The sequence below is a fragment of the Microbacterium sp. PRF11 genome, assembly GCF_031844085.1.
Classification (GTDB): Bacteria; Actinomycetota; Actinomycetes; order Actinomycetales; family Microbacteriaceae; genus Microbacterium.
Genome location: NZ_JAUZUP010000003.1, coordinates 336,071 through 449,768, shown reverse-complemented (window position 1 = coordinate 449,768; position 113,698 = coordinate 336,071). Strand labels below are relative to the sequence as shown.

Annotated in this window: 102 protein-coding genes, 3 tRNA genes and 1 other RNA gene (2 of these 106 cut by a window edge); 36 read left to right on the top strand and 70 right to left on the bottom strand. The window is 71.2% G+C overall.

What is annotated here, in order from left to right:
• The 12 genes from Q9R20_RS10930 to Q9R20_RS10875 all read right to left on the bottom strand — a co-directional run.
• Positions 1-188: the 5' portion of a hypothetical protein gene (locus tag Q9R20_RS10930; protein ID WP_311249368.1), read on the bottom strand. The gene continues 208 nt to the left of window position 1, outside the view; only the first 188 of its 396 coding nucleotides appear in the window; its start codon is at positions 186-188; the stop codon falls past the left edge of the window.
• Between the two features lie 142 nt (positions 189-330).
• A tRNA-Thr gene (locus tag Q9R20_RS10925) sits at positions 331-403 on the bottom strand.
• Positions 404-468: 65 nt separating this feature from the next.
• A complete protein-coding gene (gene deoC, locus Q9R20_RS10920; RefSeq protein ID WP_311249367.1) occupies positions 469-1,140 on the bottom strand; it encodes a deoxyribose-phosphate aldolase in 672 nt (223 codons plus the stop codon).
• A 52-nt stretch (positions 1,141-1,192) separates the two neighbouring features.
• Positions 1,193-2,734, bottom strand: a complete 1,542-nt coding sequence (locus Q9R20_RS10915; RefSeq protein ID WP_311249366.1) for an alpha/beta hydrolase — start codon at positions 2,732-2,734, stop codon at positions 1,193-1,195.
• Positions 2,731-3,909, bottom strand: a complete 1,179-nt coding sequence (locus Q9R20_RS10910) for a DNA polymerase III subunit delta' (protein WP_311249365.1) — start codon at positions 3,907-3,909, stop codon at positions 2,731-2,733. The genes Q9R20_RS10915 and Q9R20_RS10910 overlap by 4 nt, the downstream gene beginning before the upstream one ends.
• A 197-nt stretch (positions 3,910-4,106) precedes the next feature.
• Positions 4,107-4,781 (bottom strand): dTMP kinase, encoded by a 675-nt coding sequence (tmk, locus tag Q9R20_RS10905; protein WP_311249364.1) that lies wholly within the window; start codon positions 4,779-4,781, stop codon positions 4,107-4,109.
• Positions 4,778-7,684, bottom strand: a complete 2,907-nt coding sequence (topA, locus tag Q9R20_RS10900) for a type I DNA topoisomerase (protein ID WP_311249363.1) — start codon at positions 7,682-7,684, stop codon at positions 4,778-4,780. Before topA ends, tmk begins: the two co-directional genes overlap by 4 nt.
• A gap of 59 nt (positions 7,685-7,743) precedes the next feature.
• On the bottom strand, positions 7,744-8,073 hold the full coding sequence (locus Q9R20_RS10895) for a helicase (RefSeq protein WP_311249362.1): 330 nt from the start codon (positions 8,071-8,073) through the stop codon (positions 7,744-7,746).
• Positions 8,073-8,402 (bottom strand): TadE family type IV pilus minor pilin, encoded by a 330-nt coding sequence (locus Q9R20_RS10890; RefSeq protein ID WP_311249361.1) that lies wholly within the window; start codon positions 8,400-8,402, stop codon positions 8,073-8,075. The genes Q9R20_RS10895 and Q9R20_RS10890 overlap by 1 nt, the downstream gene beginning before the upstream one ends.
• Complete coding sequence (locus Q9R20_RS10885; protein ID WP_311249360.1) at positions 8,399-8,623, bottom strand: DUF4244 domain-containing protein; 225 nt, start codon at positions 8,621-8,623, stop codon at positions 8,399-8,401. Before Q9R20_RS10885 ends, Q9R20_RS10890 begins: the two co-directional genes overlap by 4 nt.
• Positions 8,624-8,653: 30 nt before the next feature.
• Positions 8,654-9,595: a type II secretion system F family protein gene (locus Q9R20_RS10880; protein WP_311249455.1), complete on the bottom strand. Its 942-nt coding sequence runs from the start codon at positions 9,593-9,595 to the stop codon at positions 8,654-8,656.
• Positions 9,595-10,581, bottom strand: a complete 987-nt coding sequence (locus tag Q9R20_RS10875; protein WP_311249359.1) for a TadA family conjugal transfer-associated ATPase — start codon at positions 10,579-10,581, stop codon at positions 9,595-9,597. Before Q9R20_RS10875 ends, Q9R20_RS10880 begins: the two co-directional genes overlap by 1 nt.
• Positions 10,582-11,043: 462 nt before the next feature.
• On the opposite strand from Q9R20_RS10875, the gene acs reads away from it, so the two are divergent.
• The gene (acs, locus tag Q9R20_RS10870) at positions 11,044-13,011 is read left to right on the top strand and encodes an acetate--CoA ligase (RefSeq protein WP_311249358.1); all 1,968 of its coding nucleotides are present in this window, start codon (positions 11,044-11,046) and stop codon (positions 13,009-13,011) included.
• Positions 13,012-13,214: 203 nt separating this feature from the next.
• On the opposite strand, the gene Q9R20_RS10865 is transcribed toward acs, so the two are convergent.
• Both Q9R20_RS10865 and Q9R20_RS10860 read right to left on the bottom strand, forming a co-directional pair.
• On the bottom strand, positions 13,215-13,682 hold the full coding sequence (locus Q9R20_RS10865; RefSeq protein WP_311249357.1) for a RidA family protein: 468 nt from the start codon (positions 13,680-13,682) through the stop codon (positions 13,215-13,217).
• Positions 13,679-13,897, bottom strand: a complete 219-nt coding sequence (locus tag Q9R20_RS10860; protein WP_056229468.1) for a hypothetical protein — start codon at positions 13,895-13,897, stop codon at positions 13,679-13,681. The genes Q9R20_RS10865 and Q9R20_RS10860 overlap by 4 nt, the downstream gene beginning before the upstream one ends.
• A gap of 117 nt (positions 13,898-14,014) precedes the next feature.
• Here Q9R20_RS10860 and Q9R20_RS10855 point away from each other — a divergent pair, with 117 nt between their 5' ends.
• The 4 genes from Q9R20_RS10855 (at position 14,015) to Q9R20_RS10840 (ending at position 19,581) form a co-directional block, all read left to right on the top strand.
• Positions 14,015-16,714 (top strand): transglycosylase domain-containing protein, encoded by a 2,700-nt coding sequence (locus Q9R20_RS10855; protein WP_311249356.1) that lies wholly within the window; start codon positions 14,015-14,017, stop codon positions 16,712-16,714.
• On the top strand, positions 16,711-17,634 hold the full coding sequence (locus Q9R20_RS10850) for a metallophosphoesterase family protein (protein ID WP_311249355.1): 924 nt from the start codon (positions 16,711-16,713) through the stop codon (positions 17,632-17,634). The genes Q9R20_RS10855 and Q9R20_RS10850 overlap by 4 nt, the downstream gene beginning before the upstream one ends.
• A gap of 113 nt (positions 17,635-17,747) precedes the next feature.
• Positions 17,748-19,262 (top strand): hypothetical protein, encoded by a 1,515-nt coding sequence (locus tag Q9R20_RS10845; protein ID WP_311249354.1) that lies wholly within the window; start codon positions 17,748-17,750, stop codon positions 19,260-19,262.
• A 242-nt stretch (positions 19,263-19,504) separates the two neighbouring features.
• Positions 19,505-19,581: transfer RNA gene (locus tag Q9R20_RS10840), tRNA-Pro, on the top strand.
• 142 nt (positions 19,582-19,723) lie between these two features.
• On the opposite strand, the gene Q9R20_RS10835 is transcribed toward Q9R20_RS10840, so the two are convergent.
• Together Q9R20_RS10835 and Q9R20_RS10830 are read right to left on the bottom strand one after the other, a co-directional pair.
• On the bottom strand, positions 19,724-23,116 hold the full coding sequence (locus Q9R20_RS10835) for a LamG-like jellyroll fold domain-containing protein (RefSeq protein WP_311249353.1): 3,393 nt from the start codon (positions 23,114-23,116) through the stop codon (positions 19,724-19,726).
• 22 nt (positions 23,117-23,138) lie between these two features.
• On the bottom strand, positions 23,139-24,719 hold the full coding sequence (locus tag Q9R20_RS10830) for a hypothetical protein (RefSeq protein ID WP_311249352.1): 1,581 nt from the start codon (positions 24,717-24,719) through the stop codon (positions 23,139-23,141).
• 273 nt (positions 24,720-24,992) lie between these two features.
• Here Q9R20_RS10830 and Q9R20_RS10825 point away from each other — a divergent pair, with 273 nt between their 5' ends.
• Positions 24,993-25,772: an HAD-IIB family hydrolase gene (locus Q9R20_RS10825; RefSeq protein ID WP_311249351.1), complete on the top strand. Its 780-nt coding sequence runs from the start codon at positions 24,993-24,995 to the stop codon at positions 25,770-25,772.
• Positions 25,773-25,828: 56 nt separating this feature from the next.
• On the opposite strand, the gene Q9R20_RS10820 is transcribed toward Q9R20_RS10825, so the two are convergent.
• From Q9R20_RS10820 to Q9R20_RS10790, 7 genes are all read right to left on the bottom strand, one after another.
• Positions 25,829-26,650, bottom strand: coding sequence for a siderophore-interacting protein (locus tag Q9R20_RS10820; protein WP_311249350.1), 822 nt, complete (start codon positions 26,648-26,650; stop codon positions 25,829-25,831).
• Between the two features lie 10 nt (positions 26,651-26,660).
• A complete protein-coding gene (locus Q9R20_RS10815; RefSeq protein WP_311249349.1) occupies positions 26,661-27,431 on the bottom strand; it encodes an FCD domain-containing protein in 771 nt (256 codons plus the stop codon).
• Between the two features lie 63 nt (positions 27,432-27,494).
• Positions 27,495-28,523, bottom strand: coding sequence for a UDP-glucose 4-epimerase GalE (gene galE / locus Q9R20_RS10810; protein ID WP_311249348.1), 1,029 nt, complete (start codon positions 28,521-28,523; stop codon positions 27,495-27,497).
• 29 nt (positions 28,524-28,552) lie between these two features.
• Positions 28,553-29,158 (bottom strand): thymidine kinase, encoded by a 606-nt coding sequence (locus Q9R20_RS10805; RefSeq protein ID WP_311249347.1) that lies wholly within the window; start codon positions 29,156-29,158, stop codon positions 28,553-28,555.
• 7 nt (positions 29,159-29,165) lie between these two features.
• On the bottom strand, positions 29,166-30,641 hold the full coding sequence (locus tag Q9R20_RS10800) for a malate:quinone oxidoreductase (protein ID WP_311249346.1): 1,476 nt from the start codon (positions 30,639-30,641) through the stop codon (positions 29,166-29,168).
• A gap of 77 nt (positions 30,642-30,718) precedes the next feature.
• Positions 30,719-31,789: an aspartate-semialdehyde dehydrogenase gene (locus Q9R20_RS10795; protein WP_311249345.1), complete on the bottom strand. Its 1,071-nt coding sequence runs from the start codon at positions 31,787-31,789 to the stop codon at positions 30,719-30,721.
• A 215-nt stretch (positions 31,790-32,004) separates the two neighbouring features.
• Positions 32,005-33,291, bottom strand: a complete 1,287-nt coding sequence (locus Q9R20_RS10790) for an aspartate kinase (protein WP_311249344.1) — start codon at positions 33,289-33,291, stop codon at positions 32,005-32,007.
• 167 nt (positions 33,292-33,458) lie between these two features.
• On the opposite strand from Q9R20_RS10790, the gene Q9R20_RS10785 reads away from it, so the two are divergent.
• Positions 33,459-34,859, top strand: a complete 1,401-nt coding sequence (locus tag Q9R20_RS10785) for a threonine/serine exporter family protein (RefSeq protein ID WP_311249343.1) — start codon at positions 33,459-33,461, stop codon at positions 34,857-34,859.
• 68 nt (positions 34,860-34,927) lie between these two features.
• Here the strand turns inward: Q9R20_RS10785 and Q9R20_RS10780 are convergent, their stop codons facing one another.
• The 18 genes from Q9R20_RS10780 to pta form a co-directional block, all read right to left on the bottom strand.
• Positions 34,928-35,701, bottom strand: coding sequence for a phosphate ABC transporter ATP-binding protein (locus Q9R20_RS10780; protein ID WP_396653683.1), 774 nt, complete (start codon positions 35,699-35,701; stop codon positions 34,928-34,930).
• A gap of 464 nt (positions 35,702-36,165) precedes the next feature.
• The gene (locus Q9R20_RS10775) at positions 36,166-37,107 is read right to left on the bottom strand and encodes a sortase domain-bontaining protein (protein ID WP_311249342.1); all 942 of its coding nucleotides are present in this window, start codon (positions 37,105-37,107) and stop codon (positions 36,166-36,168) included.
• Positions 37,104-37,904, bottom strand: coding sequence for a hypothetical protein (locus tag Q9R20_RS10770; protein ID WP_311249341.1), 801 nt, complete (start codon positions 37,902-37,904; stop codon positions 37,104-37,106). The genes Q9R20_RS10775 and Q9R20_RS10770 overlap by 4 nt, the downstream gene beginning before the upstream one ends.
• The gene (locus Q9R20_RS10765; RefSeq protein WP_311249340.1) at positions 37,901-38,998 is read right to left on the bottom strand and encodes a hypothetical protein; all 1,098 of its coding nucleotides are present in this window, start codon (positions 38,996-38,998) and stop codon (positions 37,901-37,903) included. Before Q9R20_RS10765 ends, Q9R20_RS10770 begins: the two co-directional genes overlap by 4 nt.
• Before the next feature lie 155 nt (positions 38,999-39,153).
• On the bottom strand, positions 39,154-40,743 hold the full coding sequence (locus Q9R20_RS10760; protein WP_311249339.1) for an Ig domain-containing protein: 1,590 nt from the start codon (positions 40,741-40,743) through the stop codon (positions 39,154-39,156).
• A gap of 31 nt (positions 40,744-40,774) precedes the next feature.
• Positions 40,775-41,929: a hypothetical protein gene (locus tag Q9R20_RS10755; RefSeq protein WP_311249338.1), complete on the bottom strand. Its 1,155-nt coding sequence runs from the start codon at positions 41,927-41,929 to the stop codon at positions 40,775-40,777.
• Between the two features lie 58 nt (positions 41,930-41,987).
• On the bottom strand, positions 41,988-44,630 hold the full coding sequence (locus tag Q9R20_RS10750; protein WP_311249337.1) for a hypothetical protein: 2,643 nt from the start codon (positions 44,628-44,630) through the stop codon (positions 41,988-41,990).
• Positions 44,631-44,782: 152 nt separating this feature from the next.
• Positions 44,783-46,387, bottom strand: coding sequence for a phosphate ABC transporter substrate-binding protein PstS (gene pstS, locus Q9R20_RS10745; RefSeq protein ID WP_311249336.1), 1,605 nt, complete (start codon positions 46,385-46,387; stop codon positions 44,783-44,785).
• Positions 46,384-47,709: a phosphate ABC transporter permease PstA gene (gene pstA, locus Q9R20_RS10740; RefSeq protein ID WP_311249335.1), complete on the bottom strand. Its 1,326-nt coding sequence runs from the start codon at positions 47,707-47,709 to the stop codon at positions 46,384-46,386. The genes pstS and pstA overlap by 4 nt, the downstream gene beginning before the upstream one ends.
• Positions 47,709-48,716: a phosphate ABC transporter permease subunit PstC gene (gene pstC / locus Q9R20_RS10735; RefSeq protein WP_311249334.1), complete on the bottom strand. Its 1,008-nt coding sequence runs from the start codon at positions 48,714-48,716 to the stop codon at positions 47,709-47,711. The genes pstA and pstC overlap by 1 nt, the downstream gene beginning before the upstream one ends.
• A gap of 256 nt (positions 48,717-48,972) precedes the next feature.
• Entirely contained in the window at positions 48,973-50,676 is a 1,704-nt protein-coding gene (locus Q9R20_RS10730; protein WP_311249333.1) for a protein kinase domain-containing protein, read from the bottom strand.
• Between the two features lie 40 nt (positions 50,677-50,716).
• Positions 50,717-51,253, bottom strand: coding sequence for a hypothetical protein (locus tag Q9R20_RS10725; RefSeq protein ID WP_311249332.1), 537 nt, complete (start codon positions 51,251-51,253; stop codon positions 50,717-50,719).
• Between the two features lie 165 nt (positions 51,254-51,418).
• On the bottom strand, positions 51,419-52,012 hold the full coding sequence (gene recR, locus Q9R20_RS10720) for a recombination mediator RecR (RefSeq protein WP_295836954.1): 594 nt from the start codon (positions 52,010-52,012) through the stop codon (positions 51,419-51,421).
• Positions 52,012-54,981, bottom strand: coding sequence for a DNA polymerase III subunit gamma and tau (locus tag Q9R20_RS10715; RefSeq protein WP_311249331.1), 2,970 nt, complete (start codon positions 54,979-54,981; stop codon positions 52,012-52,014). Before Q9R20_RS10715 ends, recR begins: the two co-directional genes overlap by 1 nt.
• Before the next feature lie 383 nt (positions 54,982-55,364).
• Complete coding sequence (locus tag Q9R20_RS10710) at positions 55,365-57,902, bottom strand: glycosyl hydrolase family 65 protein (protein WP_311249330.1); 2,538 nt, start codon at positions 57,900-57,902, stop codon at positions 55,365-55,367.
• Between the two features lie 74 nt (positions 57,903-57,976).
• Complete coding sequence (locus Q9R20_RS10705) at positions 57,977-58,711, bottom strand: beta-phosphoglucomutase family hydrolase (RefSeq protein WP_311249329.1); 735 nt, start codon at positions 58,709-58,711, stop codon at positions 57,977-57,979.
• A gap of 99 nt (positions 58,712-58,810) precedes the next feature.
• Positions 58,811-60,043 carry an acetate kinase gene (locus tag Q9R20_RS10700; protein WP_311249328.1) on the bottom strand — a complete coding sequence of 411 codons (1,233 nt, stop codon included), beginning with the start codon at positions 60,041-60,043 and terminating at the stop codon, positions 58,811-58,813.
• Positions 60,040-62,184: a phosphate acetyltransferase gene (pta, locus tag Q9R20_RS10695; RefSeq protein ID WP_311249327.1), complete on the bottom strand. Its 2,145-nt coding sequence runs from the start codon at positions 62,182-62,184 to the stop codon at positions 60,040-60,042. The genes Q9R20_RS10700 and pta overlap by 4 nt, the downstream gene beginning before the upstream one ends.
• An 87-nt stretch (positions 62,185-62,271) precedes the next feature.
• Here pta and Q9R20_RS10690 point away from each other — a divergent pair, with 87 nt between their 5' ends.
• Positions 62,272-62,940 carry an NUDIX domain-containing protein gene (locus Q9R20_RS10690; RefSeq protein WP_311249326.1) on the top strand — a complete coding sequence of 223 codons (669 nt, stop codon included), beginning with the start codon at positions 62,272-62,274 and terminating at the stop codon, positions 62,938-62,940.
• Positions 62,941-62,978: 38 nt separating this feature from the next.
• On the opposite strand, the gene ffs is transcribed toward Q9R20_RS10690, so the two are convergent.
• Both ffs and Q9R20_RS10680 read right to left on the bottom strand, forming a co-directional pair.
• Positions 62,979-63,075: signal recognition particle sRNA small type (ffs, locus tag Q9R20_RS10685), an RNA gene on the bottom strand.
• A 38-nt stretch (positions 63,076-63,113) separates the two neighbouring features.
• Positions 63,114-64,046, bottom strand: coding sequence for an ROK family protein (locus tag Q9R20_RS10680; RefSeq protein WP_311249325.1), 933 nt, complete (start codon positions 64,044-64,046; stop codon positions 63,114-63,116).
• Positions 64,047-64,216: 170 nt separating this feature from the next.
• Between Q9R20_RS10680 and Q9R20_RS10675 the strand changes: the two genes are divergently transcribed.
• Genes Q9R20_RS10675 through Q9R20_RS10665 form a run of 3 tightly spaced genes read left to right on the top strand, consistent with a single transcriptional unit; the run spans position 64,217 to position 68,800 of the window.
• Positions 64,217-65,263, top strand: a complete 1,047-nt coding sequence (locus tag Q9R20_RS10675) for a MoxR family ATPase (RefSeq protein WP_311249324.1) — start codon at positions 64,217-64,219, stop codon at positions 65,261-65,263.
• Complete coding sequence (locus Q9R20_RS10670; RefSeq protein WP_311249323.1) at positions 65,260-66,513, top strand: DUF58 domain-containing protein; 1,254 nt, start codon at positions 65,260-65,262, stop codon at positions 66,511-66,513. The genes Q9R20_RS10675 and Q9R20_RS10670 overlap by 4 nt, the downstream gene beginning before the upstream one ends.
• Positions 66,503-68,800: a DUF3488 and transglutaminase-like domain-containing protein gene (locus Q9R20_RS10665; protein WP_311249322.1), complete on the top strand. Its 2,298-nt coding sequence runs from the start codon at positions 66,503-66,505 to the stop codon at positions 68,798-68,800. Before Q9R20_RS10670 ends, Q9R20_RS10665 begins: the two co-directional genes overlap by 11 nt.
• 43 nt (positions 68,801-68,843) lie before the next feature.
• Here Q9R20_RS10665 and Q9R20_RS10660 read toward each other — a convergent pair.
• The 4 genes from Q9R20_RS10660 to Q9R20_RS10645 all read right to left on the bottom strand — a co-directional run bounded on the left by Q9R20_RS10660 (position 68,844) and on the right by Q9R20_RS10645 (position 72,269).
• Positions 68,844-68,935: transfer RNA gene (locus Q9R20_RS10660), tRNA-Ser, on the bottom strand.
• Positions 68,936-68,996: 61 nt separating this feature from the next.
• Positions 68,997-69,923 (bottom strand): acetamidase/formamidase family protein, encoded by a 927-nt coding sequence (locus tag Q9R20_RS10655; protein WP_311249321.1) that lies wholly within the window; start codon positions 69,921-69,923, stop codon positions 68,997-68,999.
• Positions 69,920-71,344 carry an APC family permease gene (locus Q9R20_RS10650; protein WP_311249320.1) on the bottom strand — a complete coding sequence of 475 codons (1,425 nt, stop codon included), beginning with the start codon at positions 71,342-71,344 and terminating at the stop codon, positions 69,920-69,922. The genes Q9R20_RS10655 and Q9R20_RS10650 overlap by 4 nt, the downstream gene beginning before the upstream one ends.
• Before the next feature lie 34 nt (positions 71,345-71,378).
• Positions 71,379-72,269 carry a proline iminopeptidase-family hydrolase gene (locus Q9R20_RS10645; protein ID WP_311249319.1) on the bottom strand — a complete coding sequence of 297 codons (891 nt, stop codon included), beginning with the start codon at positions 72,267-72,269 and terminating at the stop codon, positions 71,379-71,381.
• Between the two features lie 78 nt (positions 72,270-72,347).
• On the opposite strand from Q9R20_RS10645, the gene Q9R20_RS10640 reads away from it, so the two are divergent.
• Entirely contained in the window at positions 72,348-73,091 is a 744-nt protein-coding gene (locus Q9R20_RS10640; protein WP_311249318.1) for a GntR family transcriptional regulator, read from the top strand.
• A 98-nt stretch (positions 73,092-73,189) separates the two neighbouring features.
• Here Q9R20_RS10640 and Q9R20_RS10635 read toward each other — a convergent pair whose 3' ends face one another.
• Positions 73,190-73,765 (bottom strand): GNAT family protein, encoded by a 576-nt coding sequence (locus Q9R20_RS10635; RefSeq protein WP_311249317.1) that lies wholly within the window; start codon positions 73,763-73,765, stop codon positions 73,190-73,192.
• Positions 73,762-74,133, bottom strand: a complete 372-nt coding sequence (locus tag Q9R20_RS10630; RefSeq protein ID WP_311249316.1) for a MerR family transcriptional regulator — start codon at positions 74,131-74,133, stop codon at positions 73,762-73,764. The genes Q9R20_RS10635 and Q9R20_RS10630 overlap by 4 nt, the downstream gene beginning before the upstream one ends.
• Before the next feature lie 115 nt (positions 74,134-74,248).
• Here Q9R20_RS10630 and Q9R20_RS10625 point away from each other — a divergent pair, with 115 nt between their 5' ends.
• Positions 74,249-75,736, top strand: a complete 1,488-nt coding sequence (locus tag Q9R20_RS10625) for a SulP family inorganic anion transporter (protein WP_311249315.1) — start codon at positions 74,249-74,251, stop codon at positions 75,734-75,736.
• A gap of 36 nt (positions 75,737-75,772) precedes the next feature.
• On the opposite strand, the gene Q9R20_RS10620 is transcribed toward Q9R20_RS10625, so the two are convergent.
• The gene (locus tag Q9R20_RS10620; protein WP_311249314.1) at positions 75,773-76,708 is read right to left on the bottom strand and encodes an AraC family transcriptional regulator; all 936 of its coding nucleotides are present in this window, start codon (positions 76,706-76,708) and stop codon (positions 75,773-75,775) included.
• 434 nt (positions 76,709-77,142) lie between these two features.
• Here Q9R20_RS10620 and Q9R20_RS10615 point away from each other — a divergent pair, with 434 nt between their 5' ends.
• Positions 77,143-77,487, top strand: coding sequence for a hypothetical protein (locus tag Q9R20_RS10615; protein WP_311249313.1), 345 nt, complete (start codon positions 77,143-77,145; stop codon positions 77,485-77,487).
• 41 nt (positions 77,488-77,528) lie between these two features.
• Here Q9R20_RS10615 and Q9R20_RS10610 read toward each other — a convergent pair whose 3' ends face one another.
• A complete protein-coding gene (locus Q9R20_RS10610; RefSeq protein WP_311249312.1) occupies positions 77,529-77,975 on the bottom strand; it encodes a helix-turn-helix domain-containing protein in 447 nt (148 codons plus the stop codon).
• 206 nt (positions 77,976-78,181) lie between these two features.
• Here Q9R20_RS10610 and Q9R20_RS10605 point away from each other — a divergent pair, with 206 nt between their 5' ends.
• The 5 genes from Q9R20_RS10605 to Q9R20_RS10585 all read left to right on the top strand — a co-directional run bounded on the left by Q9R20_RS10605 (position 78,182) and on the right by Q9R20_RS10585 (position 81,151).
• The gene (locus tag Q9R20_RS10605) at positions 78,182-78,367 is read left to right on the top strand and encodes a hypothetical protein (protein ID WP_311249311.1); all 186 of its coding nucleotides are present in this window, start codon (positions 78,182-78,184) and stop codon (positions 78,365-78,367) included.
• A gap of 195 nt (positions 78,368-78,562) precedes the next feature.
• Positions 78,563-79,759 (top strand): glycosyltransferase, encoded by a 1,197-nt coding sequence (locus Q9R20_RS10600; protein ID WP_311249310.1) that lies wholly within the window; start codon positions 78,563-78,565, stop codon positions 79,757-79,759.
• Between the two features lie 89 nt (positions 79,760-79,848).
• On the top strand, positions 79,849-80,022 hold the full coding sequence (locus Q9R20_RS10595) for a hypothetical protein (RefSeq protein WP_311249309.1): 174 nt from the start codon (positions 79,849-79,851) through the stop codon (positions 80,020-80,022).
• A 77-nt stretch (positions 80,023-80,099) separates the two neighbouring features.
• Positions 80,100-80,936, top strand: a complete 837-nt coding sequence (locus tag Q9R20_RS10590; RefSeq protein ID WP_311249308.1) for an SDR family oxidoreductase — start codon at positions 80,100-80,102, stop codon at positions 80,934-80,936.
• Positions 80,937-80,959: 23 nt separating this feature from the next.
• Positions 80,960-81,151, top strand: coding sequence for a DUF2795 domain-containing protein (locus Q9R20_RS10585; protein ID WP_295836888.1), 192 nt, complete (start codon positions 80,960-80,962; stop codon positions 81,149-81,151).
• A 55-nt stretch (positions 81,152-81,206) separates the two neighbouring features.
• On the opposite strand, the gene Q9R20_RS10580 is transcribed toward Q9R20_RS10585, so the two are convergent.
• On the bottom strand, positions 81,207-81,539 hold the full coding sequence (locus Q9R20_RS10580; protein ID WP_311249307.1) for a hypothetical protein: 333 nt from the start codon (positions 81,537-81,539) through the stop codon (positions 81,207-81,209).
• 146 nt (positions 81,540-81,685) lie between these two features.
• Between Q9R20_RS10580 and Q9R20_RS10575 the strand changes: the two genes are divergently transcribed.
• From Q9R20_RS10575 to Q9R20_RS10565, 3 genes are read left to right on the top strand one after another with little or no spacing between them, the layout of a single operon-like run.
• Positions 81,686-82,774 (top strand): type III polyketide synthase, encoded by a 1,089-nt coding sequence (locus Q9R20_RS10575; protein ID WP_311249306.1) that lies wholly within the window; start codon positions 81,686-81,688, stop codon positions 82,772-82,774.
• A 38-nt stretch (positions 82,775-82,812) separates the two neighbouring features.
• Positions 82,813-83,472, top strand: a complete 660-nt coding sequence (locus Q9R20_RS10570; RefSeq protein ID WP_396653682.1) for a methyltransferase domain-containing protein — start codon at positions 82,813-82,815, stop codon at positions 83,470-83,472.
• On the top strand, positions 83,465-84,577 hold the full coding sequence (locus Q9R20_RS10565) for an NAD(P)/FAD-dependent oxidoreductase (RefSeq protein ID WP_311249304.1): 1,113 nt from the start codon (positions 83,465-83,467) through the stop codon (positions 84,575-84,577). Before Q9R20_RS10570 ends, Q9R20_RS10565 begins: the two co-directional genes overlap by 8 nt.
• A gap of 21 nt (positions 84,578-84,598) precedes the next feature.
• Here the strand turns inward: Q9R20_RS10565 and Q9R20_RS10560 are convergent, their stop codons facing one another.
• From Q9R20_RS10560 to Q9R20_RS10540, 5 genes are all read right to left on the bottom strand, one after another.
• Positions 84,599-85,459, bottom strand: coding sequence for a UbiA family prenyltransferase (locus Q9R20_RS10560; protein WP_311249453.1), 861 nt, complete (start codon positions 85,457-85,459; stop codon positions 84,599-84,601).
• A 73-nt stretch (positions 85,460-85,532) separates the two neighbouring features.
• Positions 85,533-86,090 (bottom strand): hypothetical protein, encoded by a 558-nt coding sequence (locus Q9R20_RS10555; protein ID WP_311249303.1) that lies wholly within the window; start codon positions 86,088-86,090, stop codon positions 85,533-85,535.
• Between the two features lie 13 nt (positions 86,091-86,103).
• Entirely contained in the window at positions 86,104-87,252 is a 1,149-nt protein-coding gene (locus tag Q9R20_RS10550; protein WP_311249302.1) for a zinc-dependent alcohol dehydrogenase, read from the bottom strand.
• 40 nt (positions 87,253-87,292) lie between these two features.
• Positions 87,293-88,060, bottom strand: coding sequence for an MBL fold metallo-hydrolase (locus Q9R20_RS10545; protein ID WP_311249301.1), 768 nt, complete (start codon positions 88,058-88,060; stop codon positions 87,293-87,295).
• 374 nt (positions 88,061-88,434) lie between these two features.
• Entirely contained in the window at positions 88,435-89,994 is a 1,560-nt protein-coding gene (locus Q9R20_RS10540) for a DUF222 domain-containing protein (RefSeq protein WP_311249300.1), read from the bottom strand.
• 548 nt (positions 89,995-90,542) lie between these two features.
• Between Q9R20_RS10540 and Q9R20_RS10535 the strand changes: the two genes are divergently transcribed.
• Complete coding sequence (locus tag Q9R20_RS10535; RefSeq protein ID WP_311249299.1) at positions 90,543-91,433, top strand: SDR family NAD(P)-dependent oxidoreductase; 891 nt, start codon at positions 90,543-90,545, stop codon at positions 91,431-91,433.
• Positions 91,434-91,598: 165 nt separating this feature from the next.
• Here the strand turns inward: Q9R20_RS10535 and Q9R20_RS10530 are convergent, their stop codons facing one another.
• Together Q9R20_RS10530 and Q9R20_RS10525 are read right to left on the bottom strand one after the other, a co-directional pair.
• On the bottom strand, positions 91,599-92,078 hold the full coding sequence (locus tag Q9R20_RS10530; protein ID WP_311249298.1) for a DUF2231 domain-containing protein: 480 nt from the start codon (positions 92,076-92,078) through the stop codon (positions 91,599-91,601).
• Between the two features lie 86 nt (positions 92,079-92,164).
• Positions 92,165-93,046: a manganese catalase family protein gene (locus Q9R20_RS10525; protein ID WP_311249297.1), complete on the bottom strand. Its 882-nt coding sequence runs from the start codon at positions 93,044-93,046 to the stop codon at positions 92,165-92,167.
• A gap of 244 nt (positions 93,047-93,290) precedes the next feature.
• On the opposite strand from Q9R20_RS10525, the gene Q9R20_RS10520 reads away from it, so the two are divergent.
• The 4 genes from Q9R20_RS10520 (at position 93,291) to Q9R20_RS10505 (ending at position 96,100) form a co-directional block, all read left to right on the top strand.
• Positions 93,291-93,746, top strand: a complete 456-nt coding sequence (locus Q9R20_RS10520) for an Hsp20/alpha crystallin family protein (protein ID WP_295836855.1) — start codon at positions 93,291-93,293, stop codon at positions 93,744-93,746.
• 208 nt (positions 93,747-93,954) lie between these two features.
• The gene (locus Q9R20_RS10515; RefSeq protein ID WP_311249452.1) at positions 93,955-94,923 is read left to right on the top strand and encodes an iron-containing redox enzyme family protein; all 969 of its coding nucleotides are present in this window, start codon (positions 93,955-93,957) and stop codon (positions 94,921-94,923) included.
• Positions 94,920-95,120 (top strand): CDGSH iron-sulfur domain-containing protein, encoded by a 201-nt coding sequence (locus tag Q9R20_RS10510; RefSeq protein WP_311249296.1) that lies wholly within the window; start codon positions 94,920-94,922, stop codon positions 95,118-95,120. The genes Q9R20_RS10515 and Q9R20_RS10510 overlap by 4 nt, the downstream gene beginning before the upstream one ends.
• Complete coding sequence (locus Q9R20_RS10505; protein ID WP_311249295.1) at positions 95,120-96,100, top strand: glycosyltransferase family 2 protein; 981 nt, start codon at positions 95,120-95,122, stop codon at positions 96,098-96,100. The genes Q9R20_RS10510 and Q9R20_RS10505 overlap by 1 nt, the downstream gene beginning before the upstream one ends.
• Before the next feature lie 59 nt (positions 96,101-96,159).
• On the opposite strand, the gene Q9R20_RS10500 is transcribed toward Q9R20_RS10505, so the two are convergent.
• Positions 96,160-96,519, bottom strand: coding sequence for a sugar ABC transporter ATPase (locus Q9R20_RS10500; RefSeq protein WP_311249294.1), 360 nt, complete (start codon positions 96,517-96,519; stop codon positions 96,160-96,162).
• A gap of 217 nt (positions 96,520-96,736) precedes the next feature.
• Between Q9R20_RS10500 and Q9R20_RS10495 the strand changes: the two genes are divergently transcribed.
• The 4 genes from Q9R20_RS10495 to Q9R20_RS10480 all read left to right on the top strand — a co-directional run bounded on the left by Q9R20_RS10495 (position 96,737) and on the right by Q9R20_RS10480 (position 100,136).
• Positions 96,737-97,669 (top strand): helix-turn-helix transcriptional regulator, encoded by a 933-nt coding sequence (locus Q9R20_RS10495; RefSeq protein ID WP_311249293.1) that lies wholly within the window; start codon positions 96,737-96,739, stop codon positions 97,667-97,669.
• Between the two features lie 110 nt (positions 97,670-97,779).
• Positions 97,780-98,106 (top strand): ATP-dependent DNA ligase, encoded by a 327-nt coding sequence (locus tag Q9R20_RS10490; protein WP_311249292.1) that lies wholly within the window; start codon positions 97,780-97,782, stop codon positions 98,104-98,106.
• A gap of 68 nt (positions 98,107-98,174) precedes the next feature.
• On the top strand, positions 98,175-99,383 hold the full coding sequence (locus tag Q9R20_RS10485) for an FAD/NAD(P)-binding oxidoreductase (protein ID WP_311249291.1): 1,209 nt from the start codon (positions 98,175-98,177) through the stop codon (positions 99,381-99,383).
• A gap of 300 nt (positions 99,384-99,683) precedes the next feature.
• Positions 99,684-100,136, top strand: coding sequence for an SRPBCC family protein (locus Q9R20_RS10480; protein ID WP_295836841.1), 453 nt, complete (start codon positions 99,684-99,686; stop codon positions 100,134-100,136).
• Between the two features lie 65 nt (positions 100,137-100,201).
• Here Q9R20_RS10480 and Q9R20_RS10475 read toward each other — a convergent pair whose 3' ends face one another.
• Positions 100,202-101,194, bottom strand: coding sequence for an aldo/keto reductase (locus Q9R20_RS10475; RefSeq protein WP_311249290.1), 993 nt, complete (start codon positions 101,192-101,194; stop codon positions 100,202-100,204).
• 125 nt (positions 101,195-101,319) lie between these two features.
• Between Q9R20_RS10475 and Q9R20_RS10470 the strand changes: the two genes are divergently transcribed.
• Both Q9R20_RS10470 and Q9R20_RS10465 read left to right on the top strand, forming a co-directional pair.
• Positions 101,320-101,787, top strand: coding sequence for a hypothetical protein (locus Q9R20_RS10470; protein ID WP_311249289.1), 468 nt, complete (start codon positions 101,320-101,322; stop codon positions 101,785-101,787).
• Positions 101,788-101,980: 193 nt separating this feature from the next.
• Entirely contained in the window at positions 101,981-102,394 is a 414-nt protein-coding gene (locus Q9R20_RS10465) for a GNAT family N-acetyltransferase (protein WP_311249288.1), read from the top strand.
• Here Q9R20_RS10465 and Q9R20_RS10460 read toward each other — a convergent pair.
• Entirely contained in the window at positions 102,369-103,796 is a 1,428-nt protein-coding gene (locus Q9R20_RS10460) for a PepSY-associated TM helix domain-containing protein (RefSeq protein ID WP_311249287.1), read from the bottom strand. The genes Q9R20_RS10465 and Q9R20_RS10460 overlap by 26 nt on opposite strands.
• 216 nt (positions 103,797-104,012) lie before the next feature.
• The gene (locus tag Q9R20_RS10455; RefSeq protein ID WP_311249286.1) at positions 104,013-104,615 is read right to left on the bottom strand and encodes a hypothetical protein; all 603 of its coding nucleotides are present in this window, start codon (positions 104,613-104,615) and stop codon (positions 104,013-104,015) included.
• A 101-nt stretch (positions 104,616-104,716) separates the two neighbouring features.
• On the opposite strand from Q9R20_RS10455, the gene Q9R20_RS10450 reads away from it, so the two are divergent.
• Positions 104,717-105,721, top strand: a complete 1,005-nt coding sequence (locus tag Q9R20_RS10450) for a DUF1731 domain-containing protein (protein ID WP_311249285.1) — start codon at positions 104,717-104,719, stop codon at positions 105,719-105,721.
• A gap of 81 nt (positions 105,722-105,802) precedes the next feature.
• On the opposite strand, the gene Q9R20_RS10445 is transcribed toward Q9R20_RS10450, so the two are convergent.
• Positions 105,803-105,961 carry a hypothetical protein gene (locus Q9R20_RS10445; protein ID WP_311249284.1) on the bottom strand — a complete coding sequence of 53 codons (159 nt, stop codon included), beginning with the start codon at positions 105,959-105,961 and terminating at the stop codon, positions 105,803-105,805.
• 142 nt (positions 105,962-106,103) lie between these two features.
• On the opposite strand from Q9R20_RS10445, the gene Q9R20_RS10440 reads away from it, so the two are divergent.
• Positions 106,104-106,364 carry a hypothetical protein gene (locus Q9R20_RS10440; protein ID WP_311249283.1) on the top strand — a complete coding sequence of 87 codons (261 nt, stop codon included), beginning with the start codon at positions 106,104-106,106 and terminating at the stop codon, positions 106,362-106,364.
• A 4-nt stretch (positions 106,365-106,368) separates the two neighbouring features.
• Here the strand turns inward: Q9R20_RS10440 and Q9R20_RS10435 are convergent, their stop codons facing one another.
• Entirely contained in the window at positions 106,369-107,298 is a 930-nt protein-coding gene (locus Q9R20_RS10435) for a helix-turn-helix transcriptional regulator (RefSeq protein ID WP_311249282.1), read from the bottom strand.
• Positions 107,299-107,380: 82 nt separating this feature from the next.
• Here Q9R20_RS10435 and Q9R20_RS10430 point away from each other — a divergent pair, with 82 nt between their 5' ends.
• Positions 107,381-107,842, top strand: a complete 462-nt coding sequence (locus Q9R20_RS10430) for a GNAT family N-acetyltransferase (protein ID WP_311249281.1) — start codon at positions 107,381-107,383, stop codon at positions 107,840-107,842.
• A 181-nt stretch (positions 107,843-108,023) separates the two neighbouring features.
• Here Q9R20_RS10430 and Q9R20_RS10425 read toward each other — a convergent pair whose 3' ends face one another.
• The 5 genes from Q9R20_RS10425 to Q9R20_RS10405 all read right to left on the bottom strand — a co-directional run.
• Positions 108,024-108,917, bottom strand: coding sequence for an SDR family oxidoreductase (locus Q9R20_RS10425; protein ID WP_311249280.1), 894 nt, complete (start codon positions 108,915-108,917; stop codon positions 108,024-108,026).
• 52 nt (positions 108,918-108,969) lie between these two features.
• Positions 108,970-110,778 (bottom strand): glycoside hydrolase family 15 protein, encoded by a 1,809-nt coding sequence (locus Q9R20_RS10420; protein ID WP_311249279.1) that lies wholly within the window; start codon positions 110,776-110,778, stop codon positions 108,970-108,972.
• Between the two features lie 62 nt (positions 110,779-110,840).
• Positions 110,841-111,383, bottom strand: a complete 543-nt coding sequence (locus Q9R20_RS10415; protein ID WP_311249278.1) for a hypothetical protein — start codon at positions 111,381-111,383, stop codon at positions 110,841-110,843.
• A gap of 599 nt (positions 111,384-111,982) precedes the next feature.
• On the bottom strand, positions 111,983-112,510 hold the full coding sequence (locus Q9R20_RS10410) for a hypothetical protein (RefSeq protein WP_311249277.1): 528 nt from the start codon (positions 112,508-112,510) through the stop codon (positions 111,983-111,985).
• Positions 112,511-113,632: 1,122 nt separating this feature from the next.
• On the bottom strand, positions 113,633-113,698 hold the 3' portion of the coding sequence (locus Q9R20_RS10405; protein WP_311249276.1) for a hypothetical protein. Its footprint extends 465 nt past the window's final position; 66 of the gene's 531 nt are visible here — the last part of the coding sequence; the start codon falls outside the window, past its right edge — the gene reads right to left on this strand; the stop codon is at positions 113,633-113,635.

Sequence of the window (113,698 nt, the reverse complement as noted above, 5' to 3'; positions counted from 1 at the left end):
TTCACTCCCCCGTCGGCGTCGAACCAGCGAACCACTCGCCCGCCGTCGACACGTTCGACGACCGCACGCGCGGGCAGCCAGGTGCCATCCGCCAGGAGCAGGCAGACCGCCGCGAAGGCCAGGAGCAGTCCGCCGCCCAACCCGACCCACGTGAAGATCTCGATGACGGCATCGAGGGCGTTCGACACGGGAGCTCCAGCAGGGTCAGCGGGCGGAAGACGGCCGTCACGCGATCGCGGAACGAGGCGGCTTCAGCCTATCGGGAGGCCGCGAGCGTGCACGGAACATCAGAAAGGCCCCCACCCGGTGGAAGCGGGTGAGGGCCTTCGGAGCCGCCTAAGGGAATCGAACCCTTGACCTATTCATTACGAGTGAATCGCTCTGCCGTCTGAGCTAAGGCGGCGTGTGCTCGCTGACGCGTGCACGATCATCTACCTTACATGCTCCGGAGAGCTCCGCGGTACGCGATCAGTAGTCGCCCGTGGCGGAACGGTCGGCGAGGATGTCGCGGCTCGAGGACAGCCCCAGGCGCGTCGCGCCGGCGGCGATCATCTCGTCGGCGGCGGCACGGGTGCGGATGCCACCAGAGGCTTTGACCTCGGCACGGTCGCCGACGGTGCGCTTCATCAGCTCGACGGCGTGCACGCTCGCACCGCCCGCGGGGTGGAAGCCGGTCGACGTCTTGACGAAGTCGGCGCCCGCGGCGACCGCCGCCTCGCAGACGGCCACGATCGCCTCGTCGGACAGGACGGCCGACTCGATGATGACCTTGAGCACCGTCGGGGCCGGGGCCGCGTCGCGAACCGCACGGATCTCGGCTTCCACGACGTCGTAGCGTCCTTCGACGGCCGCACCCACGTCGATCACCATGTCGATCTCGTCCGCGCCCTGCGAGACCGAGAGCTTCGCCTCGGCCGCCTTGATGTCGGCGTGGTGCTTGCCGCTGGGGAAGCCGCACACGACGGCGAGCTTGAGGCCGGCCGGGAGCTCCACGGGCAGGAACGACGGCGAGATGCAGACGCTGTAGGTGCCGAGCTCCGCTCCCTCGGCGATGAGGCGCTCGACGTCGGCACGGGTGGCCTCCGGCTTGAGCAGCGTGTGGTCGATGTAGGTCGCCAGGTCGGCGGTGGGCGCGGTCATCGGGATCTCCTCGTTCGTGACGGATCAAGCCTAGGCGGGGCGGGCGCGGGCGTTACTCGCAGCGCAGACCCTCGGCGGGGACGGTCCCGGCGAGGAGGTAGTCGTCGACGGCGGAGTTCACGCAGGAGTCGCCTTTGTTGTACGCCAGGTGCCCCTCGCCGACGTACGTGACCAGGACGCCCTGCGACAGCTGGTCGGCGAGTGCCTGCGCCTCGCTGTACGGGGTGGCGGGGTCTCCCGTGGTCCCCAGGACAACGATGGGCGGCGAGCCGGGTGCCGTGATGGCCTCGCGTGTACCGGTGGGCGGGGCGGGCCACGCCGCGCACGGATCGGGGCCGATCCAATAGGGGGCGACCACCGGAGCCTGCTCCTCGAGCGCGGCCTGCAGGGCGGGGTCGTCGTCGTCGCCCTCGTCGGGGTAGTCGATGCAGTTGTAGGCGCGCAGCGCCTGCATGGTGTTGTCGGCGTACCGGCCGTCGATGCGGCCGTTGTAGAAGTCGGCGAGTTGGAACGCCACCGAGGCGTCGCCGTTCTGCACGTCGGCGAGAGCCGCGCGCAGATAGGGCCAGCTCTGGTCGCTGTAGAGGGCTGCGACGATCGACGTGACGAGCGAGTCCGCGCCCAGTTGACGGCCGTCGCCGCCGGCGAGCGGACGGGCGTCGACGCGAGCGAGCAGGTTCGACAGGTCGTTCATCGCATCGTCGACGGTGCCCGAGAAGGGGCACTCCGACGTCGTGAGGCAGTCGGCCATGAACGCGCGCAGGGCGTTCTCGAATCCGACGGCCTGCGCGAGACCGCTCTCGCTGCCCGGCAGACTCGGGTCGATGCCGCCGTCGAGGACCATGCGGCCCACCCGCTCCGGGAACAGTCCCGCGTAGGTCGTACCGAGGAAGGAGCCGTAGGAGAAACCGAGGTAGTTCAGCTTCGCGTCGCCGAGGACGGCGCGCAGCAGATCCATGTCGCGTGCGGCGTTCTCGGTCGAGATGTAGGGCAGGATGCCGTCGCTGTTGGCCTCGCAGGCGTCGGCGAAGTCGGCGGCGCGCTGTTCGAGCGCCGCGTCGCGCTCGTCGCTGCCGCGCGCGCCCGGCGGGATGTCGTACAGGAAGCGGTCCATGCCGGCGTCGTCGAAGCAGGTGACCGCGGTGGACTGCCCCACGCCGCGCGGGTCGAATCCGATGACGTCGTAGGAACGCGTCAGCGCCTCGTCGGCGACGAGCCCGAGGGAATCGCGCACCGTGTCGACACCGCTGACGCCCGGACCGCCCGGATTGGTCAGGAGCGAGCCCAGAGGCTCCCCCGAGGTCGCGCGGTGGCGGATGACCGACAGGGTGAGGTCGCCGGCGGACGGGTCGGCGTAGTCGCGGGGCGCCGTGACCGTGGTGCAGTCGAAGCCCGCGCTGCCGCAGTCGCTCCAGGCGAGTGTCTGTCCGTAGTAGGGCAGGAGTGCCTCGTCGACACCCTGGGTCTGCGGGGCGAGCGAGCGTCCCGTATCGGGGGCGACCGGCGGGATTTGGGCGTACAGGCAGCCGGAGAGGGCGAGGACGAGCGTGGCGACACCGGCGACGACCGTCGCGAGGCGGCGGCGCGCGCTCACGGCGCGGAGCCGTTCGCGACGGTGATCATGAGACTCTCCAACGCCAGCAAGGGGGCGGCGTTCTGCTCGAGGTTGCGGCGGGTGACCGAGATGCGGTCGAGCACGCCCAGCGTGCGTGACGGGGTCCATTCGGCGGCCAGGGCGCGAAGAGCGTCGAGACGCTCGCTGTTGACGAGGTCGCCGTCACGGCCGTACTGGATCATCACGACATCGCGGAAGAGCGACTGGAGATCGGTGAGCACCCGGTCGATGCCGTCGCGCAGGCTGCGGGTGGCGCGACGCTTCTGATCGTCTTCGAGGGCGTTCACCTGCCCGCGCACCGAGGGCGGGACCGCGGCCCCCTCGGCGACGCCGAGCATGCGCAGGAGGGCGCGACGCTCTTCGTCGTCGCGGGAGGCGGTGAGCGCCTTGGCGTCGTCGGTGGCCAGCCGCACGATGCGTCCCGCGACGTCGACGGCGTCGCCGATGCCGCGCACGTTCAGCACCGCGGCGAGCGTCTCGGCGCGGCGCGCGCGGGCGTCGTCGTCGGTGGCGAGCCGCTGGGCCATGCCGATGTGGCGCTGCGCGTGTCGCGCGGACTCCTCGGCGACGTCGGCCGGAACACCGGTGCGCTCGACGATGAGGGCCGCCACGTCGGCGACGGAGGGTTCGCGCAGCCGCAGGACGCGCACGCGGGAGCGAATCGTGGGCAGCAGGTCGGCGTCACTGGGGGCGCACAGCACCCAGACCGTCTTCTCCGGGGGTTCTTCGAGGGCTTTGAGCAGCACGTTGGACGTGCGCTCGGCCATTCGGTCGGCGTCTTCGACGACGATCACCCGGTGCCGACCGAGCGAAGGAGCGAACGACGCGCGCTCGACGAGCCGTCGGGCCTCCTCGATGCGGATGACGACCTGCTCGGTGCGCAGCGCCGTGAGATCGGGGTGCGTGCGCGCGAGCACCTGGTGCTGGGCGCGCTCGTCGCCGGGGTCGGCGATGAGCGCCGCGGCGAAGGCGTACGCCAGCGTGGAGCGTCCCGAGCCGGGAGGGCCCGTGATCAACCAGGCGTGCGCAAGGGCGGAGGGGTCGGATGCCGCGGCCCGCAGCGTTCGGACGGCCTCGTCTTGCCCCCACACGGCGTCCCAGGGGAACGGCGCCGCCGCGGCGGCCGGCGGGGACGGGTCGAGCGCGACGGACATGGGTTCCACCCTAACCGCGGGGTCGGACACCGCCGCTGGCGGTCGCCTGTGGATGCGGCGCGGACGGGCGGTCGCGCGCCGTGCTTCCGCGCGGCCCGCAGAGAAGCATGCGCATGATCGTCTGGGCCGGCCCGCGTCGCGAAGGCGCCCCCGTGAGTCCAGACCGGACGGAGAAGACCCGCGGCCCTGCGACCGTCTCAGCCCAGCCGCGCCGCCACGGCATCGCGTACGCGCTGCGCGAGCGCCTCGGCCGGCTGCGTCGCATCGAGGACGAGGAAGCGCTCCGGCTCGGCGGCGGCGAGGGTGAGGAAGGCGGTCCGTACGCGCGTGTGGAAGTCCTCCTTCTCGGCCTCAAGCCGGTCGAAGGGCTTGTCGTCGGCGTCGAGTCGGCGTCGCGCGGCGGCCGGGTCGAGGTCGAGCAGGACGGTCAGGTCGGGCAGGAGCCCGTCCGTGGCCCAGAGCGAGAGCGCGCGCACGTCGTCGGCGTCGAGGACCCGGCCCGCACCCTGGTACGCCACCGACGAGTCGAGGTAGCGGTCCTGGATCACGACGTCTCCGCGCGCGATGGCGGGTCGTACGACGGTCTCGACGTGGTGCGCGCGGTCAGCGGCGTACAGCAGCGCCTCGGCGCGGGGATCGATGTGGCCGCGGTGGTGCAGCACGATCTCGCGGATGCGCACCCCGACGTCGGTCCCGCCCGGCTCGCGCGTGCGGACGACGTCACGGCCTCGATCTCGCAACCAGTCGTCCAGAAGAGACGCCTGCGTGGTCTTGCCCGCGCCGTCGCCGCCCTCGAAGGTGACGAACAGTCCGGGACCACCGGCCGCCGCCGCCCGCGGGGCGTGCAGCGGCCGGTCGCGGTCGTCGGTCACGACTTCTTCGCCGGCGCCTTGCGCGTGGTCGTCGTCGAGCGGGCCGTCGTCTTCGGCGCAGCCGTGTCGCCCGTGGTCGTCTTGGCCGCCGTGCTCTTCGCCGCGGTGGTCTTGGCCGCGGTGGACTTCGCCGCCGTCGTCTTGGTCGCCGTCGTCTTGGTGGCAGTGGACTTGGTCGCGGTCGTCTTGGCCGCGGCCGTCTTGGCCGCGGCCGTCTTCGACGCCGCCGGCTTCCGCGCCGCTGCCGTCTTCTTCGGCGCCGGCCCCTTCGCGCGCTTGTCGGCGATCAGCTCGACCGCCCGCTCGAAGGTGATCTCCATGGCGTTCTCGCCGCGCGGGACCGTCGCGTTGGTCTCGCCGTCGGTCACGTACGGACCGAAGCGGCCGTCCTTGAGCCTGATCGGCTTGCCGCTGACCGGATCGGCGTCGAACTCCTTCAGCGCGCTGGAGGCACGGCGGGCTCCGTACTTGGGCTCGGCGTACCTCGCGAGCGCCTCTTCGAGCGTGATGTCGAAGATCTGCTGCTCGTTGTCGAGCGAACGCGAGTCCGTGCCCTTCTTCAGGTACGGGCCGAATCGGCCGTTCTGCGCCGTGATCTCGGCATCCGTCTCGGGGTCGACACCGACCACGCGCGGCAGCGACAGCAGCTGGAGGGCCGTGCCGAGGTCGATCGTGTCGACGGACATCGAGCGGAAGAGCGACGCCGTGCGCGGCTTGGGTGCGGCTTCCTTCTTGGCGCCGCGCTTCTTCGGGGCCTCGACGACCTCGCCCGTGGCCTGATCGACCTCGTCGGGCTCCTCGGCGTCGACCTCTTGCACGTAGGGACCGAAGCGCCCGTCCTTGACGACGACGAGCTTGCCGTTGTCAGGGTTCTCGCCGAGCACCCGGTCACCGGCGACGGGAGCCTCGATGAGCTCCTGCGCCTTCTCGGGGGTGAGCTCGTCGGGGGCGAGGTCTTCGGGGATGTTGACGATGCGGGGCTTGGCGTCGGGGTCGGCGCCGGGCTCCGTGACCTCGAGGTAGGGTCCGTACTTGCCGAAACGCAGCGTGGCCGTGTCGGTGATGCGCGTCGAGTTCAGCTCGCGCGCGTCGATCTCGCCGAGGTTGTCGACGATGTGACGAAGCCCGACCTGCTTCTCGGAACCGAAGTAGAAGGACTTCAGCCATTCGGTGCGCCGCTGCTCGCCGCGGGCGATCGCGTCGAGGTCGTCTTCAAGGGCAGCGGTGAAGTCGTAGTCCACGAGGTCGGCGAAGTGCTCTTCCAGGAGCCGCACGACGCTGAACGCGAGCCAACTGGGCACCAGGGCCTGACCGCGCTTGGTGACGTACCCGCGATCGAGGATCACGCCGATGATGCTGGCGAAGGTCGACGGGCGACCGATCCCCTTCTCTTCGAGCGCCTTGACCAGGCTCGCTTCGGTGTACCGCGGCTTCGGCGACGTGCTGTGCCCCTTCGGCTCGACGTCGCTGACGCGCAGCTCGTCGCCCACGGCGACCGCCGGCAGCGACTGGTCGGCGTCGTCGTCGTTGCGCTTCTCATCGGCACCCTCTTCGTACGCCTCGAGGAAACCCTTGAAGGTGTAGACGGTTCCGGATGCCGTGAACTCGGCCACCTGCGCACCGGCCTTCACCGTGAGGGTGACGGTGGTCGTCTCGTACTTGGCATCCGCCATCTGGCTGGCGATCGTGCGCTTCCAGATCAGGTCGTAGAGCTTCTGCTCGTCACGATCGAGCGACGACGCCAACGAGGCGGGCGTGCGGAAGGTCTCGCCGGACGGGCGGATGGCCTCGTGAGCCTCCTGCGCGTTCTTCGACTTGCTCTTGTACACGCGCGGGTTCGCGGGGACGGCCTTGTCGCCGTACAGCGCGACCGCCTGAGCGCGTGCTGCCGAGATGGCCTGCCCGGAGAGGGCGACCGAGTCGGTACGCATATAGGTGATGAAGCCCTTCTCGTAGAGCCGCTGTGCGACGCCCATGGCGTGCTTGGCGCTCATCGAGAGCTTGCGACCGGCCTCCTGCTGCATCGTGGAGGTCGTGAAGGGGGCGCGCGGGCTCCGCGTGCCGGGCTTGGCCTCGACCTTGGCGACGGTCGCGGTGCCGGCGGCGGTGATCGCCTCGGCGAGCGCACGGGCCTGCGTCTCGTCGAGCACCACGACGGCCTTCTTGAGCCGGCCGTTGTCGTCGTAGTCGCCGCCGCGGGCGATGGGGGCGCCGTCGAGACGGTTCAGGCGCGTGGTGAAGGACGAGCCCGCCTGGGAGGCGAGGGCTTCGACGTCCCAGTAGGAGGCGGACACGAATGCCATGCGCTCGCGCTCGCGCTCGACGACCATGCGGGTCGCCGCGGACTGGACGCGCCCGGCGCTGAGCGCGGTGCCCTCGCGGCCGGAGCCGACCTTGCGCCACAGCACCGGCGAGACGTCCCAGCCGTAGAGGCGGTCGAGCACGCGGCGCGTCTCCTGCGCGTCGACGAGCGAGACGTCGAGCTCGCGCGTGTGCTCGGCGGCCTCTTTGATGGCGTCCTTCGTGATCTCGTGGAAGATCATGCGGCGGACGGGAACCTTGGGCTTGAGGACCTCGAGCAGGTGCCACGCGATGGCTTCGCCTTCGCGGTCGCCATCGGTGGCGAGCAGGACTTCGTCGGCCCCCTTGAGCGCGCGCTTGAGCTCGGCGACCGTCTTGGTCTTGCGGTCGTTGACCACGTAGAAGGGGTCGAAGTCGTTCTCGACGTCGATGGAGTACTTGCCGTACGCCGCCTTCTTGTCGGCCGGGATCTCTTTCTTCGACGCGAGGTCTCGGATGTGACCGACCGAGCTGAGCACCTCGTAGTCGTCGCCGAGGTATCCCTGGATCGACTTCATCTTCGTCGGGGACTCGACGATGACGAGCTTCTTGCCGTTTGCCACTGGGGTCCTTTCGTCGATGCACACCATACACACGCCTCCCTGTTCGGGATCCGGGAGGACTACGGGCTCGGAGTTTCGGGGGGTCCGGCCCGCGAGCGCGCATCGAATGAGATTCCACCGTACGCCCCGGCGACGGTGATGGTGGAGATGAGGCCCGCGACATCGCACTCTTCCAGCTGCGCTCCGCCCTCTGCGGCGATGCGGGAAGCCAGCTCGCACGGCACCCCCGCGACCGCTCCGCTGGCGACGTCGGCCGCGGCGAGTGCGGCGGCGTCCGCGACGCCCGCCAGCCGCTGGGCGGCGATGGCCGCTCCCCCGACGATCGCGAGGGAGACGGTGAGGCCCGCGGCGACGGCGACGACCCCCACCGTGGAGATCGCCCCCGCCATCAGCGCCCTCCGTCGAGGGCGCAGGCGCGCGCCGACACCGGGGGAAGCGGCAGCGCCACCGGGACGGGGACGGTCGCCGACACGCACACCGTCCCGTCGCGTCGGTCGACCGTGGCGTCACCACCGGCCGAGGCGACGGCGGCGAGCGCTCCGTCGTCGCCTCGGCCGAGAAGCCGCGCGGACTCGGTGACGGCGTGCTGCAGGCGCACGCCGGTCGCCGCGGATCCGAGGACGCCGACGCCGAGCGCGAGGACGACCACCACCGCGGGGAGTGCGACCGCGAACTCGGCCGTCACCGCTCCGCGCTCGTCGAGCGGGCGGCCGATCATTGCACCGTGAGGGCGCGACGGACCAGGTCGGTCAGGATGCCGCGCACCTCGTCGCTGCGCATGATCACGACGAGCAGTCCCGCGAACGCCACGGCGGCCATGGTCGCGATCGCGTACTCGGCGGTGGCTGCCCCGCGCTCGTCGAGGAAGAGGGCGCCGGCGCGGGCGCCGGTGAGCGGGGGCAGAGCGGCGGAGGTGCGGGGACGGAAGAACGGATTCATAGGAGCTCCTCGGGGATATCGGTAGGGCGGTCAGAGAAGAACGGGAGATCGCAGGATGCCGAGCATCATCGGGGCGACCGCGAGAAGGAGAAATGCCGGCAGCGTGCACACCCCGAGAGGGATCAGCAGCCGTGTCGACAACCGGGCGGCGGCCGTGCGGCCGTCGGCGCGGGCGCGGTGGCGTGCGAGCCAGGCGTCGCCGCGCAGGAGTTCGACCGCCGGGACACCCGCGCGCACCGCGAGCCCGAGGGTGGCGTCGACGGCCTCGTTCTCGTCTGCCGGCGACCCCGCGGCGCGGAGAGGGGAAGAAGCGACGACGACGCGGGCACGATCGACCGAGGCGCCGGCGGACAGCGCGACCGCCCACAACTCGGCGCGCAGGCCCCGGATCGCGGGCGGCGGAGACGCCGAGCGCGTCAGCCGCCGGGACCAGAGCCGTCCGGCGATGACGAGCGCGAGACCCGCGCCGAGGCAGGCCGCCCCGAGCGGCTCGGTGGTCAGGACGCCGACCGTGTCGACCCCGAGCGCGGCCCCCATGGGGATGCCCAGCAGCGGCAACCAACCGAGCAGACGCGCGGTGGCCGCGGGTTCGGCGAGCGCGACGCGCACGTCGGCGGCCACCTCTTTCGCGTCCCGGAGGGCGACGGCGACGCCGCGGAGGGTCTCGGCGAGCGGCGCACCGGTCTCGACGGCGACGGTCCACACCGCCGCGATCTCTACCCACGCGTCGCCGCCGCACCGGAGCGCATGACCCACGTCCGCGCCGCGCGCGGCGGCGTCGGCGACCGAGCGGAGGGGGCCGTCGGATGCGCCCGCGGCGAGGTGCGTCCACGCGCCCGCCGGGGTGAGACCCGCCGCGAGCAGGACGGCAAGGCGCATCACCGTCTCGACGGGATCGACGTTGCCGGTGCCCCGGGGGCCGCGGCGCACACGCCGCGCGCCGTCGGGACGCGTGGTCCCTCCGGCTCGCATCACGACCACCGCTCCGGCTGGATGACGAGACGACCGTCGCGGACGAGAGGCCGCCCCCATCCCCCCACGCGACGGCGGCCCGCCGCGCGCTCGACCTGAACGATGGCTCCCACGCCGCTGGCCACCTGGCGCGCCGTGGTCGTGGCATCCATTCCGGAGAGCGCACCGAGTGCCTCGAGGCGGGAGGCGACGTCGATGAGGCTACTCGCGTGGAGGGTCCCGGCACCGCCGTCGTGGCCGGTATTGAGGGCCATGAGCAGTTCGCGCAGTTCCTCGCCGCGGCATTCGCCCACGACGAGGCGATCCGGCCGCATGCGCAGGGCTTCGCGCAGCAGTCGGGCCAGATCGATGCCGCCGGTGCCCTCGATGTTGGGCTGGCGCGCCTCGAGCACCACGTGATGGGGGTGCGCGGGACGCAGTTCGGCGACCTCCTCGATCGTGATGATCCGCTCCCCCACCGGCACGTGCGAGAGCAGGGCGGTCAGCAATGTCGTCTTACCCGCACCGGTCGATCCGGTGACCAGGATGTTCTCCCGGTCGTCGACGAGGGCCTCCAGCTTCTCGCGCTGACGGGTCGTGAACATCCCGCCCCGCTGCAGCGTCTCCAGATCGGGAGCGGCCCACCGGGGCACGCGTATCGACAGGGTGGTTCCGCGGGCGGCGACCGGGGCGAGCACGGCGTGCGCACGGATACCGCCGTCGAGGCGCACGTCGACGCAGGGCGACGCGTCGTCGAGGTGGCGCCCGCCGAGCGCGATCAGGCGGACGGCGAGCCGACGCACCTCGCTCTCGGACGCGCTCCACGAGGCGACGCGTTCGATCCCCTCGCCGCGGTCGACGAACAATCCGCTCTCGCCGTTGACGAAGACGTCGGTGATGGCCGGATCGGCGAGGAACGGCGCCAGGAACGCCAACGCCGGGTCGTCGTTCCACGCGGGAGAGGAACCGACACGGGGCAGGAGCCGGAGAGGTCGAGGCGAAGGCATGCCGGAAACCTACGGACGACCCGGAGTGCTCCGCGGCGGCCGTGGCCGGATCCGTGGACGGGTCCGGGTCGCCGCCGGCTGGGGAGGAACGGCCGCGGCACCAGCGCCATCTCGTGCCGGCGCGGGCGTTCGGCCGGACGGATCGACCCGATCGGGCCGGAAAAAGAAGGGGGCGGCATCCCGTCAGTGGGGGGCGAGGGATGCCGCCACGCGTCGGGGGAAAATTGGGGGGCTCCCCCCGACGCGAGCGCCGGAAGCGATGTTCGGGCGGTAGACAGCGTACGCGGGCGGCAGGGCGCAGCCAAACGACACGACCTATTCATCGCGATATATCACCTGTTTCCCGGGTCGCGAGATGCCAACTATCGGAGGTGGCCGCTGTCGGAGGCGGTGACTAACGTGACCGCAATGAAGACGTCGCGCACGGTCGCGCGCGTCTCGTGACCGCGAAGGAGCGCCGCGATGAGCAGCCAGATCGACCACCTCCTCACCGAGACCCGCCGGTTCGCCCCGTCGGCCGAGTTCGCCGCCCACGCCGTCGGCGACCGCGCCCTGTACGAGCGCGCAGCCGAGGACCGCGAGGGCTTCTGGGCCGACCAGGCCCGCGAGCTGCACTGGCACACGCCCTTCACGCACGTTCTCGACTGGTCGAACCCGCCGTTCGCGGAATGGTTCGCCGACGGCGAGCTCAACGTCGCCTACAACTGCCTCGACCGACACGTCGAGGCGGGCCACGGCGACCGCATCGCTCTGCGGTGGGAAGGGGAACCGGGCGACCAGCGCAACGTCACCTACGCCGAACTCACCGACGAAGTGAAGCGTCTCGCGAACGTCCTCATCGACCTGGGCGTCGAGCAGGGCGATCGCGTCGCTCTGTATCTGCCGATGATCCCCGAGGCCATCGCCTCGATGCTCGCCGTCGCCCGCATCGGCGCGGTGCACTCGGTCGTGTTCGGCGGGTTCTCCGCCGACAGCCTCCGCGCCCGTATCGACGACGCCGGTGCGAAGGTCGTCATCACGGCCGACGGCGGATGGCGCAAGGGCAAGGTGTCACCCCTCAAGCCCGCGGTCGACCAGGCTCTCGCCGACCGCAACGGTTCCGGCATCCAGGAGACCGTCGAGCACGTGCTCGTCGTCAAGCGGGGCGGCAACGAGGTCGACTGGACCGAGGACCGCGATCTCTGGTGGCACGACGTGGTCCCGCAGGCGGCCGCCGAGCACGAGGCGCAGGCGTTCCCGGCCGAGACGCCGCTGTTCATCCTCTACACCTCGGGCACGACGGGGAAGCCGAAGGGCATCCTGCACACCTCCGGCGGCTACCTCACTCAGGCGGCGTTCACCAACCGCGTCGTGCACGACGTCCACCCCGAGACCGACGTCTACTGGTGCACGGCCGACATCGGCTGGATCACCGGCCACACCTACGTCACCTACGGCCCGCTCGCGAACGGCGCGACGCAGTTGCTGTACGAAGGCACGCCCGACACCCCGCACCCGGGCCGCTGGTGGGAACTCATCGAGAAGCACGGGGTCACGGTCTTCTACACGGCCCCCACCGCCATCCGTTCCTTCATGAAGATCGGTCGCGACGTCCCCCAGAAGTTCGACCTGTCGTCGCTGCGCCTGCTCGGCTCGGTGGGCGAGCCCATCAACCCCGAGGCGTGGGTCTGGTACCGCGAGATCATCGGCGCCGACGAGACCCCCATCGTCGACACCTGGTGGCAGACCGAGACCGGCGCCATCATGATCTCCGCCCTCCCGGGCGTCACCGAGACCAAACCCGGTTCGGCACAGGTCCCCGTGCCCGGGATCTCGATCGCCGTGGTCGACGACCAGGGCGAGCCGGTCGGCAACGGAAGCGGCGGCCTGCTCGTGGTCACCGAGCCGTGGCCGAGCATGCTGCGCGGCATCTGGGGCGACCCCGACCGCTATCGCGAGACCTACTGGGAGAAGTTCGCTGAGAAGGGGTACTACTTCGCGGGCGACGGCGCGCGCCTCGACGACGACGGCGACGTCTGGCTCCTCGGTCGTGTCGACGACGTCATGAACGTGTCGGGCCACCGCCTCTCGACCGCCGAGATCGAATCGGCCCTCGTCGGCCACGAAGGTGTCGCCGAAGCGGCGGTCGTCGGAGCGTCCGATGAGACGACCGGCCAGGCCGTCGTCGCGTTCGTCATCGTCAAGAGCCGCTACCTGAAGGAGCACCCCGTCGAAGGCCTCGGCGATGAGCTGCGCACCTGGGTCGGCCAGCAGATCGGACCGATCGCGCGTCCCCGCGACGTCTACATCGTCGGCGAACTGCCCAAGACCCGCTCGGGCAAGATCATGCGACGGCTCCTTCGCGACGTCGCCGAGGGCCGGGAGGTCGGCGACACGACGACGCTCGCGGACACCGCCGTCATGAGCGTCATCAGCGCCCAGGTGAAGTGAGCGCCCGGTTCCGGATGCCGGCGGGCTGAGCTCGCGGCATCCGGAGCCCTTCCAGCCGAGCGACGGATGCCGCTGCTGTACGTCGGAGACGACTCGCGAGGACGTATCTCGCGCCGATCCTGCCCGCGGGCTCCGGCACCACTCCCCCGGCGTCCTGAGCGCCGTGGCGGAAACTCACGCTCCGAACGACGAAGGTCGCGGGATCAGGCGACGGTGAAGACGACCTCGACCTCGACGGGGCTGTCCAGCGGCAGCACGGGCACACCGACGGCCGAGCGCGCGTGCGCCCCGGTGTCTCCGAACACCTCGCCGAGGAACTCGCTCGCACCGTTGATGACGCCGGGCTGGCCGGTGAAGTCGGGGACGGATGCCACGAAGCCGGTGAGCTTGAGGACTCCGGTGAGGTTGTCGACGCCGCCGACGAGGGCCGCGGCCGCGGCGATCGCGTTCAGCGCGCACTGACGGGCGTACGCCTTTGCGTCGGCGGGGGCCACCAGACCCTCGGATTCCCCGACCTTGCCGGTCGCCGGGAGCGCACCCTCGACCATGGGCAGCTGACCGGAGGTGTAGACGAGGTCGCCGTACCTCTTGGCGGGGATGTAGGAGGCGACCGGGGGCACGACCGCCGGGACGTCGACGCCGAGCGCGGCGAGGCGCTCCGAGACGCTCACTGCTGGCCCTCGAACTGGCGTGCGGCGGTCTCGGCGGCACCGAGCCCGGCGTTGGCCGCGCCCCCGCCGGTGGGACGCTTGAAGTACGCGACGAGGCCGCCTTCGGGACCGGTCACCACCTGCACGAGTTCCCAGCCCTGCTTGCCCCAGTTGTTGAGGATCGCGGCGGTGTTGTGGATCAGCAGCGGCGTGGTGAGGTACTCCCACGTGGTCATGTCGGGCTCCCGGCGGTGGGTCGGAGCGCGCGGGTGTCGCGCGCGGGGATGGACGCGTACGCGCGCGAGCGCACGCCTTCGAGGCATCGCCCAGCAACGTCGCTTAGCATCAAGCCTATGCCCGAGAACAAACGAACGGCTAGCGGTGCCCTCGGCGGCATCGTCGGCCTCGTCGGCCTGAGCGCGGTCGCCGGACTCCTGGTCACCGCCGCCGTGACGCCGGCCATCGCCGTCTCCGGTGCCGCTGCCTCCAGCGCCATCACGCTCTTCGACAAGATGCCGAGCTACCTGCAGCCCGACGAGCTCATGCAGCCGACGACGCTCATGGCGGGTGACCGGGTGCTGGCGAAGTTCTACGACCAGAACCGCTCCCCCGTCACCTTCGACCAGGTCAACCCGGTCATGTACGACGCGATCCTGTCGTCGGAAGACCCGCGCTACTACCAGCACGGTGGTGTCGACCTCATCGGTACGACGCGCGCTCTGCTCAGCAACGCCTCGGGCGGCGAGACGCAGGGTGGATCCTCGATCAGCCAGCAGTACGTCAAGAACGTGCTCGTGCAGCGATGCGAGCGCGACGCGCGCGCCACCGAGGCCACCGAGACCACCGCCGCGATGACCCGCGACGAGGCGCTGCAGCAGTGCGCCCTGGCGGCCGTGCAGGCCGAGGGCGCCGAGGGCTATCAGCGCAAGCTGCAGGAGATGCGCTACGCCATCCAGCTCGAGAAGGAGTACACGAAGGACCAGATCCTTCTCGGCTACCTCAACATCGCCAACTTCGGTGGCGTCACCTACGGCATCGACGCCGCAGCGAAGCGCTACTTCAACGTCTCGGCCGCCGATCTGAACGTCGGTCAGGCCGCGGTCCTCGCGGGCATGGTGCAGAACCCCAACCGCTTCCGCATCGACCGCCCCGACGGCTCGATCGTTTACGGGGACGGCACGTCGGAGAACAAGGCTCCCGACGGTTCCATCGACGACGTTGACCAGGGCACGATCCAGGGTCTGTACACGCTGCGCGACAACGGCGAGATCACCCAGGACCAGCTCGTCGCCGCCGCCGACGGCTACAGCGAGACCAAGGGACGCCAGCTCTACGTGCTCAGCCGCATGGAGGCCGACGGCAAGATCACGCACGAGCAGTACGTGCAGTACGCGGTCGAGCCGATCACACCGCAGATCTCCGAAACCGAGCAGGGGTGCGCTTCCTCGGGTGCCCCGTACTTCTGCCAGTACGTCGTCTCGACCATCCTCAACGACCCGGCTTTCGGCGCCGAGACCGATGACCGTGTCCGAGCGCTGCGCCAGGACGGTCTGACGATCCAGACGACGCTCGACTGGCGCATGCAGGATGCCGCTCAGAACACGATGAACGAGAACGCGCCACAGAGCTATGAGGGAATGAACTTCGGTTCGACCGCCGTGAGCCTCGAGGCCAAGACCGGGCGTGTGCTCGCCATCGCCCAGAACACGAAGTTCACGCAGGATTCCGAGCTCTCGAAGTCAGACCCGTCATACAATCAGATCGTCTTCGCCGGGGACTCGGAGAACGGCGGCTCGATCGGCTTCAGCGTCGGATCGACGTTCAAGCTCTTCACGCTCGTCGATTGGCTCGAGAAGGGCCACTCGCTCAATGAGACGCTCAACGGGCGGCTCCAGCCCGTGCCGAACATGACGAACTCCTGCTATGGGAACTGGGTCAATCCTGGTGGGATCCGCATCAATAACTTCGCTCAGGACCCCGGCTACGTCGGAACGCCCATGATGTTCACGCGCGACTCGCTGAACACCGGATATCTCGCCATGGCCGCCGAGCTCGACCTCTGCGACATCTCGAAGGTCGTCAAGAAGCTCGGCGTGCAGACGGGTGACGGCCGCGAGATCAAGATGGAGAACGCCAACGAGGTCATCGGTAGCGACAACGTCTCGCCCATCGCGATGGCGGGGGCGTTCGCGACCGTCGCCAACGGCGGCAGCCAGTGCCAGCCGAAGGTCATCGACAAGGTGACCACCGCCAGCGGCGAGGAGCGCCCGATCCCCGAGCGCACCTGCACGACCGCCCTCACCCCGGAGATCGCCGCGACCACCGCATACGCCCTGCAGGGCGTCATGGCCCGAGGCGGCACCGGCGTGGCCGCCAACCCCGGCGACGGCACGCCCGTCATGGGCAAGACCGGTACCCACGAGGGTCACGAGACGTGGATGATCGAGTCGTCCACGAACGCCACCACCGCCGTGTGGGTCGGCAACTGGGAGGGCGATGTCGACCTGTTCCGCAAGTACTACAACCGCACCGAGCTGAGCAGCATCCGCTACATCCTGGCCCGCGACATCCAAAGTGCCGCGAACGAGTTCTACGGTGGCGACCGCTTCCCCGACCCGGTGTCCAACCTGTTGCGCACGCAGCAGCGCGATCTGCCGAACGTCGTGGGCCAGAGCATCTCGGCCGCCACATCGACCCTGCAGAACGCGGGCTTCCGCGTGAACGTGGGCGATCCCGTCGACTCGCCCTCGGGTCCCGACACGGTCGCCGCTCAGAGCCCCGGTGGCGGTTCGGCTCCCGCCGGCTCCGTGATCACCTTGAGCCCCGGCAACGGTCAGGGCGCCACGGTGCCGAACGTCGCGGGGCAGAACGTCAACGCGGCCCGCGCCAGCCTCGCCGCGGCGGGCTTCGGCAACGTCTCGATCGGCTCGTGCCAGAGCGAGCCCGGTGCGCCGCCGGAGGGTCAGGTGACCGGCACGAACCCGGCCGCCGATTCCGCGGCCAACAAGAGCACGGCGATCGCCCTCACGGTCGTCGCCCGGCAGTGTCCGTGACGCGCCCGCTCGTGACGGCCGCCCTCGCGCCCCTCGGGGTCGCGGGGGCGGCCGCCGTCGGGGCCGCGGCCTGGGGCATCGGGGTCGAACGGTATCTCTTCACGGTGCGCTACCACGCTCTGAGGGTGCTCCCGAAGGGCTCCGAGCCGATGCGCGTGCTGCACGTCTCGGACGCGCACATGGCGCCGTGGCAGCACCGCAAGCAGGAGTGGATGGCTCGCCTCGTCGAGCTCGCCCCCGACCTCGTCGTCAACACCGGCGACAACCTCGGCCACCGCGACGGACTCACCGGGATCCGCACGGCGTTCGCTCCGCTGCGCGGCGTCCCGGGACTCGTGGTGCACGGATCGAACGACTACCAGGAGCCCGCACCGAGGAACCCGCTACGGTACTTTCTCGGCCCCTCGGGCAATGTGCCCAAGCACAAGCATCTCGACGTCGATGCGCTCGATCGTTTCTTCACCGACGACCTCGGGTGGAGCATCCTCGACGACACGGCCGTCTCGATCGAGATCAACGGCCTGCGCGTCACCGCTTTCGGCGTCAACGACGCGCATCGCCGGTGGGACCACCCCGAGCTCATCCCTCCGGTCCTCGAGGAACTGGATGCCGCCGACCTCACGCTCGGCGTCATGCACGCGCCGTATCGGCGGACGCTCGACACGTTCGTGGACCTCGGCGCCGATGTGCTGCTGGCGGGTCACACGCACGGCGGTCAGGTACGCGTGCCCTTCAGCCGCAAGGCGCTCGTGTCTAATTGCGACATCCCGCTCGAGCAGGCGCGGGGTCTGAGCGAGTGGACGCACGAGGGGCGGACGGTACCGCTGAACGTCAGCGCGGGTCTGGGCCACTCCATCTACGCGCCGGTGCGATTCGCGTGCCGCCCGGAGGCGACGCTGCTGACGCTGCTTCCGCGCTGACCCTCCTGCACATCCCACGAAGGGGCCGATCCATCCACGGATCGGTCCCTTCGGTCGTTTCCGGCGCCGCTCGATGTCGCACGATCGAGGCTCCTCGACCGAAAGGACCTCGAATGCACCACCCTCCCCCGTTCCGGCGCCGACTGCCCGCCTTCCTCGCCGCCGCGGCCGTCCTCCTCGGCGGCATCGGTCTCGCCGCCCCCGCCGCCCGTGCCGCCGACAGGGGTGCCGGCTTCGGCACGTGGGCGCCGTTGTCGAGCACCGGCTGGCACGGTTCGATGCTCGTCGACGGCGTGCACACGTACTGCATCCATCCCGGCCGCCCGGTCGCCACCGACCCGTCGACCGACCACGGGACGACCTCGAACGTCGAGGGTTTGAACGCGCAGCAGCTCGTCTCGATCAACCACCTCGTCAGCACCTACGGACAGACCGGCGACGCCGTGCAGGCCGCCGCCGTCAGCTGGGCGGTCAAGGCGGTCGCCGACCGCGACACCACCCTGCACTCGTGGGGCTACACGGGCGACGACCTCGGCGAGGCGATCGACTACATCATGCGCCGCGCGAGCCCGGAGAACAGCCAGGCCGTGCGCGAGCGCGCACTGCAGTACCTGGCCGAGGCCGAAGCGGTACCGGTGCCGCGGGCGGGCGGCTCGCTGTCGTTGACCACGGCGGACAACGACCCGACGCACGGAACCGTCGTCGCCGACGTGGACCCCGCCGCAACGGGCACCCTGCGCCTGCAGAACGCGGTGTTCGCCGATACCGGCGCACCCGACCGCGGCGACGTCCGCACCGGCCAGGTGTACGACATCGTCGCACCGGCGACGGCCTCTGACGACGGCCGCCCCTACACCGTGCGCGCCGACGCGACGTTCTCCGTGCGACAGGCCGCGATCCGGTACTACACGACGCCCGATCAGCAGGAGTCCGCCGGTCCCGCGGATCCCCTGCGGTTCGACTTGTCGGCTCAGGATGCCGCGCCCCGCCCGGTGCGCTTCTCCCCCCGTATCGAGACCACCGCGCGCATCGAGGACGGTCGATTCGTCGACGAGGTCCGCGTGTCCCCGGCCGACGGCGTCTGGCCACGGCACGAGGACGGCTCGTTCGTCGTGATCTCCGCTACGGCCGACCTCTACCGCACCGGCGCATTCCCGGCTGAGTCGGAAGAGATACCCGCGAACCTCGAGCCGGTGATGACTCTCGACCTGCGCACCGATCCCGCGCGAGGTGCGGGCGCCTACGAGGTGGCCAGCGGGCGGGTTCCCGGACCGGGGGTCTACACGGCCGTCTGGCGGATCGACAGCGCGGCGCAGGACGCCGACGTCGTCCCGCACCTGCCGCCGGGATTCTTCTGGCGCGAGCGCTTCGCAACGCCGACCCAGACGGAGCAGCTCGTCCCGATGCCCCCGGACGACCCGACTCCGACGCCGACGCCCACCCCGACGAGCCCGGCGCCGGCCGTTCCGACCGCTCCCCCCGCGCCTCCCGCCGCGCCCGCAGCCTTGGCCGCGACCGGCGCATCTGTCGCCTCGCTCGGGGGTGCCGGCGGCGCTGCCGCGGTGGTCGCAGGCGTCGGCCTCCTCGCGTGGCGGGCGATGCGACGTCGGGCGACGACGCAGGCCTGACCGGGTGTGCCCGGTCGCGACCGCCCGTCCGCGTCCTGCGGCGGGCGGTCGCATCCCCGCGCCCGTCCCCTTCGGACCTCCGCGAGGTCACATCCCGCACCCGCAACGTCGAGCTCGGCGCGGTCGCATCCCGCACCCGTCACCGCGAGCTCCGCGCGGTCTCCCTGACGCACGCGTGACGCGCCCGGCGCGCCCGTGGTTCGGAGCATGCCTCCGGACGGGGTAGACTTTACTGGTTGCAACGGGGTGTGGCGCAGCTTGGTAGCGCGCGTCGTTCGGGACGACGAGGCCGCAGGTTCAAATCCTGTCACCCCGACCACTGCATCACCAGAAGGGCCCTTCACGGACGTGGAGGGCCCTTCTGCATGTCCGCGAGAGGTCCGCATCGACGAGGTCCGCACCGAGTGCGGATGCCGGCATGCTCCCGCACTCGGTGCGCCTGTATCTCAGGCGTCCTCAGCTCACTTCGACACGAGGGTCAGGGTGAGCGTCGACGCATACGTCCCGGCCGCGACGTTCGCCGGCGGGGCGAACGTCAGGTCGGCGCCCCAGCGTGCACCGGTCAGTGTGGTGCTGACCGCCGCACTGTCGGCGATCTTCTGCGTACCCGCGGTCGACCCGGGGGCGCCGAGCGAGACGCCCGACGGCGGTGCATACCCGGCGGCGGTCGTCGGCACGAGAGTCAGCGTTCCCCGGTCGAGGGTCTGCTCGCCGCGGAAGTCGCTCCAGCTCGCGGACAGCTCCCATCCGCGCAGCACGGCACGGTCATCCACCACCGTGACGATGCCGAGCGGGCGCGTGGCACGGGTCCCGCGAGCGACGGCTCCGAAATCGACCGTCGTCTTCTCGGCCGAGAGCGACCACAGGTCGCTCGCCGTGACCGCGGCGGCCAGATCGAGCGCCTCCGGCCGGTCCTCGCCCGGCGTGATGGGCTTGTCGAACTCACCCCACACGAGGACGGTGAACTCGGCGTCGCCCGGCTGGGTCAGCGCGAGGGTGTGGTGACCCGAGGGAAGAGTCGAGATGTCCACCTCGACGCGTCCGGACGGGTCCGCCTGCACCTGCGTCCCGACCTTGGTCGGCGTGGACCACGCCCAGACGTCGAGCTTCTTCCCGGCGTTCGCCGCGCCCGCCGACACCACCACGGTGCGAGCCCCGGGCGCCGGGGTCGAGACGTCGACCTTGCCGGCGGTGGATCCGGAAGGCTGCGTCGGCGCGACCGGATCGGGCACGTCGGCGGTCACCGCGAGCGTCTGCCAGCCGAGGAGCTCCCCCGTCGACGTGTAGACGGCGATCCGGTACGAACCGGCGGCCACCGCGCGCGGCACGGTGAAGGTCACCGCCCCCGATGTCACCGTCGCCCGGCCCAGACGGGTCGTGCCGGCGAAGAGGTAGGCGTGCAGGTCGCCGCCCTCGGGGGCGGTCGGAACGGTGACGGTCACCGGGTTCGCGTGCTCGACCCGCGCCGGTGCGACGGTCACCTTGTTCTCGGCCGCCGGGGACAACCCCGCCTCGGACGGACGCCACGCGTCGTCGACGCCGATGGTCAGGCTCGTCTTGTACGGAGCTCCCGTGCGGCTGCCGAGCGTCTGCGAAAATGCCAGCGCGTGCAGCCCCACCCCGGCGAGCGGACGATCCAGCACGATCCGCCACGTGCCGTCGGCGCCCACGACCGTGGAGCCGGCGGCGCGATCGTCGACCGTGAGACCGACGGTGGTGCCCGCCGAGCCGGTGCCGGTGACCTCGGCGATGCTCGTTCCCGACGCCTTGACCCCGGCGAGATCGGTGCTCACGGCGAAACCGGAACCGTCTGCGGCGATGTCCTGCCGTTCGAAGAGGAACTGCTGCGGGGCGAGCGCGTGGTCGACGATGCGGGTCTCGCCGATGCACCCGTTCCAGCCGTGCTCGGGCTCGGTGTTCCAGGTGGAGGCGCCCAGGATCCACGGCATGAAGTCGGCCGCCATCATGCCGCCGACCTTCGCGGCGTTGCGCAGCACCGGCACGCCGTCGACGTACATGATGACGGTGCGCGCGCGCGGGTCGCCCACGATCGCCACGTGGTGCCAGCTTCCGGGCATGATTTCACCCGACCACAGGGTGTACGAGTTCTTCGTCTGCGTGTCGGCCGCGGAGAACTGGTATTCGCGCAGGTTGGAGATCCCCAGCCATGCCGCGCCGGCCCCAGCATCCGAGGTGTCGTTGATCCCGATCCACTGCCGGGCTCCGCCCCGAGTGATCGCGGCACCCCAGCGGTTCGCCGCCTCCGTCCAGTCCCCGCTGAGCTGGACGAACGTCTCCACTGTGTAGCCGGATCCGGCCGTGAGGTTCGCAAAGGTGGCCGGGGCGCCGTACTCCGTGGTCAGGTACGACAGGTTGTCCCGTGCGCCGCTGTTGCGGTGCACGTTCGAGAAGCACGCTGCACCCTTGTCCGCCGAGTAGAACGGCACATTGGTGTGGGTGATCGTCAGGTCCTCGGGCTTGTCGTCGGCGTCCGTGGCATCCACGGGGTTGCGGTACATCGGACTCGCTCCGGCGATGTCGGGAATGACGGTGGTGTCGCCCACGGCACCCTCGGGGACCGTCCCGAACCGCCAGTGCGCGATCGTGCCCGCGACGCGGTGGTAGTCCTCGGGCGAGCCCGCCGCCTCCCGGCGGTCCTGCGTCGTACCGGCCGTCCACCCCGTCGAGACGATCTGCTTCGCCAGAGCGGTGAGATCGACGTCGTCGACGTCGGATGCCGCGGGCGCGGTCCAACCGAAGCGCCCGGCGAAGTCGACGTCCATGCGCATGTTCTGTCCCGGTCCCGTCAGCACGGGCGTGTCCGTCGACGTGCGCGAACCGGAGCTCTTCTTCCCGACCCAGGGTGAGACGGTCGACAGCGAGACCGCGTTGCCGCTCAGGTCGAACTCGAGCAGCGACATGATGCCGTTGCCGCCGTCGGCGGCCATCTGGTAATCCGCGAGGATCTCGTAGACGGGATGGCCGGCGTCGTTCGTCAGCGTGCGCATCGTGGAGCCGTGGAAGTGCCCGTTGAGCGTCAGCACGATCTGGTCGTTCTTGCGGATCAGCTTGTCCCAGAGCAGGTCGCCGTACCACCAGCTCTCGGGCGAGACCTGGTCCTGCGCGATGCCGATGATGGCGTGCGACGTCAGGATCACGGGGACGCCCGGCTGGGAGGCGAGGATGCCCTGCGCCCACGCGAAGGTGTCGTCGGAGGCGTTCCAGCCGAGCGACAGGACGATGAACGGTCGCCCCTCGGCGGTGAACCGGTACGCCGAGGAGTACCCGTTCTGGAAGGTGCCGAGCAGCGTGCTGCCGGCCTGGGCGGCGAGTCGCGTCGCGCCGAATCGGGCCAGGTAGTTCGCCGCGTTCCCCGTCGAGGAACGGGCGCTCTGGTCGGCCACGTCGTGGTTACCGGGAATGATCGAGTACGGCACGCGACCGTTCTCGAGGATCTTCATGGCCCGGTCCGCGGCATCCCATTCCCCCGACACCCACTGCTGGTCGACGACGTCGCCCAGCTGTAAGGCGAAGGGGATGTTGAGGGCCGCCTTGTTGTCGACGATCCACTGGTTCTGCACCTCGAACGGGTTGGTGCCGTACTGCGGCATGAACTGCGAGGCGCTGTAGCGGGAGTAGAACTGCGTGTCGGGGAGCACCGGCAGGACGAAGCTCGAACGCGGGGTCGCGGTCGGCGCGGCCGTCGAGGCGGTCCGCGCCTCGGCAGCGGTAGCGGGGGCGGCGGCGCCGACTCCGAGGAGGGATGCCGCCAGAGCGGCGACGGTGGCGAGCGCGGTCGCGGCGCGCACCGAGCGGCGCGGCGAGGGCGGACGAACGGGCAGAAGGGTGTTCACGGGAAGCCTTTCGGGGAGCGGGTCAAGAGGCCGGCGTCGGCTGAGGACCGTAGGCCTCGATCTCCGACAGGGTCATCCAGGTCGCGGAGGACTTGTTGGTGATGATCACGCGCACGCCGGTGGCGACGACGGGCTGCGAGGTGGTCTCGAGCGACAGGTTGGCTGCGGTGTTCGCGACGGGCCAGGTGCCGCCGCTCGGGAGGTTCTTCCAGCCGCCGAGGAGCGTGCGGTACTGCACGGTCACCGCGCCGATGTTCTGCTTGCCGCCGATGTCGTAGACGTTGACGCCGGTGATCTGGCGGGGCTGGTCGAACGAGAAGGACACGCGGTTCGGGTTGACGCGGTTGGCCGAACCACCGCTGCGCCAGTCGGCGAAGCCGGTCACGCTGCGGTTGCCGTCCGTGAGCGCGAGAACCGTGGAGTCCTTGGCGAGGTAGTCGACGTGCACGCCCGGCTGACGCAGCAGGTTGACGCGCTGTGCGGCGCTGAGAGTGATGACGAGTCGAGCGGCGAACGCGGTCGAGGTCGCCGGCACGACGACCGTGCCGGGGGCGGCCAGCGTCGAATCGGAGACGGCGCTCCAGTTCCACGTGATTTGCTCGGTCACGCGCGCACCGGTGTCGCCGATGGGACGCGACACCGTCCGCGGGGCGCGCATCTGCAGCTCCTTCACCGTCGCCCCGGCGTAGGAGGAGAGCGTCGAGTCCGTCGCGTCACCAGGGGCACCGATCGCGAACGTGACCGAGAGGTCGACGTTCTCCCCGAAGAAACCCGTCGACGTGCCGGACACGGTGACCGTCCCCGCGCTGTTCCACACCGACGGATCGGGCATGCGCCAAGCCACCGTGGTGAGGGGCGTGGACATCCCCCAGCTGTACTGCGCGGAGAGCCCCGTCGGCATCGCGGGCACCGCGCCCGGAGCCGCGACGACGGTGCTGGTGGCGACGGTGGGGACGAGGGAGCGCAGACGCCACTGCTGCACGGCCGCACCGGCGGTGTTCAGCGTGTAGGTCTGCACCTCCGATCCGTCGGCGGTCTTCCAGTTGTACAGATCGAGCGCGGCCGCCTGCCCGTCGGCATCCTTCTGCACGTTCACCAGGGCCACCGCACCGTTGCCGGCGTCACGCGCCTCCCACTGTGCGTAGGGGTCCTTCGCCGCGTCCGCGGCGGAGGTGGTGGTGAGGTAACGGAACGTCGAGACGTCGTTGCGCGAGCGCGCGAGGGCGCGGTCGTTCTGATCGGCGATGACGAAGACGTTCGTCGCGCCTGCCACCGGGTACAGCCGCAGTGCTTGAGCGCGCAGCGCCGCGGCATCCGAGGTGCGCATCGACTCGATGGCGGCGGCCGCCCGCTCGGTCGCGCCGGGGGCGCTGGAGACCTGCGCGTTCGGGTCGCCGATCTGCGCCACCTTGCCGGTGGCGTGCGCGCTCTCGAGCAGGGTCGGCTGCGCGGCGCCCAGGCCGGCGTAGGTACCGCCCGAGGCCGCCGAGACCGCGCTGCTGAGAGAGGCGGCGACGGCCGGCGAGACGGCGGCGAGGGTGACTCCGACCACCACGGCGACCGCGGCGACGGTCCGGGGATTTCGGAGGGACAGACGTTTCATCGAGGAGGGGTCCTTTCGCGACGATGCCCCCTGCTGCCGGGGGCGCGGCGAACGTACCGACGCCGAGAGGAGTCCCCGTGGTTGCGAGGTATACCGCGGGTGAATGCGACACCGCCGAGGCATGGCCACGTCAACATGTGGTGTCGGGGGCAGCCGCAAGGGCCGGATATCATGGACGGCGGACCTCCGCCCGCTGCCCGCGGACTCGAGGCGCGGACGCGGCGTGGACCGCGGCGCCGTCGAGGGTCCCTCTTCCCGCCTGACAGGAGCACCGTGTCCGACGCCTCGCCCCGCCTCGTCGCCTTCGATCTCGACGACACCCTCGCCCCCTCGAAGACCGCGATCGACCCCCGCATCGGTGACCTGCTGCTCGCCCTCGCCGAGCGCGTCGAGGTCGCCATCATCTCTGGCGGTCAGCTGCAGCAGTTCCGCAGCCAGGTGGTCGAGCGCCTGCCCGAGGCCTCGCCCGAGCTGCTGACGCACGTCCACCTCATGCCCACATGCGGCACGCAGTACTACCGCCTCACGCCCGCCGGCATCCGGACGGTCTACGCGCACCCGCTGACCGACGACGAGAAGCAGCGCGCCCTCGCCGCCGTGCGCGAGGAGGCTGAACGACTCGGGCTGTGGGAGGCGGAGCCCTGGGGCGACATCCTCGAGGACCGCGGGTCGCAGATCACGTTCTCCGCGCTGGGCCAGTCGGCTCCGCTCGAGGCGAAGATGGCGTGGGACCCCACCGGCGAGAAGAAGAACTCCCTTCGCGAGGCCGTCGCCGCTCGCATCCCCGACCTCGAGGTCCGCTCCGGCGGATCGACCTCGGTCGACATCACCCACCGCGGGATCGACAAGGCCTACGGGATGAACAAGCTCGCGGAGGCCACCGGCATCCCCCTCGACGACATGCTCTTCGTCGGCGACCGCCTCGACCCCGACGGCAACGACTACCCGGTCCTGGCCATGGGCGTCGAGTGCCAGGCGGTGCACGGCTGGGAGGACACCGCCGCGTTCCTCGACAAGCTCATCCCGACGCTGCCGGAGCGTACCGCGGCCTGAGCACCCGTCTTCGCGAAAGAGCCGGTCCTGACGCGTTCGGAACCGGCTCTTTCGCGTCAGAGGATCTGACCGATGGGCTCGCGCTTCTCGGCCTGGAACCGGTCCTCCGTGCGCCCGTACGCCCAGTAGCCCGACAGCGACACCTGGTCGCGGGCGAGACCCCAGCGCGAGAACACGAGATCGCGCATCGCCTTCATGGCCTCGCGCTCGCCGTGCGCGAAGACCTGTCCGCGCCCGGGAAGGGGATGCCACCGCCCCACCGCCTCGGCGAGGACGGGCGTCGCGCCGGCCTCGGCGTCGCCGCGGTGCACCCACGTGACCTCGACGCCCGACGGCGCCTGCAGCGACACCTGCTCGTCCGGGCTCTGCACCTCGAGGAACGCCGCGCCGGCGGCATCCGGGGACAGCGCCTCGAGGGCCCGGGCGATGGCCGGCAGCGCCGACTCGTCGCCGATGAACAGGTGCCAGTCTGCCGCGGAGTCGGGGGCGTAGCCGCCGCCGGGAGAGGACACGACGAGCCGGTCCCCCGGCTGGGCGCGCGCCGCCCACGGGCCTGCGAGGCCCTCGTCGCCGTGGACCACGAAGTCGATGGTCAGCTCGTCGCCGTCGACGGCGCGCACCGTGTACGTGCGGGTCACGGGGAGGTCGTCGGCAGCGAGCGTCTCGCGCAGCGCGGCGAGATCGTAGGGCGGCTCGAGACCCAGCTCGGGCTTGACGAAGGTGATCTTGACGTACGCGTCGGTGTGCGGGCTCTCGCGGAACGCGACGAGACCCTCGCCCCGGGCCCGGATGCGCACGAGGTGAGGAGTCAGTCGCTCGGTGTCGACGACGTGCAGGACGTGCTGGGGGCGCGGCGGGCGCGCGGGACGATCGGTCACGGTGTTCCTCTCACTCGTTCGCGGTACGCACCGCGGCACGTGCCGCTTCGCCGACGGCGCCGTCGGCGGCATCGCCCGGGCTGAGAGCTTGCGCGACCTCGGTGTAGTAGTCGGTGATGTGCGCACGGACCGTCTCGCGCGCGTCGACCGCGTCGCCACGCGAGACGGCGTCGACGATGTGCCGGTGCTCGCGGCGCAGACGTTGGGCGACGTCCGCCCAATCGTCGAGACGGGCGGCACCCGCGCTCGTGTACGCCTCGATCGAGCTGCGCAGCCCCGCCATCATCGCCGAGACGACGGCGTTGCCGGACGCCTCGGAAAGCGCCTGATGGAACCGCGCGTCGAGAGCGAGGAACTCCGCGGGAGCGAGGTCGTCGGCATCCATGGCATCCAGGATGCCGATGATCTCGGTCAGATCGGCGGACGTCTGCGCGAGCCGCTCGGCCACGTCGCACTCGAGCACGATACGCGTGCGGACGACATCGGTGAGGGGGAACCCGTTCGCGGCCACCTGCAGGCGCAGGAACGCCGCGAGGCCGCCGCGCGGGGTCGTCACGATCATCGCGCCGGCCGTCGGACCCGACCCGGTCGCCGTGCGGACCACGCCCAGCACCTCGAGCACGCGGACGGCTTCACGAACGCTGGAGCGTCCGACGCCCACCTGTGCCGCGAGCTCGCGCTCGGGGGTTAGGCGATCCCCCGGCGACAGTCGACCGTCGCGCAGATCGCCCTCGATTCGTTCGAGCACAACCTGCCACGCCCGTTGTGCGGTGTCGGCCATGGCATCCCCCGTTCGACCGGTCGTGACGGTGTGGCCGGACCACACCACCCTACGCGCGGATCGTCAGGCGTCGGCGGCCGTGGCGTACCCGGCGGGGTTCGTGGTCTGCCAATTCCAGTAGTCGCGGCAGGCGTCGTCGATCGTCAGACGCGTGCGCCATCCGAGCACCTCGCCCGCCTTGGCGGGGTCGCAATACGTCGCCGCTACGTCGCCCGGGCGGCGGTCGAGCATCTTCTTCGGCAGCTCGTGGCCGACGGCCTTCTCGAACGAGGCGACGAGCTCGAGCACGCTCACCGGACGCCCCGTGCCCAGGTTGAACACCCGGTGGCCCGGCTGCGCCTGCTCGAGGGCGGCGACGTGCCCCTCGGCGAGGTCGACGACGTGGATGTAATCGCGAAGGCCCGTACCGTCGGGGGTGTCGTAGTCGGAGCCGAAGACACCGATCTCGTCGAGGCTGCCGATGGCCACGCGCGAGACGTACGGCATGAGGTTGTTCGGGATGCCGGCGGGGTCCTCGCCGATCAGACCCGACGGGTGCGCGCCCACCGGGTTGAAGTAGCGCAGGACCGTCACGTTGAGCTCGGGGTTCACGCGTGCCACGTCGGCGAGGACGACCTCGTTCATGCGCTTGGACTTGCTGTACGCGTTGGAGAGGTCGATGCTCGTCGTCGACTCCTCGGTGAAGGGCAGATCGGCCGGGTCGGAGTAGACGGTGCCGGTGCTCGAGAAGACGAACGACCGGATGCCGCGCGCGATACCGACCCGCAGCAGCGCGAAGGTCGTGTCGAGGTTGTTGGAGTAGTACTCCAGCGGCTTCTGCGTCGACTCTCCCACGGCCTTGAAGGCGGCGAGGTGGACGATCGCGTCGATCGGGCCGTGCGCGTCGAACGCCGAGGCGACGACCGCCTCATCGGCGGCATCCCCCACGATGAGGGGGGCCGGCTTGCCGGTAATCTTCTCGACCCGCTCGGCGGCGACCGCGTGCGTTCCGGACAAGTCGTCGAGGAGGACGACGTCATGACCGGCTTCGAGGAGGGCGACGGCGGTGTGGGTGCCGATGTAACCGGCACCGCCGGCCAGGAGAACGCGCATGCCTCCAGGCTATCGCTCGGCGGGTGGGGTCACCGTCCGTCGAGGCGCCCGCCGGACTCGCGCAGGTAGCAGGCCGCGCACATCGACTCGTACGTGACCTCGCCCTGGATCTGCCCCTCGTCGATCGCGACCTGGTCGCCGTCGAAGACGAACCGACCGCCGACGAGACGGGCGTTGAAGATCGCCTTGCGTCCGCACCGGCAGATCGTCTTGAGCTCCTCCAGGCTGTGCGCGATCTCCATGAGCCGCGCCGATCCGGGAAAGGCCTCCGTGCGGAAGTCGGTGCGGATGCCGTAGGCGAGCACCGGGATGCCGTCGAGCACGGCGATGCGCAACAGATCATCGACCTGGCCGGCGGTGAAGAACTGCGCCTCGTCGACGAGCAGGCAAGCCACCGGCGCGTGGCCGGCGGCCGCGTGGAACACCGCGCGCAGATCGTCGTCGGCGGCCACGAGGAAGTCGACGGGACGGGTGACACCCAGTCGGCTCTCGATCTGATCGGCGCCCTTCGTGTCGATCTCGGGCTTGGCGAGCAGAACGCGCTGTCCGCGCTCCTCGTAGTTGTACGCCGCCTGCAGCAGGGCCGTGGACTTGCCCGAGTTCATCGCCCCGTAGCGGAAGTACAGCTTCGCCACGCGGGACTCAGGGGTTGATCGCGAGCGCGTGAGCGGTGGCATCCAGCTCTTTCCGCGCCATCTCGGGACGCGTGTTGAGCGTCTCGCCGTAGCTGGGGATGAGGTCGCGCAGGCGCGGCTCCCACTCGGCCATGCGCTCGGGGAAGCACTCCTTGATGAGGCCGAGCATGATCGACACCGCGGTCGATGCACCCGGGGAAGCGCCGAGGAGCCCGGCGATCGAGTGGTCGGCGGAGGTGACGACCTCGGTGCCGAACTGCAGCACGCCGCCCTTGGCCTTGTCGCGCTTCATCACCTGAGCACGCTGACCGGCGTCGAGCAGCTCCCAGTCCTCGTCCTTCGCGGTCGGCATGAACTCGCGCAGGCTGTCGACCTTCTTCGCGTGGGTCTTCAGCAGCTCGCTGACCAGGTACTTGATCAGGCTCGGGTTGTCGACGGCGACCTTCAGCATCGGGAAGATGTTGTGCGGGCGAACCTGGGTGACGATGTCGAGCATCGAGCCGTTCTTGAGGAACTTGGGGCTGAAGGTGGCGAACGGCCCGAACAGCAGCGCCGCCTCACCGTCGACGACGCGCGTGTCGAGGTGCGGCACCGACATGGGCGGGGCTCCGACCGACGCCTGGGAGTAGACCTTGGCCCGGTGCTTCGAGACGATGTCGGGGTTGGAGGTCTTCAGCCACTGCCCGCCGATCGGGAAGACGCCGTAGCCCTTGATCTCGGGGATCCCCGAGCGCTGCAGGAGCTTGAGCGCCCACCCGCCCGCGCCGACGAAGACGAACTTCGCGTTGATCGAACCGGGTGTGCCGCCGATGACGTGGCGGTACGACACCTCCCACGACCCGTCTTTCTGCTTCTTCAGCTTCTTGACGTCGTGGTTCGTGGCGACCTCGACGCCCTTCTCGCCCAGGTTCGCGAAGAGCTGGCGGGTGAGGGAGCCGAAATCGACGTCGGTGCCGGCGGGAACGCGCGTGGCCGCGAAGGGCTCGTCCTTCTTGAGACGCTTCTGCATGAGCAGCGGCGCCCACTGGTTGATGACGCGGGAGTCCTCGCTGTATTCGATGCCGGCGAACAGCGGCTGCTCCTTGAGCACCTCGTAGCGCTTGCGGAGGTAGGCGACGTCTTTCTCGCCGCGCACGAACGTCATGTGCGGCGTCGCGTTGATGAACGTCGACGGCTCGTCGAGCACGCCCTCGGCGACGAGTGACGCCCACAGCTGACGGCTCTGCTGGAACTGCTCGTTGATCGCGACGGCCTTGGCCGGGTCGAGCGAACCGTCTTTGCCCTCGGGCATGTAGTTGAGCTCGCACAGCGCCGCGTGACCGGTGCCCGCGTTGTTCCACGCGTTCGAGCTCTCTTGCGCGACGTCGCTGAGGCGCTCGAGCACCGCGATCTTGAGATCGGGCTGGAGGTCTTTCAGCAGCGTGCCGAGAGTCGCGGACATGATGCCGCCACCGATGAGCAGAACGTCGACGTTTTCAGTCACCCGACGATTCTAGGTGCGAGCCGAGAGGTGTCTCGACATCAAGAGAACCAGCGGTTCGATGTCGAGACACCTTGCGGTCACGCGGTCGCGAGGCGCTGGTGCGCGACGACTTCGGCGATCTGGACCGCGTTGAGCGCGGCGCCCTTGCGGAGGTTGTCGTTGCTGATGAACAGCACGAGGCCCTTGCCCTCGGGGGCCGACTGGTCGGCGCGGATGCGGCCGACGTAGCTGGGGTCGGTGCCGGCGGCCTGCAGGGGCGTGGGCACCTCTTCGAGGCGCACGCCGGGGGCGTCCGCGAGGAGCTCGCGCGCCCGTTCGGGCGTGATCTCACGGGCGAACTCGGCGTTGATGCTGAGCGAGTGGCCGGTGAAGACGGGGACGCGGACGCACGTGCCGGCGACGCGCAGGTCGGGGAGCTCGAGGATCTTGCGGCTCTCGTTGCGCAGCTTCTTCTCTTCGTCGGTCTCGTTCAGGCCGTCGGCGACGAGGTTGCCCGCGAACGGGATCACGTCGAAGGCGATCGGCGCGACGTACTTCTCGGGCTGGGGGAAGTCCAGCGCCGAACCGTCGCGCACGAGGCGCTCGACGTCGCCCTGGGCGAGGACGCCCTCGACCTGGCCGAGGAGCTCCTGCGCGCCGGCGAGGCCGGAGCCCGAGACCGCCTGATAGGTGCTGACGATGAGGCGTTCGAGGCCGGCCTCGGCGTCGAGCACCTTCAGCACCGGCATCGCGGCCATGGTCGTGCAGTTGGGATTGGCGACGATGCCCTTGACGGCCTGGTCGATCGCGTGCGGGTTGACCTCGCTCACGACGAGGGGGACCTCGGCATCCATGCGCCAGGCGCTGGAGTTGTCGATGACGAGCGCGCCCGCCTCGGCGAAACGCGGGGCGTGGGCGCGGGAGCCGGTGGCGCCGGCCGAGAAGAGCGCGACCTCGACGCCCGAGGGGTCAGCGGTGGCGACGTCCTCGACGACGACGGAGTGCCCGGCGAAGTCGACCGAGGTGCCCGCGGAACGCGCCGTCGCGAACAGGCGCAGCTCGCGGATCGGGAAGTCGCGCTCGGCGAGGATCTCGAGCATGACGGTGCCGACCTGACCGGTGGCGCCGACGACGGCGAGGGAGAGTCCGGAATCGGAGATGCGGGTCATGCGAGTTCCTCGGGTGTGTTCGGGTGAGCGGATGCCGCGACGGCGGCGTTCGGGTCAGACTAGCGCGGGGCGCTCACGCCGCCTGCACTCCGGAGAATCGGTCCGGAATGCGGCGCGAGTTGGCGGAATTCCACCGCCCCCGAGCCTCCGCGGCGGGAAACTCAGGAGTTCCGCGAACGGCGAAGCGGGCACGCCGCACAAGGAGGAGAGGCGGGTCAGCGCCCGGTGCCGGCGTGCACGGTGGCCTCGGCGTCGCCGTCGAGACCGTACGCCGTGTGCACCAGACGCGCGGCTTCGGCGAGGTCGACCCCGCGCACGACCACCGAGATGCGGATCTCGGACGTCGAGATCATCTCGATGTTCACCCCGGCCAGGCTCAGCGCCTCGAACAGGGTGGCCGAGACGCCCGAGTGGGTGCGCATCCCGGCACCGACGACCGACAGCTTGCCGATCTGGTCGTCGTGCACGAGGCTCTCGAATCCGACCTCGGCCTGCTCCCCGGCGAGCGCCTTGAGCGCCGTCGCGGCGTCGGTCTTGGGCAGCGTGAACGAGATGTCGGTGCGGCTGGTGGCCGCGGCCGAAACGTTCTGCACGATCATGTCGACGTTCGCGCCGGACTTCGCGACGATCTTGAAGATGTCGGCGGCCTTGCCGGGGACGTCGGGGACGCCGATGACGGTGATCTTCGCCTGGCTGAGGTCGGTGGCGACGCCGGCGACGATGGGCTCTTCCATGGCTTCTCTTTCGGGGACGAGGGGGGAGGTCTTCGAGGAGTCGAGCACCCAGGTGCCCTCGCTCGAGCTGAACGTGGAGCGGGCGTGGATGAGCACGCCGTGGCGCCGCGCGTATTCGACCGCGCGGATGTAGAGGACCTTCGCGCCGTTGGCGGCGAGTTCGAGCATCTCTTCGCTGCCGACGCGCTCGAGCTTGCGCGCCAGCGGCACCACACGGGGATCGGCGGTGAATATGCCGTCGACGTCGCTGTAGATCTCGCACACGTCGGCGTTCAGCGCCGCGGCCAGCGCGACGGCGGTGGTGTCGGAGCCGCCGCGGCCGAGCGTCGTGATGTCGCGGGTGTCGCGGTTGAAGCCCTGGAAGCCGGCGACGATGACGATCGCGCCCTCGTCGAGCGCCTCGCGCAGGCGCACCGGCGTGACGTCGACGATGCGGGCCGCGCCGTGCGTGGCATCCGTGATCATGCCGGCCTGGCTGCCGGTGAAGGAACGGGCCTCGAAGCCCATCGAGTGGATGGCCATGGCCAGCAGCGCCATCGAGATGCGCTCGCCCGACGACAGCAGCATGTCGAGCTCGCGGGGAGCCGGGATGGGCGCGACCTGACCGGCGAGGTCGAGCAGCTCGTCGGTGGTGTCGCCCATGGCGCTGACGGCGACGACGACCTCGTGGCCGGCGCGGCGGGTGTCGACGATGCGCTTGGCGACGCGCTTGATGCTCTCGGCGTCGGCGACGGAGGAACCGCCGTACTTCTGGACGATCAGAGCCATGAGGGGAACTCCCGGGGAGGTCGTGCGTCGGGATGCCACGACGGGGCGCTCGTGCCGCGCCCGAGGATCATCCTAGAGGCGCCCGCATTCCCGCCCCGTCATGCGAACGCGCAGCGGCGCGCGGTTAGGATCGTGGGGTTCCACCCCCTCCCCCTGGAGCGATCCGCATGCCGCTCTCCCCCGGTCATTGGTTGACGTCGCTGCGACGACTCGTCCACACCGACGACGAGGCGGCGTCGCTCGACACGACGCTGCTGCCGGTCATCGACGAGGCGCTTGCCACCCGCATCCTCGACCTCGCGATCCGCATCGGCGAGACGATGCTCGTCGTCGGCGCCCCGGCCAACGAGGTGACGCTGACGATCGTGCGGGTGTGCGGGGCGTACGGGCTCGATCCGGTGCACGTCGACGTGACGTACAACTCGATCACGATCGCGCACAGCCGTCCGGGGGCGAGCCACCCGACGACGCTGCTGCGGGTCGTGCGCGGCTCGGTCCCCGATCACGCCAAGCTGCAGCGTCTGCAGGCCCTGGTCACCGAGATCACCGGCGGTCTGGCCCTCGACGACGCGATCGCGCGCTGCCGCGCCATCCGGCGTCTGCCGTTCCGGTACCGCCCGCCGATCGTCATCGCCTCGCAGGCGTCGCTCGCCGCGGGTGTGGCGATCATGTTCGGGGCGAACTGGCTCGCCCTCGTGCTGTCGTTCCTCGCCGCGGCCCTCGCGGCGACGACGCAGTACGTGATGGCGCGAGCCCGTGTGCCGTACTTCTTCGCGCAGATCGCCGGCGGCTTCGTCCTCACCGTCTTCGCCGCCCTGTCGCCCCTGCTGCGCTACACCGGTCTCGATGCGGCCGCGGCGATCCGACCGTCGGTGATCGTGGCATCCGGGATCGTGCTGATGCTCGCGGGCCTCACCGTGGTCGGTGCGGCCCAGGATGCCATCGACGGCTTCGCCCTGACCGCGACGGGACGCATCCTCGAACTGACCACGCAGACGCTCGGCGTCGTGCTGGGCATCCTCGCCGGTCTCGAGACGGTGCGCGTGATCGGGATGGGGATGTCGCCGCCGTCGAACGCCCTGCCGCTGGGTCCGGTGTCGGTGCAGTTCGTCGGGGCCGCGGTGATCGCGATCGCCGTGGCGGTCTACAACGGCGCGGGCGCGCGCATCGTCGTGGTCAGCGCCGCCCTGAGCCTCGTGGCCTGGGCCGGGTACGTCGCCGCGACGGGCGTCGGCTTCGAGGTGGCCGCGGCCAGCGGCGTGGGCGCGTTCGTCGGCAGTTTCGCCGGCATCGTCGTGGCCTATCGGCTGCACGTCCCCTCGGTCGCCATCACGACCGCGGCGATCCTCCCGCTCGTGCCCGGTGCCGCGGTGTTCCGCGGCCTGCTCGGGATCGTGGAGTCGGGCGAGGACGCCGCGGTGCTCATGACCGGCGTGACGACGCTCGCCGGCGCGGCGACGATCGGTATCGCCCTGGCCGTGGGCGCGTCGCTCGGCATCTATCTCGGCCAGCCGGTGCGCGCGACGCTGTCCAGCGTGACGCGGGTGCGCGCGCGGGCGCGGGGCTAGCCTCGGGATGCCACGCCCCCGCGCCGCACGGGGCGTGGGTCGTGGCATCCCGGGACTTCACTGCGGGCTCACCCGAAGCGACCGTTCACGTAGTCGTAGGTGCGCGGGTCGATCGGCGAGTCGAACATCGCCTCGGTGTCGCCGTGCTCGACGATGTGGCCGGGCTGGCCCTGCGAGGCGAGGAAGAACGCGCACTGCTGCGACACGCGCTGCGCCTGCTGCATGTTGTGGGTGACGATGACGATCGTGAGCTCCTTCTGCAGCTCACCCATCGTCTCCTCGATCACGCGCGTGGAGGTGGGGTCGAGGGCCGAGCAGGGTTCGTCCATCAGCAGCACCTTCGGCTTGATCGCCAGGGAGCGCGCGATGCACAGGCGCTGCTGCTGGCCGCCGGAGAGCCCGCCGCCGGGGGCGCGCAGGCGGTCCTTGACCTCTTTCCACAGACCCGCCGAGGCGAGCGAGGTCTCGACGAGGTGGTCCTTCTCGTCGCGCGAGGCGCGCAGCCCCGTGAGCTTGAGCCCCGCGATGACGTTGTCGTAGATCGACATCGCCGGGAACGGGTTGGGCTTTTGGAAGACCATGCCGATGTGCTTGCGCGCGTCGATCAGGCGGTGCCCCGGGTCGTAGATGTCGTCGCCGTCGAGACGCACCTCCCCGGCGAGGGATGCCGAGGGCACCAGCTCGTGCATGCGGTTGAGGATGCGCAGGAACGTCGACTTGCCGCAGCCCGACGGGCCGATGAGGGCGGTGACCTGCCCGGCGGGCATGGTCAACGAGACGTCGAGGAGCACCTGGTGGTCACCGAACCACGCCGAGATCGACCGCGCGTCGAGCTCGGACAACGCACGAGGTTCGCCCGCCGGCCGTTCGAGAGTCGCCACGGGCGCCTCCGCGAGCGCCACGGTCGCACCGACCACGGGAGGCGCGGGGGGCGCGAATGCGGGCACGGACGACACGCCGACCGGGAGGACGTCGGTCCGGTCGTCGGGGGCGGACGGCTCGCGGCGGCCGAACAGGCGCGTGGTGCGACGGGATCGACGGGCGATCTCGGCGACGGATCCGGCCGGGGCGGCGGTCCTCGTCGGCGCCGCGTGCTCGACCCGGGTGAGCATCTCGAGCTCCTCCGTCGTGACCACGTCGGTCATGTACGGATCGGCGAGCGCGTCGGCCGGGCTCATCACATCGGTGACGAACGGGTCGAGCGGGCCCTCGGTCGCATCGCTGCGCAGGGCGTCGGAGAAGAGCGCGTCCGGGCGGTCGCGGTCGTCGGATTCGGGGTCTCGGGTGGAGGACATGCGGGCTCCGGTCAGAGGAGGTTGGGAAGAAGGCGGATGAGCTGATCGGACACGAAGACGCTGCCCAGCAGCAGGACCGGGGCGAACACGACCCAGGTCTTCTGCCACCCGACGCGTCGGTAGGCCCAGACGGCGACGAACTCGGCGAGGACGAGGAACTGCAGAGCGAACACCAGCGCCCACACCGTGGTCAGGTCGGTCGCGAGGGGCCGCGCTTGCGGCGGCAACGTCATCGACGTGGTCTGGCGCGCCCCCGCGGGGAAGGCGTCGCCGGTGGCTCTGGCATCCACGTAGGCGACCCCCGACGGAAGGTACGGGGCTCCGCGCGCGGACAAGAGGATGAGGCGGCTCTCGCCCTTCACCGGCGCGGGGGGCGTGGGGTCGCCGGCGTACCGCACGCCGAGGACCGCGAACTCCTGCTCGCCCTGCCCGGTGCGCACCGTGAAGGTCTCGCCGGGCTGCAGCGTCTGCAGGCGACCGAAGGGGCCGCCGAAGGCCGCGGTGCGACCCATCAGGACGCTCACGCCGGCCTGGCCCGGCAGCACGGTGTCTCGACGATGGCCGGGGCCCTGCATCAGCACCCCCGAGGTCGTGCCCTCGGAGACCACCTCGTCGATACCCAGCTGCGGGATTGACAGCAGCGCCACGGGCGCGCCGTCGTCGAGCAGGTGGTCCTCGAAGTCGCCTTCGCTGACCGGAGCGGTGCCCGCCGACAGCTGCGCCCGGAAGGTGTCGCGCAGCTGCTGCTGCGAGGCGAAGTGACCGATGTGGCTGACCACCGACAGGTTGATCAGGAAGACGAGCACGAGCACCGAGACGGACACGAGCGTCCCGCGCAGGAAGACCTGGACCGGGGACAGCGGCGCGTACTCGGGTCGACGACGGGGAGGACGGCGGGGCGGGGGCGGCGGGGAGTCGTCCCGTGGCGTCGTGCGGGGCGCGAAGAGGGTCATGGCATCGCCGCCGCGGGAACCGGGGGCAGAGCGGCCCGGACGATGCGCACGATGACCGCGGCGAGGATCAGGAGGACCAGGACGAGCACGACGAGCCAGGGGAAGACGGGCACGAGGGCGTCCCGCGTGACGGCGGTGACGGCGATGCCGTCGACCGTCTCGGGGGGCGTGAAGGTGACGTGCGTGGCGAGCAGCGTCCACTGGCCGGCGCCGCGCAGCCGCGCCGAGACGACACGGGACTCCCCCGGCTGCAGGGCGTCGATCGCCACGTCGTCGGCCCCGTCGAGCCGGTTGCCGAAGATCGGGACGTCCATCCAGAAGTCCGCCCGGGCGTCGATGGTCGAGCCGGAGGCGTTGTACACGGTGAACCAGACGTCGACGGTGCCGCCCCCCGGGTTCACCGCGGGTGTTCCGGCGCCGTTGAGTCCGCCGATGAAGAGGCCGCCGCCCGCGCTCACCGCCCCGGCGGGGGTGGTCGTGCCGCCGGCCGGGTCGGTCGAGCCCCCGGTCGAGGAGCCGGAGGTCGTTCCGGCACCACCGGTGGACGCACCGGCTCCGCGGGTGCCGCTCGACGGAGAACCCCCCGTGGGCGAGCCGCCGCCGGTGGACCCGGACCCGGACGGGGACGATGTCGAGGACGTCGGCGCGGGCGTCGACCCGTCGGTGATGGTCACCGACAGCGGCGTCCCCGAACCGGCATCCGTCCCCGCCAGCGCGGGAGCCGCGACGCCCGTCGCCCCCAGGGCGACGAGAACGAGGCCGAGTGCGATCCGCAGGGGTCCGCGCGAGCGGCTCACGGGGTTCCCGCGCCGGCCGCGGCGGCGAGTTCCTTGGCCTCGGCCGCGGTCGCGCGCTCCATGTAATCCATCCACTCCTGAGCGCGCGCCTCGTCACGACGGCGACGCCAGCGCAGCAGGAAGAACACCCCCGCCGCCACCGCGAGCAGGATCAGCAGCGTCCACGGGACGGCGAAGGCGATGGCATCCCGACTGACAGGGGTGACCGAGACCTGCTGCGAGGCGTCGGGTGAGTCGACGAAGGGGCTGAGCACCGTGCGAGGATTGAGGAAGAGCCACTGGCCCGCCCCGCTCAGCGTGAACTCGTAGGTCGCGGTGCTGCCGGGGAGCAGCACCGGGATGCTGCCGCCCTGCATGCCCGTCGCGGGGAGTCCGAACCACGTGCTGACGCCCGAGGTGAGGTTCGCGGCGAGCGCGACGTTGCCCGGGTTGGTGACGGTGTAGCGCAGGCGCACGTCTCCCGCGAACGGGTTCCACCAGTCGCCCTCGTACGAGGCGTCGTAGCTGCTGATGCTCAGCTGCGGCTGCAGCTCGCCGGAGACACGGGCGGAGATCGTGGTGGCGACGCGGCGGTCGACGGTGACCTGCTGCCCAGGTTCGACGACGGATGCCACGAGGCCGCCGACGTGGTCGCCGGGGGTCGCGTCCGCCGGGAAGGCGATCGTGAAGGTGAGCAGGCGGACTTCGTTCGGCTCGAGCGAGAACGTCGCGCGATCGCTGCCGTCGTCGAAGCGCAGCCAGGCGCCGACGGCGGTCGGCGTCTCCGCCGTGGTGAGCAGGGCGAAGCCGCCGTCGTCGCCGTTGTAGGCGTCGGTCGCGTAGACGGTGAAGTCCTGCCGCGCGGTGCCGGTGTTGCCCACCAGCACGCGGTCGGTGACGCTCTGACCGGGGTCGGCTGTGTAGGTGAAGCGGGAGCGACCGTCGGGGCGGCCGTCCTCCCCCGCGGGGCGGGTCGCCACGCCGACGGTGGCGGCGGTGTCGCCCTCGGCGGCCGTTGCGGGCGCCGACGGCGAGAGAAGAGCGAGGGTCGCCACAACGGCGATGAGAGCGGCGCCCAGAGCCGGGAAGCGGCGCCGCGAGGTCGAGGAGAGCACGGTATATCTCCGCAGATGAGTGCGACGGAGGTGTGTCGCGATGGTGAACGAGGTCTGATGGGGGGTGAGCCGGTCGTCGACGCGGCTCGCACCGTGCGGGGAGGCCGGTGTCGGCCTCCCCGCACGGCTCATTGCGAGTCGATCCGGGCGTCAGCTCACTTGGAGGTGAGCGTGACGGTCAGGGTCGAGGTGTAGTCACCCGTCTGGGCGTCCTTGGGCGCCGTGAAGGTGAGATCGGCGTCGAAGAGCGCACCGGCGGTGAGCGTCGAGACGGCCGAGCTGGACGCGATCTTCGTGCCCGTACCGAGCGCCACGCCCGAGATGGGGGTGGAACCGGCGAAGACCTTGGGGGTGAGCGTCAGCGCGGAGGCGGGGATCTCGTCCTTGGCGGAGTTCTTGAACGAGCTCCACGCAGCGTCGAGGTTCCAGCCCTTGAGCACGTTGCGGTCGTCGACGACGGTGATCTTGCCGAGCGCCTTGGTGACGCTGGCGTTGCGCGCGACGCTGCCGAAGTCGACCTTGGCGGCCTCGGCGTTGAGCGACCACAGGTCGCTCGCGGTCACGGCCGCGGTCAGGTCGACCGTGTCGGAGGTGGTGTCACCGGATGCCGACACCTTGGTGATCGTGTCCCAGGCGAGGACGGTAAAGCTCGCGTCGCCGGGCTGCGTCAGCGCGATCGTGTGCTCACCGGCGGGCAGCGACGAGATGTCGACGGTCGCGTTGCCGCTCGCGTCGGTCGTCACCTGGCCGAGGTTGGTCGGGTCGGACCACGCCCACGCCGTGAGCGTCTTGTTGGCGTTGGCGGAGCCGGCCGGAACCGAGACCGTCTTCGCGCCCTTGGCGGGATCGGCGACGTCGACCTTGTTGGGGGTGGAGCCGGTCGGCTTGACCGGGGCGGTCGGAGGGGGAGCGGAGACCGTGCCCGAGAACGCCTTCTCATTCGATCCGGCGCTGTTGGTGGCGACGACGGTCGCGGCGTACGCGCCCGCGGCGGTGGGCGTGCCCGAGACCACACCCGAGGCGGCGTCGAGCGACAGGCCCGCCGGCAGAGCCGTCCCGGACTTGACCGACCACGTCAGCGGAGCGGTGCCGTCGGCCGTCAGCGTCTGCGAGAAGGCCGTGCCGACCGTGGCCGCATTGAGCGAGGCCGTGGTGATGGTGGGGGCGGTGGCCGCAGCGGCCGGCGTGGCGAAGGTCCAGGTCGCCTTGGAGGGGGTCGCGTTGGCCGTCACCGTGATGAAGGTGAAATTGGCCTCGACGACCTTGCTGCCGTTGAGGAACGCGACGCCCAGCGAGTAATCGCCACCGGCGTTGGCCACGGCACCCGAGCCCGAGGGCGTGCCGGTGCCGGCCTGCAGGTTGCCGCTGGGCTTGAGGTTCGGCATCTGGATGCCGCTCGTCGTGAAGCCCAGGGCGACCGAGGCGTTCCAGGCTGCCTGATTGGTCTCCTGACCGCGCGGCGAGATGAACGTGCGCACCGACTGTGCGCCCTCGGGGATGGCGAAGAAGCTGTTGAAGTCTTCATCGCCGGCCTCGGGCGAGCCGATGGCGTCGCTGTTCCAGCCGAGGACGGTACCCGGGGCGATGAGCTTCCCGGTCTCGATGTCGGTCAGGTAGACGGGGTGAGCGGAGCCCGTGGTGGCGGGAACGGCCGCGTTGGCGGCGACGGCCGGGGCGAGGACGAGGCTCGCGGCGACGAGAACGGCGCCGAGTCCCTTCGCGCCGGTCTTCAGCGTGATCTTCATGGAAGTTCTGACCCTTTACCTTTTCGGTGACTCAGTTGTTTCGGGTGACGACGGTGCCGGTGGGCGCGCTGAAGCCGAACTTGGCCTTGACGGCCTTCGTCGTCGCGGGTGACGCCGAGGAGCCCCAGTAGGTGAGGCTCGAGGGCGACGTGGTGTCGACCAGGCTCGCGATGCCCTGGTCGAACGAGGGGCCGTCGGTGATCTTCGCCGTGGGGACGACGATGTAGACGGTGCGACCCCAGTCGGCGCTGGTGTAGTAGGAGGTGCTGGGAGCGAGGTTCGGAGCGGTGCCGGTGGTGGCCTGCACCCCGCCGATCGCACCGAGGGAGACCCCCGAGAACGTGTTGATGCGCGCGGCGTTGTTGAGCTGACCGATGTAGTTGGCCACCGACAGCGGCACGATCTGGATCTCGTTCACGGCGGGCGTGAGGACGCGCCCGTCGTTCTCGGGGATGTTGTTGCTGCGGGTGTCCACGGCGTTGCCCAGGGAGGTCACCCCGATCTTGTTGAGGAACGTGGTCCACGTACCCGAGCTCGACTGCAGCCCGAGGGGCTTGATCGTGTAGCCCGTTCCGCTCACCGCGGCGCTCGCGGCCGACGACGTTCCCGCGGAGTAGATGCTCGTGAGCTGGGCCTTCGTCAGATCCTCGACGACGGCCTTGGCGGCGGCGGCATCCGCACCCGACGCATCGCCGATCTTGAACGCGTAGCCGATGGCATCCTGACCGAAGGGCACGTAGGTCAGCAGCGAGCCGGCGGTGCTGCCGAGCGACGAGGAGCGGGCGAGGTCGACCTGGTCCTTGACGTTGACCGACTCCCAGGTGAAGGCCTGGCCCGAGGTGCCGCCGACGGACGCCGCGAGGGCGTTGCGACCCGCGCCGGAGCCGTTGGGGCGCTTCATGACCGGGCCGTAGGGCTTGGTCTGGATGTTGCCGACGCCGCCGGCGACGCCGAGCGTGAAGGCGTCCCAGGATCCGAGGGCTTTTCCATCCCCGGACAGACGCACCGACGGTCCGGTGATGTTGGTTCCGTTGGCGAGGGCTCCGACGGCGTCCTGCAGGGTGTCGGAACCGACGATGGAGTATCCATCGGTGACCGGGTCGGCATTCGCCGCCGAGGCCACGCCGACGCCGGCGACGGCCACACCGAGGGCCGCGCCGAGGGCGACGATTCGCTTGAGCTTCATGACTTCCTGTTCTTGTTCGGGTGCTGAGAGGGTGGTGCAGAAGCCGACGGTGCGGGCTTCAGGTGACCCGTCTACGGAGACGGGTGATCAGGGGGACCCCGGCCGCGCTCGCCAGACCCGCGAGCAGGCTGACCGGCAGGGCGGCGGTCATCGCGCCGCTGTCGGGGTCGTCCGGGGTCTTCCCCCCGGCCAGGGCTGCGGCCGGGGCACCGGTCGCGGCGGCGTCCACCGCGGGCGCCGCGTCGGTCGCGGCCCCCGCGGGCGCCGCGACGGCGCCGCCCGTCGTCGGCTGCGCACGCTGAGCGGGCACGTACGCGGTCGAGCCCTCCGCCGCGGAGTCGCCGCCCGCGGCGGGCCGCTTGCCGGTGCGGATGACGTCGGCGGCCTCCTCGGCCTGGCGCACCCAGGCCGCGGGCAGGGGCACGTAGCCGTCGGGAAGCTGTCCCGGCGCCACACCGGGGGTCTGCGCGCCGCTGCTGACGGCGAAGCGGATGAGATCGGCGTACGTGGAGCGCAGGGCCGGGTCGGCGACGGCGGCGTTCGTCGCCGCGTAGACGGGCATGGTGAGCGGGTAGGCGTCCGCAGCCCCCTTCGCCCGCTCGGATGCCGGGTCGTATGCGACCACCTGGTCGGAGCCGCCCGCGGAGGTCATCGCCTCGGCGGCCGCGGACATCGACATCGCGGTCGGCGAGACGAAGCTCCCCGCGGAGTTGCGCAACGACGCGGTCACCGTCTGGAAGCGGGCTGCGGCCGGGACGCTGGTCATTCCGAGCAGGCGCTGGGAGCCCGGCAGCATCCGCGCCGCCTTCAGGTACTTGGGCGGGGTCGCATTGCTGTCCCACGACCCGGGTCCTTGGCCGTCGCCGCGCAGCGTCAGCGAGGCGATGGAGGAGAGGTCGTTCGCGTAGGGGCGCCAGGTGACGAGATTGACCGGTCCCTGGTTCTGGGGCGCGACCTCGACGGGGTCGGCCTTCGGGAAGTCGTCCCGGTCCAGGGAGAACGCCGTCTTCGTCGGGTTCGTCTCCGGGTCGGTCGAGTACCACGGGTTGACGACCATCCCCCACGGGTCCGGCTTGCCGGCGAGGAAGTCCGCGGCATCCCGATCGGACGCGATGTACCGCCACACCGCCCGGGCGGTGTCCGAGCGCCCCTGGGGGACGATGATGTCGGCGATCGCGGGACCGGACAGGTCCTGCGCCTTCCACTCGGGGTCGTTCACCGCGAGGAAGTCGGGGTCACGGGTGACGTTGTACTCGTTCGTCCCCGTGAGATAGCCCTGATCGGCCCCGACGGGAATGGATGACCGATAGGAGTAGCTCAACAGCTTCGCGAGCAGGCGCGGGGTCAGGTTGACACTCGTGAAGGGCGTCCGCGCGCGGTCCTGCCACTCTTTGGGAAGATCCTTCTTGTTGGGGTCCGGCAGCCGGTCGACGGCGACGGAGACACCGATGGCGGAGAGTGCGACGGGCGCGTACGTGAGCGGGTCCTCCCCCTCGCCCGACCGGGGATAGCTCGTGAGAGCCAAAGGAGCGGTGGGCAGGGTGGCGGCCGACAGGAGGGCATCGGATTCCGCGCTCGTGATGAGGGAGTACACCGATCCGCCGTCCTGGTTGCAGACGACGGGCTGCCAGGATGCCACGGCGAGCGACGCCAGCTCGCTTCCGGCGATCTGCTGCTCCGCGCGCCCCTCGGGGCATCCCGAGCCGACCGGCGCGAAGTCGAGCTTCACCGAGAGAGCGTGCTGCCACGAGTCGTGGAAGAGGCCCGACTGGGTGATGTTCGTGGAGCCGTTGTCCGAGGTGCCGCGGGGAAGCATGACCAGCCAGCAGGACGCGCCGACGGTGGCTCCGGCGGAGGTGACCGGCGTGCCGCACCCGAGTCCGTTCGACTGCACGGTGGTCTGCGTCTCGAAGACGACCGAGCCCCGACCGTCGTCGCCCGAGCCCACCCAGGGGATCTCGTTCGTCGTGAAGGAGGTGAAGAACTGGTTGGCGTTGACGTTCACCGAGCCGTTCTTCGTCTTGGTGCCGGTGGCGGGATCGCGAGAGATGGAGTCGACCCGGGTGCCGTCACGGGCGATGAACGGGATGGAGGTGTACGGAGGGAAGACGCGGGCGCCGGGAACGGTGTAGTCCACGTCCTGAGCCGGGACCTGGTCCATGGACGAGAAGTTGCGGAAATCGTCGCGCGTGGCCCCGACGCTGCCCGCTCCGCCGTACTGGCAGGAGGTCCGGTCGGGCTTGCCCGGGTGCTCCGCATCCTCTTTCCAGCACATGAAGATCTGCAGGAAGTTCTCACCGCCATTGCCCCCGGCGGACGGGGCGACGGACTTCTTCCCGCCGGTCCACTCGATGCGGATGCCCTGGGCCACGAGATCGCGCGTCTGCGACACCGTCACCGACAGGTCGGGCATCGGCGCCGAGTCGATCGCCTCGTCCTGCTGCTTCGCCGTGACGGTGACCGCCGATGACGTGTCCGCCGCCGCCGACGGGGGCGAGGCGACCACGGCGCTGGACACCAGGGCGAACACCGTCGCGCCCACGGCCAGCCCGGCGACGAGGGAAGCCGCCGACCGTCGGACCGCTCCGCGCAGCGACAGGCGGGCCTTCGTCGCGGCGACCGGTGAGGCCGCCCGGGAACGTCGGCTCGACGGCACCGCCGGGGCGGGCTCGGCGGCGTTGCGATCGCGGGTTTCGGGCACCAGGGAATCCTTCGGACAGGGGGTGTCGACGCACCCTCGGAGAGTGAAAAGCGTGCCGGTGACGGCGGGATGAACTCGGCGGTAACGAAGCGCCGACGGGGTGCGCTCTAGCTGCGAACGCTTGAAAAAACCAGATCAGGGCATTTTTGCGCCTATGCCCGCGGGGAGCGACCGCGCGAGCGGCGCAAGACCATCGGCGGGATGAGGATGGCGGCGACCAGCAGCAGACCCGCTGCGAGCATGACGAACTGCGGGGTGCTCCAGCCGTCCTCGGCGAGAGTGAAGGGAGAGGACACCGCGGCGTTGACGGCGCCGCCGCCGCCGGAGATCAGATTGCCGTTCGCGTCGTACACCGCTTCCGCGGTCGAGCCGGTCTGTGCTCCGGCCGAGGACGCCGCAGTCGCCCCGGCGGCCCCGCCGGCGGCTCCCGCCGCGGCATCCGCACTGTTCGCACCGCCGCTCGCTCCCCCGGCACCGGTCGCGGGCGTCGCCTCCTGGGCGCCGCCGGTCCCCTCGACGCACTGCGTCGGGCCCTGCTTGTCGCAGTCCGGCGGGTTCGGGGCGGTCGCGGCGAGCTGATTGTTGCCCGGCGAGTCACCCGGCTTGAACGTGGGGTTGTTGCACGTGTTGAAGTCGACCGCCCCTTCGGTGCCGGGGATCGTCTCCAGCACCTTGGAACCGGCCTGCACCAGGTTCATCGGCAGCGGGGAGTAGCCGAGCGCCGCGGCCTGCTGCTGCCCCTCGCACAGCATGTAGTTCGCGAACTTGCTGAGCGTCCTGCCCTTCTCGGTCGTGAAGAGCTTGTTCGTCTGCGTCGGCACGATCATGTACGAGTAGCTCGACATGGGGTACGTACGCGGATCCGTGCTGTTGTAGACGCCGTCGAGGTTCTGGGTGAGGTCGGCGTTGATGCCGGCCGACATGAGTGCCACGGCCACGGACTGGTACGTCGGCTCGACGTAGTACCCCGCCTTGTTCAGGACCTTCACCACCGGGAATCCGGACTTCATCGCATACGAGTACTCGACGTAGGTGATCGCTCCCTCGCCGTAGCTCTGACTGACGTAGCCGGCCACGCCGAGCGAGCCGTTCTGGCCCTTGAACGAGGCGTTCACCTGGGGGAACTGCGACAGCATGCCCCGATCCCAGATGGAGGGGTACTGCTTCGACATCCACAGGGTGAACTGCGCGCTCGTGCCCGACCCGTCGGAACGGTAGACGGGCGTGATCGGCCGATCCGGCATGGCCAGAGCCGGGTTGTCGGCGGCGATGGCGGGGTCGTTCCATTTCGAGATCTGCCCCGAGAAGATCTTCGCGATCACCTCCCCCGACAGTCGGAGGTTGGTGACGCGCTTGCCGCCGATCTTGAGGTTGTACATGAGCGAGGTACCGCCCGCCACGATCGGCATGTACGAGAACTTGCCCTGCAGCGGCGTCCCGTCGCCGAACGTCGTCTCGGGCGGGGAGCCGTCCTCCGGCTTCTCCTGGAACGGGATCTCGCTGATCGCGAAGTCGACGGTGCTGTTGCGGAAGTCCGTGCGACCCGCGCTCGACCCCGTCCCCGAGTAGTTCACGGTCATGCCGTAGTTGCTGGCGACGTTCTTGCGCCACTGATCGAGGGCGTTCTGCGACCAGGTCGAGCCCGAGCCGGAGATGGGGACGTAACCGTCCGCCTGGGCGGGGGTCGGCGCGAGCGCCACCAGAGAGACGACCGCGAGCACCGCGGCGAGGCGGCTCAGGCGGGGAGGGACGTTCACGACGGGTTCTCCTCGGAGGGTCGGTTCGGGCGAGCGGTGAGGGCGCGCTGCGCGAGGCGCCAGGAGAGATCGCGGGGCGGTCGCCCCTTCGGCGTCGCGCGCTGCGCCGCGCGGGTGCTCGCTTCGTCGCCGCTCATGCGGACGAGGTCGCGAGCGGATGCGGCGGCGGCGGCGCGACGCTGACGGTCCGAGAGCTGTCCCGGCCCGCGCCCGCCGATGAGACGGGCGACGATGAACAGCGTCAGGACGAGCAGCACGAGGGTCGCCGCGGCGCCGAAGCCGCGCGCGATCATGTTCGGCTCGGGCGACTTGACGAAGTCGAAGACCTGCAGCGGGAGGGAGATCATCGGTCCCGAGAAGGGGTTGAGGTTCATCTCGGCGGTCACGCCGGAAGTGAGCAGCACCGGCGAGGTCTCACCGATCCCTCGCGCCGTCCCGAGGATCACCGCGGTGACCAGCCCCGAGCGCGAGGTGGGCAGCACGACGCTCCATACGGTGCGCCACCGGCTGGTGCCGAGGGCGTACGAGGCCTCCCGCAGGTTGTTCGGCACCAGGCGCAGCACCACGTCGGAGGCGCGGATGATGATGGGGAGCATCATGACGCTGATGGCAAGGGATGCCGCGAACCCGGAGCGCTGATTCGTGATGAGGGTCACCACGGCGGCGTAGACGAACAACCCCGCGACGATGGAGGGCAGCGCGGTCATGGCATCCGAGATCGTCCGCACGAACCGGGCGAACGGGCCGCCGATCTCGTTGAGGAAGACCGCCGTGGTCACCCCGAGCGGGATCGTGATGACCAGGGCGATGCTGATCTGGATGAGGGTGCCGACGATCGCGTGGGCGATGCCGCCCATCGTGAGCGGGTCGAGAGGGCCCGCGAGCTTCATCGTCTCGGTGAAGAAGTTCAGGTTCAGCAGCGCCGAGGACCCGCGGCCGAGGGTGAAGAACACCACGAAGGTCAGGGCTCCGAGCAGCACCACCCCGGCGGAGTAGAACAGCGCCGTCATGATGCGCTCGCTGACGGCCAGACGGTCGGCGCGCATCGAGGTCATCACCGCGTAGATGCCCAGGAAGCCGATGAATGACAGCACCACCCAGCCGACGACGCCCGTCATCGGGGTGAGCCACCCGAACAGCAGCGTCGAAAGTGCAACGGCGGCCGCGGCGCTTCCGACGAGGTCGAACCGATCGCCGAAGGGGACGGTGCGCAGGTCGCGGCGCTCGCCGACGCGACCGTCGCGGAACGGGATGGTCGTGCGGTGAGGAAGGCGGTCGGGTTCGTCGGGCGACGTGGGAGCCTCGGGAGTGACGATCGCCATCAGTTGCTCTCCGCTCCGGACCGGCTGCGCGCGACGATCGTCGACGCGGTGAAATTGACGATGAGCGTGATGACGAACAGCACCAGCCCGGCGGCCATGAGCGCCGACAGACCGAACTGGCTCGCCTCGCCGTAACGCAGGGCGATCAGGGCCGAGACCGAGTTGGTGCCGGTCTTCAGCAGCTGCGTGTTGATCGTGAAGATCGGCGAGATGATCATCACCACGGCGATCGTCTCGCCGAGCGCCCGGCCGAGGCCCAGCATCGTCCCGCCGATGATGCCGCCGCGCCCGAAGGGCAGGACGACCGCCCGGATCATCCCCCAGCGCGTCGATCCGAGGGCCAGAGCCCCCTCCCGCTCGCCCAGCGGCGCCTGGGAGAACGCCTCGCGCATGACGGAGGTCTGCGTGGGCACGACCATCAGCGCCACCACGATGCCGGCGATGAACGCCGAAGAGGTGAAGGCACCGGCATCCGTCAGACGCGCGCCCGTCGGGTCGGTCACCTGGAAGACGGGGATCCATCCGAAGTAGATAGAGATCCACTGCGCGACGGGGATCACCCCGGACTGCAGGAAGAACACGCCCCACAGGCCGAACACGACGCTGGGGACCGCGGCCATCAGGTCGACCATGGTGATGAGGAGCCCGCGGGCTCTCGGCGGCACGATCTCGCTGATCAGCAGAGCGGTACCCAGGGCGAGCGGCACCGAGATGCTCATCGCCACGAGCGCGATCGTGACCGTGCCGAACAGCACCGCCGCTACGCCGAAAGTCCCCGTCTCGGGCGACCACTCCTGCGTGGTGAGGAACGACGGCCCCGCGACGGCGAGCGCATCCCCGGCCCGGGCGGTGAGGAAGACACCGACGGCGAGCATGATCGCGACCGTGATGCCACCGGCGGCGTACGCGGTCGAGCGGAAGACACGGTCGGCGACGACCGGTGCGCTCTTGAGCGAGCGCGGAACGGGTGCCTCGCTCGAGGGCAGCACCTCGGTGACCTGCGTCATACGTCCTCCATCGATCGCGCCGGTGCGGGCGGGCGTCCGCGCCGCTCGCCCTCGACGGGCGAGGAGGAGTCGCGGGGCGCCGGTCGACCGGCGGGTGTCGCGACTGTTCGCTTCCCCTGGAGCCGGCTCGGGTACCGGCAGGAGCGACGGTAGGAGCCGGTCGTGAACGACACCGGCTCGCTCCGTCCACACCGCCTGGCGGGGTGGTGAACGACAGAGGCGGAAAGGTGAACGACGGACGACGCCGCTCCGGCGCTCACCGCGCCGGCGCGGTCGGCGTCGCCGTCGGTGTCGGGATCGGGGTCGGCGCGGGCATCGTCGCGGTCGGGGTGGGGGTGGGTGCCGAGACCGCTATCGTCACCGTCACGGTCCCACCCAAGCGGACGGAGGCGCCCGCGGCGGGCTCGACGGCCACCACCGTCCCCGGCGGGTGGGACGAGACGGCCGTGGTCTGCGCCGGGGTGAACCCGGCCGCCCGGAGCGCGGACGCGGCGGCGGCGGCATCCATTCCGCCCACCTCGGGCACCGTGTTCGCTCCGGATGCCACGACCAGGCGCACGGAGGAGCCGCGCGGCACCACGCTCCCCGGCGCGGGCTCCGTCGAGAGCACCGTACCGGCGGGCGACGGCGCGTCTCTCTGGGCGATGTCGGCGACTTGCAGTCCCGCCCCCGTCAGCGCGGCGCGGAACGCGTCGAGGGTGTCGAGCGCGGGGACGGCGGTGGTGGTGGCGACCGGCACCGGGGTGGCCGCCGTGGCGAGCGGTTCGGGCACTTCCGTCGCGGTGGGCGAAGGCGGTGCCTCGACGGCCACCGGGGTCGGAGCCGCCCGCCCCGCACCGGCGACCAACGGTACGGCTGCGGCCGCCGCGGCCAGCACCGCGATGAGTGCGACGACGGCGCCCCATCCGGGACCGCGGTGCTCGGTCGCCGCCGGACCCGGCCCGGACGCCGCGGCCGAACGCGACGAGGCGAGGGCGGCCTCGGCGGCCGAGGACAGCGGGGCGACGACGCGGCGCGTCGCGACACCGAGCACGCGCGTCACGCTCGAGCTCTCCTCCACGACGGGCGCGCGGGACGCGGCGACGGCCGCGAGCGTGGCATCGCGCATCGCGGCCGCGTCGGCGAAGCGGGCCGCCGGGTCCTTCAGCAGGGCCCGCACGACGACACGGTCGAGCCCCGCCGGGACGTCGCGTCTTGCCACGGAGGGCACGGGAGGCGGAGCGTGCAGGTGGGCGCGGATCACCGCCGCCCGGTCGGCCCCCGCGTAGGGCGCGCGCCCCGTGAGGGCGAAGTGGAGCAGACCGCCCACCTGATACAGATCTCCCGCCGGGCCCACCGGTCGGCCGCTGAGCTGCTCGGGAGAGGCGAACTCGACGTTGCCGACGACACCCGCCGACGCAGGGGACACGGTGCTGCGCAGCACGTCGTCTCCGTGCGCGGTCGCGCCGGCGGCATCGGCGAGACCGAAGTCGAGCAGCGTGGCGCGCCGGCCCGCGGCAGCGTCGAGGCGCACGAGCACGTTCGCCGGGGACACGTCGCGGTGCACGAGACCGGTGGCGTGCGCCGCGGCGAGGGCGTCGAGGATGTCGCACGCCACGGCCGCGGCATCCGCCGACGACAGCGGACCCTCGACGCGGACCCGCTCCGAGAGGGTGACGCCGTCGACGAGCTCCTGCGCGATCCACGCGATCGGAATGCCGTGCTCCTCGAACGTGCCGGTGTCAAGGACCGCGACGATACCCGGGTGACGCACGCGCGCCGCGCGCTGGGCCTCGACCAGGAACGCCTCGCGAAGCAGGTCGCTCTGCGACAGGTGGGGATGGAGGAGCTTCAGCGCCACGGTCCGGCCGGTCTCCGTGTCGTACGCGCGGAAGACGGATGCCGTTCCCCCGGAGCCGAGCAGACCCTCGACGCGGAACCGCCCGGCGACGAGGCCGCTGGTGTCGACCGCGTCGTCCATCAGCTCGTCCCGCCGGGACGGCGCCGTCGACCGGCGGCGTTCACGCGGGCTGGGCGACCAGGCGCGAGCGGCGGCCCGACGCGGTGCCGATGCTCACGCCCTCAGCCACGTGGGCGTCCTGGAGCACCGTGACGGCGGCACGACCGGCCGCGGCGGCCTCGCCGGCGGACTCGTACCATCGAGCGGCGGTGGCGACCGGGCGGTCTCCGCGCCGGAGGAGCCAGGCGTGCTTCGTCGAGACCGGGCCCCGCACGGTCGACACGCTCATCTCACCCGCCCCCGCCTGCGCGGCGCGGGCGGCGACGAGAGCGGCGGTCGGATCGGCGAAGACCGTCGCGCAGCGGGCGAGCTCGCGATTGTTCGTCGCGAGCAGACGCCACACACCGAACACCCCGAGCGGGGCGGCCAGGGCCGGCGGGGCGGCCTCGGTCAGCGCCAGCTGCGTGACGGCGAGCTCGGGGAGGAGGTACGAGCGGAAGAGCAGCCACGCGCTCAGGCGCGGGTCGCGTGCCGAGCGGAAGGTGTCGAAGATCACGCGGCCGCGGCGCGCACGCGTGTCGGAGAGCATGTCGCTCACGAAAGGCCCCTGTCTGACGGACCTGCGCACCGGGGGTTCGGGTCGACCGGCACTGTTCCGCAGTGATGAAGGTCGCGCCTGCGGGTGACCGCGGCGGGAGCAGGGGGTGAACGCGCGGTTCACCAGCCCGCAACGCTTCCGCGCGCCGGCTTCCGGCGATCGGGATCAGAGCGTGCGGCGGCCCTCGAAGGCGCGGCCGAGGGTCACTTCGTCGGCGTACTCGAGGTCTCCGCCGACCGGGAGACCGGATGCCAGCCGGGTGACGCGGATCTCGAGGGTGTGCAGCAGCCTGCTGAGGTAGGTGGCCGTCGCCTCACCCTCGAGGTTGGGGTTGGTCGCGAGGATGACCTCCTGCACCGTGCCGTCGGCGAGCCGCTGCATGAGCGAGGTGATGCGCAGGTCGTCGGGACCGATGCCGGCGATGGGGCTGATCGCGCCGCCGAGCACGTGGTAGAGGCCGCGGAACTCCCGCGTGCGCTCGATCGCCGCGACATCCTTGGCGTCTTCGACCACGCAGATGAGGGTCGCGTTGCGGCGCGGGTCGCGGCAGATCGAGCAGCGCTCCTGCTCCGACACGTTGCCGCAGATCTCGCAGAACTTCACCTTCTCGCGGATCTCGCCGAGCAGGGTCGACAGCCGGGAGACGTCGAAGGTGGGCGACTGCAGGATGTGGAACGCGATGCGCTGCGCCGACTTCGGCCCGATTCCCGGCAGACGACCGAACTCGTCGATGAGGTCTTGAACGATTCCGTCGTACATCAGGTGAACCTCGTCGGGGGCTCGTAGGGTTCGTCACGCACGTAGGTGGCACCGAGCATCTGGCGCACGACCGCCTCGCCGTAGCGCTGCACACCGCCGCTCAGCGGCGCCATGCGCGGCACGACGACGGGAGGGAGGGGCCCGTCGGCGTCATCGACGGGTGGGATGACGTCGTCGTCGTCGACCTCGTCGGGCGCGGGCACCGAGGGGACGACCTCGCGCGGGGGCAGCACGGCCCCCTCGCGCAGCGGAGGGGATGCGTCGGCCGGCGGCACGTCGTCGGGCTCGTCGTCGACCGCGAGCGCCGTCGTGGCGGGCGCGCGAACGGCTCCGGGCGCGGTGGCGGCGTCGGAGGCGGGGATGGGCGCGACGGCCCACTCGGTCACGCTCGACGCGTACGGCGCCGAGGATCGGCCCCCGGATGCCGTGCCCCCGGGGGCACGCGCGGCGTCGGCCCCCGAAGGACCCGGACCGCGGCCCGCCGCAGGACCGGAAGGGCCGCGCCCAGCGCCCCCGGAGCCTCCCGGGCCGGCGTCGCCGTCGAGGCGCGCGAGGTATTTGACGCGGACGCCGAGCACCGCCTGGATCGCGTGGCGGAGGTCTTCGCTCGGCCCGCCCTCGGGCGTGCGGGTCTTGAACGCCGACAGATCGGGCGCGGTGCGGAACGCGAGGGTGAGCACGTCGTCGTCGAACGCCACCACCGACGACGTCGACACGATGAGCCACGACGAGCGGCTGGCGACCTCGAGCTGGCCGAGGATCTCGGGCCACGCGTCGCGGACGTGGGCGAGCTCGATCGGACCGACGGGCGTGACGGGCGGCGTGGGGGCGGTGGGCTCGAGGGGCGTGGTGTCGGCGTCCGGCGCCGCGGTGTCGGTGACCGGGGCCGAGGCCGCGGTCGCGTCCGGGGTCGCGGTGTCGGCGGCCGGGGCCGCGTCCGGAACGGGGGATGCCGGAGCCGGCGCTGCGTTCTCCGCCGCGCCGTCGGCGGCCGGGGCAGCGGAGGCAGGGGCCGCGTCGGCAACCGGGGAGGCCGGAGCCGGGGTCGCGTCCGGAACCGGGGAGGTCGGAGCCGGCGCTGCGTCCGGAGCCGGGGCCGCGGGGGTTGCCGCAGCCGCCGGGGTCGGCTCGGGAGTCGCGTCGGTATCGTCCGCCGACGCCGATCCGGGGGTCGGGGCCGTGTCGAACGGATGTGCCTCGTCGGCCGGGGTCGAAGCCGGCGTCTCGGCTGTGCTCGGGCGGCGCGGCGCGGCGGCGGGGCCCGGGTCGGCGGGCATCGGCTCGCCGTCGTCGAACGGCGGCGGTGCGTCGTCGTCGGTGAAGGGCGGGGGCGCATCGTCGTCGGACGGGGCGTCGGGCCGGGTCTGCGCAGCGGCCGGGCGGGTCTGCGGGGCGACGGGCGAGGAGGCGGCGGGACCGCGACCGGGGGAAGCCACGGCCGGCGACGAACCCGTCGGCGACGCGACAGCGGGCGAGGTGCGCCCGGGCTCGGCGATCGCCCCCGGAGCAGCGACGGGCGCGGCCACGGCGGGCCCTCCGCCGGGCGAAGCGATGCGCGGCGGCGCAGGAGACGCGACGGCCGGAGACGCCGCGGCCGGAGACGCCGCAGCCGGAGACGCCGCAGCGGGCGATGCCACGGCCGGTGGAGTCGCGCTCGGCGACCCTCCCGGCGACGCGATGCGCGGCGACCCGGGGGACGCGACCGACGGGGTGCGTGCCGGGGCCGCAGCTGCGGGGACCGCGATGTCGGCGGCGGGCGAGGCCGGTCGGCCCGTCGCGGGTGCGACGGCCTGGTCTGCCCCGCGCGAGACGTCGAGCTCGTGCGCGGTGGCGGGCGAGGTGCCATGCGCGACACCGGCGTGGGTGAGCACCCGGGCCACGAGCAGCTCGAGCTGCAGTCGGGGCGAGGTGGCGCCGGTCATCTCGTCGAGTGCGGCGACGACCAGGTCGGCGGTCCGCGACAGGCGCGCGGTACCGAACGCCGTCGCCTGTCGCGCCATGCGCTCGAGCTCGTCGTCGGGGACCCCGCGCAGGACCGCGGACGCTCCGGCACCGGTCGCCGCGACCACGATGAGATCGCGCAATCGTTCGAGCAGGTCGTCGACGAAGCGACGAGGGTCTTGACCGGTCTGCACGACGCGGTCGACGGCGGCGAAGGCTCCCCCGCCGTCGTTCGCGGCGAAGGCGTCGACGACCTCGTCGAGCAGTTCGGAGTGCGTGTAGCCGAGCAGGGCGACCGCACGTTCGTAGCGCACGAGAACGTGACCCGCGCCGTCGGCGTCGGAGCCGGCGATCAGCTGGTCGAGCAGCGAGAGGGTGTCGCGCGGCGAGCCACCACCGGCGCGCACCACGAGCGGCAGCACCCCGGCCTCGACCCCGACGCCCTCGCTCTCGCAGAGCTCTTGGACGTACTCGAGCATGGCCGCGGGCGGGACGAGTCGGAACGGGTAGTGATGGGTGCGCGAGCGGATCGTGCCGAGCACCTTCTCGGGCTCGGTCGTGGCGAAGATGAACTTCACGTGCGCGGGCGGCTCTTCGACGAGCTTCAGCAGGGCGTTGAACCCCTGCTGGGTGACCATGTGGGCCTCGTCGAGGATGAAGATCTTGAAGCGGTCGCGGGCCGGGGCGAAGATGGCGCGCTCGCGCAGGTCGCGCGCGTCGTCGACACCGTTGTGGCTGGCGGCGTCGATCTCGACCACGTCGAGCGAACCGCCGCCGCCACGACCGAGCTCGACGCAGCTGTCGCACACGCCGCACGGGGTATCGGTGGGGCCGGCCGCGCAGTTGAGGCAGCGCGCGAGGATGCGGGCCGAGGTGGTCTTACCGCAGCCGCGCGGACCGGAGAACAGGTAGGCGTGGCCCACGCGATCGCTGCGCAGCGCGGTCATCAACGGCTCGGTCACCTGCGACTGCCCGATCATCTCGCCGAACGCCTCGGGGCGGTATCGGCGGTACAGGGCTGTCGTCACCCGAACAGCCTACGGCGTCCCTCCGACATCGCCTCCGCCGGCCCCGGTCACCGGCCGGCGCCCACCCTCACGGGAGGAGAATCCGCGACGGGAGGACGCCGCATCCCCGACGCATCCTCCCCCCACCGACTCCCCTCCCCCACCGCACCACGGACCCTGGCTCGCGCCGCCCGCTGGTGCGCGAGACGCCGCCTCCGCCGGGCCGCGCCCACCCTCACGGGAGGAGAATCCGCGACGGGAGGACGCCGCACCCCCGACGCATCCTCCCCCCACCGACTCCCCTCCCCCGCCACAGCGCGCCCCCGCGCCCTCCCCCACCGCACCACGCCCCGGAAACGCCGAACGCGGCGACACCCCGGAGGGTGCCGCCGCGTCCGTGCGGGTCAGAAGCCGCCGTCGAGGCCGACGGCCACGGGGGCGTCGTCGTCGCTGACGAGAGGGATCGCCGTCGTGACGATCGGCACCGAGGCCGACAGCAGCGTGCCGTCCTCGCGGACGGAGCCCTCGAGCTGACGGATCGACGGCCGGCCGGGACGCACCGGTCCCTGACCGTGCAGCGCCACACGCACCGTCTCTCCCGGCGCGACGGTGTAGTCCACGCCGCGCACGGCGAAGGAGACGGGGCCGCCCTCTCCCCCGGCACGCAGGGTCAGCGCGGTCGCGGTCACGGTGATGTCGAGGCGCGTGCCGTGCCAGTGCAGCACGTACGACAGCTCGGGCCAGTCCGCGGGCAGACGCGGGTCGAAGGTGAGCAGACCGAAGTGGTCGCGCATGCCGCCGAAGCCGCTGACGAGCGCCGTCCACACCCCACCGGCGGAGGCGACGTGCACGCCGTCCGAGGCGTTGTGGTGCAGGTCGCCGAGGTCGACGAACGCGGCCTGACGGAAATACTCCAGCGCGAGGTCCTGATACCCCACCTCGGCCGCCAGGATCGACTGCACGACCGCCGACAGCGTCGAGTCGCCCGTGGTCAGCGGGTCGTAGTACTCGAAGTCGGCGAGCTTCTCGGCATCCGTGAAGTGATTTCCCTGGAGGAAGAGGGCGAGCACCACATCGGCCTGCTTGAGCACCTGGTACCGGTAGATCACCAGCGGGTGGAAGTGCAACAGCAGGGGGCGTTGGTCGGGCGGGGTGTTCTCGAGGTCCCAGATCTCGCGCTCGAGGAACACGGCGTCCTGGGGATGGATGCCGAGCGCCTCGCTGAAGGGGATGTGCATGGCCTCGGCCGCCCGGTCCCACCGCTCCGGCTCGGAGGGGTCGAGGTTCATGCGGTCGGCCATCTTGGCGTACGCGTCGGGATCGTTCTCGGCGAGGTCGCGCACGGTGCGCGCTGCGAAGCGGAGGTTGAAGCGCGCCATGACGTTGGTGAAGAGGTTGTCGTTCACGACGGTGGTGTACTCGTCGGGCCCGGTGACGCCGTGGATGTGGAACGAGTCGTGCTCGCCGTCCGGGGCGTCGTCGCTGGAGCGCCAGAACCCGAGCGTCGACCACAGGCGGGCCGTGTCGACGGCGATGTCGACCCCCTCGCGGGCGAGGAACTCCTCGTCGCCGGTGGCTCGCACGTACTTCGCCAGGGCGAAGGAGACGTCGGCGTTGATGTGGTACTGCGCGGTTCCGGCGGCGTAGTAGGCCGATGCCTCCTCACCGTTGATCGTGCGCCACGGGAACAGCGCGCCCGCCTCGTTGAGCTGGTGCGCGCGCTTGCGCGCCGCGGGCAGCATCAGGTACCGCATGCGCAGGGCGTTGCGAGCCCACAGCGGCGAGGTGTACGCCAGGAACGGCAGCACATAGACCTCGGTGTCCCAGAAGTAGTGGCCGCTGTAGCCGGAGCCGGTCACGCCCTTGGCCGGGACGCCCTGACCGTCGGCGCGGGCCGCGGCCTGGGCGAGCTGGAACAGGCACCAGCGGGTGGCCTGCTGCAGGTCGGCCTGGCCGCCGATGCGCACGTCGGAGCGGTCCCAGAAGTCGGCGTACCAGGCGATCTGCTCGTCGATGAGACGCTGCACGCCCTTCTCGCGGGCGCGGTCGAGGGTGCGCCGACAGCGGTCGAGCAGCTCCCCGGTGGGAACGCCGCGCGAGGAGTGGTAGCTGACGAACTTGGTGATGGTCGTCGGCACCCCCGCCTTCGCGTGCACGCGGTAGACGTTCTTGGCGATGTCGGGCTCGACGAGCTGACGCGCCGTGAACTCGTTCTCGGTCTCGACGAGGTGGTCGGCGATGACGGCGAGCGTCATGCCCGACTCGTTCACCTCGTAGCTGAGCGCCGAGCGGTCGCCGTCCTGCCAGTACTCGCGCGGCTGCAGCACGCGGTCGGTGAGCTTCTCGGTCTTGCGCGGGTCGAACCCGGATTGCTTGGATGCCATCGGCGAGCCGCCGTAGATGCCCTCGCCGTCCTGACGGTTCAGCAGCTGGCTGCTCACGGTGACGGGGGCGTCGGCGTCGAGCACGGTGACGGTCAGGCGCAGTACCGCCAGGTGCTTCTCGTCGAAGGACACGAAGCGCTCGTCCTCGATGCGCACGCTCTTGCCCGAGGGGGTGACCCACAGGAGGGTGCGGCGGAGAATCCCCTGGCGCATGTCGAGAACGCGCTCGTACTCGCGCACGTCGGCGACGTCGAGCGAGAGGGGCTCGTCGTCGACGTAGACGCGCATGACCTTGGCATCCGGGGCGTTGATGATCGTCTGGCCGACCTCCGCGAAGCCGTATGCCTGCTCGGCGTGACGGATCGGGAACGTCTCGTGGAACCCGTTGATGAAGGTCCCCTGCTCGAGGGCGAAGCGCCCCTCGATCGAGTTGCCGCGCAGACCCAGGTATCCGTTGCCGACGGCGAAGAGGGTCTCGGTGACCCCCACGTCCTCGAGCGAGAACTCGGTCTCGACGAGGCGCCATTCGTCGACGGGGAAGCGATCGCGATCGATCATTCAGAGCCTTCCGTGGGAAAGGTGCGGGGCCGCGCGAACGCGGCGGATCGGGTTCGTCGCGCGGAGGCGACGGCTCAGTCTACGAATGCGGCGAGGTCGTCGACGACCACCGTCGCCCCGGCGGCAGCGAGGTCGTCGGCTCCGACGCCGCGGTCCACGCCGACCACGACCCCGTAACCGGCCGCGGCGGCCGAGCGCACGCCGCTCAGGGCGTCCTCGACGGCGACCGAGCGCGCGGGGTCGACGCCCAGCATGCGGGCGGCTTCGGCGAACACGTCGGGGGCGGGCTTGGATGCCAGGTGGTCGCGTTCGGCGACGACGCCGTCCATGACGACGGGGAAGCGTTCGCGGATGCCGGCGGCCTCGAGCACCTCGACGGCGTTCTTCGAACTCGACACCACGGCGATGGGCGTTCCCGCCGCCTGCAGCACGTCGAGGAGGGCGACCGACCCGGGGTACGGGGCGATGCCCTCGCGGCGCAGGATCTCGGAGAACACCACGTTCTTGCGGTTGCCGACCCCGCACACGGTGTCTTCGGACGGGTCGTCGGAGGGGTCGCCCCACGGCACCTCGACGTCGCGGCTGCGCAGCAGGCTCGCGACGCCGTCGTAACGCTTCTTGCCGTCGACGTACTCGAAGTAGTCGCGGTCGGTGTAAGCCGGCTCAATCTTCCACGCGGCGAACAGCTCGTCGAACATCGTCTTCCAGGCGCGCATGTGCACCTCGGCTGTGGGCGTGAGCACGCCGTCGAGGTCGAACAGCACGCCGTCGAAGGCGGTGAGGTCGGGCAGGTCGGGGCTGTCGGTCACGGCGGGCTCCAGATCGGGGTGCGGGTCACGCGCCGGTGCGCGGCGTTCTCAGGGTAGTCGTCGGCGACGTGCACCGGAGGGACGAGGGTCGGCGGCCACTCAGGCCGTGACCGAGAGCGTCTGGCGGGCGATCTCGAGCTCCTCGTCGGTGGGGACGACGAGCACCTGCACACGCGAGGCGTCGGTGGAGATGCGCCGGATGCCGCGCTCGCGCGCCGCGTTGCGCTCGCGGTCGATCTCGACGCCCGCGAAGCCGAGGGTGGCCATGGCCTCTTCTCGCACGCGGATCGAGTTCTCCCCCACCCCCGCGGTGAACGAGATGACGTCGACGCCGTCGAGCTGCGCGAGGTAGGCGCCCGCGTAGGCCCGCAGGCGGTGGATGTACACGTCGAAGGCGAGCTGCGCGGCCGGGTCGCCGGCATCCCTTCGCTCTCCGATGTCGCGCATGTCGGACACCCCCGCCAGTCCCAGCAGGCCGGAGCGCTTGTTCAGGAGGGTGTCGAGGTCGGAGATCGACATGTCGGCGCGCCGGGCGAGCTGGAGCAGCACCGCGGGGTCGAGGTCTCCGGAGCGCGTGCCCATCACCAGGCCCTCGAGCGGGGTGAGGCCCATCGAGGTGTCGACCGAACGGCCGCCCTCGATCGCCGCGACCGAGGCGCCGTTGCCGAGATGGAACACGATCTGCTTGAGCTCGCCGACGGGGCGCCCGACGAAGGCGGCGGCGGCCTCGCTGACGAACTTGTGGCTCGTGCCGTGGAAGCCGTAGCGGCGGATGCGGTGGGCCTCGGCGACCTCGCGGTCGATCGCGTACGTGTACGCCTCGGGGGCGAGGGACTGGTGGAAGGCGGTGTCGAAGACGGCGACGTGGGGCACGTCGGGGAACGCCTTCTTGGCCGCCACGATGCCCGCGAGGTTGGCGGGGTTGTGCAGCGGAGCCAGGACCGAGAGCTCGTCGATGTTGATCTCGACGAGGGGCGTCACGACGGTGGGGGCGAAGAAGCGCGCCCCGCCGTGCACGACGCGGTGGCCCACGGCGACGGGCGGGTGCTCGTCGAGCGAGGGACCGTGCGCGGCGAAGGCGTCGAGCATGACGGCGAACCCGGCGGTGTGATCGGGGATCTCGCGTTCGATGGTGTACGTGGCATCCGTCGCGGTCGGCGCAGGACCATCGGGGTCGGCCAGGGCCGTCGCCGCGACGGTGTGCTTCGCGACGCCGATGCCCTCGCCGATGCGCTCGACGAGCCCGGAGGCGAGGACCTCTTCGCGGGTCATGTCGAGCAGCTGGTACTTGAACGACGACGATCCGCTGTTGACGACGAGGACGACGCTCACTGGGTGCCCCCCTGGGCCTGGATCGCGGTGATGGCGATGGTGTTGACGATGTCGTCGACGAGGGCGCCGCGCGACAGATCGTTGATGGGCTTGTTGAGTCCCTGCAGCACGGGGCCGATCGCCACGGCGCCGGCCGAGCGCTGCACGGCCTTGTAGGTGTTATTGCCCGTGTTGAGGTCGGGGAAGACGAACACTGTCGCTCGGCCCGCCACCTCGGAGTCGGGCATCTTCGCGCGGGCGACCGCTGCATCGGCGGCGGCGTCGTACTGGATGGGTCCTTCGACGAGCAGCTCGGGTGCCCGCTCGCGCACGAGCGCGGTGGCGGTGCGCACCTTCTCGACGTCGGCGCCGGTGCCCGACTCCCCCGTCGAGTACGACAGCATCGCCACGCACGGCGCGATGCCGAACTGCTCGGCGGTGGCGGCCGACGACACGGCGATGTCGGCGAGCTGCTCGCTGGTGGGGTCGGGGATGACGGCGCAGTCGCCGTAGACCAGCACGCGATCGGCGAGGGCCATGAGGAACACGCTCGACACGACCGAGACGCCGGGCGCGGTCTTGATGATCTCGAACGCCGGACGGATGGTGTGGGCCGTCGTGTGCGCGGCACCCGAGACCATGCCGTCGGCCAGACCCAGGTGCACCATGAGCGTGCCGAAGTACGACACGTCGGTGACGGTGTCGGCCGCTTGGGCGTGCGTGACGCCCTTGTGCGCACGGAGGCGGGCGTATTCGGTGGCGAACTTGTCGACGTGGACGGCGTCGAAGGGGCTGAGCACCTCGGCATCGCGGATGTCGATGCCGAGCTCGATCGCGCGCCCGCGCACCTCGATCGGTTCGCCGAGGATCGTGAGGTCGGCGATGCCGCGCGAGAGCACGGTTGCCGCGGCCCGCAGGACGCGGTCGTCGTTGCCCTCGGGCAGCACGATGCGCCGCTTGTCGCTGCGCGCGCGGTCGACCAGGCCGTACTCGAACATGAGCGGGGTGACCACGCTCGGGCGGGCCACGCCCAGCTCGCGCGTGAGGAGCTCGGTGTCGACGTGGCGCTCGAACAGCGCGAGAGCGGTGTCGTAGCGGTGCTGCGAGTCGGCGGCGAGCCGGCCTCGCGTGTTCATGATGCGCACGGCGGTGTCGTAGGTGCCGAGGTCGGTCGCGATGATCGGCAGCGGCGAGCCGAGACCGTCGATCAGGCGCACGATCGGGTCGGGGAGCTCGAACCCGCCGTTGAGCACGATCCCCGCGAGGGAGGGGAAGGTGCCCGAGGCGTTGGCCAGCAGGGCGGCGATGAGCACCTCGCTGCGGTCGGCGGGGATGACCACGACCGCGGACTCCTTCAACCGCGGCAGCACGTTGACCATGGACATGCCCGCGACGACCACGTCGAGAACCTCGCGGGTCAGTAGCGCCGGGTCGCCCTTGATCAGCTCGCCCTCGACCGAGCGCAGCACGCCGCGCACCGAGGGCGCGATGAGGAAGCGGTCTTCGGGCAGCGCCCACACGGGGACACTGCGGCGCTCGCCCGGCGTGTCGACCGCCCCAGCGTCGACGACCTGACGAACGGATGCCGTGATCTCGTCGAGGCGGTCGGGATCGGCGCGGTTCGCGATCACGGCGAAGAGCGCGGCCCGCTCGTGCTGCAGCTCGGACACCGCGAGCGAAGCGATCTGCCCCACCTCTTGCGGGGTGCGCGCGACCGACATGCCCAGCGTCTCGCTGTGCCCCTGCTGAGCCCGACCGCCGAGCACGAGGAGCACGGGAGCGCCGAGGTTGGCCGCGATGCGGGCGTTGTAGCCCAGCTCGGCGGGGCTCCCGACGTCGGTGTAGTCGCTGCCGATGATGACGACCGCGTCGCACTGCGCCTCGACGGCCTTGTAGCGCTCGACGATGCGGGCGAGAGCCGCGTCGGCGTCGTCGCGCACGTCGTCGTACGTGACGCCGACGCAGTCGTCGTAGTCGAGGTCGACGCTGTCGTGGTCGAGCAGCATCTCGAGCACGTAGTCGCGTTCGGCCGTCGAGCGCGCGATGGGGCGGAACACCCCCGCGCGCGGCGTGACGCGGCTGAGCGCGTCGAGGACTCCCAGGGCCACGGAGGACTTGCCCGAATGACCTTCGGCCGACGTGATGTAGATGCTCTGCGTCACGCGACCAGCCTATTGCGGGGCCCCGACACCGCTCCGGGGTTGCTTCGGCGTCGAGTGATCAGGACGAGCGCGTCTAGGCTCGCGACCGTGAGCGCAACGACACCCGGCACCACCGTCCCCGACCACCGCGGCCGCACCGGTCTGCACCTCACCGGGCGCGACCTCGACCGCAACCCGCGCGTCGAGGTGACCGGCGTCGAGCTGCTCGCCGCCGGGTGGCACGTGCTGCGGGCGACGACGTTCCGCTATCGCGGCGACGACGGCGAGTGGGTCACACAGACGCGAGAGACCTACGACCGCGGCAACGGCGCGACGATCCTGCTCTACGACGCCACGCGTCGGACGGTGCTGCTCACGCGGCAGTTCCGCTACCCGGTGTACGTCAACGACCACCCCGACGGCATGCTCATCGAGACCGCGGCGGGATTGCTCGACGACGACGACCCGCTCACCGCGATCCGTCGCGAGGCCGAGGAGGAGACCGGCGTGCGCGTCGACGAGGTGCAGCACGTGTTCGACGTCTACATGAGCCCCGGCTCGGTGACCGAGCGCCTGCACTTCTTCGCCGCCGGCTACGACGGGGCGAACCGCGAGGGCGACCGCGGCGGCCTGATCGAGGAGGGCGAGGAGATCGAGATCCTCGAGTACGACATCGACGAGGCGCTGTCGATGATCCGCGCCGGCTCCATCCAGGATGCCAAGACCATCATGCTGCTGCAGTGGGCGGTGCTCGACGGGCCCTTCGCCCGCCGCTGAGGGGCGGGATCGTGGCATCCGGAGCCGTTTCCGGGCAAAGAAAAGACCCTCCGCGCACCCGGTAGAGCCTGGTTACCCTTGCTACGTTTCCGTCCTGGGGGAGTTGGCCTGGATGCCGCCACGCGGAGAGCCGAGTACAGCCTACCCGACGCCCGGTCGGGCTCCGACCCCTCTCATTCCTGCAGGGCGAGAGCCGCAGCCCCCAGCAGCGGTCCGTCGCCGTCGAGACCGGAGCCGACGATGCGGCAGCGGCGCGCGTAGGCGTGCACCGAGGCGGCCTCCGCGGCGACGCGCACCTGATCGATGTAGTCGGGCGAGACCTGCGAGAAGCCCCCGGCGATGGCCACGGCCTCGAGGTCGCACAGTGTGGCGGCGGCGGCGATGGCCTGGCCGACCGCGGCCGCCGATCGGCTCACGGCGGCGATCGCCGTGGCATCCCCTGCCGCGTGGGCGGCGGCCAGATCGAGACCGGTCTCGCCCTCCCACCCCTGCGCCCGGGCCCAGGTCACGGTGCCGGGGCCGGCGGCGACCGCCTCGAGCGTCGCCTCGACGGCCCGGCCGTCCTCGATCGTGCGGACGAACGTCTGTCCCAGGTGGCCGGCGTTGCCGCTCGCCCCGCTCACGGGTCGACCTCCCAGCACGAGACCGCCGCCCACGCCGGTCGACACGACGATCGCCATCGCGTCGTCGCAGCCGACGAGGGCTCCGCGCCAGTGCTCGGCGAGGGCGATGCAGGTGCCGTCGAGAGCGAGGTGGATCGGCCCGTCGACCAGCCCGCCGAGCACGTCGTCGATCGGCAGTCCCGCCGCCAGGGGGAGGTTCAGCGGCGAGACCGAGCGCGAGCGCAGATCGACCGGGCCCGCACTGCCGACGCCGATCGCGGTGACGGTGGCGCCCGGTACCGCGGCGAGCGCGGCCTCGGCGGCCTCGCGGATGTGCCGGGCGATGGTGTCGCGGTCGTTCCCGCGCCCCGTGGGACGTCGGGTCACGCTCGCGCGGACCACCTGGCCGTCCGTGGAGACCAGGGCCGCGTCGACCTTCGTCCCGCCGATGTCGACGGCGAGCACGTGGGCGGGGGCGGACAGGGACGGGCTGGCATTCGACATACGCGGGCTCCTCGGGTGGACCGACGCTCCCCGATCCTAGGGGCCGGTGCATCGCCCGTGTGACGCCTGTGCGCCGGTGCAATCCCGCCCTCCGCCGCATCCCCGCGGGTTACGATCAGGTCACGGCGGCGGCGAGGACGCGCCCCCGCTTCCACGACACGAGGGATGCCATGGACGAGACGGCCACGCCCGAGGCGGCGACGCGCCTGCGACGCAGCGACACCGCCCCCGCCCGCCCCGGCCTCGACACCCCGCTCGATGCGGAGGCGTTCGCCGAGCTCACCGGCCGCATCGTGGCCTCGGTCTCGCGCGTGATCGACGGCAAACCCGACGCCGTGCGCAGCGCCCTGATCGCCCTCCTCGCCGAGGGGCACCTGCTCATCGAGGACGTCCCCGGCGTGGGCAAGACCATGCTCGCGCGGGCGCTGGCGGCCACCGTCGACGCCGATGTGCGCCGCATCCAGTTCACCCCCGACCTCCTGCCCGGCGACATCACCGGGGTGGCGGTGTTCAATCCGGTGCAGCGGCAGTTCGAATTCACCCCGGGCGCGGTGTTCGCGAACATCGTCATCGCCGACGAGATCAACCGCTCCTCCCCCAAGACGCAGTCGTCGCTGCTGGAGGCGATGGAGGAGCGACAGGTCACCGTCGACGGGCGGACGCACGTGCTCCCCTCGCCGTTCCTCGTGGTCGCGACCCAGAACCCGCTCGAGATGGAGGGCACGTACGCCCTCCCCGAAGCCCAGCGCGACCGCTTCCTGCTGCGCGTGTCGATGGGGTACCCGGATGCCGCGGCCGAGGCGCTCATGCTCCGCCAGCGCGACACGGTGAACCCGCTCGACGGTCTCAGCCCCGTCGTGACGGCTCGGCAGGTGACCGCGATGATCGCCTGGGCGCGCAGCGTGCACATCGCCCCGGCCCTCGAGGAGTACGTCGTGGCGCTCGCGCAGGCGACTCGCAGTCATCCCGACATCCGACTCGGGGCCAGCCCGCGAGCGACCCTGCAGCTCGTCCGAGCGGCGAAGGTGCGCGCCGCCCTCGACGCCCGCGCCTACGTCATCCCCGACGACATCACCGCGCTGCTGTCGCCGGTGTTCGCCCACCGCCTCATCGCGAACCGTTCCGCGGCCGGTGGCCGTGCAGGTGCCGTCGTCGTGGCCGATGCGCTCGAGCGCATCGCCGCGAGCGTGCGGGTGCCGCTCGCGTCCCGCACGTGAAAGCCGGGGTGCGCCGCTGGTGGCCGTTGACCGTCCGCGGCACCGGGGCCGCTCTTCTCGCGATCGCGGCCTTCGTGATCGCGCAGCGGGCGGGGATCCCCGAGCTTCTCTACTTCGCGACGCTGCTCGCGGCGCTCCTCGTGGCCGCCGCCGTCGCACTGCTGGCCGCGCGCGGTGACGGAGAGGTGTCGCGCGTGATCACGCCCGAGGTGCCCGAGGTGGGCGGCACCGCGACGATCGTCGTGCGAGCGCGGTTGCGCACCGCGCTCCCGAGCGGCCCCGGCCGATGGCGGGACGCCCTCCCCGCGGGGCTGTCGGGGCGCGCCGAGGGCTCGTCGCCCGCGACGGGGTCGACGCTGGCCGGCGCCGGCGGACGGATCGAGGTGCGCTACGACGTCGTCGGCGCGAAGCGCGGCATCCATTCGGTCGGTCCGCTGGAGGTCACCACGACCGATCCTTTCGGGATGCTGCGGCGCCGGCTCGCTCTCGGGCGGTCGACGCCGGTGACCGTCGCTCCCGCGATCGTGGACCTCGCTCCCCTCCCCTCCGCGTCGGGAGAGGCCGGCGGCACCCGGCAGTCCACGACGTTGCAGGTGGGGCAGGGCGCCGACAACCTCGTCGCCCGCCCGTACGCGCCGGGCGACTCGATGCGGCGCATCCACTGGCGCGCCACCGCGCACCGCGACACGCTCATGGTGCGCCAGGAGGAGCAGGAGTCGAGCCCCGCCGCCACCGTCGTGCTCGACCGCACCGGGTCGCGGTGGGGTGCGCTGTCGGCCCACGCGCCCGGCAGCGATCCGGCGTTCGAGACGGCCGTCACCGCGTGCGTCTCGATCGTCGCGCGGCTCGTGCACGAGGGCTACACCGTCGACGTCGTCGACAGCGACGGCGCTCTGCTCACCGAACCCGTCGACGGCGGTGACGACGTCGAGGCGCGCCGCCTGGCCGCGGGCTTCGCGTCGTTGCGCGCACGGGCGGACGATCCCGCGCGCCGCGTCGTGCCGGCTGCCGCGGCCGCCCTCGCCGGCCCGGTCGTCGTGATCACGGGCGCCCTGTCGCCCGAGGACCGGTCGACCCTGGGCGGCGTCGCCCACCACTCGGCGATGCCGGTGCTCATCTCGGTGACCGACGGCGCGGATCTCGACCGTCTGCGGCAGGGTGGCTGGCGGGCGGTGGCCCTCGCGCCCGGCGCCGACGTCGCCCGCGCCTGGGACGACGCGATGGAACAGGGGTACGCCCGTGTCGGCTGACGTCACGGTGCTGCGCACCCCCCGCCGTCGCCGCGACGCGTCGCTGCTGACCCTCGGGCTGTTCGCCGCCATCGCGGCGGCCATGCTCCCCGTCTTCTCCGTCATCGCGCCCGGTCCGTGGGTCGCCGGGGCAGTGCTCGTCACGGCGGGTTCGCTGGGCGCCGGGCTCGTCGTGCGTCTGTCGCGCCTGCCGGCGGTGCTCGCGAGCGTCGCCGAGATCGCGGTGTGGATCGTGCTGCTCACGGCGATCTTCGGCGGCGGTACGGCACTGCTGGGGCTGATCCCCACGCCCGCGACGTTCGCGTCGGTGCCGGGTCTCCTGGCCGGGGCGTCGGAGGAGATCCGTGACGGCGTGGCGCCGGTCGCCGCGGAGACCGGCCTGTCGTTCCTGCTGGTGGGAGCGATCGGCGCTCTCGCGATCGTCCTCGACCACGTCGTGCTGACGGCCCGGATGCCGCTGCTGGCGGGCGTCGGCCTGGTCGCCGTCTCGCTCATCCCCACGATCGCCATCCCCTCCGACGTCGATGTCGCGGGCTTCGTCCTGCTCGCCGCGGCATTGCTGTTCCTGCTGCGCATCGACACCCGCTCGCGCACCACCGCGCGGGAGCAATCGGGAGCGCCGAGGCTGTTCGGCGTGTCGGCGACGGCGCTCGGAGTGGCGGCGGTGGCGGTCATCGTCGCCGTGGTCGCCACACCGCTGCTGCCGCAGCCGGGTATCCGCTTCGCCACGGGCGGCGCCGGCGGGATCGGCACGACCATCAATCCCAACCTCGAGCTCGGCAACGACCTGCGCCAGCCGCGCGACGTCGACGTGCTGACGGTCACCACGACCGCGCCGAGCGCGCCGTACCTGCGCGCCGTGACCCTCTCGAGCTTCGACGGATCGGTCTGGCAGCCCGACAGCTCCGACACCGTGCCCGTCCCCGGGGACGGGGCGGTGTTCGACCGGGTCGGCGTCGACGGCGACATCACGCTCGCCGATCAGACCACCACCGTCACCGTCGACCAGCTCGACAGCCCGTGGCTCCCCGTCCCGTATCCCGCCTCCGCGGTCACGGGCCTCACGGGCGAGTGGCTCGGGATGCCGCAGAACCGCACCGTGGTCACGCGCGCCGGCTCGACCCGCGACCAGGTGTACCAGGTGCAGGCGAACGTGCCCCGCCCCACGCTCGAGCAGATCCGCTCGCGGGCGGCGGGCGGCGCAGGCGTGGATTCCTCGCTCACGGCGCTGCCCGCCGACGTGCCCGCCGTCATCGGCGACACCGCGCGCGAGGTGACCGCGAACGCCACGAACCCCTACGACCAGCTCGCGGCGCTGCAGACGTGGTTCCGTTCCAGCGCTTTCCGTTACTCCCTCGATGCCCCCGTCGACGCCGGTTTCGACGGCGCGGGCCTGGATGCCGTGGCGGATTTCCTGCAGGTGCGCGCCGGCTACTGCGTGCACTACGCCTCGGCGTTCGCGGTCATGGCGCGCACGCTCGGCATCCCCTCCCGGATCGTGATCGGGTACCTCCCCGGCACGGCATCCCGCATCGCCCAGCAGGGCGGAACCGAGTACACGGTGTCGTCGAGCCAGCTGCACGCGTGGCCGGAGGCCTACTTCGAGGGCATCGGATGGGTGCCGTTCGAGCCGACGAACAGCCTCGGAGTGCCGACGAACTTCGCCTCGGGATCGACCTCCGGTGGCGGCACCGAGCCGAGCACCCCGCAGCAGGATGCCGCCTCCCCCGACGCGCAGCCCTCGACGGCGCCCTCGCAGGCAGATCGCGGCGACGTGGACGCGCAGGAGGGCACCGTGACCGCCCCCGGCGCGCGTCCGGCCACATCGTGGGTCCTGCCGCTGGTGCTCGTCCTGGCGCTCCTGCTGCTGGCGGCGGTGCCCGCGGTCGTCCGTGTCGTCCAGCGGCGCCGGCGTCTGTCGGCGGCGCGCGCGGGCGACCCGGTCGCGGCGTGGACGGCTCTGCAGGAGGAGGTTGTGGATCTCGGCATCCCGGCCCCGGGCGCCGAGTCGCCGCGGGCGTTCGCCGCGCGGCTCGTGGCGGAGCACGGCGCCGACGCGGACGACGTCGGGCTGCTGCGCGAAGCCGTCGAGCGGGCGAGCTACGCGGAGCTCGCCGTCGATCCCGCGCGGGGCCCGGCCCTCGTCGCCGCGCTGCAGCGGGTGACCGGCGCGATCGCGACGCGGACGACGACGGCGCGTCGGATCAGGGCGCGGGTGCTGCCCCGGTCGCTCGTCGTGCGCCCCGGTGCCGTCGACGTCGCCGACGAGCGGGAGCCGGTGTCCTGACGCGGAAGAGCGCCACCCCGGAACCGGGGTGACGCTCTTCTGGTGGCGGAAGTGACAGGATTTGAACCTGCGAGGCGAGTTACCCCGCCTACATGGATTCCAGCCATGCTCCTTAGGCCGCTCGGACACACTTCCAAGGGACGATCCTACACGGCCCTCGCGTCGTGATCGAACCGCGCCCGTCGTCGGGGCTCGCTCAGAGCACGCTCTTGGGCAGACGGTGGAGCGTGACCGCCCCGACGGCCCGGAACGGGTGAAGGGGGTCGGGCGCCTCGGAACCCGTCGGGCCGCCCAGCTCGCTGTGCACGAGAGCGCTCATGACGGCGTAGGCGTCCATCCTGTCCCAGCCGCGCTGGTCGACGAGATGGTCGAAGACGTCCTCGTAGCCGCGGCGGATGCTCTCCTGAACGGGGTCGCCCAGGCCGACGAAGATCCACTCCTCGTCGGTCTCGACACGGGGCGCCCGGAGCCCGGCATCCGGGATGAGATCGATCGAGACGACGGCGACGCCCGCCGCCTCGATCGCGACGAAAGACGATTCCCCGCGGGCCATCACGGCATGGATGTCGCCGATCGACAGCAGGGCGCCCTCGACCTCGACGGGCAGGTACACCGTGGCGCCGGGGGCGACGTCGGTGAGGTCCATGTTGCCGCCGAGTGCGGTGGTGGGCATGACGGTGGAGTTCGTCCCCGTCGCGGGGGCGGTGCCGATGCAGCCGATCATGGGCCGTGCGGGCACCACGTGACGCTCGGTGAGGTGCACCCCCGCGGCGTCGATCGGGATACGCCGGCTGACGACGTGATCGGGCATGCGGTGCTGCAGCGCCCCGGCGCCGGGGAGGCTCTGCGACCACCCGTACCCGCCGAGGCGGATCTCGTGCACGTGGACCGCGAGTGCGTCTCCGGGCTTCGCGCCTTCGACGAACACGGGACCGGTCACCGGGTTGATCGGAGCCCGCAGGGCGCCGAGGTCGCCGTGCTCGTGCAGCTCGGCGTAGACCGCGTCGTCGGTCTCGAAGGCGATCGTCTCGCCGGTCCCGGGGCGGACGCGCAGCACCGGCGGAACCGAGGCATCGTAGCCGGGGCGACCGTGCTCCTTGCCGAGCCGGTGCTCGACGGTCATCGGGGGGCCACTTCTCCGCCGCCCTCGCCGGCGGTCGCCGTGGCATGCTCGGGCAGGGGGCCGGTCGCTCCCCCGTTCTTGCGGGCGAAGACGGCGTAGACGATGCCGCCGAGAACGAGCCACAGGATGCCGCCGACCTTGGCCGTGATGTCGGCATTGAGCAGCACGTAGCCGATGATGAGGAACCCGATGACGGGGACGACCAGGTGCAGCAGGTAGTTCTTCGACTTCCTCTTGCCGAGGTAGTACACCGCGACCGACACGTGCAGGAGCAGGAAGCCGAGCAGCGCGCCGAAGTTCACCAGCGACGAGATCACCGCGATCTGACCGACGAAGAACAGCACGAGCACGAGCGAGATCGCGCTGACGAGCAGGATCGCCGCCATCGGCACCTGGCGGGCGGTGACCGTGGACAGGAAGGCGGGCAGGCGGCGGTCGCGGCTCATCGAGTAGAGCAGACGCGAGGTCGCCGCCTGGGCCGCCACGGCGTTGGCGATGCCCACCGCGATGACGTTCACCGCGAGGAAGGCGGTCGCCCACCCGCTGCCGGCGGCCTTCGCCACGAGGACGAAGAAGGCGTTGTTGACCTCGTCGTCGCCGAAGGCGATCGTGCCGTTGGCGAGGGCGCTGGCGAACCAGGTCTGCGTGATGAAGAGCACCGCGACCACGAGCAGAGCGATGATCATCGCGCGGCCGCCGGACTTCCGGTCGCCCGTGGACTCCTCGGCCATCGTCGAGATGCCGTCGAAACCGAGGAAGCTCAGCACCGCGATCGACAGCGCGGTGGCGATGAGCGCGGGGTTGACCTTCTCGGCGTCCCACAGCGGGGCCATCGTGAACTGCGCTCCCGGGATCGTGCCGGACGACAGGGCGACCATGGCGATGACGACGAAGATCACCACGAAGGCGAGCTGAATGGCGAGCATGACGCGGTTCGCGATCTTGATCGAGCCGATACCGAGCACGTTGATGACGGTGTTGATGATCACGAACGCCACGGCCCAGATCCACTGCGGCACATCGGGGAAGATCCCCGCCATCGACGACGCGGCGAAGACGTAGAGCAGGGTCGGCACGAGTAGGTAGTCGAGCAGGATCGCCCAGCCTGCGAAGAAGCCCACGGTGGGATGGATGCCGCGACCGACGTACGAGAAGACGGAACCGGCGATGGGGAACGCCTTCGACATCTGCGCGTACGCCAGGGCGGTGAAGATCATCGCGACGACGCCGGTGAGGTAGACCAGCGGCACCATGCCGCTCGCGGCGTTGTAGACGACGCCGAAGATGGCCCAGGGGGCGATCGGCACCATGAAGACCAGGCCGTACACGACGAGGTCGAGAGTGGACATGGAGCGCTTGAGCTCCTGCTTGTAGCCGAAGGCCTCCAGCGATTGCTGGGCCTCGGGGGCGGGGTGCGACATCGGGTCTCCTGGTTCGGGTGGGGTGGCGCGGGTGTCAGGGAAGGGGTGCGAGGAAGTCGGCGATGACCGCGCGGAACGCGTCGGGCATCTCGAGGTGGGTGCAGTGGCTCGCTCCGGCGAAGACGTGAGAGCGTGCGCCGGGGATGTGCTCGACGAAGGGCTCCCACGTCTCGGGGGTGGCCTCGTCGAATTCGCCGGCCACGACGAGGGTGGGCACGGCGATTCGGGGCAGCCGGTCGATGATGGTCCAGTCGCGGCCCGTGCCGACGACATGGAACTCGTTGGGGCCGTTCATCGTGAAGTACACCGTGGGGTCGGCGAGCATCTGCTGCTCACTGTCGACGAAGTCCTGGGGCATCGGGGTCACGCGGCACACGTGCCGCTCGTAGAAGACGCGGGTGGCTTCGGCGTACTCGGGGTCCTCGAGGGTGCCGGCGGCCTCGTGCCGGTCGAGCGCCTCGCGCGCCTCGACGGGCAGCTCGGAACGCAACCGCGCCGCACCCGCGAGCCAGAGGGCCATGGATGCCGGGGAGTTGCAGATCTCGAGGCTCTGCAGCCCCTCCGGCTGACGGACCGCAATCTCGGCACCGAGCATGCCGCCCCAGGACTGGCCGAGCACGTGGTACTCGTCGAAACCGAGCGCCTCGCGCAGGTTGTGGAACTCGTCGACGAAGAGCTGCGGCACCCACTGCGATGCCGGAGCGTCGGGGTGGTGGGAGCTCCTGCCGCATCCGATCTGGTCGTAGTGCACGACGGTGCGCCCGGTGAGGTCGGCCAGGGCGTCGAGGTTCGAGACGTAGTCGTGCGCCATCCCCGGCCCGCCGTGCAGGACGAACAGCGGTGCCTTCCCGGTTGTCTCCGACGGTTCGGTGAGGCGGGCCCAGGTGAAGCCGTCGTGGAAGGGAACGGTGATCTCGCGTTGCATGGAGTCATCGTGGACCCGTTAAAGGTGCGTTGGCAAACCTTTTCTGCGGATTTAACATGGGAGAAACGACGGGAGCCCATGGCCGACACCGACGACGCCTCCCTGGTGGAGCGCGTGACCGAGCGACTGATCACCGCCGTCGCGGTGGGCGAGTTCCTCCCGGGCACCCGACTTCCCGCCGAGCGCGACCTCTCCCCTCTGCTGGGCGTCGGTCGGACGACCGTGCGTGCGGCCCTCGACGATCTGTCGACCCGGGGTCTGATCGAGCGGCGCCGTGGACGCGGCGGCGGCACCTTCGTCGCCGAGGACTGGCCCGCCTCGATCGTGGTGGGCGTCGACCGGTGGTTCGAGGAGCGCTGGAGCGATCTCGTCGACGCCTGCACGGCGAGCTCGATGCTTCACGCGTCGCTCGCGCGGCTCGCCGCCGAGCGGCGCACGGACACCGACATCGCGATGATGCGCAGCCGACTCGCCGACTTCCACGCCGCCGAGTCTGGCGATCCGAAGCAACGCGCCGACAGCCTGCTGCACCTCGCCATCATCGACGCGGCGCACAACGACGCGCTTCGCGAGATCCTGCTCGAACACGAGCGGCACTTCTCGCTCTCGGCCCCCGCGCACCCGTGGGGCGATCGGGAGAGTCACCGCCGTATGGAGACGCGCGCCGCGCGCGAGCACGACGCCATCGTCGACGCCATCGTGCAGGCAGCGCCCGACGAGGCCGCCGAGCTCGCGCGCCGGCACGTGCAGATCGACCTCGAGCTGTTCACCGAGGCGCGCGAGTTCGCCCGCCGCCGGGCCGCCGAGGCCGCGACCGGCTGAGAGCCCTGCCCCTGAACGGAGGAGAATCGGGCAACGGAGGAGACTCCCCCCGCGACGGCGTCCTCCCCTCCGCGACGCTCCTCCCGTCGCAGCCCCGCTCAGCCGCGCAGGCGCCCCTCGAGTCCGGCACGGACCGCGGGCCACTCCTCACGGAGGATCGAGAAGTACAGCGTGTCCGCCACGCTGCCATCGGGGGCGATGCGGTGCCGGCGGAGCCGGCCCTCGGGCGTCGCGCCGAGGCGCTCGATGGCCCGCGCGCTGCGCTCGTTGCGCGCATCGCAGCGCAGCGCCACGCGGTTCACCCGCCACTGGTCGAAGGCGTGCTGAAGAAGCAGGAGCTTCGCGGCCGGGTTGGTCCGCCCTCCCTGGAACGCGCGGCCGTACCAGGTGGTCCCGATCTCGACGCGACCCTGCGCGGGCACGTACTCGTAGAACGTCGTCGCTCCGCGCACCTCACCGGTCGCGGCATCCCGGACCGTGAAGGCGTAGAGGCCGGGAGTCTTACGCTGCTGTTCGACGCGATCGGCGTACGCCTCGACGGAGTCGGCCCACGGGGTCGTCATGCGACTCCACAGCGACGGATCCGTCAGGGGCCACGCCTGGGCCGCGTCGACGGGTTCGGCGGGGGTGAGGCGGATGCCGTGACCCTCGAGCGTGAGGTCATGGGCGGTCATCGGGCCTCCAGCTGGTGCACGAACTCCTCGGCGGCGGCGAGCTTGCGGCGCAGATCGTCGCGACGCAGGACCGCCTCTTCGCGGATGTCGTCGAACCGCGCGGAGAGCGCCGCGTCGGAGGGATCGGCGTCCAGGCCGTCGACGACGGAGAGCAGCTCCCCCATCTGCTCGAGCGAGTAGCCGAGCGGCTTCATGCGCCGGATGAGCAGCAGTCGAGACTCGTCGTCCGCCGTGTACAGGCGGAAACCGCCCTCGCTGCGGGCCGAGGGTCGGAGCAGGCCGATCTCGTCGTAGTGGCGGAGGGTGCGGATGGACAGCCCCGTCCGCTCCGCGAGCTCGCCGATCTGCATCGGTCGCGCGTCGTTCATGGCATCTCCCGTTCCGCAACCCTCTCGTTACGGTAGAGTCTCTCTCGGTCGCGATTCACGACCCCTCCATTCTTCCCCGCCGCCGCGCGGGTCTCATCTTCCCCGGGAGCTCCCCATGACCGACGTCGTCGCACGCCCAGAACCGACCGTTCTCGGCGCCCTGCGCTCGCCTCGCCTGCTCACCCGTGAGGTGCTCGCCGGTCTCGTCGTGGCGATCGCGCTCATCCCCGAGGCGATCGCGTTCTCGATCATCGCGGGCGTCGACCCGCGCCTCGGGCTGTTCTCGTCGTTCGTGATGGCGGTGGCCATCGCGTTCCTCGGCGGGCGCCCCGCGATGATCTCGGCCGCGACCGGGGCCATCGCGCTCGTCATCGCGCCCGTCGCCCGTGAGCACGGGGTCGACTACCTGCTCGCGACGGTGATCCTCGGCGGCATCCTGCAGGTGGTCCTCGGTCTGCTCGGGGTCGCCAAGCTCATGCGCTTCATCCCGCGCAGCGTCATGGTCGGGTTCGTGAACGCCCTGGCGATCCTCATCTTCACGGCTCAGGTGCCGCAGCTGATCGGCGTGCCGTGGGCGGTCTACCCGATCGCGGCGGCCGGGCTCGCCATCATGTACCTGCTCCCCCGCGTGACCCGGGTCGTGCCGGCCCCCCTCGTCGCGATCGTGCTGCTCACCGGTGCCGCGGTCGTCTTCGGTATCTCGGTGCCCACCGTCGGCGACCAGGGCGCCCTCCCCGAGAGCCTGCCGGCACTGCTGCTGCCGAACGTCCCCCTCACCGGCGAGACGCTCGGGATCATCCTGCCCTTCGCGGTCGCCATGGCGATCGTCGGACTGCTCGAGTCGCTCATGACCGCCGCCCTGGTCGACGACATCACCGACACCCCGTCGTCGAAGACGCGCGAGTCGCTCGGGCAGGGGGCGGCGAACGTGCTGTCGGGCCTGTTCGGCGGCATGGGCGGCTGCGCGATGATCGGCCAGACGATGATCAACGTCAAGGCCTCGGGTGCGCGCACCCGCATCTCGACGTTCCTCGCCGGCGTGTTCCTGCTGGTGCTCGTGCTGGTGTTCGGCGACGTCGTCGCGATCATCCCGATGGCGGTGCTCGTCGCGGTCATGATCGTCGTGTCGATCGCGACCTTCGACTGGCACAGCATCCGTCCGTCGACGCTGAGGCGGATGCCGCTGAGCGAGACGATCGTCATGGTCCTGACGGTCGCGTTCACGGTGTGGACGCACAACCTCGCGATCGGCGTGGGGGTGGGCGTCGTCGCCGCCGCGGTGCTCTTCGCGCGACGCGTCGCGAGCCTCACGAGCGTGACGCGCGTCGAGGAGACCGACCGCGTGCGCTACACCGTCGAGGGCGAGCTGTTCTTCGCCTCGAGCAACGACCTCACGACGAAGTTCGCGTACCACCGCGATCCGGCGCGGGTCGTCATCGACCTGTCGCGCTCGCACGTGTGGGACGCCTCGACGGTCGCCGCCCTCGACGCCGTGCAGACGAAGTACGCGCACCTGGGCACGACGGTGGAGCTGGAGGGCATGAACCCCGCGGCCGCGCGCCTCCACGAGCGCCTGAGCGGCGGTCTCGGCGCGGGCCACTGACCACAGGCGGGGCCCTCAGCCGTGCGGGCGGGAGGGTCAGGAGCGCAGCGTCGTCGAGGGGGTCTCGCCGAACTCTCCGCGGTACATCGCGGCGAAGCGACCCAGGTTCGAGAACCCCCAGCGCGCGGCGATCGCCGCGACCGTCTCGACCGAGGGATCGGCACTGCGCAGCTCGGAACGTGCGGCATCCAGGCGGACCCGGCGCAGATACTGCATCGGCGTGCGCCCGGTGGCCGCACGGAACGCGTACTGCAGTCCTCGCGGGGACAGACGCGCCGCCTGTGCGATGTCGGCGAGGACGACGGGCTCGGCGGCGTGCGCCTCGACGTAGGCCTTGGCCCGGCGCACCGGAGCCGGCAGCGGCCGGGACGGGCGGCCGGCGGCGAGCGCCTCGGTGAGCGTGGTGGGGAAGGTCAGCAGCGAGGCCTCGAGCAGGAGCGTGCGCGCCTGCTTCTCGATGAGCGGGGTGCGCTCGGGCGAGCGCAGCAGCACGTCGCGCGCGTACTCCCAGGTCCGCGACCAGTAGCGCAGACGCTGCTCGCTGATGGCGGCGTGGCCTGTCGCGCGCACACGCAGCGTGTCGTCTCCGGAGAGGCGACGGGCCGCGTCGTCGAACTCGGATCGGGTGAACGACACCGCCGTTCCGGCGATGCGTCCCGTGAACGACACCTCGAGAGGACGGTCGACCACCATGAACGGGATGTTCGTGTCGATGCGTTCGCGACGGTAGACCCCGGCGACACGGGGACCGGCGATACGGCCGAGCACCACGAGATCGAGCGGATCCGATTCGACGAACATCGTCGAGCCGATCGTGTAGTCACAGAAGGCGAAACCGGGTTCGGACACCGCATGCCACGACAACGCCGGCTGAATGGCCTCCGCGCGCGAGATGCGGGCACCCGGCACGACCGTCTGCCAGAGGTGCTCGACGGTTTCCGCATCGCGCGTTTCGATATTGGTGTGCTCCACGCAGGTTTCCTAAATCGTCCGAGAATATGCGGCAAGACCATTGCGCCAGGGGGCGAAGACGGCTATGGAACCGCTCTCACGCAACCATTGCGAGAAAAACGATCAACCCGGATGACCCCCACCCGACATTCACCGTATCCCGCGGATCCGGAGAAATGCGCATTTCGGGCTGAAGGGCCGGAGTGCGCGCGCAAAAGGCCGTCAGACGCAGAATCGTCGTTCCGGCTTTGCCCTGCGCTGCATTCAGGGACAGCATTCCCTCACGCCGCATTCCTGCGGCGATCGACCGCTCCCGTTCCCCGGCGCGGTGGTCGACGACGTTCCGGCGCGGTGCTCGTGACCCCGCGCCGGGACGTCGCTGCTGAACAGCGGACAGACACCCGCATAATGAATGCGGGTCGCCGCTCGGCACCCGTCCGAGCGAGGGGATGCCGATGCCGTTCCGCACCATGACGACCCTGCAGGCATGGGTCGACGACTTCCGCGCCCTCGGTTACGGCGACGCGGAGATGCTGCGCGTCATCCCGCAGGAGACGGAGGACGGCGCCGACGCCGGCCTGATCGCCGCCAAGCTCCGCAGCGTCTCGACGACGTTCTACGTCGCCCCCGGGAACGAGGCCGGGTCCACCGAGTGGGCCGTCACCTTCGAACCCCGTGAAGACGCGGCTCCCCTCCCCGCGGGACGCGTCATGGCCTTGGCGAGCGAACTGGCCACCCTCTCCGCGCTGTGCTCGTTCCTTCAGGCGCGTTCGGAAGCGTTCCTCGCAACCCACGGCTGAGGGGCGGGGTCGCCACCGGCCCGGTGGATCGGGCGGCTCGGTCAGCGGGATGCGGCCGCCGTGAGGTGCTCCATCAGCTCGGCCGCCTGCGCGGCTCGGCTCGGGTCGACCTGCAACAGCGCCTGTTCGATACCGGCGTCGAAGGCGCGCAGGCGCGACCACGGCGGAGTGTCGAGGTCGACGATCGCGGTGATGTGGTTGACGCGACGGTCTTCCGCGTCCAGATCGCGACGCACGGCCCCGCGCTGCACGAGCCGGTCGATGAGGGTCGTGACACCCGCGGACGTGATCCCGAGGTGATCGCGCACGTGCGAAGGGCGGGCTCCGGGATTCTCGGCGACGAAGATCAGGGCCCGGGCGTCGAGCTCGTTCAGGGACAGTTCCCGACGCGCCTCGGCGTCGGCGACACGGCGCGCCTCGCAGTACGCCAGCAGGGCACGCCCGAGTGCCGCCCCTGACGGGGACGACGACGAAGGCTCGGTAGACATCTGCACGACAGCCGATCGTACTCAGTGCATCGTGGCGATCCCTGCCACTTGCGCCGCGGCTCGCCGACACTCGCTCTCTCGCGCACGCTCACGGCGGCTCCCTTGTCAAGCGGGTCTCGCGCCCGATCACGCGGGTCTATGACTGGACCATGACCACCCGTCCGTAGGCGGGCACCCCGTCGGGAGACGGGAGCGAGGAGAGCATCATGATCTACGACGATCGTCACCAGCAGCAGTCAGGAGCGGTGTGGAGCATCGCCCTGTCGAGCGCGATGGGCAACGGCATCCTGCCGCGATCGACCGAGGAGACGGCGGCGCGCGCGTCGCGCCGCTGGCCCTGGTCGCGCACGCGCGATGCCGGTGAGGCGATGGTGACCGGCCGCCGCGCCTGAACCTCCGCCCCCCTCCCCGGCGCGTCGACTCCATCCCCCTGGAGTCGGCGCGTCGGCTCGTTGAGGCGGGGAGGGTTCTCGTGCAGGGGCGTTCACACGATGGTCGCCCGGGCGTAACCCACCGCGCGGGGTCGAGCCCTCAGCATGGGACGACCGCACCCGCGGTCCTCGCCCCCGCTCGAAAGCGACCCTCCGATGACTCGACCGATCCGCGTGCTGTCGCTGTACGAAGGCTTCTTCGCCGGAGGCGCCCGGATCCTGCATTCCGACGTGGTCGCGGGTCTCTCGCGCGACGGGGTGCAGCAGCATCACGTGCTGTCGCTGACCTCGGCCGCGCGGCGCGACGCGTCTGTGCAGCATGCCGCGGACGACACCCGCTTCCGCCGCCTCCGTGAGGCGGGGGTCACGATCGACACCTTCGATCGTGTTGCGGGTGATTCACCCGTGACGCCCGCAGACTTCACCCCCGCGGAGCTCCACCGCGCCGCCGGGCTCATCTCCGACGCCGATGTGGTGCTGTCGCTGAAGGAGCAGCCGCTCAGCCTGATCGTGGCGCTGCAGCGCCACGGCCTGCTGGCCGATCGCCCTCTTGCCGCGTGCCTGCACCGGTCCGACCCCGCCCATTCCGGTCCCGCGCTGGGGTGGCTCGCCGAGTCGGCGGCATCCGGAGCGGTGTCCGCGACGATCGCGTGCGCCGAGTCGACCTCCGACGCCTACGCACGGGCGGGCGTGTCCGCCGGGACGGCGTGGGTGATCGACAACGGCATCGACACGCGCCGCTTCCGTCCGGGGACGCGCGCGGAACGCCGACGGATCCGCGCGGGTCTCGGCATCCCGGAGTCGGCGCCGGTGGTGCTGCTGGCGGCCCGCTTCGACGCGATGAAGGATCCGGGGCTGTTCCTCCGGTCGGTCGTTCGTCACGCGCGGCGCTCCCCCGCGACGCATTACGTCGTGTGCGGTTCCGGCATGACTCGCGCCAACCCCGCCTTCGCGGCGCTGCTTCGCGAGAGCGGGGTCGGCCATGACATCGCGCTGCACGCCCTGGGGCTGCGCGAAGACATGCCGGAGCTCTATCGCGTCGCCGACGTCGTGGCTCTCACCAGCGCCTTCGGCGAGGCCTCGCCGCTGTGCCTCGTCGAGGGGGCGGCGTCCGGCGCGGTCCCGGTCACCACCGACGTGGGCGATGCGGCGCGCGTCGTCGAGGGCTTCGGACTGGTCACCGCACGCGACGCCGACGCGGTCGCCGAGGCGTGGGGCGATGCGCTGGCGCTGCGACCGGCCCTGCGGGCGGCGGCTCTCGCCGCGCGAGGACGACTGGACCGTCGACGCATGATCGACGAGTACCGCGATGCGATCATGGGGCTGCTGGTGGTCGAGCGGCTCGCGGCGTGAGCGGACCTGCGACGATCTTGCGCTGACCTTGCGGGCGCGCGGCGGGCGCGCGTGGCGGTTCTTGCGCCGGCGCGCGCACGATGGAGGCCATGACCTTCCTTCCCGCCACCCCGTCCGGGCTTCGCCTCGTCCACGGGGAGGTCGTCCCGCTCGGCGCGGACGACGCCGGTCTCGATCTCGACGTGGACGGCACCGGCGGTAGCCTCTTCGACCTCGATGTCGACCCCGCGCGCGCCCCTCTTCCGGAGCCGCCGCTCGACTGAGCCGTCGGGGCTGTCAACCCTCGTGCGCGATCCGCGGACGAGCGGTGGGGTGGGGCTTCCCTATCGAAGGAGGCGCCATGTCACAGCCCGCCCAGCAGCAGGTCCCCGGCAGCGACCAGGAGATGGACCCGAAGCCCGATTTCGGCGAGGACAGCTACCGCGGGTCCGGTCGGCTCGCCGGGAAGGTCGCGCTCATCACCGGCGGCGACAGCGGCATCGGCAAGGCCGTCGCGCTGGCGTTCGCCCGCGAGGGAGCCGACGTCGCGATCGCCTATCTCGACGAGCACGAGGATGCCGAGGAGGCCCGGCGCTTCGTCGAGGACGCCGGTCGCCGCGCGATCCTGCTTCCCGGTGACATCTCCGACCCCGCCCACTGCCGCGACCTCGTCGCGAAGACCGTGGACCAGCTCGGCGCTCTCGACGTGCTCGTGAGCAACGCCGCGTTCCAGATGAGCCACGACACCCTCGAGGAGATCGAGGACGCCGAGTGGGACTTCACGTGGGCGACGAACGTGAGCGCCTACTTCCACCTCGTCAAAGCGGCGCTGCCCCACCTGAAAGAGGGGGCCTCGATTATCGCGTCGAGCTCGGTGAACTCCGATATGCCCAGCCCGCAGCTGCTGCCCTACGCGGCGACGAAGGCCGCGATCGCCAACATGACGGCCTCGCTCGCGCAGTTGCTCGCCGACCGCGGCATCCGGGCGAACAGCGTCGCCCCCGGGCCGGTCTGGACGCCGCTGATCCCCTCGACCATGCCGGAGGACAAGGTCGAGAGCTTCGGCGAGCAGGTGCCGCTGGGCCGACCCGGCCAGCCCGCCGAGCTCGCTCCCGTGTACGTTCTGCTGGCCTCCGACGAGGCCAGCTACGTCTCGGGTGCCCGCGTCGCCGTCACCGGCGGCAAGCCGATCCTCTGAACCCCGAGAAGAAGGAGAACCCCATGGCCGATCTGCCCAACGCCATCGAACTGCAGAAGTACCTCGGCGGTGTCGACTATCCCGTCGGCCGCCACGAACTGATCGGGATCGCCGAGGACAACGGCGCGCCCGAGGAGATTCTCGAGCGGCTGCGCGCCTCGAAGGTCGACGAGTTCGACAGCCCGACCGAGGTCAGCAGCGCGGTCTCGGGCTGACCCGATCCCACGCGGCGCCCCTCGGCCGCTCAGCCGAGGGGCGCCCCTCGGTCGCTCAGCCGAGGGGGGCCCAGGCCGCGATCGCGATGATGACGATCACGAGCAGGGCGACGGCCGCCTGCACGCACAGGAGCACCGCGAAGATGTACCCCTGGTACGACGTGCGGCGTCCGCCGAGGCCGTTGACCAGCAGCGCCGCGAACATCGCCACCTGGAACGCGATCCCGATCCACGCCCACGCCGCGACGATGGGGATCGAGAAGGCGAACAGCACGATCGCGATGACGGCGAGGAGGCCGGATGCCAGCAACCACGCCTTCGCGTTGGGCTCGCGGATGGCCTTCTGTTCGGTGACGCGCGTCGGGTCGGTGTGACGGGGGCCGGTCATGGGTGGTTCCTCTCCGTGGGGAACGGCCACGGTAGGGGCGTCTCGACGCCGGCTCGGAGAGGGTTGACAGGCGTCGCACCATAGACGGAGGCCGACACCCGCGCCATCCCCGCGGCCCCGGTCCCGGCGCGTGTCTACAGTGAGGCATGACCGCCCGCATCCTGTCGATCGGCACGGCCCTGCCCGACACCCGCGTCAGCCAGGCGACACTGCGCGACCTGTTCGCCGCCCAGCCCGGCTTCGACCGCAAGAGCCAGCGCCTCGTGGGAGCGGCCTTCGACGCCGCCGCGATCGACACCCGCCACACCGTCCTTCCGCAACTGGCGGGAGGATCGGGCGACGGCCTGCCAGTGCGCGACGGCGACCGTCTGCTGATGCCCTCCACGGGCGACCGCAACGACGAGTACCGTCGCCGTGCGCCGGAGCTCTTCGCCGAGGCGGCCCGGTCCGCGCTGGCGGAATCGGGCCTCGACGCCCGGGCGGTCACGCACGTCGTGACCGTCTCGTGCACGGGCATGTTCGCCCCCGGACCCGACTACCACCTCGTGCGCGACCTCGATCTGTCCCCCACCGTCGAGCGCTACCACCTCGGCTTCATCGGGTGCGCGGCCGCGATCCCCGGTCTGCGGCTCGCGGCGCGCATCGTCGGCGACGATCCCGGCGCGGTCGTGCTGGTGGCGTGCGCCGAGCTCTGCTCTCTGCACTGGCAGACGTCGTCGCACCCGGATCAGATCGTCGCCGCCTCGGTGTTCGCCGACGGCGCGGCCGCCGCGGTCGTGGCATCCGGGGATCCCACCCGGGAGGGGCTCGACCTCGACGGCTTCGCGACGCATGTGACCGACGAGGGCGAGAAGGACATGGCCTGGACCGTCGGGGACTCAGGCTTCGAGATGACCCTGACGCCCGAGGTGCCCCGTATCATCGGGCGCGAGATCTCGGCCATCGCCGCTGACGTGGTCGGCGATCTCGGCGCCGTCGACGCGTGGGCCGTGCACCCCGGCGGTCGGAGCATCCTCGATCGGGTCGAGAACGCCCTCGACCTGGATGCCGCGGCCCTCGCCCCGTCGCGGGAGGTGCTGCGCCGACACGGCAACATGTCCAGCGCGACGCTGCTGTTCATCCTCCGCGACCTGCTCGCCGACACCGATCGGGTCGACGGCGACCGGGTCGCAGCCCTCGCCTTCGGTCCGGGGCTGACCGTCGAGGCGGCGCGTCTCACGCTGCGGCGCGCGTGAGCACGCTCGCGCGGCGCGACACGGCGCTGACCGAGCTGATGGACGATCCGGCGTGCGACCCGCGCGCGCTGGCGGCCACCTATCGGCGCTTCGACCTGGTGAACCGGCTCGTCTCGGCCTGGGGTCACGTGTACCGCGCGCGCGTGCGACCCGAGCTTCGGGCTCTCGGCCGTCCGGCGCGGGTGCTCGACCTCGGCTGCGGAGGCGGCGACGTGGTGGCGCGCCTCGCGGGTCTCGCCGCGCGCGACGGTCTCGACGTCGAGTGGGTGGGGGCGGACCCCGACCCGCGGGCGCTCGAGGCGGCACGCGAACGCGAGCGCGACGGCATCCGCTTCACCGCGCAGGGTTCGGGTGAATTGCTGGCCGCGGGTGAGCGGTTCGACCTCGTGCTGTCCAACCACGTCCTGCACCACCTCGACGCTGCGGCGCTCTCGTCCTTCGCCGACGACTCGCTCGCACTGTCGCGCGGGGCGGTGCTGCACGCCGACATCGCGCGCGGTCGTCTCGCCTACGGGCTGTACGCCGTGGGCATCGCGCCGCTGTCGGCCGGGACGTTCCTGCGGGTCGACGGGTTGCGCTCGATCCGGCGCAGCTATCGGGCCCCCGAGCTGGCCGCCGCCCTCGGCACCCCCTGGCGGGTCGAGACGCCCGCCCCCTTCCGGCTGCTCGCGGTCGCGCGAGGGCGTGCCGATGCCTGAGGTGCTCGTCGTCGGTGCGGGCCCCGTCGGACTCGCGCTGGGCGCCGACCTGCGCAGGCGCGGGATCCACGTCGAGATCGTCGAGCGACGCGTCGACCCCGGCGCGGGGACGCGGGCGATCGGCATCCACTCCCCCGCCCTGACGCTGCTCGAGGGTTCCGGGGCGACCGACGGGATCCGGGAGCGGGCCGTGCGCATCGCGCGAGGCGAGGCGCGGGCCGACGGTCGGGTGCTCGCCGAGATCCGGTTCGATCGTCTGCGGGCGCGGCATCCCTATGTCGCGGCGCTGCCGCAATCCGACACGATCGCGGTGCTGTCCGGCCTCGCCCCTCCGGTGCGGCGGGGCGTGACCGTGACCGGGCTGCGCGAGGACGCCTCGGGCGTGCGGGCGCGGCTCGACGACGGCGGCGAGATCCGCGCGGGGGTCGTGGTCGTGGCATCCGGGTGGGCCGGACGGGACCTCGTGTATCGGTCCGGTGCCGTCCGCACGCACCACTACCCCGACCGGTACGTCATGGCCGACGTGCTCGCTCCCGGTGGGCCGGTCGCCCGCGTGCACCTCGAGCGGGGCGGGGTCGTGGAGTCGTTCCCCCTCCCCGGGGGTCGGCGGCGGCTCGTCGCCTGGGCCGGGCGCGACGAGATTCCGGATGCCGATGCCTTCCTGGGCGGCGCCGTCGCCGCGAGGGCGGGCATCAGTGTCGACATCGCGGGGGCGAGCACCTTCCGCGTCCGGCGCGCCGTGGCGCCCGCCCTGCGACGCGGGCGGGTGGTCGTCGTCGGCGACGCCGCGCACGAGGTGAGTCCGATCGGCGGTCAGGGCATGAACCTGGGACTGCTGGACGCGCTGACCCTCTCACCGCTGCTCGGAGCCTGGGTGCGGTCCGGGGAGGTGACGGGACTCGCACGCTGGGAACGCGATCGGCTCGCGTCCGCGCGGCACGCGGCGCGACTCGCGGCACTCAACACGGTGCTCGGGCGAGCAGCCGGCGGAGCGACGCACGCGGTGCGCTCCGGGGTCCTGCGGGCCGGGCTGCGCGGCGCCGGCGGGGCGGCGTTCGCGCGGGCGTACGCGATGCGGTTCGATCGGGCCGCGGCCCGGACCTGACCTCCGTCGCGCGAGCGGAGCTCAGGCCACCACCAGTTGCGCGGCCAGGAGAAGCGCCGCGAGCATCGTGAGCCGGAAGACCGTACGACCGGGCGGGCGGAGCAGCGCGAGGATCGCCGTCACCAGCGCCACGACCACCACCGCCGCGAAGAAGAGGACGTCGAGCGCCCCCACTCCCCGGTCCGGCCCGAGCAACACGGCGACGGCCCCCGCCACGATGCCGGCGGCGGCGAGCAGGACCGAGGCGCGGGCGCCCAGCCGGTGCGGCAGTCCGCGGATACCGGTGCGTCGGTCATCCTCGAGATCGCGGACGACGTTCGTCAGGTGCACAGCGGCTCCGAGGGCCGCCCCCGCCGTCGTCGCCCAGGGGGCCGCGAGCGTCGGCGCAGCGGTGGAGAGGGTCGCGAAGGACGGGAAGAGGCCGAAACTCAGCAGGAACGGGACGATCGAGAACGGGGTCGCCTTCGCACCGGCGTTGTATGCCCACGCCGAGGCCAGGGCGATCGCGTGGACGGCGAGAAGGCCCGGGCCGAGCGGTGCCGACAACGCAAGCGCGGCGACGACGGCCCCCACCGCCACGGCGAGGGCCGCATCGAGCGAGACCGCTCCCTCGGCGACGGGCTTGTCGGCGCGACCCACGGCGGCGTCCCTCGCTCCGTCGATGACGTCGTTGGACAGTCCCACCGACACCTGTCCGGCGAACACGGCCACCACGAGCAGGGCGAGGCGCACCGACTCGACGCCCGCGGCGATACCCAGTGCGAGGGAGAGGACGGTGACGACCACGGTGGGACCCGGATGGGTCGACGCCCACAGCGCCCCGACGGCGCCCGCGCGTCCACGAGGGGCACGGGCGCGAGGCGGCTCCGCCGCGGCATCCATCACCCGACGACGCTACCGCGCGCGGCTCTGGACGGGAGCGCGAAGGGCCGCGACGTTCGACGCCGCGGCGACCTCACCGACGGAGCAGGCGACGGCCCACCGCGATGACGCCGACCGCGGCGAGGATCCACGGTCCCGCCACCAGCAGCGGGTCGATCCACTGGTGGCGCACATCGACGCGTCCTCGGCGTCCGGCGAGGGGCGCCCAGCGGCGCTCGGCGACGATACCCGTCTCGGTGATCGGGTTGTCGGGTCGGCTCGTCGCCAACGATCGCAGGTGCGCTCCGGCGGCCTCGACGCGGTCGCCGGCGAGCAGCAGCAGCCAGTGCGCGGCTCGCGCCTCGCTGAAGCGGGAGTAGGCGTAGCGGCGGATGGCTCCCGAGACGCCGTGCAGGGGTTGAGCCGTGCCGAACACGGGTGTCAGGCGGCCGTGCTCGATCGAGCGCTCCCGGCCGCCGTCAGGGACGGGCTGCTCCTCGGGGAACGTCCAGTGCGCGTTGAGGTCCTGCGGCTGCTCCTTCGGGACCGAGGGACGATCCGTCGGATCGAGGTCGGCACCCCAACCCGGGATGCGCGCGCGCAGTTCCTCCGCCGTCGGCGGCGGGGTGGGCTTGTCGGCGATGTAGGCCATGATCGAGGTCCTCTCAGGCGGTCGGGGGAAGGATGACGGCCTTGATGCAGCCGTCGATCTTGGCGGAGACCATGTGGTACCCCTCGGCGATGTGCCCGAGGGGGATGCGGTGCGTGATCATCTCCCGCGGGGAGATGCGTCCGGCCTGGATGTGCTCGAGCAGTCGCGGCCACTGGCGGGCGACGGGCGCCTGATTGGTGTGGATCGTCAGTCCCTTGTTCATCGCGTCGCCGAACTTCACCGCGCTGAACAGCGGACCGTAGGCCCCCATCACCGAGACGGTCCCGCCTTTGCGCACGGCGTCGATCGCCCAGTTCAGCGCCACCGGGGAACCGGCTTGCAGTTTGAGCTTCGCGCCGGTGAGGTGCTGCAGGAAGTGCCCGTCGGCTTCGGCGCCGACCGCGTCGATGACGACGTCGGCGCCGATGTGGTCGGTCTGCCTCTTCAGTTCGACGACGACATCGCGATGCTCCCGGTAGTCCAGCGTCTCGGCGAAGGCGAAGGTGCTCGCCTTTTCGAGACGTTCCGGCAGCTGGTCGACGACGATGACGCGGCCGGCGCCCATCAGCCACGACGAGCGCGCGGCGGCGAGTCCCACCGGTCCCGCCCCGAACACCACGACGGTGTCGCCCTCGACGATGTCTCCGAGCTGCGCGCCGAAGTATCCCGTGGAGAACGCGTGGGTCAGCAGCAGGGCGTCCTCGTCGTGGAGCCACTCGGGGATGACGCGCGGACCGACGTCGGCGAAGGGAACGCGGACCATCTCGGCCTGACCGCCGTCGTACCCGCCCGCGGTGTGCGAGTAGCCGTAGATCCCTCCGAGCGCGGTGGCGTTGGCGTTGACGTTGTGGCAGTTGCTGAGCAGTCCCCGCGCGCAGAAGAAGCACGTGCCGCACGAGATGTTGAACGGCACCATCACCCGGTCCCCGACCGTCAGGTTCTGCACCGAGGAGCCCACCTCGACCACACGACCGATGAACTCGTGGCCGAACGTGTGGCCGATCCGGGTGTCGGGGATCATGCCGTGATACAGGTGCAGGTCGGAGCCGCAGATCGCGGCCCGCTCGACGCGGACGATCGCGTCATTCGGGTGCTCGATGCGGGGGTCGGGCTTCTCCTCGACGCGGACCTTGTACGGTCCGCGGTACGTCATCGCTCTCATGCGTCGGTCCTCGTCTGGGTGTCGAAGGGTGGGTGTTCGGTCAGTGCGGGCCCGTCGCGACGGCCTCCGCGACGGCGCGATGGATGCCGTGGCCCCAGACGTCGCCGTGACCGGGGAGGACCGTGGTGGCCCGGGTGGCGGCGAGACCGGCCAGAGCGGTCATCGCCGCCCGGCTGTCGGCGGTGGCCGCACGCGCCACGATCTGCGGCCCAGGTCGTCCCGTATAGGGGTCGAAGGTCACGAGCGCGTCGCCGCTGAAGACGAGGTCGCGATCGGCCAGATGGAAGGCGAGGTGGCAGTAGGTGTGACCGGGGGTCGCCACCGGGAGCAGACCACCCAGCGTCGGTTCACCGGCCAGCAGGTCGCCGTGCGCCTCCACGCCCCGCACGCCGAGCGCGCCGGCGAAGGTCATGCGCGCCAGGTTCGGGATGCCGCCCGGATGCGCAAGCGGATACAGCCCGCGCGACGACTCGCGGTCGTAGCGATACGGATGCCGCACGAGCGGCGCATCGGCCGGATGGACGTGGATGGGGACGTGATGCTCTCGCTGCAGGCGGTCGAGGGTGCCGACGTGGTCGAAGTGTCCGTGGGTGAGCAAGACCGACACCAGGTCGCCGGGGGTTGCCCGCAATGCGGTGAGCGCGTGGGTGAGCAGTGACCAGCTGCGGGGCAACCCGGCGTCGATGAGCAGGATGCCGTCGTCGGTGGTGACCAGGTAGCTGTTGGTGACGGCTCGCGTGATCATCATCACCCCGTCGGCGACTTCGCGGATGCCGTCGCGTGGGCGCCCGAGCTGTGGTCCTGTCATGGGCGCCACCCTCGGCGCGGTCGGTGGCGCTCGACCACGGGGTTGCGGACGGGCACGAGGCGCGGTACTGCCCGCGGGTGGGGAGGCGGCTCGGGAGGGAGCGGCTCGGCGGCGTCGGCACCGGAGGCGACGTCGGCGCGGGACGGGTCGGCGGCGGCAGCGCGGGACGCCGTCGGCGGCGCAGGGGGCGGCGGCTCGGGAGGCGGCGGCTCGGAGACGGCGGGCTCGGTAACTCCAAACCGGGGACGGGGCCGCGGGGCTCGCCCTCCGCCGACGGCGCGCCACGACCCGGCCGGCGGCGGGTGGGCCGCCCCTGGGCCCGACGGTCGGACGGCTCCCTCCGGATGGGGTGACCGGTGGAGGACGGGCGGCTTTCAGAAGGGTGCGGGTTGTCGTCCGGGGATCCCGGACGGAGGGGAATCGTCACCGACGAAGCGGACGGCGGGTGAGTACGGGAGGGGGTGGTCGGTGTAGATGCGTCCGGTGGGTGAGGTGAACTCGATGACCCCGCCGGGTAGCTGCCGGACCTGCCATCGGGTGAATTGCTTCTGGGTGTGGTGTCTCTGGCAGAAGTGGCAGAGGTTGCACACGTGGGTTTTGCCGCCGAGGGCGTGATCGAGGTTGTGGTCGACCTCGCACCGCACCGCCGGGGCCGTGCAACCTGGCCACCGGCAGTGCCGGTCGCGGGCGCGGAGGTACCGGTCGATCGCGGCGGTCCGCTGATACGTGTCGGTGCACAAGACCGCGCCGGTGACAGGGTTCGTGAGCACCCGATCCCACGGCACCCTCGTCGCTTCAGCCAATCGCCGGGCTGTGTCGATATCGATGGGGCCGTGACCGACGAGTTCGGCGGGGTCGATGTTCTCCCGACCCGGATCCTGAACGGACAGCGCCGGGACGACGACCTGAACCCGGGCGCGGATGGCGCCGAGGGTGCCGGGGCCGTCGTCGGTGCGGGTGGGGTCGGCGTCGGGGGCGGCGGTGAGGAGCAGGTCGGCGAGGATGTCGGCGCGCACCTGGTCGGTACTGCGACGATCGGCTGCCGCTGCGCCGGGGGCTGCGCCTGCGACGGCGACAGCAACAGCGACAGCGACAGCGCCTACGACGGTTGCGTCGTGCTTCAGCACGTCGGTGGCGCCAATCATTTCCCGTTCCGGCCGTTCGTCGGAATCGTCGCCGACACGGTCGATCCCGAACGCGGCGCCGCTGACGATCGGCTGACCCAAACCTGATGACGATGTGCCATCGGCGCACGCCGAGACCGGCGAACCGGGCTCATCGCGCGCATCGATCAGCGCCCGCGACTGCTGCGTCAACCGGTCATAGATCCCCACGGCCAACACCGTCGGCAGCGTCGCGATGAGATCCGACATGCCGTTCTCGCCCCGCACCACCCGCACGCATCGTTCCTCACGGCCCCGCTGGTGCCGTTCCGTGATCGTGGTCGGCTGCAACCGCTCCGCCAGAGTCGCCAACCGTGCCCGCAGCCGTCCGGGACTCAAGCCCTCCGCGGTGGTGACGGCGAGAACATCGAACTCCCCGCGCTTGTCGAGCGGCACCGGGGTGCCGGCATCCACGATCGCCTGCACATGCGCCCGCGACAACGCTCCCGCCTCCCACGCGTCGACGGTCGCCGGGAACCGGTCGACGAGCGTCAACGCCTTCGCGATCTGCGCCTGCACCGACCGATCCGACAAACACCCCGCGGCCGCGATCTCCGACGCCACCTCCCGCAGCGCCATATCCGCCGCCCGAGACGACGCCCGCTGCCCGGCCATGACATCCAGCGCCAGACGCCCCGCCCGGGCCAACGCTCGAGTCTTTCGGGCTTCGGCGGCCGCGAGGGCGGCATCCGCTTCCAGCACCTCGCCCAGCACGACCGCAAGCGGGTCGGACCCGTCAGGTGGTGGAGGTGAAGGTATCGAGAAGCTCATGCAGGCATGCTAGCCCCCACCTCCGACATTGGACCGCTGACCGGGGCTTTCTGTGGACAGATCGCGTGTTTCGACCCTTGGGGAGGAGCCGTTCCCGGTCACCACCCAGAGCAGACACCGCACCGACAACGCCCCATCCACCGACGAACACCCATCTGCCGACCTCACCTTCGGAGGCCCCGTCACCGAACACCGCTCCGACGCCACTCACCTCACGCCGCCCCACCGCGAAAACGCCTGTCGGTCACCCTGATTGCCCGCGAAGCCCGGCGGCCCCGACGAACGAGCACCACCCCACCGACGAGACGCCACCCACATCCACCGCCCTCGCACCACAACCGCAAACGCGGCCTGCATTCACACCCCGCCATCACACCCACCGCACCCGCACTGCCCACCGCCGCACGTCACGCGCAAACGCCTCACACGCACGCCCCCGCAGCGTCCGACCCGCACCCGCACCCCCACCCGCCGCGTCAACCCCCTGCGGAACGCACGCCGCGCCCGCTTAGCGTCCGACCAACCCGTCCCCACCCGAGAGGAACCGCATGCGCCAGGTCGTCGTCGTCACCGGAGGGTCGCGGGGCATCGGACGGGCGACTGCCCTGCGCTTCGCGAAGAAGGGGATGCGCCTGGTCCTGGTGGCCCGCGACGAGATCGCCCTCGCGTCCGCGGCGGACGAGTGCCGCGCTCGGGGCGCGGAGGTCCACACCCTCTCCATCGACCTCGCCCTCCCCGACGGCCCCGAGCGCGCAGCCGACGCCGCCGTCGCGCGATTCGGGCGGATCGACGTGTGGGTGGCATCGGCATCCGTGTTCGCGTACGGCTCGGTCGAGGACACCCCGGATGCCGTTCGGGACCGCGTGATCGAGACGAACCTGCTCGGGCAGATGCGCGCGGCGCGGGCGGTCATCCCCCACTTCCGCGCTCGGGGCGGCGGCACCCTCGTGTTCGTCGGATCCCTCTTCTCGCAGGTGTCCGGCCCCTACGTCTCGTCGTACGTCGCCGCGAAGCACGGACTCCTGGGGTTCGCACGGTCGTTGCGGCAGGAGATGCTCGCGCACCGCGGCATCCGGATCAAGATCGTGCTCCCGGCGAGCATCGACACCCCGATCTACCATCGCGCGGCGAACGTCACCGGGCGGCGGCCGTTCCCGCTGCCCCCGGTGGTATCCGCGGACCGCGTCGCGCGGGCGATCGTCCGCGTGACCCGCGGACCGCGCCACGAGGTCGGCGTCGGCGCGGCGCAGTTCGTCACCCGCCCGCTGCAGTTCTTGCTGCCGCGCGTGTACGACCGCTTCATCCGCGTCCTGCAGCTCACCCTGGGCCTGCGTCGGCGACCCGCCGACCGCTCCATGGGTGCGGTGCTGCACCCCCGGCACGACCCGGGCGCGGTGAGCGGCGGCTGGTCGCGCTTCCCACTGCGGGCCCCGCGCTGAGCCCTTGCGGCACCGGCCCCGACGCCACCCAGGAGACTACGACCACAACCACGACCCGAACCGGCGCACAACCCCGCACCCGGACCGCACGCCCGCAACCCGAGCCGGCGCACGTGACCCGCGAACCCCGGAACCCGGATGCCACCGCACCCGGGATCCGTGGACTCACGCGGCCGCTTCGAATCCCTCGCGCTGCGTGTTTTCGTCGGCGACGCGGACGCCCCAGCGGTAGGCGAGCTTGCCGCCCAGCCATCCCGAGATGCTGAGTCCCGCGGCGGCGACGGCGCTGAGCCCGAAGGCCACGATCGGCACGCGGCCCAGATCGAGCATCCGCACGATGAGACCGACCGAGAACAGCCCCATCGCGGTGACGTTCAGCACGAGGTGCGCCAGGGCCGTGCGCCGGGCGGGCGTGCCCCGCGGGATGCGCGAGTAGTCGAGCAGACCCAGCACGGCCGCGCCGACGGCCCCGCCGAGGCCGATCCCGATGAGCCAGCGCGATCCCGTGGCGAACGCGCGCGGGTCGTCTGCGGCGAGGCCGAGCAGGTCGAAGACGAGGCTCGACGACCACGCGCCGATCGGGATGGTCACCGCAACCGGGTGGAACGGGTGGCCGTAGGGCCCCGCGACGATCGAGCGGGGCACCTTCGCCGCTCGCATCGCGGGGAAGCTCGCCCCGCTCCGCGGTGCCGACGTCCGCGAGGGCCCCGGCACCGCGGCATCCACCCCGCTCATTCCTTGTGCAGCGCGTCCTGCGCGCGACCGGCGAGCTTCTCGACCGTGTTCGGCAGCTCGGTCGTGCCGTAGAACCGCGCGTCGGGGTGCGTGGGCGGGGGCATGGGGACGCCCGCGGGCGGCTCGGGCACGTACGTGAACTCGCCCTTGCCGTCGGGGGTCGGACCGGAGGCCCAGGTGCCGTCGCCGGCCTGCTTCCCGTCGCTGAAGTTGATGTACTGGTACGACACGTCGCGGTCCTCCTTGTCGAGGGGGAAGTTGCTGGGCACGGGGAGCTTCTCCAGCCCCTCGGCCTGCAATTCGGCGGCTGCGGCCGCCCACTGGTTCTGGTGCATCGTGTCGCGGGCGAGCAGGAAGGCCAGAAGGTCCTTCACGCCGTGGTCGTCGGTCTGGTGGTAGAGCCGGGCGACCTGCACGCGGCCCTGCATCTCGGCGTTGGCGTTCGCGGTGAAGTCGGCGAGCAGGTTGCCGCTGGCGGTGATGAAACTGCCCTGCCAGGGGTTGCCCATCGAGTCGACGGGACGCGCGCCGGCGCCGGCGACGATGCCGTGCTGGATGTCGGTGCCGCCGATCACGGCCGCGACGGTGGGGTCGCTCTGCACCGCCTCCTCGGTGATCCCGAGCGGCGCCTTCTCGAGCAGCTGCGCGATCATGATGGCGAGCATCTCGACGTGCCCCATCTCCTCGGCGCCGATACCGAAGACGAGGTCGCGGTACTTGCCGGGGATGTGCATGTTCCAGGCCTGGAATTGGTACTGCAGGGCGACGGTGATCTCGCCGTACTGCCCGCCGAGCACCTCCTGGAGCTTGCGGGCGTAGACGGCATCCGGCTTCTCGGGGGTGGCGGAGTGCTGCAGCTCTTGACGATGGAAGTACATGTCTCTCCTCACCGCGCCGGGAAGAAGGTCAGGGGGCCGGAGTGGCGCGTGCGGGCTACGAAACGTTCCGTCCGAGGGGTTCGACACGGGGGTTGCGGCGGGTCGTCGGGGGCGCGACAATCACGCGCCCGAGTCTTGGCACTCGACACCCGCGAGTGCTAATCTGCTACCAGTTGAGCGAAGTTGACTCAACTTCAGAACTCTCCGGATGCCACGTCCGGACCGATCGACAAGGAGAACGACCATGGCCACCTACGACCCCTTCCGCGACCTCGACCGCCTCGCGTCGACCCTCCTCGACGCCCGCCGCGGCGGCGGTCCGCGACGGATGCCGATGGACCTCTACCGCGACGGGGACCACTACGTCCTGGCCGCCGATCTTCCCGGCGTCGACCCCGGGTCGGTCGACATCGACGTCGACGGCCAGCTGCTCACCATCCGGGCCGAGCGCACCCTCGGCTCGGGCGAGGGCGTCAAGTGGATCACGCGCGAGCGCGAGACGGCATCCTTCGTCCGCCAGCTCAACCTCGGTCAGGGCATCGACACCGAGCGCATCAGCGCGTCGTACCGCAACGGTGTGCTGAGCGTGACGATCCCGGTGAGCGAGAAGGCGAAGCCGCGTCGCATCGCGGTCTCCACCGACGACGGCGACGGCGTGATCGAGGCGCACGAGAGCACGCCCCAGCCCATCGAGCAGTAACCCCCTCACCCGCACGGGAGCGTTCCGCACGGGACCGCTCCCGTGCGGAACGCCTCGCGGCTTGTCAAGGGTCTGGAGGGGACGCCCACCCCACCCTCACAGTGCTCTCGTGCCCCCGACCGTGTCCTCCCCCCTGCCCACCGCGGAGCGCCTCGACGTCGAGGACTTCCCGCCCTTCCACCCGCGCGGACCGGTCAGCGCGGCGGTGATGCAGCATCTCGTCGACGGCGTGGGCACGGGACACACCGCCCTCGCCGACGAAGCCGTCTCGGCATCCGTCGACGTCGAGCACGACGACGACCTCCAGCTCGCCCTCTTCTGCCTGTACGCCTCCTCGTACGGATCGGTCCCCGCCTTCCGCGCGGAGCTCGAATGGGACCCCGCCCTGATCGCCACGCGACGCGTGATCGAGAACGCCTTCGAGGCGGCGCTGCGCCGGAGCGTTCCGGTCCCGCAGCTGCCGGCACCGACGATGGATGCCGTGGCCCGCGCCCTCTTCGCCCTCACCGGCGCCGACGCGGGTCCGAGTCTGTCGCGCCATCTCGCCCGCCGCGCCTCGCTCGAGCAGGCCCACGAGTTCCTCGTGCACCGCACGATCTACACGCTGCGCGAGGCGGACCCGCATTCCTGGGCGATCCCGCGCCTGAGCGGCCGGCCCAAGGCGGCGCTCGTCGAGATCCAGTCCGACGAGTACGGCGGCGGTCGCCCCGAGCGGGTGCACGCCGAGATGTTCGCTCGCGCGGTGCGATCCGCCGGCCTGTCCGATGCCTACGGGGCGTACGTGGACGACGTGCCCGCGGTCACCCTCGCCTCCCACAACGCCATGTCGATGTTCGGCCTGAACCGGCGGCTCCTGGGGGCGATCGTCGGTCATCTCGCCGCTTTCGAGATGACCTCGTCGATCCCCAACCGCCTCTACGCCGAGGGGTTGCGCCGCCTCGGTCTCGGCGACGACGTCTGCGCCTACTTCGACGAGCACGTCGAGGCCGACGCCGTCCACGAGCAGATCGCGGGTCGCGACCTGGCCGGCGCCCTCGCCGAGGACCGCCCCGAACTGCTCGCCGACATCGTGTTCGGCGCAGCGGCATGCCTCGAGGTCGACGGCCGCGTCGGCCGGCACATCCTCGACGCCTGGGAGCGCGGCGCGTCCTCGCTGCGCGCAGAGGCCGGGCGATGAGCGAACGCGAGGTCACGATCACCGCCTACCCCGACGGCCCACTCCTCGTGCGCGGCGACGTCCGTCTCGAGACCAGTGACGGCCGCGAGCTCCCGCGCTCACGCCGCACCGTGGCGCTCTGCCGCTGCGGACTCTCGACGATCAAGCCGTTCTGCGACGGGACGCACAAGGCCTCCGGCTTCCGCACCGAGGACTGATGCGCCTCGACGCCGAATACCTCCTCCCTCTCCGCTGGGACGACGACGCCGACCTCGACGATCTGGTCGCCTACCTCGAGGACCTCTCGAGAGTGGTCGACGTGACGGTGGTCGACGGGTCGCCCGCGGAGCGCTTCGCCGCGCACGCGCGGGCGTTCCCCGTCGGCGTGCGCCACCTCCCGCCCCGCGAGCCGGGCGGCGGCAACGGCAAGGCGCGAGGCGTCGTGACGGGTCTCGCCCTCAGCCGGCACGAACGCGTGATCGTCGCCGACGACGACGTGCGCCACGATCGCGGCACCCTCACCGCCCTCGCGGTGGAGATCGGGGATGCCGACCTCGTCGCGCCGCAGAACGTGTTCGATCCGCGCCTCTGGCACGCGCGGTGGGACACCGCCCGCTCGCTCCTGAACCGCGCAGGAGGGTCGGACTACCCGGGCACGTACGGCATCCGCCGGAGCGCTCTGCCCTCCGGCTACGCCGTCGACGTGCTGTTCGAGAACCTCGAAATGGAGCGGACCGTGCGCGCCCGGGGCGGCCGGGTCCGGCACTGTCGCGACCTCTTCGTCCCACGACGCCCGCCCGACGCCCGGCGCTTCGCGACCCAGCGGGTCCGGCAGGCGTACGACAGCCTCGCCCAACCCGGACGGCTGTGCGGGGAGCTCGCGATCGCCCCGACGGTCCTGCTGGCGCGTCGACGACCCGGCATCCTGGTCCTGCTCGCCCTCGCGACGATCGCCGCAGCGGAGGTCGGCCGACGCCGCGGACGCGGGGCGGCGGTGTTCCCCCGTACGGCGGCGCTGTGGGCACCCCTCTGGGCCGCCGAACGAGCCGTCACGAGCTGGATCGCCCTCGTCCTCCGCGTCCGCGGCGGGGTCCGCTACGCCGGGACGAGACTCCCGCGCGCGGCGACACCGCTGCGGGTCCTGCGCCGCGACGCCCGCGATGCCGTCGCGGCGTCGAGCCGCGGAGCGCGCTCGTGACCCACTCATGCGCCGACGCCCCGGGCACCGCGGAGGGTGTCCGGGGCGTCCGGAGTGCGTCAGAGGTCCTCGGGGGCGAGGTCGCCCTGTCCCTCTTCGCCGAGTTCCACGACACCGGGATCTTCGCCCTGGGAGTCGGTGCCGGTGCTTTCGGGGTGGATGTCCTCGAGCGGGATGTCGCTGTCGTCGGCCGGGATCTCGGCCGGGTCGGCGCCGGTCGCCGTGGCCGGATTGATGTCCTCGGGGTCGGCACCTTCGTCGAGGGCGGTCGTGGCATCCCACTCCGCCTGCGCGGGGTCGAGCGCCGGATCGGGCTCGATGGAGGTGTCGCCGTCGCGCAGCGGCTGCACGCCGGCCACGCCCACCTCGGTGGCGGGGCTCGTCTCGGCGGGGGTCGGGTCGATCGACGCGTCGCTCATGGGGGGTCCTTCCGTCGGGCGGGATACACCGCCGGGATCGACGGTCCCCCCATCCAACGCGGCGGCCAGCGGCTCGGCCCGCCCCTTGACACGTGGGTGCACGGGAACGTTCGAGACGGCCGCCGTGCCGCCAGGGGCGTGAACCGCGCACCACCGCTCGAGGTCCTCCTCGCCGACATTTCAAGAAAGCCGCACTCGCCGCGGCGAAAGGAACACCATGGGCCAGATCCTCACGACGCGCTCGCGCGGAATCGACGATGTGGAGCGCGTCTGGTCGCGCTTCGTCCCCTCGGCGCGACTCGAGCGCGTCGAACCCCGCACGATCTCCTTCTCGTGGAGCTCGGTCGAGCTGCCGCGCTTCTCGGTGGTGTCGTACGAGCTCGCGGCATCCGTGCACTCCTCGGTGCAGATGGACGATCAGATCATGGCGTGCCGCGTCCTCGGCGACGACGTGCGCCTCGACGCCGAAGGGCGCGCCATCGATCCGCGGCGCCCGTGGCTCGCCGCCGACGGCGGCACCGACGCCTGGTGGACCGGCACCGCCCGCGTGCGCGCGTTCGTCTTCGATCGCAGTGACGCCGAGCGGGTCGCCCGCGTCGCAGCCGGCGACGACCGGTTGGTGCTGCGCCGGATCGATCCGACGGCGCGCGACCGCGAAGCCGCGACGCAGTGGGAACGCACCTTCTCCCACGTCTCGGCCTCGCTGACAGCCGTGCACGACGACCCGCTGCTCTCCACGGAGCTGCACCGGCACGCTCTGCTGACGACCCTCGCCACGTTCTCCACGTCCTATCTCGATGCCCTCGACCGCGCGCGTCAGCGCAGCGCCGCGCCGCGCACCGTGCGGCGGGCCATCATGCACATCGAGGCGCACGCGCAGGACCCTCTGACGCTCGACGACATCGCCGTGGCATCCGGGATCTCGTCCCGCGGACTCCAGCACGCCTTCCGCCGGGCCCTCGACACCACCCCGATGGAGTACCTCCGGCGGGTGCGGCTCAGCGGCGCCCACGAGGAACTGCGCACCGGCACGGCGGTGTCGGTCGCCGACGTCGCCCGCCGCTGGGGCTTCTCGAGCGCGTCCCGCTTCGCGCGCTACCACCGCGAGCACTACGGGCAGAACCCGGCTCAGGTCGCGCGGATGTTCTGAGCGCCGACGCCTTCGGTCTCGGCGTTGCGCGCGGCGTCCCGGAAAGACGCCGTCAGCGCACAGCGAATGCACAGTGAACACGCGGGGAACGAACCCCGCTGGAGGAAGACGTGGGCAAGTTCATCTACGAAGGCGGCATCCGCAACGAGTTCGAGGATCGTCTCCTCGCGCACCTGCAGGTGGTCGTCGGAAACAAGCTGCGGCGCGGCGAGCCGTTCTACTTCGTCTGGAAGGACGACATCAGCACGGGCGGCGGACGCACCTCGGTGTGGATGCACCCCCGGGCCAACCTCGTCTTCAAGTTCAACGGCGGACGTCCGCCGGCCCTGAATCGCGCATGGCTGGAGGCACTGATGTCGACGGCGAACTCCCCGACCGGCCTCTACGTCGTTCCCGAACCGGCCGAGGAGACGGTGTCGCCCGAGTCCTTCGCCTGACACCCGCTGTCAAGGCGCTGGCGCCTGCGGCGTCCGGGCCGGAACGTGAGGGAGACGAGAGGATCTCCATGAACGATTCCCGCTCCCCCGGACCGCCGCGCATCGTGGTGATCGGCGGTGGCAACGCCGGCCTGTCGGTCGCCGGCCGGTTGCACCGCGCCCGCGCCGGTGACATCACCGTGATCGAGCCGCGCGAGACGCACGCGTACGCACCCCTGCAGTCGCACATCGCGGGCGGTGCCGCCCGGGCCTCCGAAGCCGTCCGCCCGCAGGGCGACGTCACCCCTCCCGGGGTGCGGTGGCTGCGCGACGAGGCGTTCACCGTGGATGCCGAGGCCCGCCGCGTCCACCTCGTCTCGGGCGGCCGCATCGACTACGACCAGCTCGTCGTCTGCGCCGGCCTGCGCATGGCGTGGGAGCAGGTGCCGGGCCTCCCCGAGGCGATGGCCACGCCCGCGGGCATCTCGAACTACGACTTCGACCTCGCCGCCAAGGCCTCCCCGATGCTGCGCGACCTGCGCTCCGGAACCGTCGTCTTCACGCAGCCGCCGGAGCCGGCCTCGTGCGGCGCCGCCGCGCAGAAGCCGATGTACCTCGCGTGCGACTGGTGGCGGGCGATCGGGGTGCGCGACGACATCCGCGTCGTGTTCGTCTGCCCCGACCCGGTGCCCTTCGGCATCCCGGCGATCGACGACGAGCTTCGCCGCAAGCTCGACGAGTACGGCATCGAGGTGCGCTACAGCCGCGAGCTCCGATCGGTGGATGCCGAGGCCCGAACGCTCGTGATCGGCCACGGCGACACCGAGGAGACGCTCGCCTACGACGTGCTGCACGCGGTTCCCCCGCAGCGGGCGCCGGAGTGGATCGCGGGCAGTGGCCTGGCGGCATCCGATGATCCGCACGGCTTCGTCGACGTCGACCCGGAGACGTTCCAGCACCTGCGGCATCCGGAGATCTGGGCCGTGGGCGACGCGGCGAGCGTGGCGACGAGGCGCTCGGGCGGGGCCATCCGCCGGCAGGCGAAGGCGCTGGTGAAGAACATGCGGGCGGTGCGCGAGGGCCGCGAGCCCTCGGCGCGCTACGACGGCTACAGCGTGGTCCCGTTCACCGTCTCGCGCGGGACCGTGGTGTTCGCGGAGTTCGACCGCCGGGGGCGGATGCAGCCCACGGTGCCGTTCTGGCGTTCGCTCTTCCGCGAGCGCCGCTCGACGTGGATCGCCGACCGGCGCGTCCTGCCCTGGGTCTACTGGAACCTGCTCCTGCGCGGTCGCGCCTGACGGCGCGGCCCCTCTCTCCACGGTAGGTCCGCCCCCGCGGGCTGACCCGCTGATAAACGCTCTCGCGAGTGGGAAACGCCGTGCGAGGGCGTTTGCGGCTCGCCGAGGCGTTTCTCGCGGTCAACGGACGGCCCCGGCGAAACCCGCAGCACACGGGATGCCGCGACGCCAGGCACGTGCGCGGCGCCGGGCACCCGCGCGTATAGGGCACGAACGCCGATCCCTCAACCCCGGGGGCGCGTCGGCGCGATCGCGCGAAGACTGGGGACAGCCCCGGAAGCCACACGAAATGAGGACATCATGGCCCAGGTCATCGAAACCATCGACGTCAACGTCCCCGTGCGCACCGCGTACAACCAGTGGACGCAGTTCGAGGAGTTCCCGCACTTCATGAGCTACGTCGAGTCGATCACGCAGAAGAGCGAGACGCTCACGCACTGGAAGGTGAAGATCGCGGGCGCCGAGCGGGAGTTCGACGCCGAGATCACCGAGCAGCACCCCGACGAGCGCGTCGCGTGGAACAGCGTGGGCGGCGACGAGAACCACGCCGGCGTCGTGACCTTCCACCGCCTCTCCGACGACGAGACGCGCGTGACCGTGCAGATCGACTGGGAGCCCGCGGGTGCCCTCGAGAAGCTCGGCGCGGTCTTCGGCGCAGACGACCACTCGGTCAAGAAGGACCTCGAGCACTTCAAGGAGTACATCGAGTCGCGCGGTGCCGAGTCCGGCGCGTGGCGCGGCGACGTCAGCTGACGTCCCTCGATGCGGAAAGCCGGGCTCGTCCTTTCAGGACGGGCCCGGCTTTCGTCATGCCGAGGTCACCACTGCGGGTGGATCTCCGCCCGCAGACGGCGGTCGTACACCTCGCGCACGAGGGCGTCGAAGGCGGTCAGATCGAATCCGCCGTCGAGCAGCTCGGCGGCCTGGGCGTTGGCGGTGGCCTGACCGACCGATCGAGCCCCCGGGATGACCGAGGTGACGCCCTCGCGGGAGGCGATCCACGCGAGGGTTGCGGCGGGAAGCGTCACGCCCTCGGGAAGGGATGCCTTTAGCTCGTCGGCGGCGGCCACGCCTTCATCGAAGGGAACACCCGAGAAGGTCTCGCCCTTGTCGAAGGCCTCGCCGTTGCGGTTGTAGGTGCGGTGGTCGTTCTCGTCGAAGGTCGTGGACTGCGTGTACTTGCCCGAGAGCAGACCGCTGGCCAGCGGCACACGCGCGAACACCGCGACGTTCTTCTGGGCCGCGAGCGGGAGCACCTCGTCGAGGGGCTTGAGGCGGAACGGGTTGAAGATGATCTGCAGGTTCGTCAGGTGGGGCCGCTTCAGCGCCGAGAGCGCCTGGTCCATCGTCTCGACCGACGCCCCGTATGCGGCGATGACTCCCTCCGATACGAGCTGGTCGAGGGCGTCCCACGTGGCGTCGTCGTCGATGACGGCCGAGGGCGGGCAGTGCAGCTGCACCAGGTCGAGCGTCTCTGTGTCGAGCAGGCGCCGCGAACGGTCGAGCCAGCCGCGGAAGTTCTCCATCACGTAGTTCTCGGGCACCTGGTCTTCGCGGCGGCCCATCTTGGTGGCCACGGTGATGTCGTCGGCATCCCGGCTCTTCAGGAACGCGCCGATGATCTGCTCGGAACGGCCGTCACCGTAGACGTCGGCGGTGTCGAAGAGGGTGACGCCGGCGTCGGCGGAGGCCGCCAGGACGGCGCGCGCGTCGTCTTCGCTGACGTCGCCCCAGTCGGCGCCGAGCTGCCAGGTGCCGAGGCCGATCGGCGAGACCTCGCGGCCGGTGCGGGAGAGAGGGCGCTGCTGCATTGCGGTTTCCTTTCGAAGCGTGTTCCGAGCCTAGCCAGCCGTTCCGACATCGCGGGTCGCGTCAACCCCGTCCGGCGGCCGATGCACCGCGCCTAGCGTGGCGGCACACCCACGGAAGGATCGCCATGAACACTCCCGCCGACCGCCTCCCCGGAGCCGACGAAGAGAACATCGTCCCCGAGTCCGACGGTCTCGCCGCCGACGTGCCCGCGGGCGCAGCCGGAGCCGACACCGGCGCCGTCGGCGCCGCCGCGATCGACCCCGACGACGAGGCCCGCATCCAGGGCATCTCCAGTCAGAACGACCTGCCCGGCGTCGGCACCCGCGCCGCGGACGGACTCACCGAGCGGGGCACCGACGACGCCCGCGGCGAGCAGGGTTCGACGTCGCGTCACACCGAGGACACCGGCACCGACACCACGGACGCGCACGATGTCGAACGCGACCGCACCCCCGCTTCGCCGCCGCTGCCGGACGACGGCGGCGAACCGCACGTCGCGGACGACGACCCGATCGCGAAGTTCCAGCCCGGTGTCGGCCGCGACTCGGCGGCCTCGAGCCGCATCGCCCAGAACCTGCCCGACGACGCCTGAGTCACCCGACCGCGCCGCCGGGACGGGAGGAGATTACGCGGGGGGAGGATGTGGCCACGATGCCACGTCCTCCCCTCCACGCTTCCCCTCCCCAGCGGCATCCACGCATTCCCCCTGCACCGCATCACCCCAACGCCCGTGCCCACCCCGGGCAGCGTCCGCAACGCCAACGAGACGGTGCCAGGCTGGACCCGTGTCCGACCTTCGTCTCGAATCCCTGCCCCCGTCGCTCGACGACTACCTGGAGCTGCGCCGCGCCTCCGGCCTCACTCCGAAACGGGCGGATCAGGGCGCGCCGGCTCTGGCGAACAGCTGGGCATGGCGCCGCTTCGTGGATGCCACGGGCCGGGCGGTCGCGATGGGACGGGTCGTGGGCGACGGCGGGTGGTACTTCTTGATCGCCGACATGGCGACCCTCCCCGACTATCAGCGACGGGGGCTCGGTCGGCGCATCCTCGAGGACCTCCTCGCGGAGATCCGCGAGAAGGCCCCCGAGGGCGCGTACGTGACGCTCCTGGCCGACCCGCCGGGTCAGGCGCTGTACCGCAGCCTGGGTTTCACGGAGCCGACCAGCGGCTCCGTCACGATGCACCAGCTCCTGGCCTGACCCCCGCTCCGGCGGACGACCGCGCCCGCGCCCGCCACCCGAGCAGCACGTCGAGCACGACGAACGCCGCGAGCGTGTACCCCACCAGCGGCAGGAGCAGTCCGATCCCCACGGCGATGGCGAGCACGAGCCCGATCCCCCACCACGGCGCCGCGCGCAGCGCACCCCGGGCGGGGGCGGTCGTCGGCCGGCGCCGCCACCACATGGCGTAGCCGAGCGCCACGAGCGCGGCGATCCCGATCGCGAGCGCGAAGAGCACGAGCTGGTTGACGAGCCCGAAGAGGGTGCCCATGTGCAGGTCGACCCCCCAGCGCGAGAGCTTCGCCAGGAACGGGTAGTCGGCGAAGTCGACCCGGTCGACCACCCGCATCGTCGAGGCGTCGATCGAGACGGCATCCACTTCGGTCGGGAAGCTGCGCTGGACCTCCTGCACGACCCAGGCCTTCTCGGCGGAGGCCGCGGGCCGGATCTCCACCGCACCGACGTTCACGTTGACGGTGCGTGCCAGCGCAAGCACGTCGTCGAACGTCGCGGGGTCCGCCGTCTGCGGCGCGGCGGCGGTCATGCCGGCATGGTGCTCGTGCCCCTCCGCCGGCGCGGCGCCCAGCGAGGTGGTGAGTGTGGGCGCGCTCTCGCCGACGGCGGCGCGCAGATCGCTCACGTGAGCGCCGGCGAAGGTCGACCAGGTGATCCCGGTGGCCGACAGGAACACCGCTCCGACCACGACCCAGATCCCGATCGCCGCGTGCCACCCGAACAGACGCCGGTACCCGCGGTGCGCGCGATTCGGCCGGACGAGGTCGCGGCGCGCGCGCCGATTGCCGACGAAGCGCCCGATCCACAGGCCGAGTCCGGCGAGCGCCACGATGCCGAGCCAGGATGCCGCGAGCTCGCTGTACCACCGGCCGACGTCGCCGAGGTGCAGGGAGCGGTGCAGGTCGCTGATCCAGTGCCGCAGCGGCATGGCACCGCTCGTGCCGTAGACGGGCAGGTCGCCGCGGATCTCGGTGGTCGCCGGGTCGACGAAGACGGCGCGCGTGGTGCTCTCCGGCAGCGTCTCGTCGGCGAACATCACCCGCGTGGTGGCGCCCGCCGACGGCGCCGGCCGCACGGCGACGGGTGACGCCCCACCCCCGACGTAGTTCTCCGCGGCGGCGACCTGGTCGGCGAGGGGCAGAGCGGCATCCGTCGACGACGCCTGCAGCTCGTGCGGGTACATCGCGGTCTCGAGTGTCGGCGTCAGGGCGTACAACGCGCCGCTCACCGCGGCGACGAAGATGAACGGCCCGACGAGCAGTCCGGCGAAGAAGTGCAGTCGGCGCAGCAGCGGCGCGAACCACGGCGTGCGCGGGGCGGGTGGCGGCGGCGCCTGCTCGACGGCGGGGAGGGATGCCGCGGTCACGAGCGGACCGCCGCGGTCGGGGCGGGGAGGAGAAGAGGCATGGGAGAGGTCGCTTTCCGCGCGCGTCGGCGCGCGATCGGGCGCACGGGGGCGCCGCAGAGCCGGCGGGGTCGCTCGAACGGCGATCCCCGACGGGAGGGAGAAGATGCGTCGCTCAGGACGCGGGGCGGCCGTCAGAGACACGGCCGTCACCTCGACGAGGTGGAGGGAAAAGGCTCAGGATGCCGCGACCGGCGGCCCCCGCCGCCGAACCGACGCCGCGAGCACGCGCGAGACCGGCCGCGCCTCGGCCACGACCACGGCGAGCATGCGCCGGAGGGGCGAGGGGCCGACTCCGGCGACGAGGACGTCCGCGCGGGCACGGAGCCACACGATCGAGCGGTGCGCGAGCTCGCGAAGAACGGCGAGCGTGCGTTCTCCGCGGTGCAGTGCGAGGGTCGTCGCGAGCGCCGCGACGGCGTGCCCCACCCACATGGCCGTATCCGCCGGGGCGATCGGCTGGCCGCTGACCGTTCCCAGGACGAGGGCGGCGCCGCCGTGCACATGACCGGCGGCGCCGAGGTCGTAGCTGCCCAGCACGAAGAGGGTGTGGAACAGCACCTGGCTGACGGCCACGGCGGCGCCGAGACGGACGGCCGAGAGTCGCCGTCCGGCGAGGGCCGTGCACACGACGAACGACAGCGCCCACGGCACGATGACGCCCGCGGCCCCGGGGACCTCTCCCCCGCCGGTCACGTGCGACAGGAGGGCGACGAAGGTGGCGACGGACGCGGCGACGGCTCCGCGCGCGGCGCGCGTCGCTCTCGCCTGTCGTCGCATGAGCTCCATTGTGGCAGGCGCCGACGACGCGGCGGCGGTGGTGTACGCGTCGACGTGCCGACGGGCCCGTAGGCTGGGCCCACCGACCCCAGGAGGATGCCGTGACCCGACGCCGTGTCGTCATCGCCGGGGCGAGCGGCTTCGTGGGCGGCGCCCTCGTCGCCGCGTTCGCGGAGGACGGAGACGAGGTCGTGACCGTCGGCCGCACCGGGGACGCCGTCTGGGGCGACACCGCCGCGATCGCCCGGCTCGTCGACGGCGCCGACACGCTGGTCAACGTCGCCGGCAAGATCGTGTCGTGCCGCTACACCGACCCGAACCGTGATGAGATCCTCCGTTCCCGGGTCGACACGACGCGCGAGCTGCTCGCGGTCGTCTCTGCTGCTGATCGCCCGCCTCGCGTGTGGATGAACGCCTCCACGGCCACCATCTACCGCCACGAGACCGAGCACGGCAACGACGAGGTCGACGGCATCATCGGCGACGGATTCTCCGTCGATGTCGCCACCAGCTGGGAGCGTGCCCTGTTCGCCGGGGAGCTGCCCGCAACCCGCCGGGTGGCGCTGCGTATGGCGATCGTCCTCGGCGACGGCCCCGCCACGCGCATGCTGTTCGCCCTCGCTCGCCTGGGTCTGGGCGGCCCGCAGATCGACAGCTGGTGGTTCCCGCACCGCCGCTATCGCGGCATCGGCGCCCACCCGACGGGTCCCGTGCGGTCGAGCTGGCACCGCACGTCGGGTCGACAGCGCTTCAGCTGGATCCACATCGACGACGTCGTGGCATCCGTCCGTTTCCTGCGCGAGCGCGAGGACATCGCCGGGCCCGTCAACCTCGCGGCGCCCGACGTCAGCGACAACCGGACGCTGATGCGCGAATTGCGCCGCGTCGCGGGCGCCCCCTTCGGCCTTCCCGCGTTCCGGTGGATGCTCGACCCGGCGATGGCGATCCTGCGCAACGAACCCGAACTGGTGCTGAAGAGCCGCTGGGCGGTCCCGCGCGTGCTCACGGACGCCGGCTTCTCGTTCTCCCACCCCGAGCTGGGGCCGGCTCTCGAGTCCGTCGCCGCCGTGCATCCGCCGCGCGCTCGCGACCTCTTCTCGGCCTGAGACGCACGAACGCCGCCCACCCGGAAGGGGGACGGCGTTCGCGCGTGACGCGGACGAGGGATGCCGGTACCCCGGCGGCCCTCACACCTTTCGTCGGATGGCGCGCAGCACCGCCACGATGATGCCGACGATGAGAATGATGACGCCGATCCACAGCAGGAACTTCACGGCCTCGACGAAGACGCCGAGGAAGAGCAGCACGAGACCGACGATGACGAGGATGATGGCGAGAGCAGGCATGGGCCCACCCTGCCCCCGTCCGGCGGACTCGCCATCGCCCTTGACACACCGCCTCCCCCGCGGCAGCGAGCGTGTCAAGACCGCTGCAGGCTCGGCATCCGGGGGTCTAACGTCGAGCGCACCACGATCACAGGAGGCGGCAATGGCCGAGCGCGACGTCAACGGACACGGGACCGGACCCGGCGAAGGCGAGTACACCGATGTGCAGCTCCCCGACGGGACGGCGGACCGCGGCAGCTCCGACGAGCCCGGCGAGTACGTCGACCGTCAGAACGCCGACGGCAGCGAGGACCGCCCCCGAGCCGACGAAGCGGGGGCGTACACCGATGTCGAGCTGCCCGGCGGCGACGAGTCGCGCGAAGACCTCGACGACCCCGGCGAGTACACCGACCGCGATCGCTGAGCGCTCAGCGGTCGAGCGTGCGCGCGGGTGCGACGCGGTAGGCCTCCCGGTACGCCCGGGCGAAGACGTCGGCGTCGAGGAATCCCCAGCGCGACGCGATGGCGGCGACGGTGGTCGCGCCGGGATCGGAGTCGACGAGGTCGGCGTGCGCGGCGCTGAGGCGCGCGGCCGTGAGGTAGTCGTCGGGGTTCGAGGTCAGCTGTCCGTTGGCCTGGAACGCCCGGCGCAGCCCCGCCTCGGAGGTGCCCACCGCCCGGGCCGCATCGTCGACCGTGATCGGCAGCGAGACATGGTCGTCGATCCACGCGGTCGCCGCCGAGTACACCGACGCCTGCTCGATCGCCGACGCGCGCCGCTCGCGCGGATCGCCGATGAGGGGGAAGGCTTCGAGGGTCGCGGATGCCAGGCTGCGGCGCACGTGCGCGCGCGCGAGCGGTTCCGCCATCACCGGCACCTGGGTCAGCGACCATCGAACGGTCTGCAACCAGTAGTCGCGCAGACGGCGCGACACCGGGCCGACGCCGTCGAACCGCACCTCGAGGCTGTCGTCGCCGTAGATCGTGCGCGCGGTCTCGGTCAGCCAGGCGGCGTCGAACGCCAGCAGCTGGATCTCGGTGTCGTCGGGTCGTCCGATCAGCTCGTGTCCGGGCTGGACGACGCCCGGTTCCACGCTGTAGTCGCCCTCCCACGAGCCGATCCGCCAGCGGTAGCCCGGCGTCGAGGTGGCGAAGAAGAAGCGGTCCGCCTCGTAGATGACCTCGGCGCGGCAGTTCCACGTCAGCCGGCGCAGCGCGAACGCCTCGTCGCCGACCGCGTGCTCCTTGAACGAGGCGCGCTCGGCGAGCACATCGACCCGCCCGTAGTGCGCCTGCAGCCACGCCACCGTGCCGGGCACGTCGACGGTGCGCACGTGCGTGTCGAAGAAGTCGTTCATAGCCCCTCGCGCCGAACCGCGGGAAAGCGCGGCGCTCGACCCCATGATAGTTAACCCACAGCCTCACCCCGAAAGGATCCCGATGGCCGACTCGCCCACCGTCCGCCCCATCGCCGCCGACGACGCCGGAGAGGTGCTGACCATCCAGCGCGCCGCCTTCGCGAGCGAGGCCCTCATCTACGGCGACCCCGACATGCCGCCGCTGACGCAGACCCTCGAGGAGCTGCGCGCCGAGCTGGTCGAGAACCTCGGCTGCGTCGCCGTGGCCGGCCATCGCATCGTCGGCGCCGTGCGCGCCCGTCTCGACGGCGACCTGCTGCTCATCGGCCGCCTCGCCATCGCCCCCGACCAGCAGGGCGAGGGCCTGGGCACGCTGCTGCTCGCCGCCGTCGAGGACCGCGGTCGCGAAGCCGGCGCCACCGAGGCGGAGCTGTTCACCGGCGGTTTGAGCGAGGCCAACCAGCGCCTCTACGAGCGCGAGGGCTACCACCGCTCCGAAGAGACCGCCGACGGCGAGATCTTCTACCGCAAGCCGCTCGCCTGACCCGCCGCCGCACCCAGCTCCCCGGGTCGCACCCAGGTCCCTATGCCGCCCCAGGTCCCCGCGCCGCACCCAGGTCCCTGAGCCGCACCCAGGTCCCTGAGCCTGTCGAAGGGACCGATACCCACGGATGCCGAAGGGGCCGCCGCCCGAACCCGGACGGCGGCCCCTTTGCACGTAGCGCTTACGGCGTGGGCATACCGCCGTTGACGTTCAGCGTCTCGCCGATGACGTAGCTCGACTCCGCCGAGGCGAGGTACACGTACGCCGGGGCGAGCTCGGCGGGCTGGCCCATGCGGCCGAGCGGCGTCTCCTCGCCGAACTCGTCGACCTTCTCGTCGGGCTGGCCGTCGGTGACCTGCAGCGGCGTCCAGATCGGGCCGGGAGCGACCGCGTTCACGCGGATGCCCTTGGGCGCGAGCTGCTGCCCGAGCGCCTTCGTGAACGTGTTGATCGTGGCCTTCGTCGAGGCGTAGTCGACGAGGATGGGCGCCGGCGAGTACGCCTGGATCGACGTGGTGTTGATGATGGTCGAGCCGGGCTGCAGGTGCGGCACCGCCTCTTTGCAGATCCAGAACATCGCGTAGACGTTGGTCTTGAACGTGTCGTCGAACTGCTCGTCCGTCAGGGTCGTGATGTCTTCGTTGAAGATCTGCTTGCCGCCGTTGTTGACGACGATGTCGAGGCCGCCGAGGCCCTCGACCGCTTCCTTCACGAGGGTCGTGGCGTACTCGCGCTCGCGCAGGTCGCCGGGGATCTGCACGACCGTCGCTCCGGCCTCGCGGAGGATCCCGGCGATGCGATCGGCATCCTCCTTCTCCTCGGGCAGGTACGACATCGCGACCGACGCGCCCTCACGGGCGAAGGCGATCGCGGTGGCCGCGCCGATGCCGGAGTCGGCGCCCGTGATGAGGGCCTTGCGCCCCTTCAGCCGCTCGCTGCCGACGTAGGTGTCCTCCCCCAGCGCGGCCTTCGGCGTGAGTTCGGCGTCGAGGCCGGGCTCCTGCTGGTCCTGCGACTGCGGGTCGATGTCGGCGTACAGCTTCGACGGGTCGGTGAACGTGTACTGCGTGCTCATGGCGAGTCCTTTCAGGGGGATGGATGCCGGGACCGAGCGCCCCGGCGGAGGGTCAGCGGGAGCCGAGCTCGTCGGCATCCACGACATCGCGGATGACGAGAGCGGCGTTGATGAGGGCGAGGTGGCTGAGCGCTTGCGGGAGGTTGCCCCAGAAGGCGCCGTCGGCTTCGGCGATCATCTCGGAGTAGATGCCGACGTCGTTGCCCTGGGCGACGAGGGCGTTCATCGCCTCGATGGCCTCTTCGTGACGCCCGACGCACGCGAGGGCCGTCGCACGCCAGAAGGCGCAGGCCACGAACGTCTGCTCCTCCTGGTCCATCCCGGTGTAGCGGTAGACCAGGTGGTTGTCGGTGGTGAGGCGCTGGGTGATGGCATCCAGGGTCTTCGACATGCGCTCGCCCCGATCGAAACCGGTGGGCGCGTGCAGCAGCACCGACGCGTCGAGGTCTTCACTGCCGGGGGCGATCGTGTACGCCTCGAGCTCGTCCGACCAGCAGCGCTCGTCGACCCAGGCGTGGATGCGGTCGCGCTCGGCGCGCCAGCGGTCGCCGTTGTCGGGGATGTGCCCGCCATCGGCCAGCCATTGCGCGTCGTCGAGCGCCTTCCAGCACCCCATCTTCGAGGAGGTGTAGTGCCGCAGTTCGGGCAGCTCCCACATGCCGGAGTCCTCGCGGCGCCACAGGTCGCAGGTGCGGTCGGCGACGTCGGCGAGGAGGCGCCCCGTCTGCGTGTCGAGGCGGTTGCCGGCTTCGACGTACGTGCGGCACAGGGCGATGAGGTCGCCGTACACGCCGAGCTGCAGCTGCCCCTGCGCGGGGTTGCCGGTGACCACGGGCTGACTGCCGTTCCAGCCGGGCACCTCGTGCTTCTCGAGGCCGATCTCGGCGTCACCGTCGAGCGTGTACATGACCTGCACCTCGGGACCGTTCCTGCGGATGGTGCGCAGCAGCCACGAGATCGCCGCGTGCGTCTCCTCGCGGAGGCCGAAACCGACCCACGCGTGCGCCGTATAGGCGAGGTCGCGCACCCAGGCGTAGCGGTAGTCCCAGTTCTTGCCACCGCGGGGGTTCTCCGGCAGAGACGTCGTCGCCGCGGCCGCGATCGCACCCGTCGGGCTGAAGAGCAGCAGCTTCAGCGCAAGGGCGCTGCGCTGCACGTCGTCGGCCCACGGCCCCTCGTACGAGAACTCGTCCGACCACATCTGCCATCCGCCGACGGTGCGGTCGATCCCGCGGTCGACGTTCTGCGCGTCGGGGATGCGCAGCGGCTCCCCCTCGGTCGCGGCGATCACCAGCAGGTGACGCGAGCACTCCGACGTCGTGAAGCTTCCATCGATGCTCTCGTTGCCTGCATCCGGGTCTCCGTGCAGGCCGTGCTCGTGTCCCACGACGGCGAGCGAGACATGGCCGATCCGCATGATCGAGAAGCCGTCGATGCGCTCGGTCCAGGGTGCCGCGGAGCGCAGCATCGTGCCGGGCTGCACGCACCAGGCGAACTCGACCTCGCCCTTCACGCCGTCGACGCGGCGGGCGAGCTCCGCCCAGGGCAGGCGTCCGGCGATGCCGGTCACCATCGCGTCGGTGACGGTCGCCACCCCCGTGGCCGTGGTGAATGTCGTCTCGAGGACGTTCGTCCGCTCAATGTAGCGACGCGTCACCTCGTACTCCCCCACGGGAGCGAGCTCGATGCAGCCGCCGGCGGACTCATCGACGAGACGCGCGAAGACCGGGCGCGAGTGGATGTTCGGCAGCGGCAGCCAGTCGACCGAGCCGTCGAGCCCGATCAGCGCGACCGTGCGACCGTCGCCGATCGCGGCGTAGTCGCGGAGCGGCCGGGAGGGCGATGGCGGAGACTCGGGCACGTGCTCACGCTAAGAACGGTGCGCCGCCCGGCGGCCGGGGTTGTGAAGCGGATGCCGAGCGGCTACGGGCGCGCGGGTTTCGGCGCCCCCGCGCCCGTCGTGAGCAGCCCGGAGGTCGCCCTGTCGGCCGAGCCCACCCTCTCGAGGACGAGGGGTTCGATTCCCTCGACCGCGTCGGCGGGGCCGTTCAGGAAGACCACGAGGCGCGAGTCTCCGGATGCCGGCTCCCCCTCGACCGAGATTTCCTGCCAGGCGTTGCATCCCCGCGGCAGGGGGTCCAGCAGCACCTCGACCACCGAGACGCGCTCGTCAGTCGCCGCGACGCCCGACACGGTCATCGTCCACGACCAATCGAGGTCTTCGGGCCCGTGGAGTTCTCGGCCTGCCTCGGGGCAGAGGAGGTCGACCGGCCAGTCCTCGAGCGTGACGAACCCGTCCGCGTCGATGTGGACGGACATATCGGCGGTGGCCGGGTCGAGGACCCACTCGCCCGCGAGGCTCGTGGGCGGCGAGGCCTCGAAAGGAAGCTCCGCGTAGGTCGCCAGCACAACCGTCCCCAGGATGGCGAAACAGAGCACGCTCGCCATCAGAATGAAGAGCTTCACGACCGCCGTCCCGAGAATCAGACATCCTCCCACGCTGATCGCGATCCACGCCTCCGCCCCCAGCGGTTCCGGGCCGCTCGTGATCGTCGCTTCGTGCGTATCTCTTTCACCCGCATGCGTTTCCATCGTGGCCTCCACCGCTCGCACTGTCGTTGCGACGATGAAGACGAGCGCGGGGGTGGTTCATGACGCGGGCGCGGAGGTTCTACGCGTTTTGCGCAACTGCGCGCCGGCCGTAGCCCCTCCCTCCTAGCTGCCATCGATTGCCTCACCCTGCGGCGAGGCATTCTGTGTCGGGCCAGGTGAGCGGAGCATCTCCGACGTACCAGGCCTGCTCCAGGCAAACCACGTACCCGCCTCTGACCCACACGATTATCTCGCCGGTCTGTTCTCCCGATTCGCTCACGACGAAAGTTCGAACGTTTAGTGGCCCGTCCGGGGAATCGAGCGGAGGGGCCGAATCTGGAACGCGCAGGTCTAGCATGGTCACTGAATCATTGAGCGGTTTTGCAGCAGCTGCTTGAGCTACCAGGGCATGCTCGCTCCCTTCGACTCTCCGAGCGATATGCGCCAGAATGTTTTTATACACGAAGGTCGACTCACCGTCGGTCATTGCGACCTTGAAGGGAAATCTCAGACGTCATCTCGAAAACCAGGACTTCGCTCAAATATGGCTCATCCATCGACGCCACATAGAGGTTCATTCTCGATGCACCGGTCCACGCGTTGGACTGAAACTGGAGTGGGATCCAGATCTCGCAATCCACCCCTGCAGAAGTGCGCGCGTGCACGTCAATTCCCGGTTGCGCCTCACTGAGAGACCACTCCCCAGCGAGACGCACAGCCGGCACCCAGCTCATCTTCTCCACCTCGCGGTCGCGGACCCGAAGAGACTGCGTACAGCCCAGCGATGCAGGCCAGTCGACCATCGTCGCCCGACCTGAATGGTCGAGAGTCATCGAAATCGACCTGTCTTCGACGTTCGCAAGATTCCACGATCCCGTCACTTCCTCCTTCGTCGGCGTCCGCTCACCCCAGGGCACAATGACAGCCCAGGAGACGACGAATGCGAGTCCCAGGATGAGCAGCCATGCCGCAAGCCGAAGAGTGCCCGCAGTCGTTCTCATGTCTGCACTCCTTCCATTCTGTGAGGCTTGTTCACTGCCCTGAATGTGGCCCTCCGCGTATTCAAGATGTTCCCCGTGGCACTTCCCCGCCGGGCCGAGAGTGAGATCCTGCCGCGGACAGGCGGCGCCTGATCAGAAGCCAGAACACGAAGCTTGCAAGCAATGTCATGAGGCAAACAAGAAGAATGCCGGCTCCGCCAAGTACTCCGCCCATTATCAGCGCACTGGGCATGAAGATCGTTGCGGGCCCAGAGCACGCCAAGAGAAGAGAACTCGGACTCTTATCCCGCGAGCGCGCATTGCGCCAGAGGAGGTAGGTCGTGATGGCTGAGGCAACGAGGCCGGCCACAAGCAACATAATCCATATTCTCCAAGCAGCACCGAGCTCGTACGCCAATGATGGTGACGGGAAGCATATGAGCATGAAGAGCGGAGTTCCCCCGGTCGCGAGCAGAGCGGAGGCCGCTTCAAGCTGGAATGACACAAGGCATAAACTTCTTTTCACTTCACGCGCTTCCTCCTCTTTCGGTCCGACCTATACCGCGCGACATTGGCACGAGTGGCTGACCGCAGCACCGCGTTCATCGGCTGACTCTCGTCTCATCCTGGCTCGAGGGAGTCGACTACGAGGTCCGCTCGAAGATGAGAACCTCCCCAGGTAGGGCTCATCCGGGCTTGCAACGTAGAGCTTCAGTCGGGGTGCGCCGGACAACAAATTGAATTCGAACTGGAAGGGAATCCACACGTCGCATTCGGCGTCGGAGGAGGCACGAACGTGCAGTTCCACCCGCTGCTGCGACTCACTGAGAGCCCACCCTCCGGCAAGATCGACAGCCGGCGCCCACCTCATCCGTTCGACTTTTCGTCTGGTCATCTGCAGGGGCTCGGTGCAACCCAGAGACATAGGCCAGTCAGCTACCGCTGCGTGACCTGACTCGTCGAGAGTCACAGAGATCAGCTCGTCGTCGACATATACGAGGCTCCACGTTCCAACCACGTCTTTCGTCGCGGGTGCCCGCCCAGCCCACGGCACGACAAGGGTCCACGTGATGAGAACGATGAGCCCCAGGATGATCAACCATGCCACCACCCGAATCGCACCCGCAGTCCTGCTCAGCGGCATCATCGCGACGCGCCCATATCGTCGACGTGCGACACGGCTCGAGCTGAACAAGTCTCGGATGCCAC

Bases quoted from the DNA above. Each gene is read 5' to 3' on its own strand.
- Q9R20_RS10540 (WP_311249300.1), bottom strand. From the start codon at position 89,994: ATGAGCTTCTCGATACCTTCACCTCCACCACCTGACGGGTCCGACCCG.
- Q9R20_RS10635 (WP_311249317.1), bottom strand. From the start codon at position 73,765: ATGACCGCCCATGACCTCACGCTCGAGGGTCACGGCATCCGCCTCACC.
- Q9R20_RS10910 (WP_311249365.1), bottom strand. From the start codon at position 3,909: ATGTCCGTCGCGCTCGACCCGTCCCCGCCGGCCGCCGCGGCGGCGCCG.
- pstC (WP_311249334.1), bottom strand. From the start codon at position 48,716: ATGACGCAGGTCACCGAGGTGCTGCCCTCGAGCGAGGCACCCGTTCCG.
- Q9R20_RS10455 (WP_311249286.1), bottom strand. From the start codon at position 104,615: ATGCGACGACAGGCGAGAGCGACGCGCGCCGCGCGCGGAGCCGTCGCC.
- Q9R20_RS10845 (WP_311249354.1), top strand. From the start codon at position 17,748: ATGCACCACCCTCCCCCGTTCCGGCGCCGACTGCCCGCCTTCCTCGCC.
- Q9R20_RS10475 (WP_311249290.1), bottom strand. From the start codon at position 101,194: ATGCAGCAGCGCCCTCTCTCCCGCACCGGCCGCGAGGTCTCGCCGATC.
- Q9R20_RS10505 (WP_311249295.1), top strand. From the start codon at position 95,120: ATGCGCCTCGACGCCGAATACCTCCTCCCTCTCCGCTGGGACGACGAC.
- pstA (WP_311249335.1), bottom strand. From the start codon at position 47,709: ATGGCGATCGTCACTCCCGAGGCTCCCACGTCGCCCGACGAACCCGAC.
- Q9R20_RS10600 (WP_311249310.1), top strand. From the start codon at position 78,563: ATGACTCGACCGATCCGCGTGCTGTCGCTGTACGAAGGCTTCTTCGCC.
- recR (WP_295836954.1), bottom strand. From the start codon at position 52,012: ATGTACGACGGAATCGTTCAAGACCTCATCGACGAGTTCGGTCGTCTG.
- Q9R20_RS10535 (WP_311249299.1), top strand. From the start codon at position 90,543: ATGCGCCAGGTCGTCGTCGTCACCGGAGGGTCGCGGGGCATCGGACGG.
- Q9R20_RS10495 (WP_311249293.1), top strand. From the start codon at position 96,737: ATGGGCCAGATCCTCACGACGCGCTCGCGCGGAATCGACGATGTGGAG.
- Q9R20_RS10585 (WP_295836888.1), top strand. From the start codon at position 80,960: ATGGCCGATCTGCCCAACGCCATCGAACTGCAGAAGTACCTCGGCGGT.
- Q9R20_RS10895 (WP_311249362.1), bottom strand. From the start codon at position 8,073: ATGGCGGGGGCGATCTCCACGGTGGGGGTCGTCGCCGTCGCCGCGGGC.
- Q9R20_RS10425 (WP_311249280.1), bottom strand. From the start codon at position 108,917: ATGAGCACGCAGTACACGTTCACCGACCCGTCGAAGCTGTACGCCGAC.
- Q9R20_RS10795 (WP_311249345.1), bottom strand. From the start codon at position 31,789: ATGACCCGCATCTCCGATTCCGGACTCTCCCTCGCCGTCGTCGGCGCC.
- Q9R20_RS10605 (WP_311249311.1), top strand. From the start codon at position 78,182: ATGATCTACGACGATCGTCACCAGCAGCAGTCAGGAGCGGTGTGGAGC.
- Q9R20_RS10790 (WP_311249344.1), bottom strand. From the start codon at position 33,291: ATGGCTCTGATCGTCCAGAAGTACGGCGGTTCCTCCGTCGCCGACGCC.
- Q9R20_RS10755 (WP_311249338.1), bottom strand. From the start codon at position 41,929: ATGAAGCTCAAGCGAATCGTCGCCCTCGGCGCGGCCCTCGGTGTGGCC.
- Q9R20_RS10510 (WP_311249296.1), top strand. From the start codon at position 94,920: ATGAGCGAACGCGAGGTCACGATCACCGCCTACCCCGACGGCCCACTC.
- Q9R20_RS10515 (WP_311249452.1), top strand. From the start codon at position 93,955: ATGCAGCATCTCGTCGACGGCGTGGGCACGGGACACACCGCCCTCGCC.
- Q9R20_RS10625 (WP_311249315.1), top strand. From the start codon at position 74,249: ATGACCGACGTCGTCGCACGCCCAGAACCGACCGTTCTCGGCGCCCTG.
- Q9R20_RS10650 (WP_311249320.1), bottom strand. From the start codon at position 71,344: ATGTCGCACCCCGCCCCCGAGGCCCAGCAATCGCTGGAGGCCTTCGGC.
- Q9R20_RS10560 (WP_311249453.1), bottom strand. From the start codon at position 85,459: ATGGATGCCGCGGCGGAGCCGCCTCGCGCCCGTGCCCCTCGTGGACGC.
- Q9R20_RS10590 (WP_311249308.1), top strand. From the start codon at position 80,100: ATGTCACAGCCCGCCCAGCAGCAGGTCCCCGGCAGCGACCAGGAGATG.
- Q9R20_RS10575 (WP_311249306.1), top strand. From the start codon at position 81,686: ATGACCGCCCGCATCCTGTCGATCGGCACGGCCCTGCCCGACACCCGC.
- Q9R20_RS10410 (WP_311249277.1), bottom strand. From the start codon at position 112,510: ATGAGAACGACTGCGGGCACTCTTCGGCTTGCGGCATGGCTGCTCATC.
- galE (WP_311249348.1), bottom strand. From the start codon at position 28,523: ATGCGCGTTCTCCTGGCCGGCGGTGCCGGTTACATCGGCACCCACACC.
- Q9R20_RS10760 (WP_311249339.1), bottom strand. From the start codon at position 40,743: ATGAAGATCACGCTGAAGACCGGCGCGAAGGGACTCGGCGCCGTTCTC.
- deoC (WP_311249367.1), bottom strand. From the start codon at position 1,140: ATGACCGCGCCCACCGCCGACCTGGCGACCTACATCGACCACACGCTG.
- Q9R20_RS10815 (WP_311249349.1), bottom strand. From the start codon at position 27,431: ATGGCCGACACCGCACAACGGGCGTGGCAGGTTGTGCTCGAACGAATC.
- Q9R20_RS10645 (WP_311249319.1), bottom strand. From the start codon at position 72,269: ATGCAACGCGAGATCACCGTTCCCTTCCACGACGGCTTCACCTGGGCC.
- Q9R20_RS10570 (WP_396653682.1), top strand. From the start codon at position 82,813: ATGGACGATCCGGCGTGCGACCCGCGCGCGCTGGCGGCCACCTATCGG.
- Q9R20_RS10785 (WP_311249343.1), top strand. From the start codon at position 33,459: ATGCCGCTCTCCCCCGGTCATTGGTTGACGTCGCTGCGACGACTCGTC.
- Q9R20_RS10655 (WP_311249321.1), bottom strand. From the start codon at position 69,923: ATGACCGTCGAGCACCGGCTCGGCAAGGAGCACGGTCGCCCCGGCTAC.
- Q9R20_RS10480 (WP_295836841.1), top strand. From the start codon at position 99,684: ATGGCCCAGGTCATCGAAACCATCGACGTCAACGTCCCCGTGCGCACC.
- Q9R20_RS10470 (WP_311249289.1), top strand. From the start codon at position 101,320: ATGAACACTCCCGCCGACCGCCTCCCCGGAGCCGACGAAGAGAACATC.
- Q9R20_RS10520 (WP_295836855.1), top strand. From the start codon at position 93,291: ATGGCCACCTACGACCCCTTCCGCGACCTCGACCGCCTCGCGTCGACC.
- Q9R20_RS10680 (WP_311249325.1), bottom strand. From the start codon at position 64,046: ATGTCGAATGCCAGCCCGTCCCTGTCCGCCCCCGCCCACGTGCTCGCC.
- Q9R20_RS10730 (WP_311249333.1), bottom strand. From the start codon at position 50,676: ATGGACGACGCGGTCGACACCAGCGGCCTCGTCGCCGGGCGGTTCCGC.
- Q9R20_RS10830 (WP_311249352.1), bottom strand. From the start codon at position 24,719: ATGAAACGTCTGTCCCTCCGAAATCCCCGGACCGTCGCCGCGGTCGCC.
- Q9R20_RS10440 (WP_311249283.1), top strand. From the start codon at position 106,104: ATGGCCGAGCGCGACGTCAACGGACACGGGACCGGACCCGGCGAAGGC.
- Q9R20_RS10435 (WP_311249282.1), bottom strand. From the start codon at position 107,298: ATGAACGACTTCTTCGACACGCACGTGCGCACCGTCGACGTGCCCGGC.
- Q9R20_RS10885 (WP_311249360.1), bottom strand. From the start codon at position 8,623: ATGAATCCGTTCTTCCGTCCCCGCACCTCCGCCGCTCTGCCCCCGCTC.
- Q9R20_RS10580 (WP_311249307.1), bottom strand. From the start codon at position 81,539: ATGACCGGCCCCCGTCACACCGACCCGACGCGCGTCACCGAACAGAAG.
- Q9R20_RS10545 (WP_311249301.1), bottom strand. From the start codon at position 88,060: ATGACAGGACCACAGCTCGGGCGCCCACGCGACGGCATCCGCGAAGTC.
- Q9R20_RS10595 (WP_311249309.1), top strand. From the start codon at position 79,849: ATGACCTTCCTTCCCGCCACCCCGTCCGGGCTTCGCCTCGTCCACGGG.
- Q9R20_RS10640 (WP_311249318.1), top strand. From the start codon at position 72,348: ATGGCCGACACCGACGACGCCTCCCTGGTGGAGCGCGTGACCGAGCGA.
- Q9R20_RS10880 (WP_311249455.1), bottom strand. From the start codon at position 9,595: ATGCGAGCCGGAGGGACCACGCGTCCCGACGGCGCGCGGCGTGTGCGC.
- Q9R20_RS10525 (WP_311249297.1), bottom strand. From the start codon at position 93,046: ATGTACTTCCATCGTCAAGAGCTGCAGCACTCCGCCACCCCCGAGAAG.
- Q9R20_RS10775 (WP_311249342.1), bottom strand. From the start codon at position 37,107: ATGACCCTCTTCGCGCCCCGCACGACGCCACGGGACGACTCCCCGCCG.
- Q9R20_RS10875 (WP_311249359.1), bottom strand. From the start codon at position 10,581: ATGCCTTCGCCTCGACCTCTCCGGCTCCTGCCCCGTGTCGGTTCCTCT.
- Q9R20_RS10500 (WP_311249294.1), bottom strand. From the start codon at position 96,519: ATGAGCGACGCGTCGATCGACCCGACCCCCGCCGAGACGAGCCCCGCC.
- acs (WP_311249358.1), top strand. From the start codon at position 11,044: ATGAGCAGCCAGATCGACCACCTCCTCACCGAGACCCGCCGGTTCGCC.
- Q9R20_RS10485 (WP_311249291.1), top strand. From the start codon at position 98,175: ATGAACGATTCCCGCTCCCCCGGACCGCCGCGCATCGTGGTGATCGGC.
- Q9R20_RS10610 (WP_311249312.1), bottom strand. From the start codon at position 77,975: ATGTCTACCGAGCCTTCGTCGTCGTCCCCGTCAGGGGCGGCACTCGGG.
- Q9R20_RS10550 (WP_311249302.1), bottom strand. From the start codon at position 87,252: ATGAGAGCGATGACGTACCGCGGACCGTACAAGGTCCGCGTCGAGGAG.
- Q9R20_RS10565 (WP_311249304.1), top strand. From the start codon at position 83,465: ATGCCTGAGGTGCTCGTCGTCGGTGCGGGCCCCGTCGGACTCGCGCTG.
- Q9R20_RS10555 (WP_311249303.1), bottom strand. From the start codon at position 86,090: ATGGCCTACATCGCCGACAAGCCCACCCCGCCGCCGACGGCGGAGGAA.
- Q9R20_RS10615 (WP_311249313.1), top strand. From the start codon at position 77,143: ATGCCGTTCCGCACCATGACGACCCTGCAGGCATGGGTCGACGACTTC.
- Q9R20_RS10630 (WP_311249316.1), bottom strand. From the start codon at position 74,133: ATGAACGACGCGCGACCGATGCAGATCGGCGAGCTCGCGGAGCGGACG.
- Q9R20_RS10445 (WP_311249284.1), bottom strand. From the start codon at position 105,961: ATGCCTGCTCTCGCCATCATCCTCGTCATCGTCGGTCTCGTGCTGCTC.
- Q9R20_RS10860 (WP_056229468.1), bottom strand. From the start codon at position 13,897: ATGACCACGTGGGAGTACCTCACCACGCCGCTGCTGATCCACAACACC.
- Q9R20_RS10675 (WP_311249324.1), top strand. From the start codon at position 64,217: ATGGACGAGACGGCCACGCCCGAGGCGGCGACGCGCCTGCGACGCAGC.
- Q9R20_RS10890 (WP_311249361.1), bottom strand. From the start codon at position 8,402: ATGATCGGCCGCCCGCTCGACGAGCGCGGAGCGGTGACGGCCGAGTTC.
- Q9R20_RS10855 (WP_311249356.1), top strand. From the start codon at position 14,015: ATGCCCGAGAACAAACGAACGGCTAGCGGTGCCCTCGGCGGCATCGTC.
- Q9R20_RS10430 (WP_311249281.1), top strand. From the start codon at position 107,381: ATGGCCGACTCGCCCACCGTCCGCCCCATCGCCGCCGACGACGCCGGA.
- Q9R20_RS10710 (WP_311249330.1), bottom strand. From the start codon at position 57,902: ATGATCGATCGCGATCGCTTCCCCGTCGACGAATGGCGCCTCGTCGAG.